Consider the following 115343-nt stretch of genomic DNA (forward strand, 5'->3'; position numbering starts at 1 on the left):
ATGTATCCTTAGAAGTATTAACGGAGTATGCAGGAGATTATGTTTTTCGTTCATCGTATGAAGGGATGGTAGATTTAACTGACCATCCAGTTTGGTCCGCTATTCCAGCTGTTAAAGAAGGCAGACTTGTGGAAATTGATTTTGGTTTTTGTTACTACAATGATATATATTCATTAACTAAACAGCTTGATTTCATTGTAAATCGTCTATTAGCTACAGTAAATTAAATAAATGGTGCCTCATAAATGGACAACAGGTTAAGGGGGCGCTTTAAGAAAGCACTAAAGAAACCTTTGAAATGGGTATCTTTAGTGCTTTAAAATGTTTAATTTCTAATGATTTGGAATGTCCCAGGTGTCATTGTTGGGATAATATGACGGTTTCCACTAACGATATAGTCGGCTGGTACTTGCTTGCCAAAGTCATTTAAGTGGTTGATCGATGAGTTTGCTGATAAACCTTCAATAATAATCTCCATGTTCGCATCGAATGTAACTTGCTTTTTATTTAATGTAGCCTGAAGAGTAATGCGATCTCCCCTTTTTGTTACTTGAATGTCGATTACACCTTCATCTTCATTGATTAATGTATAAAGTGGCGGAATAATAATTGTTATTTTATCCTTTGTTGTTAAAATAAAGCGTTCTGTATCAATCTCGGAATCAGAAACATTTATTTTGGCTTTATAAATATTCTTGCTTTTCGTCATAGCCGTTGTTTTACCTGGTATAGCTACCATATCTGATAGTACAGGTGTTTTAGGGACGTTCCCTTTTGAAGGGAGTGTATATTTCCCTTGGACAAAATCAACCAAAGTCCAAACATTTGGCACGAGTTGCTGCTGTACAGGTGTTAGAGCTTCAAAAGCCGTCTTTACTTCTTGTACATCCTGCGGAGTAGAGGTTTTTGGTGATAGAGCTGCAATGGCACTTTCTACAGCCTTAGCAGCAGCCTTATCCTTCAATACAAGTTGTTCAGCGTCAAGTAGAAGTTGTTCAACCCCAGTAGGTAAAGAAACATATGAAAACCTACGTAAGGCATATAGCTCTGCTCGAGCATCAGCTACATCTTTATGGAAAGTTGGACGAGATGAATTAATTAGTTGAATTTTATTTACTACTTTATCAACTGATGTATTAGGCGCAATATATGATGTTAATATTTTTTGCGCGGCTGCACTTACAAAAGTTTTTTGTGCTGCATTTAAGGTATTATACCAATCTCTTGTTTCCATGACATTTTGATAATAATTAACAGCTGTAGATTCTACTGAATATAACTTTTCCTCAATTTGTGCTGCCAGTTTACGGTAAGAAATCCTTGTCTGTTGATGTGCTGACAATGTGGAATAGTTTGTTACATACTGTTTTTCCAGCTCTGTTAGTGCATTGTAGGCCTTAAGTGCTGCCTCCAAATTTACTTGGAAGGTAGAGGTTGTGTAGTTAATATTGTTAATCAATTGTATAACATTTGACACGTTAGAATTGTAGTAAGAAGTGCTGTATATGTATGCCACGCTTGGTTGTCCAGTCACATTAGCAGCAGATGCTGGTGCACTATAAAGGAGCGATGGGACTGCCACTAAAGACAGCAGAGCTAATTTTTTTTTATTTTTCATACTATGAGATGCCTCCTAATTATATTATTCGAAACGGAAATCTATCCAATATATGGGGTTGTATCAATTTTATCATAGCCTGGGATTTTTTTATGCATTTTTTGGCCGAATAGGTAGATTGGTTATGTGTTTTTAGTGAGAGTATATAACTTCAGTACCTATTTAAACGGCATCAAAAAAGAATTGTTTTGTTGTGGGACAAGTACTACCGGATAATAATGGGCTGTAATGACCGAAAATCATCTGACAGAGAGAATATAAAAATGAGCGGTTAGGCCAGTTTATTTTAATTTTTTTATGGTAAATAATAGAAGTTATGAATAGTTAAAATATGGTTTTTTTGGAGGCGTGCTCTTTTTTATCCTATATCAGTAGATGTCTACAAATTGGATTATTTATCCTTCAAAAGTAATGCTATCTCTCAATTTTTTAGAAAAATAAACGATAATAAGTAAAGGAGTAGTTTTTAAGGAGGAGTAATAATGAGAATCGTGCTAGTAGATGATGAATATTTATCAATAACGAGATTAAAAACCTTGCTTGAAGAAAGTAAGGTTCCAGGGATAGAAGTAGTTGGAGAATACACCGATTCTCTAAAAGCGATGGATGAGATACAGAGTATACAACCAAGTGTTGTATTTTTAGATATAGTCATGCCGGATATGGATGGTTTAGCACTGGGGGAGAAAATTCAAGAATTATTGCCAGATGTAGAGATTGTTTTTACAACAGGGTTCGATCAATATGCTTTAGATGCCTTTAATTTACATGCTGTTGATTATTTATTGAAACCCATACAAATTTCACGTTTAGAAAAGACATTGGATCGTCTTGAACAGATCAATAATAAACACAAAAAAAGTTCAATGAACTCTACAATTATTAATCTATTTGGCGGGCTCCATGTCGTATCGCCAGACGGCCAAACACAAATTTTAAAATGGCGAACATCCAAAGCGAAAGAGTTATTTGCTTACTTACTTAATCACCGTGATGAAATTATATATCGTGATACCATTTTAGAGTTATTTTGGCCAGAGTCTGATAGAGATAAAGCATCGAAACAACTTTATACGGCCATTTATACAATACGTCAAACATTAAAAAACTATGGGCTGGAAGGTGTGCAAATTTCAAGTCCATTGCTCAATTCAGGCTATAAACTTTTGTTGGAACAAACTGTTGTAGATGTAGAACAATGGCTGTCTAGCTTGAAAGCTTTACCTTCACTAGAAAAGTCAACCGTGGATCAGCATGAACAAGTATTCCAAATGTATACTGGTGATTATTTAGGCGATTGTGATTATCTATGGGCAGAAAGTGAGAAAGAGCGTTTAAGGCGACTATGGTTACATCATGCCCATCAGCTTAGTGAATTTTATATAACAAATGAAAACTATTCAGCTGCTATTAAGGTACAGGAAACAGTTCAAGCTCTTTTTGCAGGTGAAGAGGAAAACTATTTCATCCTGATGAAACTTTACGATTTACTGAATAATGTAGCGGCTGTTGAGGAGCAATACTTACTGTTAAAAAAAGCGCTTCAGGAGCATTTGGCGGTGGAACCAAGTGAGGAAATTGAGAATTGGTATAAAAGATGGAAGCAGACCAATGCGCTAACGCACATGAATGTTTAACTATATAGAATAATGATTATAAAAAGGACTCTTGCAGTTTGCAGAGTCCCTAGATTGAAAAAAAAGCCATTGAGAAGTTAACGCAAGCTCGATGATATAGTTGTTCCTAGTTTTCGTCCTAACAGGTTTATGAAACTCATTGATCAAACGTTATATTCATTGATTTGTTTTGTCAGCATCATTGTTTTATTTCAAGCTGAAAGAATTTAATCTTTCCCTTTTTTATACTGGCCTTTATAGGTTGAAATAGCGGAGTTTAAATAATTAATGACATATGAGACTTCGTAGTCAGAGAAATAATTATTAGATAAAAACGTTTCAGCGTATGATACGGCCGAGTCGAAAATGTACCATTCCATATACGTTGTCCAATTGGTATTAGATGATAAACCTGATCCATCCTCTGAAACAGTCACATACATCCCTTTTGCCTGATTAACAAGCGTTTGTAAGCTGTATTTATTACCATAATAATAATTATTATTATACTTATAAGCACTCTTATAAGTCCAAATAGCATTGTTTAAGTTATTGATAGCACTCGTAATATCAGTTTGAGTAGCGTAATAATTATTAACAACTGCTTGAGCAGCTGAAACTGCGGAATCTATAGCGTTCCTCTCAGCTTGCGTTGTCCATGGATTATTATGGTAAACATCTGAGCCCCACGAAACCGTTACATACTGAATTGAATTGATTAAAGATTGAAGAGTAGCTTTATCGCTATTGCCGTAGCCATAGCCATATTTTAAGCCGTACTTTTGAGCAGTTTGATAGACGGATAAAGCATTTCTGTATTGTGTAATAGCATTCTTTACTTGTTCTTGTGAGGCGCTATTGTTGTTTGCTACAGCTTTGGCGCTGGCCACAGCAGAATCAAAAATATTACGATCAACCTGCATTGTCCATTTGTCAGTTGTTAAAATATCGTATCCATTTATAGAAACCTGTACGTAAGGGGGGGATGCTAGTAGCGTAGTTAGCTCTTTTTTATCAATAACAGGTAGGGTAACGGATACGCTTTTATTGTCTACTTGTACTTTACCCACCTGGTGTCCAGAATTTAATGCTACTTTTGTTCCGCCTTTGACAATGATTTGTTCAATTTTGCCCTCGCCGAAAAGGTTGAAGTTTTCCTCTACATTGATCGTTAGCTTTTCCACATTTGCCTTCAACTCAAAAGTAGGAACTTTACCTCCTATATCAATTTTAGAAAGCGCTTGGTCAGAAGATATATTCACCTTCGTACGTGCTACATTGATAGTAGATGATTTCATATCTCTTAGCGTAACATACAGCCAGTCATTCTTCTTTATAATTAGTGGTTTTAGTGTAATCGTATCGCTCACAGAAACGTCATCAAGTGTAATAGCTTTTTTTACTCTGTTTGTAATGATTAGCTGACCATCAATCGTAATGTCTTGTATGTTTACATAATCTGCGTTCACAGTAACATCACCAGAAACATGAGCGTCACCCCCATCAAAATATACTGATTTTTTACTCGTACCAGCTTTATTTAATGTTAATGATGTCACATCAATAATTTGCTTGTTTTTTACGACAATGGTGGCCGATGCATTCGTTAATGCTGTTTTGTTTGAATGATCAAAAAGGGGCTTTAAATCATTGTGGATTCTAAATGTACCGTTTGTTGTAATGACCGTATCATTTGTAATGTTTTTAATCGTTACGGCATTGCCGACCACTTTTTTTGTTGCTGCAACTTGAAACTGTGCTTCATATAAGCTTGATTGATTTAGGGAAGAAGAGGCTTGTGCAGTAGCCACTGGTAATACTAGTGTCGCTGTCATAGCCGTGGCTATTAATGTTGATAGCGCTTTATTTGTCATGCAAGTCACTCCAATCATTTTATCTAATAGATAATATAGCATATTTTACTATAATTTAGTATTTTAAGTGTATGTTTTACTAATTGTTGCAACTTGAATGAGTCATAAGTACTTTGAAATATATAAGAAAAATCTATTAATATGCCTGTATTTTTATCTATAATTATGTAAATTTCTACTTTATTCGCTAAATATTTTATTGAGATACGACCTTCCATCCATTATGATTATTTATAAAAGTGGGGGTGTTTGTGATGAAGAAATCAAGAGGAATTGCATTGAAACTATCTTCCCTAATAATAGGATTGTTTCTAGTATTATTTTTATCCTATACAGTGACAACGGGGATGATTATAAAAAAGCAAAGTGTTAAAGATGCAGAGTATGGAACATTGCAAACGGCTGAATCATCAGCGGCTATTATGAGCGAGCGCTTTAAAAAAGCCAATACAACATTACAAACAACGAAACGGATCGTTGAAAGTATGGAGAAGAATAAGACGCTATCTACCAAAGGTGTTTTAGACATCATGGAAAATAATTTAGCCAATAATGATGATTTATTAGGGGTAGGAGCTATCTTTGAACAGAATTCTCTTATTGTAAACCCAAATGATGAGGCTACATTGGTAGATTCCAAAAAACGTTTTGGACCATACTTAAGTAAAAATGGTAATGAAATAACGACCACTCTTATTGAAGGTGTAGATGATAAAAATGTATCCCAATGGTACTGGGTGCCAAAAGAAGAGGGACGGACCGTTTTAACGGAGCCCTATGACTATAGTGTAAACGGTCAAACCGTACTAATGACCACAATTTCTGTACCATTAGTCAATGCTTCAGGGAAGTTTTTTGGTGTATTGACGGCGGATGTATCGATTGATTATTTAAATGAGCTGACAAAGTCTGTTGCTCCGGAAGGCGGCTATGCGGCAATTATTACAAATAACGGTGTACTAACAGCTAACAGCTTCGGTAAAGAGCTGGATGGGCAAAATATGCAAGACGACCCTGCTTGGACAAGCATAAGTAAGACAATGGAAAACGGCGAGCTAACAAGTATGTACATAGAGTCTAATGAACTAAAGGATCAAGCTTATAATGTGTTTGCTCCAATGATTTTAGAGGACATTGACGAAACTTGGACCGTTCAAATCGTATTAGCTGAATCAAAAATTTTAGAAACATATAACCATGTATTTATATATACGATTATAGCATCCATTATAATGGTAGCCTTGATGACTGCTGCAAGTGTACTATTTATTTACAAACAGTTAAAGCCGCTCAAGTTTTTACGTGCTTCAATTGAAACAGCAGCAGCAGGTGATTTAACACAAAAGGTAGAGGATAAATATATTAAACTAGATGAAATTGGGGCAGTCGCATTGGCCTATAATAATATGTTGGATAAAACTAATAGTGCTATTAAAGCGGTGTTAAACTCCACGACTCTATTGAACCAATCTTCTAACCAGGTACATGAGGCGTTTAATGAAATCGTGTCCTCTAGTCAAGAGGTATCAGTAGCCATTAATGAAATTGCACAGGGTGCATCGAAGCAATCAGAGGATACTGAAGAAACGAACTATCGTATGATGGATTTATCGGATCAAATAGACGCTATTACTGCGCTTTCGAATGAAATGGACGATTTATCCAACAAGACAAATGTGACAACAGAAAAAGGCATGCAAGAGGTTCTAAGTTTACATGAACATAATATAGAGACGAATGAGATGAACAGCCGTATTCAGCAGCAAATGGAATCGCTAGCTTCTAATATTGCCAATATTAATCAAATTATTGCCTCCATTCAAAGCATTACGGAGCAAACTAATCTATTAGCTTTAAATGCAAGTATTGAGGCTGCACGAGCTGGTGAGCATGGAAAAGGTTTTGCTGTCGTGGCGGAAGAAGTAAGAAAGTTGGCAGAGCAATCAAAAACTGAAACAGAAATTATTAAAAGCACGGTAGAAAGTATTTTAGAAAATTCTCAGCAAACAGTTGCAGTCATTGCATCAAATGCAGACTTAATGCAATCTCAAAATGAGTCCGTACAAAGCACGCAATTGGCCTTTAAAGATAATAGTGATTTGTCACGTGCAATTGCAACTTCTATTAGTGAACTAATGACACAGTTGTCTACTATGTTAGAGCATAAAAATCAAGCGATTATGTCCATTCAAAGTATATCGGCTATATCAGAGGAAACAGCGGCCTCTGCTGAGCAAGTAAGTGCCTCTGCAATGGACCAACAAGCAGAATTGCAAAAAGTGGCAGAGTCTATGCAAAATATGAATGATATCTCTAATGAACTGCAAGAGGTAGTTAATCTATTTAAGCTTGCGTAAAGAAAAAGGCTACCTAAAATCTAAAGGTAGCTCAGACTGTTGATAAAAGGAATCGAGAAGTTCATGCTCGATTCCTTTTTCATTTTTACTTCATGAAAAATAATTCTTTGCTGCCTAATCATACATGGCCCTAAATGAATGAGTTTTGGTAATTCTTACATTGTGTACATTGTTCTCGTTCATTGATTTGATTTTTTGAATCTTTTCAACCATAGGAACAAGGCGCGCCCCGTCCGTAGTGGAAATCAACGGTTTTAATTATGAAAGTAAGTGTCATTGACCAAGTGCATGATCGACACTACTATTAAAAGGGAGGGGGGACATCAATATGGTGTATCTTGGAATGATTTTCTTTCAAATTGTCGCACCTATTTTAGTATTACTTGTACTAGGTGCTATTCTACAAAAGAAATTTCGCTTTAATTTAAAAGCATTATCACAGCTTATTACATATTGTTTTATGCCAGCCGCTGTATTTATTAATTTATATGAGACGAATATAAAGCTGTCTGTTCTAGGAGAAGTCGGATTGTTTGTTGTACTTTTTATCGGTAGTCAAATGCTGCTTAGTCACTTTTTAGCGAAAGGGCTTGGCCTCGCCAAAACTGAGGCGGCTGTTTTTAAAAATAGTGTAGTACTCATTAACTCTGGGAACTATGGGATTCCGGTAGCTCAAATGATTTTTGCCACTCAACCTATTGGTGTAGCCATCCAGGTTATACTCGTTATCTTTCAAAACATGACAACGTATACGTATGGTTTATATAATTTAATTTCCTCTACTAAATCGGGCATGACGATTTTTAAGGACTTTATAAAAATGCCTATTATTCACGCTTTAATAATCGGTGTGGCCATGAATTATTTTGATATTGGCATTCCGCAGTTTATTAAAATACCAATAGACCATGTAGCAGATGGTTTTATTGCCGTTGCATTAATCACGCTAGGCGCCCAATTGTCTCAGATGGAGATCAAAACGATGTTTAATAAAACAGTATTCGTCAGCTGCTTCACGCGATTATTTATCGGACCAGCCGTGGCTTTAGTCATTATCTATGCGCTGGGTTTAGATGGGGTTGTGGCACAATCATTATTTATAGCAAGTGCTTTTCCCACATCCCGCAACAGTTCAAGTCTAGCATTAGAGTATGATGTAGAGTCGGCAACAGCTGCACAAACCGTTTTATTCTCAACCATTGTGAGTTGTATAACGGTCACGATTGTGATTTATATTGCGGATGTATTGTTTACCTAATAGAAAATATTTAAATGATAACTTCCATCTCTTAGCAATATCTGCTACACTAGCATCAAACTGAATAGTATTAACTAGGGGGGTCTGATGAGTCAGGCTGAGAGGGAAACGCATAGAGGTTTCTTGACCCTTTGGACCTGATCTGGCTCATACCAGCGTGGGAAAGTTAAGAAGCTATTGCCTATTACGTGCAATCAATAGACCCTTTACATTCATGGCCGGATCCAATTATTATTTTGGATTCGGCCTTTATTTATTTTATTTGATTGTTGGGTGAGCTAGATTCGGTCCTTGCCTAAAATATATTTAAGGGAGAGAAGTAGCTCATGTCAGCAATTAGTGAAAAGAACATTACGATTATGTCTAACTTTGAAGGAAGTAAAAAGGTTTATGTGGAAGGATCTCGTCCAGATATATTAGTACCAATGCGTGAAATTGCATTAAGTCCGACGACTGGTAGCTTTGGAGATGAAGAAAATGCCCCGATTCGAGTGTATGATACGAGTGGACCATATACAGATCCTTCCTTTCGTGTGGATATTACAAAAGGCTTACCTGCTTTAAGAAGTCCTTGGATACAAGAGCGAGGGGATGTTGAGGAATACGGAGGACGTACGATTAAACCTGAGGATAATGGTTTTCGTCGTGCTGATGATCCACGTATCCATGAAAATGTCTTTCCGGAATTGGTGAGAAAGCCTTTACGTGCAAAGAAGGGTAGAAATGTCACACAGCTTCATTATGCTAGAAAGGGAATTATTACACCTGAGATGGAATTTGTAGCGATACGCGAAAATATGGACCCAGATTTCGTACGTTCAGAGATTGCAGCAGGCCGAGCTATTATGCCTTCCAATATTAATCATCCAGAGGCAGAGCCAATGATTATCGGTCGTAATTTCCATGTGAAAATTAATGCGAACATTGGAAATTCAGCCGTATCATCCTCGATTGCAGAGGAGGTCGAAAAAATGACATGGGCTACACGCTGGGGCGCTGATAATATTATGGATCTATCAACTGGCAAGCATATTCATACAACGAGAGAATGGATTATTCGAAATGCTGCAGTACCCGTTGGGACAGTACCAATTTATCAGGCATTAGAAAAAGTGAATGGTGTGGCTGAGGATTTAACGTGGGAGGTGTACCGTGATACGCTTATTGAACAAGCGGAGCAAGGGGTAGATTATTTCACTATTCATGCAGGTGTCCTTTTACGTTATGTCCCTCTTACCGCAAACCGTGTAACGGGTATTGTGTCTCGGGGTGGGTCCATTATGGCGCAGTGGTGCTTATACCATCATCAAGAGAACTTCCTCTATACTCATTTTGAGGAAATATGCGAAATTATGAAAGCTTATGATGTAGCCTTCTCATTAGGAGATGGCTTACGCCCAGGGTCAATTGCGGATGCTAACGATGAAGCACAATTCGCGGAGCTGGAAACATTAGGCGAATTAACGCAAATCGCATGGAAGCATGATGTTCAAGTAATGGTGGAAGGGCCAGGTCATGTTCCAATGCATTTGATTAAAGAAAATATGGACAAGCAATTAGAGGTTTGTAAGGAAGCTCCCTTCTATACATTAGGTCCATTGACAACAGATATTGCGCCAGGTTATGACCATATTACATCTGCTATTGGAGCGGCGATGATTGGTTGGTTTGGAACTGCTATGCTCTGCTACGTGACACCGAAGGAACATTTAGGTTTACCTAATAGGGAGGATGTTCGAGTAGGGGTTATTACTTATAAAATTGCTGCACATGCTGCAGATTTAGCAAAGGGTCACCCAGGTGCACAGCAACGGGATGATGCACTGTCAAAAGCGCGTTTTGAGTTCCGCTGGCGCGATCAATTTAACCTTTCTCTTGATCCAGAGCGTGCAGTAGAATATCATGATGAAACATTGCCAGCAGAAGGAGCCAAAACGGCTCATTTTTGTTCAATGTGCGGGCCTAAATTTTGTAGCATGAGAATTTCCCAGGATATTCGTAATTATGCTAAAGAAAAGGATTTAAATACAACAGAAGCCATCCATGAAGGTATGAGGGAAAAGTCAGCGGAGTTTAAAAAGGCAGGTAGTCAAATCTATCAATAATAATAGTGCGAGGCTTGTGTTTATTTACTAGACACAAGCCTTTTTTTTATGTTGGTTTCACAACTTAATAGGGGAGATGAATAAAAGTAATATATGCATTTGCAAATAGAAGTGAACGCTTGAACCTAGACGAATACAAAAAAGCTCCACGTGAATTATACATTCACATGGAGTAAAAGTTGGATTTGGATATCAATAATAAGTGGAATATTAAACGTTTGTTGGTTGTTTTACGTATGGATTTGTAAGATCCATACCTTCTAATGAAAGACCCATTGCTTTTGCAACACCTTCACCATATGCTGGATCAGCTAAATAGCAGTGAAGAATGTGACGGCGTTTGATGAATTCCTCAACAGAAGCCATATCATTAGCCGTATTTTCAAATAGACGTTGTTGTTCTTTCGCAGTCATTAGGCGGAAAAGTTTACCTGGTTGCTCGAAGTAATTACTATCGTCTTCACGGAAATCATGAATTCCTGCATGACCATCGATGTGTAACTCAGGCTCTTTATGGTCTAAATTATGTTCCCATTCACCATAGCTATTTGGTTCATAGCCTAGTGTTGATCCAAGGTTGCCGTCAAAACGCATAGAGCCATCTCGGTGGAAAGTACGGAATGGACATTTTGGTGCGTTAACAGGAAGCATATAGTGGTTTACACCTAAACGGTAGCGTTGTGCATCCGCATAGGCAAAGATACGACCTTGTAACATTTTATCTGGTGAGAAGCTAATACCAGGGACGATGTTAGATGGTGCAAAGGCAGCTTGTTCCACTTCTGCAAAGTAGTTGTCCGGGTTTTTATTTAACTCAAACTCACCTACAGGAATTAATGGGAAATCTTTTTTATACCATACTTTTGTTAAATCGAATGGGTTGTATGGTAGCTCACGAGCTTGCTCCTCTGTCATAACCTGAATATACATTTTCCATTTAGGGAAATCGCCTTTTTCGATGGCTTCATATAAATCACGTTGTGAAGATTCACGGTCTTGACCGATTACCTCAGTTGCTTCATCACCTGTTAAATTTTTAATGCCTTGTTCTGTACGGAAGTGGAATTTAACCCAAACACGCTCATTATCAGCATTGATAAAGCTATATGTGTGAGAACCAAATCCGTGCATATTACGGTAACCAGTTGGAATACCACGGTCGGACATTACAATTGTAACTTGGTGAAGTGCTTCTGGTAATAGAGTCCAGAAATCCCAGTTAGAATTAGCGTTTTTCATATTTGTACGTGGATCACGTTTGACCACGTGGTTTAAATCTGTAAAGTGTAGTGGATCACGGAAGAAAAATACTGGTGTATTGTTTCCTACTAAATCCCAGTTGCCTTCTTCAGTATAGAACTTAAGGGCAAAGCCGCGGATATCGCGCTCAGCATCTGCTGCACCACGCTCACCAGCAACTGTGGAGAATCGTGCGAACATATCAGTTTTCTGGCCCACTTCTGAGAAGATTTTAGCTTTTGTATATTGAGTTATATCGTGCGTTACAGTAAAAGTACCAAATGCACCTGAACCTTTCGCATGCATACGACGTTCAGGGATTACTTCACGATTGAAGTTTGCTAATTTTTCAACTAGCCATACATCTTGAAGTAATAGAGGGCCGCGTGGACCTGCTGACATAGAGTCATGGTTACTTACTACTGGAGCACCACCTGCTGTTGTAAAACGACGGCTACGATCATTTGCGTTTGTCATATTAGTTACCTCCTGAAAATAATATAAGTCAAACTCTTCGTCTATAACTATAACAAATATAAAATAGAATTGCTAGTACATTATAATAATTATCGTTAAAGAATTTTTATAGTAAGATATAAAATATAAATATATGCACCGAAGAGCCTATTTATGCTTAATCCTCGTCCTAAATTTCTTGTTAAATAAACTATATATAAACAGTATTTATACTGTAAAAGAAAAGAAGTAAAAGAATTAACACCCATAACACAAGCCTTTATTGAAAATGAAAATAACTAATTGAAAATTATATGCAACATTCTTTTTAGTTTTTTCGGTATCGATGGGGAGTCATACCGATTTGTTGTTTAAATATTTTAATAAAATAATTTGGATCATCAAAACCGTTTAAATGAGCAATCTCACTAATTGCAAAATCTGTTTCTACTAGCATCTTACTAGCGTTTTGAATTCTAACTTGCTGTATATAGCGCTTAAATGGCAAGCCCTGTTTCTTCGAAAAAATCGTACTTAAATAATTGGGGCTGATGCCAAGCTTACGGGCGACAAAGGGAAGAGACAAGGAACTATCTTTAAATTGCTGATCAATAATTTCTAAAGCGAGCTCAACATAATCGGCTCTTTTCTCCATGCGGGCTTCACGGGATAGCTCTATTAATCTCTGTGTGAAAGAAATAATGCCATTGAGAATCGTATAAAAAATAGGATGCTCAATAATTAAATGGAATAGCTGGCGGTAGTTTTGTTCAATGACTGCTTTTTCGTGTAGTTTATATTTCAACATAAAGCGCCGAATTTGTGCTAACACACTTGTTAGATGGATGCGTAGGTCATCCTGCTCGTAATAGATGCCTTCATTAGAAAGTCGATATAAAAATGTTTTTACGGCTTCGAGATTACCCTCCTCCAGGCTACTTATTAATAATTGTTGTTCCTCTGGTGTTAGTAATGGATCGAAGGGGTGTATTTCAAATTGTTTACTTGCGTAAAAAATATGCCCGAATCCTTCGTAAAAACTTTGATGAAGTGTACGCTTTGTTAATGTATACATATTTTTAATGCTTGTAGTCGGTCCATCATATATCCCGATATTTAAAGAACTATTGCTAAACAAACGCCATTCCTTCATAAGAGTACGTACATCCTTCTCTACCAGCTTTATGTCTTGCGTTTGAAAAAGGCAGACGATTCTATTCGATAAAGGATAGGTTTTCATATGGAAGTGAATAGATGTTTGTTGAAGCCAATTGTAAAGCTTGTTATAGGTTTCAGTGTGCTCAGGTTCAATTATTGTAAAGTAAATGCCAGTTTCAATAGAGTTTGATTTCGTATCCAAAAATAAATGATTATAAAATGATTCATTTGCAGCCTCCTGGGCATAATCTGTATTTTGTGGTGAGCGCAAGGAAATGCCTGTCAGTTTTTGCTTTAATACTTCTAAATCAATGGGCTTTACAAACAGATGAGCTACCTGTAAATCAATGGCTTTCAATGCGTTTTTAAATAAGGGTTCTGTTGTTACGGCTAAAATAGCACCTGCAAGTTTTTGTAGATCTCGATAAAGAGAAGTTAAGCGATTATTAGGGATCATGTCGATATTTAACAGTATGGCATCCGGTTCAAATTGACGGATGTATTGAGGTACATCTGAAATAGTCGTGCACATGTCAATGAGAACATCGCCTGGAAAATAGGTATGTAAAAACCACTTAATGCCTGCTAGTTCAGTGGGGTCTCGATCGATTAATAACAGCTTCATAACATCTAACCTCGCTTATAATATTCTAGTTTCATATAAAAATACGATTATATTATTAAAAATAACATAGGAATCTGAAAAAAATCATGTTTTCTCTTTTAAAATTCTCTATATTCTGAAAAAGGTAGTTAGTACAATGGAAATAGAGTAATTAACCATCATTCAGCAGGACACTCATTTACAATGTAAACGCTTAAAGTAGTTGAATGCGGATGTTTTAGTGATTACGTTAAAATGAATTTTACATAAGCCATAAAGGGAATAGGGGGATGTCATGTGAAGTCGATCATCGAGCTTGATGGCAATACATTAACAAGACAACAAATTGAGGAAATCGCTAAAGGGCATGCAACAGTTGCACTTGCTACAGATAGTATAGAACGTATTCGTTTAAGTAGGGAACGGATCGAAAAGCGCTTAGCGGAGGGACAAACGATTTATGGTGTGAATACAGGTTTTGGCAAACTAAGCAATATAAAAATTGAGGAAGACGATATTGAGCTATTGCAACTGAACTTATTACGATCGGATGCAACAGGTGTGGGCCAGCCGTTTCCTACTGATGTTGTACGTGCCATGATGGTTTTACGTGCAAATGCCTTAGCTCGTGGATTTTCAGGTATTCGTGAGGAAACGGTACAGCTTTTATTAGATTTTATTAATAAAGGCGTACACCCAATTGTCCCGTCACAAGGTTCGGTTGGAGCAAGTGGAGATTTAGCGCCATTATCACATTTAGCTTTAGTCCTAGTGGGAGAAGGTAAGGCTGAGTTTAATGGAGAAGTGATGAGTGGTAGTGAGGCGTTACAGCAAGCGGGATTATCACCTGTTCGACTACAAGCTAAAGAGGGGCTGGCACTTGTAAACGGTACACAGGCTATGACAGGAATCGGTGTCTTAACCGTTAATGAGGCTGAAAGAATTGGGCTTGCGGCGGATATGGCTGCTAGTTTAACACTAGAAGCATTGAAGGGAATCACATCTGCGTTTGACCCAGCCCTTTTAGCGGTAAGGCCACATCCTGAGTTAGAGCTTGTTGGCGGTCGTATTCGTAAGTGGCTTGAGGGAAGTAAGCGAGTGACAAAGCAAGGAGAAATTCGTATGCAGGATGCATATTCACTGCGCTGTATTCCACAAGTGCACGGTGCTTCCTGGCAGTCTTTCTTTTACGCGGAGAACCGAGTACAAACGGAAATGAACGCCACGACCGATAATCCGATTGTTTTAGAAAACGGTGAAGTACTATCAGGTGGCCATTTTCATGGTCAACCAATTGCTTTAGCGATGGACTTTTTAAAAATTGGGGTAAGTGAATGGGCTAATATTTCAGAACGCCGTACAGAGCGAATGGTGAATCCTCAATTAAATGAAGGGTTACCACCATTTTTAGCGACAAACCCCGGGATTGAGTGCGGTCTGATGATTGCTCAATATACAGCAGCATCCATTGTCTCAGAAAATAAAGTGTTGGCTCATCCTTCTAGTGTAGATTCAATTCCTACATCAGGGAATCAGGAAGACCATGTAAGTATGGGGACAACTTCTGCTCGTCAAGTACGTCAGATTGTCCGAAATGCTGCCCTAGTTATAGCGATAGAAATGATTTGTGCATCACAGGCTATTTATTTAGATAAAGCGGAGGAACAATTATCACCAACCACACGAAAGTATTTAGAGAAAGTTCGTGAGTTTTGTCCACCGCTATTAGCAGATCAGCCGATCGGTGATGAAATTGAGGCGTTGGCGGAGTATTTATTAACTAGTGATGCTCTAGTAAAGGAATATATGTAAAGTTGCTTAAAAGATTTTAAGTTGGAAGAGCTGAGGCGAGACTTGGTTTTCTAAGTCGCCTCTGCTTTATAAGGGATTATTCGTTTTGATGTCTGAATATTCAGTTTTATTTATTATTAATGTATTTATTATTTTAAAGGAGCGTGTTTTTTTATGGTATTTAAAACAAGTATTCGTGCACCACATGGGAATCAACTAACTTGTAAAGGATGGACACAGGAAGCAGCGATGCGCATGCTGATGAACAATCTTGATCCTGAAGTAGCGGAGAATCCAGATGAGCTGATTGTTTACGGAGGTATTGGAAAGGCAGCTCGTAATTGGGAAAGTTATGAGCAAATTATTGCTTCATTAAAAAAACTAGAGAATGATGAGACATTATTGATCCAATCAGGGAAGCCCGTAGCTGTATTCCGTACACATGAACATTCTCCGCGTGTTTTAATTGCCAATTCCAATCTTGTACCAGCGTGGGCTAATTGGGACCATTTCTATGAATTAGAAGATCGAGATTTAATGATGTATGGTCAAATGACTGCTGGAAGCTGGATTTATATCGGCGCACAAGGTATTTTACAAGGTACTTATTTATCCTTCGTAGAAGCAGGGAAAAAAGTATTTGGCTCTGCAGATTTACGCGGTAAATTCATCCTTACAGGTGGTATGGGTGGGATGAGTGGTGCACAACCTCTAGCGGGGAAAATGGCTGGCGCTGTCATTCTAGTTGTAGAAGTAGAGCGTGCCCGCATTGAACGTAAAATAAAAGAGGGCTATTGTGATTATCTTGTAGAAACTGTGGATGAAGCGGTTGCATTAGTAAATAAATTACGTGACCAAAAAGAACCAGCCTCGATTGGCCTTGTTGGAAATTGTGCAGACGTCAATCGTGAACTGTTGAATCGAGGGATCATTCCAGACTTTGTCACAGACCAAACCTCTGCACATGACCCGATAAATGGCTATATACCGAATAACATGACATTTGAGGAAGCATTAGCACTTCGTAAATCAGATGTAAAAACATATGAACGAAGAGCTAAGGAAACTATGGCAGAGCATGTTCGTACAATGCTAGAGTTCCAAGAGGCTGGTGCAGAGGTGTTTGATTATGGCAATAATATTCGCGCCTATGCTAAAGAAATGGGCGTAACCAATGCTTTTGATTTCCCAGGCTTCGTACCAGCCTATATTCGTCCGTTGTTCTGTGAAGGGAAAGGGCCATTCCGCTGGGCTGCGCTTTCGGGAGACCCTGAGGATATTTATAAAACGGATGCACTTGCGAAAGAGATGTTCGCTGAAGATGAAGGTCTAGTTAATTGGATCGATATGGCACAAAAAATGGTTAAATGGCAAGGATTACCTGCACGTATTTGTTGGCTAGGCTATGGCGACCGTCATCGCTTTGCGTTAAAAGTAAATGAAATGGTAGCGAATGGTGAGTTATCAGCTCCAATTGTTTTTGGTCGTGATCATCTTGATTCAGGTTCTGTTGCTTCGCCAAACCGTGAAACAGAAGGGATGTTGGATGGTTCAGATGCAGTATCGGATTGGCCGATTTTAAATGCGCTAGTTAATACAGCAAGCGGCGCCAGCTGGGTAAGTGTTCACCATGGTGGTGGCGTAGGTATGGGCTATTCACAGCATGCAGGGCAAGTGTTAGTAGCGGACGGATCGGAGCTAGCAGCAGAGAAAATTGCACGCGTATTAATTTCAGACCCTGGTATGGGTGTGGCTCGTCACGCAGATGCAGGCTATGACATTGCTATTCGGACAGCTAAAAACAAAGGTGTGCAAATACCAATGTTAAAGGATGATGTAAAGTGACTGTCTTAATTAAAAATGCTAATGAAGTGATTACATTAAAAAATAATGTACGAGGACCTCGCACAAAGGAGCAAATGCAAGAAATTGCTATAGTGGAAAATGGTAGTGTTCTTATTGAAGAAGATCGAATTGTTGCTGTAGGTGCTTTAGAGCAATTAGAGGTAGATTTTCCTGAACTAGTGAAGAAGGCTACTACAATTGATGCTTCTGGTAAGGTCGTTATGCCAGGGTTAGTGGACTGTCATACACATCTCGTACATGGAGGAACCCGTGAAGAAGAGTTTAATATGCGGCTCAATGGTTCTACCTATATGGAAATTATGAATACGGGTGGTGGCATTCACGCTACAACAAAGCGTACACGAGAAACTAGCTTTGATGAGTTGTATGAAAAAACAAGGAAGCACTTAGATATATTTTTAAAGCATGGAGTCACAACCGTTGAAGCCAAATCAGGCTATGGATTGGATTGGGAGACGGAAAAGAAGCAGCTTGAAGTAGCGAAAAAGTTGCAAGCAACGCATGATATGGATGTTATTAGTACTTTTATGGGTGCACATGCAGTACCTCGCGACTATAAAGGGCGTGAGGATGAGTTTGTGGATGTTTTGATTCATGAAATGCTACCAAAAGTTGCAGAGTTAGAACTGGCTGAATTTAATGATGTATTTTGTGAAAAAGGTGTCTTTACACCAGAACAATCTGAGCGTATTTTAGAGGCTGGGAAAGCCCTTGGATTAACACCGAAAATACATGCCGATGAAATTGAGCCTTATAAAGGTGCTGAACTTGCTGCAGAAGTGGGAGCCATTTCGGCAGAGCATTTGTTAGTAGCCTCTGATGAAGGTATTCAAAAAATGGCTGAAGCGGGTACAATTGCTGTCTTGCTGCCAGGAACTGCATTCTTTTTACGTGCTCCGTTCGCAAGAGGCCGTCTAATGATTGATGAAGGGGTACCTGTAGCCATTTCAACGGACTTTAATCCAGGATCATCTCCGACTATGAGTCTACCATTTATAATGAATTTAGCTTGCATGCATATGGGAATGACACTAGAGGAGGTACTAACGGCAACAACAATTAATGCTGCGTATGCAGTGAATCGAGGCGAACAAATAGGTTCCCTTGAAGTGGATAAAAAAGCGGATGTTATTATTTTAGATGTTGCTAATTATAAGCAATTACAATACTTCTATGGCATGAACCATACAAATACAGTTATTAAAAATGGGCAAGTTGTTGTACAAAATGGAATTTTGCTGAAAGAACAATAAAGTAAATGGGCATAAATAAGGCATAAAAGCTTTATTTATGCTTTTTTATTTTGATTAAAAAAATCTGATGATAATAGCTCTTTGAGGTACTAAATAAATAGGTTGCATTTTTTTCGGTAGGGGTTTATAATTCAATTAAATAGTAATTCATTGATTACAAATTACTGAAACCTTGTAATGATTAAAGGGGTTATATGATGTCAAAATTTCGGACGGAAGAAGAAATGCTAGCGCATTATGATTCTTCAAAATATAAAACACCTGATGGATACACAGCAGATATCGCAATTTTTACGATTACTTCGGAGAAAACAGAAGAAAAGGCACCGCCGAACATGACACTTAAAATTATGTTAATTAAGCGTGCTGCTAAAGATGCTGATGGAAATGCCAATATTGAAGGTGGAAAATGGGCGCTTCCGGGTGGGTTTGTAGATGCTCATCAAAAGGAATCAGCCTATATTGCAGCAAAAAGAGAGTTAAAAGAAGAGACGAATGTAGAAGGGTTACATGTTCAGCACTTTGGTGTTTACGATGATATCAACCGAGATCCTCGTGGCTGGATGATTTCAAATGCTTTTTATGCGATTGTTCCTGAGGAGCATATGGAACAGCGACAAGCAAATGATGATGCAGATGATGTAGAGTTATTTGATATTGAAAATGTATTTACACTTCAACTAGCCTTTGATCATCGTAAAATCATTGCAGATGCACTCGAATTTATTAAAAAAGACATGGTGCAAACAACCGTTGCTAAAAATTTTTTACCACAAGAGTTTACCTTATCAGAATTACAACGGGTACTACTGACAGTTGAAGACGATCCACGAATCGCTAATGATTCTGTATTTTTTACAAAAGCACCTAAACTACCTTTTATCGAAAAAGTAGTGGATGTGGAAGGAAAACCGAAGAAAACAAAGCGTAATTCGTTTAGGCCATCACAGCTGTATACTTTTAATGATTTTGAAGTAGTGGAATCGATTTATCATTAGGAAAGATTCGTCTTTCCTGATAACTTTAAAAACAGTAATTTGTAATTTAAGTATTACTAATTAAAAATTGGAGTGATAAAACGATGAAAAAGAGAGCATTAATTAATATTGATTACACTGTTGATTTTGTTGCAACTGATGGAGCTCTAACTTGTGGGGAGCCGGGACAACAGCTTGAGCAGGCGATTGTTAATTTAACAAGTGAATTTATCTCAAATAATGAGTTCACAGTATTCGCTATAGATGTTCATGAGCAAGAAGATGTTTATCATCCTGAAACAAAGCTATTTCCTCCACATAATATTCGTCATACCAAAGGGCGAGATTTATACGGGGCTTTAAAAACATTGTACGAAGGTAAGCAAGAATTGGAACATGTCTATTATATAGATAAAACTCGTTACTCGGCCTTTGCAGGGACAGATTTGGAGTTGAAATTGCGTGAAAGAGGAATTACAGAGCTTCATTTAATTGGTGTTTGTACAGACATCTGTGTTCTTCATACGGCTGTAGATGCTTATAATAAAGGGTTCGATCTTGTCATTCATAAAAACGCTGTCGCATCCTTTAATCAAACAGGACATGAGTGGGCTTTAAGTCATTTTGAGCATACACTTGGTGCCTCTGTTATTTGATAGTAAAGAATGGAGGGAAATGACGTGAAATACGCAGATGATAGTTTCATGTTACACACCGATTTATACCAAATAAATATGGTTCAGACCTATTGGAAGGACGCGGTTCATCAACGAAAGGCTGTTTTTGAGCTGTATTTTAGAAAACTTCCATTTGGCAATGGTTATGCGATATTCGCTGGCTTAAAAAAAGTAATGGAGTTTATTAATAACTTTGGTTTTTCTCAAAGTGATATTGAATATTTGCGTGAAGAAGGGAACTATCCAGAGGAATTTCTCCACTATCTCCAGAATCTAAAGTTTACAGGAACTATAAGGGGGATGAGAGAAGGAGAGTTGGTTTTTGCCAATGAACCTATTTTGCGAATCGAGGCACCATTGGCTGAAGCGCAATTAATAGAAACCCCCTTGCTAAATATTGTTAATTTCCAAACGCTAATCGCGACGAAAGCTTCGCGTATTAAAGAAGTGACGGGTGAGGATGTTGTGATGGAGTTTGGAACCCGTCGTGCTCACGAATTCGATGCGGCAATTTGGGGAACTCGTGCTGCTTATATCGGTGGCTTTTCTGCAACAAGTAATGTGCGTGCAGGTAAATTATTTGGTATTCCAGTTTCAGGAACACATGCGCATGCTATGATTCAAACCTATAGAGATGAATATACTGCGTTTAAAAAATATGCAGCTGCACATAAAGACTGTGTATTCTTAGTAGATACTTATGATACGTTACGGTCAGGTGTTCCGAATGCCATCAAAGTAGCGAAGGAATTGGGAGATCAAATTAATTTTATTGGTATCCGTTTAGACAGTGGTGATTTAGCCTATTTATCAAAGGTAGCAAGAAAAATGCTAGATGATGCAGGCTTTAAGGAAACAAAAATTATAGCATCCAATGATTTAGACGAATATACTATTATGCATTTAAAATCTCAAGGGGCGAAAATTGATGCTTGGGGAATCGGCACGAAGCTAATTACAGCCTACGATCAAGCTGCTTTAGGTGGAGTATACAAGTTAGTCTCTATTGAAAATGAAAATGGGGAAATGGTTGATACTATAAAAATCTCTGCGAATCCAGAAAAGGTGACGACTCCTGGGCGCAAACGAGTCTATCGTATTGTTAATAATGAGAATGGTCATGCTGAAGGTGACTATATTGCCCTTGATGAGGAAAATATTCAGCAAACAGAACGATTAAAGATGTTCCACCCTGTTCATACGTATATAACTAAGTTTGTGACGAATTTTACAGCGATCGAGTTACATGAAAGCATTGTAGAAAATGGGAAAGTAGTATTTGAGGAACCTACAATTCAAGAGACACAAGCATATGCAAAGAAAAATTTAAAATTATTATGGTGTGAGTACAAACGAACGATGAACCCGGAAGAGTACCCAGTTGATTTGAGTCAGGCTTGCTGGGATCACAAGAGAGCTATTATTCATGATATTAAAGAAAAAATTTCGAAGAAGATGGATACTAGATAAAAAATGACAGGAGGAAGATACGATGGCGAGAATAGGTATTTATGGTTCATCCTTTGATCCTATCACCAATGTTCATCTTTGGACTGCTAGCACGGTTGCACACCGTTGTAAATTAGATAAGGTCATATTTTTACCCTGTTCAAATAAGCGAAAAGATAAAACTATAAAAACAGAAGATAAGCATCGGTGGAATATGCTACATTTAGCAATTGCTAAGGATGATCGTTTTATAGCAGATTCCTATGAGATGGATCAAGAGGGATGGAATATTTACACGTATGACACGATGAAATACTTTAGGGAAAAACATCCAGAAGATGAAATCCACTTTATTATGGGCGCAGATTTATTAGTAGACATTGGAGCAGGACTATGGAAAAAGGGAGACGCATTAGTTACCGAAAATAAATTCATAGTTATGGCGAGGCATGGGGTTGATATGCTATCAACAATTAGCCGATCCCCGATTTTAAGAAATAATGATGATGGGAGATTTCATCTTATTGATAAGGGCTTAGCCATGGAAATTAGCTCTACCTATATTCGGGAAGAATTTGCGATGGGTGGAGAGCCAAGATATCTTTTGCCCAATGCTTGTTATGACTATATTAAAGAACATCATCTATATAAGAAATAAAAGTGTGGTTGCATGCCACACTTATTTTAATTTTGAAAAGATGGTGACTTTTACTATTTCTAGCCATTCGTAAGCTATAATAGAAATAGCAATGGTGACGGCTTTTTTGCTGTCAAAAATTTTAATGATTAATGTTAGAAAGGAATTCATGAATGTGCAGCTTACATTAACATTTCTTATTTTAGGTGCAACAATTTTCGCATTTGTGACCAATAAAATACGAGCAGATCTTGTAGCAATTGTGTCACTTTTAGCATTTGTTATTACAGATATTCTAACGCCCACAGAGGCATTAGCTGGATTTTCAAACTCTGTAGTTTTAATGATTGCAGGGCTTTTCGTCGTGGGTGCAGGAATATTACGCACAGGTCTTGCGGGAATGGCAGGACAGTTATTACTTAAATGGTCGGGCAATAGTGAGTTGAAACTATTTGTATTACTACTCATCATTGTTGGATCTGTCGGTGCATTTATGAGCAATACAGGTACTGTCGCATTAATGATGCCAATAGTTGTAAGTATAGCGATTAGTATGAAGGTCAGCCCTTCTAAATTTTTATTGCCACTCTCATACGTAGCTAGTCTATCGGGTCTTATGACGTTGATTGCGTCCCCAACCAATTTAATTGTCAGTCAGTTATTGGTAGATAGAGGATATAGCAAACTTGGATTTTTTGAGATAACTCCAATTGGTATAGTGGGTATGATTGCAGGAATTGCTTATCTAGTACTTGTGCGCAATATTCTGTTACCGAAAGATCAACATCGTACGCAAACAAATGAGGGCTATAAGCTTTCACCCAAGAAAATCATAAAGCAATATGATTTAAATAATCGACTATTCAAAATTTCTGTTCCAGAAGAATCACCTATTATTGAAACGTCGTTAGCAGAGTTAAAGCTACCAGCCAAGTACACGCTCTGTATGATGAAAATTCATCGCAAGTCACAAGAAGGTATCAATTTACTACCTATGACGTATCAAGAAATGGCTGGTCCCACAAGTGTGATTCATGCAAAGGACGAGCTGTATGTTCAAGGGGAAGAAGCGGATATTCGTCACTTTGTTGAGGATTATCACCTCGAGATGCAAGGATTAGTAGAAGGGGAAGCTGATGAATTGGTTTCGAAGCACCTCGGTATTGCAGAGGTATTGCTTACGCCAAATTCAAGCTTTATCAATGAAACAGTTAGTTCGTTAGGGTTTAGAGAAAAATACAATCTAAATATAATTGGTATTAATCGTAAGGGTGGTTATAAACTCCAAGACATGGTTTCGCATAAGTTGAAATTTGGAGACGCTATTTTAGTGCAAGGAGCTTGGGATGAAATTCTTTTATTAGCGAGAGAGACCCAAGATGTTGTGGTTGTGGGTCAGCCAAAAGAACACGCGAGTGTAGCAGCGGCAACAGGAAAAGCTGGTATTGCGGGGATTATTATGCTGTTTATGATTATGTTAATGGCATTTGAAATTTTCCCTGCTGTTATTTCTGTTATGATTGGTGCCGTTTTAATGATATTAACTGGTTGCTTACGGAACATGGAAGATGCGTATAGCAATATGAATTTTGAAAGTATAGTGCTAGTGGCCGCTATGCTACCAATGGCGACAGCGTTAGAAAAAACAGGAGGCATGGCTATATTATCTGACGGGATTATTAAAGTTCTTGGTGACTATGGTCCCTATGGTGTCCTCATAGGTGTTTATATTTTGACAGCTGTCTTTGGACAATTTATTAGTAATACGGCGACGGCTGTATTGTTTGCACCAATAGCTATGAGTGCTGCAATAGCAATGGAGGTTAATCCTACAACATTTATGATTGCAGTAGCAGTAGCCGCGAGTATGGCGTTTGCCACACCAATTGCATCCCCAACTAATGCGCTGGTAATGACAGCTGGGGGCTATAAATTTATGGACTTTGTAAGAATAGGGATACCGTTACAAATTGTTATGTTTATTGTCATGATGATAACTATCCCATTCTTTTTCCCATTATAAAATTCAGTTTAAGACTATAGATAAACTCAAACTTTTGAGTTTATCTATAGTCTTTTTTGAAATCAAGTAAAGTCGTTGACTCCATTTAGGAGTGTAGTGCCCCTCATTCCAGTTCACCTTTATATAAAAAACTGCATCTACATACTGAAAGATCGGTTTAATATCGATTTTTTTCCTGCTATCAAAAAAAATCTATTAATTTTTTCTTGTAAGATATGATAAAATTATATTTTAATTAGTGGTATAACATAAACCTTAAGGGTGAAAATATTATTTGTAGTCAAAGGTTTATTTTGATTATTAATATAGGAAGTAATTCTATGTCGAGAAAAAAAGTTAAACTTTTTTTGAAAAAGTGTTGACCTTTTAAAAATAAGGGTGTAGTATTATACAAGTCGCCACGGTGACACGCTAAAACAAAGCAAAACATGAACCTTGAAAACTGAACAAGCAAAACGTAATCAATAAAGTTTTAAGTAACTAGCTTAGCTAGTGAACAAAACAAAATTTTGGACATCAAAATTGATGCCAGCAAAACAATTTGAGCTAATCAAATTTCTTTTATGGAGAGTTTGATCCTGGCTCAGGACGAACGCTGGCGGCGTGCCTAATACATGCAAGTCGAGCGAACAGAGAAGGAGCTTGCTCCTTCGACGTTAGCGGCGGACGGGTGAGTAACACGTGGGCAACCTACCTTATAGTTTGGGATAACTCCGGGAAACCGGGGCTAATACCGAATAATCTGTTTCACCTCATGGTGAAACACTGAAAGACGGTTTCGGCTGTCGCTATAGGATGGGCCCGCGGCGCATTAGCTAGTTGGTGAGGTAACGGCTCACCAAGGCGACGATGCGTAGCCGACCTGAGAGGGTGATCGGCCACACTGGGACTGAGACACGGCCCAGACTCCTACGGGAGGCAGCAGTAGGGAATCTTCCACAATGGGCGAAAGCCTGATGGAGCAACGCCGCGTGAGTGAAGAAGGATTTCGGTTCGTAAAACTCTGTTGTAAGGGAAGAACAAGTACAGTAGTAACTGGCTGTACCTTGACGGTACCTTATTAGAAAGCCACGGCTAACTACGTGCCAGCAGCCGCGGTAATACGTAGGTGGCAAGCGTTGTCCGGAATTATTGGGCGTAAAGCGCGCGCAGGTGGTTTCTTAAGTCTGATGTGAAAGCCCACGGCTCAACCGTGGAGGGTCATTGGAAACTGGGAGACTTGAGTGCAGAAGAGGATAGTGGAATTCCAAGTGTAGCGGTGAAATGCGTAGAGATTTGGAGGAACACCAGTGGCGAAGGCGACTATCTGGTCTGTAACTGACACTGAGGCGCGAAAGCGTGGGGAGCAAACAGGATTAGATACCCTGGTAGTCCACGCCGTAAACGATGAGTGCTAAGTGTTAGGGGGTTTCCGCCCCTTAGTGCTGCAGCTAACGCATTAAGCACTCCGCCTGGGGAGTACGGTCGCAAGACTGAAACTCAAAGGAATTGACGGGGGCCCGCACAAGCGGTGGAGCATGTGGTTTAATTCGAAGCAACGCGAAGAACCTTACCAGGTCTTGACATCCCGTTGACCACTGTAGAGATATAGTTTCCCCTTCGGGGGCAACGGTGACAGGTGGTGCATGGTTGTCGTCAGCTCGTGTCGTGAGATGTTGGGTTAAGTCCCGCAACGAGCGCAACCCTTGATCTTAGTTGCCATCATTTAGTTGGGCACTCTAAGGTGACTGCCGGTGACAAACCGGAGGAAGGTGGGGATGACGTCAAATCATCATGCCCCTTATGACCTGGGCTACACACGTGCTACAATGGACGATACAAACGGTTGCCAACTCGCGAGAGGGAGCTAATCCGATAAAGTCGTTCTCAGTTCGGATTGTAGGCTGCAACTCGCCTACATGAAGCCGGAATCGCTAGTAATCGCGGATCAGCATGCCGCGGTGAATACGTTCCCGGGCCTTGTACACACCGCCCGTCACACCACGAGAGTTTGTAACACCCGAAGTCGGTGAGGTAACCTTTTGGAGCCAGCCGCCGAAGGTGGGATAGATGATTGGGGTGAAGTCGTAACAAGGTAGCCGTATCGGAAGGTGCGGCTGGATCACCTCCTTTCTAAGGATATTTTCGGAATACAAACCTTGGGTTTGTAAGATTACGTTTTGCGTTCAGTTTTGAAGGTTCATTCTTCTGAATGAAATACTTCAAAACTTGTTCTTTGAAAACTGGATAAAACGACATTGAAATAGTAACAAACACATTTATTTTTTTAAGTTTTTTATAGGCTTAATAACATTAAAAGGTTTCAAGACACGAGCAGTTAAATGCGATGTGTATTGGAAGCTGATAGGTTAAGTTATTAAGGGCGCACGGCGAATGCCTTGGCACTAGGAGCCGAAGAAGGACGGCACTAACACCGATATGCTTCGGGGAGCTGTAAGTGAGCTTTGATCCGGAGATTTCCGAATGGGGGAACCCACTACGTTTAATCGCGTAGTATCTTGACGTGAATACATAGCGTCTTGAAGGCAGACCCAGGGAACTGAAACATCTAAGTACCTGGAGGAAGAGAAAGAAAAATCGATTCCCTGAGTAGCGGCGAGCGAAACGGGAAGAGCCCAAACCAAGAGGCTTGCCTCTTGGGGTTGTAGGACACTCAATACGGAGTTACAAAAGAGCGAGTTAGATGAAGCGACTTGGAAAGGTCCGCCAGAGCAGGTAAAAGCCCTGTAGTCGAAAGTTCGTTCCCTCCTGAGTGGATCCTGAGTACGGCGGAACACGTGAAATTCCGTCGGAATCCGGGAGGACCATCTCCCAAGGCTAAATACTACCTAGTGACCGATAGTGAACCAGTACCGTGAGGGAAAGGTGAAAAGCACCCCGGAAGGGGAGTGAAAGAGATCCTGAAACCGTGTGCCTACAAGTAGTTAGAGCCCGTTAATGGGTGATAGCGTGCCTTTTGTAGAATGAACCGGCGAGTTACGATTACGTGCGAGGTTAAGCTTTAGAAGGCGGAGCCGCAGCGAAAGCGAGTCTGAATAGGGCGAAATAGTACGTGGTCGTAGACCCGAAACCAGGTGATCTACCCATGTCCAGGGTGAAGGTAAGGTAACACTTACTGGAGGCCCGAACCCACGCACGTTGAAAAGTGCGGGGATGAGGTGTGGGTAGCGGAGAAATTCCAATCGAACTTGGAGATAGCTGGTTCTCTCCGAAATAGCTTTAGGGCTAGCCTCGTGATGAGAATACTGGAGGTAGAGCACTGTTTGGACTAGGGGGCCATCCCGGTTTACCGAATTCAGACAAACTCCGAATGCCAGATATTTATACACGGGAGTCAGACTGCGAGTGATAAGATCCGTAGTCAAAAGGGAAACAGCCCAGACCACCAGCTAAGGTCCCAAAGTAATCGTTAAGTGGAAAAGGATGTGGCGTTGCACAGACAACCAGGATGTTGGCTTAGAAGCAGCCATCATTTAAAGAGTGCGTAATAGCTCACTGGTCGAGTGACGCTGCGCCGAAAATGTATCGGGGCTAAACGATTCACCGAAGCTGTGGATTGACATCTACGATGTCAGTGGTAGGAGAGCGTTCTAAGTGCGTTGAAGTCAGACCGGAAGGACTGGTGGAGCGCTTAGAAGTGAGAATGCCGGTATGAGTAGCGAAAGACGGGTGAGAATCCCGTCCACCGTATGACTAAGGTTTCCTGAGGAAGGCTCGTCCGCTCAGGGTTAGTCGGGACCTAAGCCGAGGCCGATAGGCGTAGGCGATGGACAACAGGTTGATATTCCTGTACCACCTCCTCACCGTTTGAGAAATGGGGGGACGCAGTAGGATAGGGTAAGCGCGCTGTTGGTTATGCGCGTCCAAGCAGTAAGGCGTGTGTGTAGGCAAATCCGCACACTGTAACGTTGAGCTGTGATGGCGAGTCCGTATGGACGAAGTTCCTGATTTCACACTGCCAAGAAAAGCCTCTATCGAGGTGAGAGGTGCCCGTACCGCAAACCGACACAGGTAGTCGAGGAGAGAATCCTAAGGTGTGCGAGAGAACTCTCGTTAAGGAACTCGGCAAAATGACCCCGTAACTTCGGGAGAAGGGGTGCTCTTGAGCGTGCAAGCGCATGAGAGCCGCAGTGAATAGGCCCAGGCGACTGTTTAGCAAAAACACAGGTCTCTGCAAAACCGTAAGGTGACGTATAGGGGCTGACGCCTGCCCGGTGCTGGAAGGTTAAGAGGAGTGGTTAGCGCAAGCGAAGCTGCGAATTGAAGCCCCAGTAAACGGCGGCCGTAACTATAACGGTCCTAAGGTAGCGAAATTCCTTGTCGGGTAAGTTCCGACCCGCACGAAAGGCGTAACGATCTGGGCACTGTCTCAACGAGAGACTCGGTGAAATTATAGTACCTGTGAAGATGCAGGTTACCCGCGACAGGACGGAAAGACCCCGTGGAGCTTTACTGTAGCCTGATATTGAATTTTGGTACAACTTGTACAGGATAGGTAGGAGCCAGAGATCTCGGAGCGCCAGCTTCGAAGGAGGCGTCGGTGGGATACTACCCTGGTTGTATTGAAATTCTAACCCATGCCCCTTAGCGGGGCAGGAGACAGTGTCAGGCGGACAGTTTGACTGGGGCGGTCGCCTCCTAAAAGGTAACGGAGGCGCCCAAAGGTTCCCTCAGAATGGTTGGAAATCATTCGTAGAGTGTAAAGGCACAAGGGAGCTTGACTGCGAGACCTACAAGTCGAGCAGGGTCGAAAGACGGGCTTAGTGATCCGGTGGTTCCGCATGGAAGGGCCATCGCTCAACGGATAAAAGCTACCCCGGGGATAACAGGCTTATCTCCCCCAAGAGTCCACATCGACGGGGAGGTTTGGCACCTCGATGTCGGCTCATCGCATCCTGGGGCTGTAGTCGGTCCCAAGGGTTGGGCTGTTCGCCCATTAAAGCGGTACGCGAGCTGGGTTCAGAACGTCGTGAGACAGTTCGGTCCCTATCCGTCGTGGGCGTAGGAAATTTGAGAGGAGCTGTCCTTAGTACGAGAGGACCGGGATGGACACACCGCTGGTGTACCAGTTGTCTTGCCAAAGGCATCGCTGGGTAGCTATGTGTGGACGGGATAAGTGCTGAAAGCATCTAAGCATGAAGCCCCCCTCAAGATGAGATTTCCCATTACGCAAGTAAGTAAGATCCCTCAAAGACGATGAGGTAGATAGGTTCGAGGTGGAAGTGTGGTGACACATGGAGCTGACGAATACTAATCGATCGAGGACTTAACCAAAAAAGTTTGAAACCTTCAATGAACCGTTTATCCAGTTTTGAAAGAATAAGCTTTCAATTGAATAAGTGAAGTGATGATGGCAAAGAGGTCACACCCGTTCCCATACCGAACACGGAAGTTAAGCTCTTTAGCGCCGATGGTAGTTGGGGGCTTCCCCCTGTGAGAGTAGGACGTCGCTTCGCTTATTTTTTATGGAGGATTAGCTCAGTTGGGAGAGCACCTGCCTTACAAGCAGGGGGTCGGCGGTTCGAGCCCGTCATCCTCCACCATTTTGGTCCCGTGGTGTAGCGGTTAACATGCCTGCCTGTCACGCAGGAGATCGCCGGTTCGATCCCGGTCGGGACCGTTATTTTTTTATTGCCGGTGTAGCTCAGTTGGTAGAGCAACTGACTTGTAATCAGTAGGTCGTGGGTTCGACTCCTATCGCCGGCACCATTATTCCCTTGGAGGGGTAGCGAAGTGGCTAAACGCGGCGGACTGTAAATCCGCTCCTTAGGGTTCGGCGGTTCGAATCCGTCCCCCTCCACCATTTTAGGGGCATAGTTCAACGGTAGAATAGAGGTCTCCAAAACCTTTGGTGTGGGTTCGATTCCTACTGCCCCTGCCAGGTATTGAGGTACTCGTTCATATATGGCTGTTATTATATAGTGGCGGTTGTGGCGAAGTGGTTAACGCATCGGATTGTGGTTCCGACATTCGTGGGTTCGATTCCCATCAGTCGCCCCATTTTAAAATTGGGGTATAGCCAAGCGGTAAGGCAACGGATTTTGATTCCGTCATGCCTAGGTTCGAATCCTAGTACCCCAGCCATTTTTTATTTTACGAGCCATTAGCTCAGTTGGTAGAGCATCTGACTTTTAATCAGAGGGTCGAAGGTTCGAGTCCTTCATGGCTCATCATTTTTTATTAATTTTGCGCCCGTAGCTCAATTGGATAGAGCGTCTGACTACGGATCAGAAGGTTATGGGTTCGACTCCTGTCGGGCGCGCCAATTTATTCATGTTTTCGGAATGTAGCTCAGCTTGGTAGAGCACTTGGTTTGGGACCAAGGGGTCGTAGGTTCGAATCCTGTCATTCCGATCATCTATAAATGGGGCCTTAGCTCAGCTGGGAGAGCGCCTGCCTTGCACGCAGGAGGTCAGCGGTTCGATCCCGCTAGGCTCCACCATTTTAATATTTTTGGAGGTATACCCAAGTCTGGCTGAAGGGATCGGTCTTGAAAACCGACAGGCGGGTAACACCGCGCGGGGGTTCGAATCCCTCTACCTCCTCCATTTCGGGTCAGTAGCTCAGTTGGTAGAGCATTAGATTGAAGCTCTAAGTGTCGGCGGTTCGATTCCGTCCTGACCCACCATTATTTGCGGGTGTAGTTTAATGGTAAAACCTCAGCCTTCCAAGCTGATGTCGTGAGTTCGATTCTCATCACCCGCTCCAAAATGGGCCTATAGCTCAGCTGGTTAGAGCGCACGCCTGATAAGCGTGAGGTCGATGGTTCGAGTCCATTTAGGCCCATCATTATTCCGAAGTAGCTCAGTTGGTAGTAGCACCTGACTGTTAATCAGGTTGTCGCAGGTTCGAGTCCTGCCTTCGGAGCCACGGCCCGTTGGTCAAGTGGTTAAGACACCGCCCTTTCACGGCGGTAACACGGGTTCGAATCCCGTACGGGTCATCAAGCATGTAGCACAGTTGTGTGCTACATGCTTTTTTTATCTTTGCATAAACAGGTATCAAAGCTATAAATCCTTTGACAAGGTTTTGTAGCTTTTTAATGTTAGGTCTAAACATTTCCTTCTACCAAATGCTCATAATCCCTCTCTTTTTATAGGCTCGTTTAAAGGAGTACTATAATTCAATTACTACTTGGAACGATGCTTTATAGTAAATTTGAACAAACTATTTCATATATGCAATATGTATGTTTTTTCACTAGCTATTTTCATGGTGCTTATTGCCTCGTTCCTCTAATATGAGGATAAGTGGAGGAATCGATATGAATATACAGGAGATACAATGTTTTTTAAATCAATACCAGCTGGAACAAAATGAATCCAAACTTTGGTTAGAAAATAGATTACAACAGATTAAAAGTGCAGGGGAATATAAGCCTACAACAGAGGAGCTAGTTTTTGGCGCACGAGTTGCATGGCGTAATAGCAATAAATGTATTGGACGGTTGTTTTGGCAATCATTGCATGTAGTAGATGCACGAGAAGTTTTAGATGAACAGGGCATTTTTCAAAAGTTACTAGAGCATATTGAGTATGCCACTAATCATGGGAAAATTCGTCCAACTATAACAGTGTTTGCAACTGACAGAGTACGGATTTGGAATCATCAGCTAATTCGTTATGCAGGCTACGAAACAGAAGAAGGCATTATTGGAGATGCACATTCCATCATTTTTACAAAAGTATGTGAATCGATGGGCTGGAAAGGCGAGCGTACGCCGTTTGATGTATTACCACTTGTCATACAGGTAGATGGACATGCTCCCCAACTATTTACGATTCCTACCGAGTATATTTTAGAGGTTCCAATACGTCATCCGGAATCGGAAGCTGTAGAGAAATTAGAATTGAAATGGTATGCTGTTCCTATTATTTCGAGTATGCGTTTTCAAATGGCTGGCATTGATTTTCAAGCAGCTCCATTTAATGGCTGGTATATGGGGACTGAAATTGGGGCACGCAATTTAGCCGATCATGAGCGTTATAATATGCTCCCAGCTATTGCGGATATATTTAATCTGGATACAACCAAACAAGCTTCTCTTTGGCGTGACCGAGCATTAGTGGAGCTCAATATAGCTGTCCTTCATTCTTTTAAAGAGAATGGTGTGAGCATTGTAGATCATCATACTGCTGCTCAGCAGTTTAAATTATTTGAGGAAGCTGAGGAATCAGCAGGGCGAGAAGTTACGGGTAACTGGACATGGTTAATCCCACCACTTTCCCCTGCGACCACTCATATATTCCATAAGCCTTATGTAAATACCTACCATACGCCCAATTATTTTTATCAGAAACCATGTTATTAACTTTAAAGGAGTTGTTCATAAACGAACAGCTCCTAAGTACCTTTTTAGGAGAGAGGCAATTCAAGATGTTGAACCAAAATATTTCGAATATCCCTTGGCAACAATTGACGACACCTTATGGCAGAGGAACAGACATTCCTCGCCTAATTGAACAGGAACAATATCAAGAGCTGACTGAACTAATCGAACATCAAGGAACACTTTGGCAGGTGACGCCATGGGTTTTGCTTATTCTTTTAAAAAAGCTTTCAAGTAAAAATGTGAAGGAAGTCTCCTTAGCAGAAATAGAGCTTTATTTAGCTGTGGCTCATGCAATAACTGAGGATTATCAAGATTCAACACATAACGTTTCAACGATGCAAGAGCTTTTGGATACGAAATATTTATGGGTGGAAAATGAAGAGGATGATGAGCTGGAATGGGAGGAAGATACACCTAGAGGCTATGAACCAGAAGCTTTTTTAGGCTATTATTATTTTAGTTTTTTACTCCTTCAAGAGGCAATCCCTGTTTTTACTGCTATTAAGGCACATACCAAGAGCACAACAGAGGAACTTGAGGAACTGCTAGCCTTACTAAAACATCAAAAAAAGAAATGGATATAGACAAAAAGCAGATGGGGTCAGATCACTTCCCCAACTGCTTAAATTTAATGGACATATTCATCTTTAGAGGCTCGCATGGAACATAAGAAGAGTGTCATAGCAACAACAACAAAGAGCCAGCCGGCAATATTCCAACCACCAAATAAATCATGGAGGTATCCGAAAAGAATCGGCCCAATGGCAGCGAATAAATAGCCCAATGATTGTGCAAACCCTGATAGATCAGCGGCTTCAAATGCTGTACGTGTGCGAAGTGTAAAGAACATCATTGCTAATGCGAATGAAGCTCCACCTGCTAAACCTAGAAGGATCATCCATAATATCCCCAACGTTGTCCATTCCATTACAACGCCGACAAATCCTACTAAATAGAACGATGTAAACATAAGGACAAGTGGTCTTTGTGAAGTCATTTTACCAGCAATAATGGGGACAGCCAATGCCATGGGGACTTGTGAGAATTGCATAATGGAAAACATCCAACCAGCTTTATCAGGAGCCAATCCCTGCGCAATATAAATTTCAGGAATCCAAGCTGCTGTCGTATAAAATAATAAAGATTGTAAGCCCATTGCACCTGTTACTGCCCATGTAACAGGTGATTTCCAAAGGGGTTTACCTGTTTTTTTGGCCGTAGTAGCTGGTTCTGGCTTATTCAATTTCAATTGAGGTATCCAAATTAAAATCGTTAATACGACTAATATAAGCGCCACAGCCAATGCTCCCTGCCAACCTAGTGAAGAATTAGCTATTGGATAACTAATACCTGCTCCAAGTCCAGCCGTTAAGTTCATCGACATAGTAAAAAATGCCATTAGTAACCCTACATGGTATGGAAATTTTAATTTTAATAAACCTGGAATCAACACATTTCCAAATGATATGGCTACGCCAATGAGCACTGTGCCAAATACAAGTAACCCTGTTGTACCGAGGGAGCGTAGTACAATTCCTAAGGCCAATAAAATCGTGGATAAAAATAAGGTTAGCTCAAGCCCAAGTTTTCGTGCTACAACTGGTGCGAATGGTGATATAGTGGCAAAAGCAAGCAATGGAATAGTTGTCAAAAAACCGGCTAGAACATTGGAAATACCAAGATCGTCACGGATAAAGGATACAATTGGACCCACAACAGTTAGTGGCATTCGTAATGTAGACGCTATAAATATTATTCCAAAAACTAATAATAAGGTTGTTCCCTTCCAGCTAATTTTTCTATTCGTGTAGCTGGCGGAATGATCATGTAAAGTCAAAATTATTCCCCCCGTTATTACCATTCTAATTGAACTACTATAACACTTTATTACACTATTAAAAATAGTGGAAAATTCACAAAATACAAAACATTAATGGTTATATTGAAATGTCTTAGGTCTTATGTTAGTATAGTAAATATCATAAATTTAATAATTATATGCCTCATGTTTGTAATGAGGTAGAGGTCGCGATATTTATAAGTAAGCTTATTGAAATGACAAGCATTGAAGAGATTAGCTGAAAGGAAATATTGCCGAAGTGTGAGGGGACTTGAAAACCTCATGCTGGGGCTGTCTCCGAAAGGAACAGAACTGTCACGTTTGTACAACGTGTTGAGCTATCGTTTAGGAAAAACTGAGGATTAACTTAGCCATCACATTGTTCATGTGATGGCATTTTTTTGCCTCATAAATAGGAAGGAAGCTATATCGTGAGTGAAATAAAAGTAAATCAGCTCGGCCATAATGCACCGAAGCTGAAAAAAGAATTAAAAAGCCGTCATATCACAATGATTTCTTTAGGCGGTACAATTGGTACAGGGCTATTTTTAGCCAGTGGTGGTGCCATTGCACAAGCAGGACCGGGAGGCGCATTGCTTGCCTATGCCTTAATCGGTATTATGGTATATTTTTTAATGACAAGTTTAGGGGAAATGGCTGCCTATATGCCATCCTCGGGTTCTTTTAGTACGTATGCGACAAAATTTGTAGATCCCGCTCTAGGCTTTGCACTAGGCTGGAACTATTGGTATAACTGGGCAATTACGATTGCAGCCGAAATTGCGGCAGTGTCATTAATTATGAAATATTGGTTCCCAGATAGCTCATCAGCACTTTGGACAGTATTATTTATTGTAATTGTACTGACATTTAATTTATTGTCTGTAAAGAGCTATGGTGAAAGTGAATATTGGTTTGCGATGATTAAAGTGGCTACGGTCATTGTATTTATTATTATTAGCATATTAATGATTTTTGGTATTTTAGGTGGACAGGCACCTGTAGGTTTTACAAATTTCTTTATTAGTGATGGACCATTCCATGGTGGCTTCCTTGCTACATTTGGTATTTTCCTTGCAGCAGGATTTTCATTCCAAGGAACAGAGCTACTTGGGGTAACAGCAGGGGAAACAGATGATCCTGGAAAAAATATACCGAAGGCAGTAAAATCGGTGTTTTGGCGTATTATTTTATTTTATATTTTAGCTATTGCTGCTATAGGGATGTTAATTCCATTCACAGATGAACGCTTATTATCGGAGGATATCGCTGTATCTCCATTTACTCTCGTGTTTGATCGTTTAGGTATTGCTTTTGCTGCCTCCTTAATGAATGCCATTATTTTAACGGCTATGCTATCAGCAGGTAATTCTGGACTGTATGCATCTTCACGTATGCTATGGCAATTAGCAGTGGATGGTCATGCTCCTAAATTCTTTGCAAAGCTAAGTCGTCGAGGTATTCCGATTTATGCATTGATCGCAACATTAGCTGTAGGCTGTGTAGCGTTTTTAGCATCATTCTTTGGTGATGGGGTTGTTTATATCTGGCTATTAAATGCCTCTGGGATGTCAGGTTTTATTGCTTGGCTAGGTATTGCATTTAGTCATTATCGTTTCCGTCGTGCTTTCGAGGCACAGGGCTTAGATCCAAAGCTATTACCGTATAAAGCAAAGCTATACCCATTCGGTCCACTATTCGCCTTTACTATTTGTATGATTGTTGTAATTGGACAGAATTACACAGCGTTTATCGGAGGTACAATCGATTGGTATGGTATCCTTGTTTCCTATATTGGTATTCCACTGTTCCTATTGCTATGGCTAGGGTACAAAATTAAACATAAAACAAAAATGCTTCCTCTTAAAGATTGTGATTTAAAAGTGGAAAATTAAATAGAAGAGCTGTTCTATAAACCGCTGTATAATGGTTGATGGAACAGCTTTTTTTATATAGAGACCTTTAAAATTATTACTAAATTAATATCATATATATGGTAGTATACTATAGATATGGAAGTGTGATTTTTGACTTTCTAGTAGAGAGAGGTGCATGAAAATGCAAAAACATATTTTACTAGTGGAAGATGATGAGGCTATTCGCGAAATGGTAGCGAATTTTTTATTATTGGAAGGCTTCGAAGTCACCACTGCCAATAATGGTGAAGAGGCATTGCAATATTGTTTAAATCAAACCTTTGATTTAGTCATCCTAGATATTATGATTCCTAAGCTTAATGGATTAGAAGTTTTAAAAGTCATTCGAGAACAGGCAGCACTTCCTATCATCATTATGTCCGCAAAGGATAGTGATGTAGATAAAGCGCTTGGCTTGGGATTAGGGGCAGACGATTATATTGCTAAGCCATTTTCTATGCTGGAATTCTCTGCTCGCGTAAAGGCCGTTATTAGAAGAGCTACAAAATACGCTGGCCAAACAGATCACAAACAAGATGTAGTAGTCATAGGCGATTTAAAGATAGATATTGTTAATTTTTCAATAAATAAAAGTGGACAAGAAGTGAAGCTAACATCAAAGGAATTTGCCATCTTAAAGCTATTTGTAACAAACCGTAACCGAGTTTTTACCAAAGAGCAAATTTATCAGCTAATATGGAAAGATGCATATTACGGTGATGAAAATATTATTAATGTACATATTCGAAGGCTACGCGAAAAAATTGAAGATGATCCATCCACCCCCCAGTATATTAAGACGCTGTGGGGAATTGGCTATAAGTTTGAAGGATAACAAATATGATAATCATTCTATTAATCATAATTGTGGTGCTTATAGGAATAGTTATTTTTCAATGGAAAACAAAAAAAGAACAAAATCAGACGATCCAATATATGAATGAAAAACTCCAAGGCATTGTTCAAGAAAAAAGTAACGAAAAGATTTTGGTAACTACAAGCAACTCACAAATTCAACAGTTACTTATTTCGATAAACGCTTGGCTGGACCATCACCAAAAAGTTCAGGCGACACATCGCAAAATGGAAGATTCCATGAAAAAAATGCTGGCGAATATTTCACATGATTTAAAAACGCCCTTAACGGTTGTGTTAGGCTATATTGAAATGCTTCAGCTTCAAGGCTCAGCTAGTGAAGGGGAACGTCAAAGACTATTAGCGGGCGTACATGCTAAAACACTAGAAGTATTAAAAATTATCCATACATTTTTCGATCTTGCCAAATTAGAGGCAGGGGACACAGATTATCCAATCACTAAAATCAATGTCTGTGAAATTAGCCGTAAAAATATATTATCATTTTACGATATGGTCACGTCGATGGGACTGAATATTACTATTACAATCCCTGAAACACCTATGTATGCCCTTGGCAATGAAGAAGCGTTAGATAGGGTTCTCAACAATCTTTTATCCAATGCTCTTGCCTATGGGGCGGATGGTAATGTAATTGGCTTAACCGTAAGAAATGATGAAACGACTATTTATATAGATGTATGGGATTGTGGTAAAGGAATCGATGAATACCATATTGATAGTGTTTTTGAGAGAATGTACACGCTAGAGGACTCTCGCAATAAATCCTTCCAGGGGAGTGGCTTAGGTTTAACGATTACAAAGCGATTAGTGGAAATGATGGACGGTTCCATCCAGTTATCAAGTATCCCCTATAAAAAGACCATTTTTACCATTGCATTAAAACGAATGATGTATTGAAATCACAGCTTGTGGAGCTTTTATTGTGCTTTACAGGCTTTTCTTATGCTCTTAAGAAATTTGTAAGAATCCAGTAATAAATTAGAGAGTTTCATTTTTTATAATGATAATAGCCACATTTGAGGGAGAGATTGACATGACATACATTGTGAAAACAAACCAGCTTACGAAAGTGTACGAAGGAAAAGAAGTGGTTTCTGCTGTCAATATGAACGTGAAGAAGGGAGAGATTTATGGCTTTTTAGGCCCTAACGGAGCGGGTAAAACGACAGTTATGAAGATGCTAACGAATCTGACGAAGCCAACAAGTGGAGATGTTGAAATATTTGGTGAGAGGTTGACCGATCGATCGTATGAACTATTAAAAAGAATGGGAACGATTATTGAATATCCTATTTTCTATGAAAAATTAACGGCTAGAGAAACGTTAGAACTACATTGCGAATATATGGGCTATTACAATAAGCAGGAAATTGCTCATGTCCTTAACCTTGTAAAATTGACAAATACAGAGGAGAAGAGGGTAAAAGATTTCTCATTAGGGATGAAACAGAGACTAGGTATTGCACGCGCTATTATTACAAAGCCAGAGCTCCTTATTTTAGATGAGCCAATTAATGGACTAGACCCTATTGGGATTAAAGAATTGAGAGAGCTTTTCAAAATGCTCTGTACGGAGTATGGCATTACAATCATTATCTCTAGTCATATATTAGGGGAAATTGAACAATTGGCCGATACAATTGGTGTCATCAAGGAAGGTAGACTCATTACTGAAGTAACGATGGATACGATTAATCGTAATCAAGCCGACTATATTGAAGTGATCGTAAACGATGGCAAAAAAGCAGCCTTTATTTTAGAAAGTAAATTAAAAATGGCTAATTTCAAACTAATGGATGATAATTCTATACGAATTTATGATTTGACAGTATCTCAAAAAGTTCTAACAAAAACATTGATTGAACATGACATTGAAATAGAGGAGATTAGCAAGAAAACAAGCACATTAGAGGATTACTTCCTTAAGCTAATAAATGGAGGGATTGTTCATGCTTAATTTAATGCGTTTAGAAATGAAAAAATATCATTTAGGCTCCTATGTTAAAAGTGCTTTGTTTGCTAACTTTATTATTTTAGGATTTATGTTTATGATTTTATTTATTTCTAAAGTAGAAGGGGAAGTTGGTATTGAAAATTATGAAATGGCTTTAAGTGTCATTGATTCATTTGTCAGAGCGGTATTTATTATTTTTGCAGCTACATTAATAGCTAAGCTGATCATCGGAGAATATAAGTTTAAAACAATCACATTGGCCTTTATGTATCCTATAAGCCGAAAGAAATTAATCGCTGCTAAGCTTGCGATTGTCATGCTGTTTACCTTTAGTGTAATCATCGTTTCCAATGTCTTGATTACAACCATCTTTTGCATCGTAAGCGATAAATTTGATTTAATTCCTGATATATTATCTAATACTTTAATCATGCAACATATACCATCTGTACTCATGAATGCAATTGCTGCCTCAGGGATGGCCTTAATTCCGTTGTATTTCGGTATGAGAAAATACTCTATTCCAGCAACAATTATTTCTTCTATTCTAATCGTATCAGTGACTTCATCCAATACAGGTAACTTCACATTAAATGACATCATTATTATTCCAATCTCGTTAGCAATTATAGGTATTAGTATTGCCTATCTAGCTATCCGCAATATTGAGAAGGTTGATGTTTAATGAAAGAGCCAGGTACTCATAAGTTTTGTTGATATCGAACGATGATGATAGCAATTCGATCGTTTGTTACACTCACATAGTTGGTCTTGTAAAATAGGTAACTAAACTTATTAAATATAGAAATAAATTAACGTAAAGCAATAAAAATAAGTAATTAGATTCCCATAATAGAAATTTAATTAAAATAGAAAAAGAGATGGCCAATAAAATAGTAAATAAAAGATTTCCTTTTTTGGCATGATGGCATTGTATAACTATTAATACAATAATAAGTATAGGTATATAAAATTGTATGGAAAAACCTCCTATATTAAAAATGATAAAAAAGGAAATATATGTTTTATCAATCTTATATTTATTTAAAGGTGATTTCAATGAGGAAATTAAGAATTGCAACCATTGTTGCTTTATTATCAACGTAACTTCTGCACTGCTTTAGCTAACCTACTAGAGCATCGGATCATGTATGATCCAATGGTAGTAAATTTGTTTATAATTGTCACCTTTAGATTATCAACAAAAAGGCATCGAGATTTTTCTTCTCGATGCCTTTTGTTAGTCTATTAATTCACTATTTTACCCAAATATTGTTTCACCTAGTAAGTAAATATTTAATGCCACAACGATGACAACTACAAACCATCCTAAAATAGTAGTAATACGGTGGTTCACTAAGCCACCCATAATGTCTCGTTTGCTTGTAAACATAACGAGAGGGACGAGGGCAAATGCAATACCGAAAGATAACACAACCTGACTAAGAACGAGCGCATGGGTTGCGTTTACACCGGATGCAATAATCGCTAAAGGAGGCACCATTGTAATGGCTCTCCGTAAATAAAGTGGTATTTTTCGTTGAATGAAGCCTTGCATTACTACGTCACCTGCTAATGTCCCTACAGAGGAGCTAGCTAGCCCTGCAATTAGTAAACCAAGACCAAAGGAAATGGCAGCCATTGGGCCGAGAGCATCCTTTAGGCCGTTATAGGCAACATCTAAATCCTCTACTACAATCCCCTGTGTGTGAAATACTGCTGCCGCGATAATGAGCATACTCATATTGATGGCTCCAGCAATGATCATTGCGATGATAATATCAATAAATTCAAAACGGAAAATTCTTCTTTTTTCTTCTTCATTACGACCGATAATACGACTTTGTGTTAAAGAAGAATGTAAGTAAATAGCATGGGGCATGACGGTCGCACCTAAAATACCTGTTGCTAATAGTAATGAGTCCACCCCTTCAAATTGAGGCGTAAACATACCAAACGCTACTTCGCCCCATTCTGGCTGTGCTAAAAATGTTTGGAAGGCAAATGCTAATACGACAATTAAAACCATGCCAGAAATGCCTGCCTCGAAGGCTCTGAACCCTCTTCTTTGAAGCTCTAGAATAGCAAATGATCCGACTGCTGTAATGATAGCTGCTGGAAGCATAGGGATATTAAATAACAAATAAAGCCCTAATGCGGCCCCGATAAATTCAGCAAGGTCGGTAGCAATAATGACTAATTCAGCCTGAATCCAAAGAAATATAGATGTCTTTTTAGAAAAATGTTCACGTGCCACCTCAGGTAAATTTTTTCCTGTCGCAATACCAAGCTTGGCAGATAAGGATTGGATGAGCACCGCCATTAAATTAGAAAAGGCTATTACCCAAAGGAGTAAGTAACCATATTGAGAGCCAGCTGTAATATTTGTGGCAAAATTGCCAGGGTCAATATAGGCGACCGCTGCAATGAATGCAGGCCCAAGAAAAGGTAAAAACCGTCGCCAACCTTTTATATCTCCATCTAAAACCGCCTCAGCAGACGATTTTGTGACTTGTTTGTATACCATATTTGTTCCCTCATTTCAAAAAGTATCGTTCGTGAAATAAAGTTTCCTAGAGGAAAATGAGATAATAGTATTCTAACGCTAGGATTAGAAAAAGGGAAGCGCTTTGCTTAAAATTTTAAAAAAATAAGTATGCACATTTCTCATCAATTTCTAATTAGACTTTCCTTACCTGTATCGTTTACGATGAAAGAAAAGGTGAAGGACTGATTCGACATGAGCAATCGAATTTTAATTATAGAAGATGAGGAAAATATTGCGAGAGTGCTCCAGTTAGAGCTTCAGTTTGAAGGCTATGAAGCGGTGATGGCCCATACAGGAGCAGATGGTTTATTGCAATATCGTGAGCAGCAATGGGATTTAATCTTACTGGATATTATGTTACCCGAAATGAGTGGCATAGATGTGCTAAAGCGTATTCGCGCAACAGAATCACAGACCCCAGTTATTATGCTGACTGCTAAAAGTGAGGTGGAGGATAAGGTAAAGGGATTGGATTTGGGAGCTAATGATTATGTGACAAAGCCCTTTGAAATTGAAGAATTACTGGCCCGTATCCGTAATGCTCTACGGTTTTCTCAAAAGGCTAGTCCAACAAAGGTTGGTGTGTCGTTTGGACAGTTATCGATCAATGAGCAGACAAGAGAAGTTATTTATTATGGTAAGGAGATCCAACTGACTCCTAGAGAATACGATTTATTGCTATATCTAATGAAGCATCCTAAGCAGGTGCTCACAAGGGAACAAATATTAGAGACTGTATGGGGCTTTGATTACTACGGAGATACAAATGTTGTGGATGTCTATATTCGCTATGTGCGCCAAAAGCTTGAAATCGCTAATGTAACACCCATTATTCAAACAGTTCGCGGTGTAGGTTATGTGCTGAAGGAAAATAAATCATGAAGCTAAAAACAAAAATTCATCTACTTACCACTTTATTAATGCTAGTAATTTTAGTGGCAACTAATAGTGGAATTTACTTTTTGTACGAGAAATTTGCCTATAATACGGAATATAGTCAACTTCATACACGAGCGAATGATTTAAGCTCAACATTAAGTCAGTTAAATGCACAAACCAACCTACAGCAAGTATTAAGAGCATATATGCCAGCTGGTGGTGCTATCTATGTTTATGATGGAGAAAATTTGAAGACGAAGGTTCAGGCCACTCTAGACATGCCAGATGTTACTTCCATTACCTATACAATGCCTACTATTTGGATTGATGGGACAATTGTGGACATCACCTTACAGCAATCAATGGAGGAAGTAGAAAGTACACTGGATTTATTAAAGGCTATTTTGATCGTTGTGTCCATTATTGCCACCATTCCAATCTTTTTAGCGAGCTTGGCACTCGGTCGCCTAATTTTGTTACCACTAGAACGCTTAAATGCGACAATGCGCAAAAGTGCATTGACGGGGAAATATGAAAAAATGGACATCCCAGCTAAAGGTGGGGATGAATTAGCAAAAATTAATCGAACGTTCAATATGATGATGGTGAAGCTTGAACAGCACTATCAAAAGCAACAGGAATTCGTTTCAAATGCTTCTCACGAATTAAAGACGCCCATTACTGTCATCGAAAGCTATGCAAAGTTGCTCTTACGAAGAGGCCTTGACAATCGTGAAGTAGCGCAGGAATCGCTGCAGGCTATTGCAAATGAATCTTCTCGTATGCATGAAATGGTATTGCAATTATTAGAGCTAGCCAAAAATAATGAGCATATGGATATTCATATTGAACAGCTAGAGCTGGCTCCCTTCCTTAATAAAGTGGCTGCGCAAATGCAGCAGGCATACCATCGGAATTTTATAGTCGATGCAGAAGCACCACAATTTATGGACAGTGATGAAAAAATTTTGAAGCAATTACTCTTTATTTTGCTTGATAATGCTAGGAAATATAGTGAGGATGATGTTCATATTTCCACAGCTGAAACTACTACGCATGTACGAATGACGATTCAGGATTTTGGCGTCGGTATTCCTGCAGAGCATGTTCCACATTTGTTTGAGCGTTTTTACCGTGTCACAGAGGATCGTAATCGTAAAACAGGCGGTTCTGGCTTAGGGCTTGCGATTGCACATGAACTTGCGGGACAATTGGGCATCACCATAGATGTGGAAAGTACAGTTGGAGAAGGTTCAAGTTTTACCTTGTGTATACCAAAGGAGGGGCAGCAATGAAAAAGTGGGCTTTAATACTTATTGTGATTGTCCTTCTTTGTAGCGGAGTGCTTTGGTTTATTCAAAATCGCTATTTTCAAAAGGAGCCTCTCAGTGAAGAGGAGGCCATACGCCATATCGAAGCTATTTATAAAGGTCAAGTTTCAGAAGTAAAAAAGCGTGGAAATTCATTTGAAATTCAATTTACACGTGAGAATTTGAAATATACAGCCATGCTTGATGCTACAACACAGCAGGTTTCTGATCTAACGTTACAAAAAGGGCAAAGTAAATTATTGTTAACGGAAAATCAAATAAGAAAAATGGTGAAAGAAAAATATGGTGAGGTAGAAAACGTCATGCTCACGGAAACTATTTATACCGCACGTGTTGAAAAGGAACATAAGCAAAAAGATATAACGGTAGATGGCTATTCGGGTGAAGTGTTATCTGAAAAAGATGTAGAACCACTAAATCAGCCTGAAAAACCCCATATTATTACCGAACAGCAAGCCGTTGATATAGCGCTGCAACAATTAACTGGGAAAGTGGATTCTGTAGATTTTGAAGATACGGCGGAGGGCGGTTATTATTTAGTTGAAATTGAAACAGAGCATGAAGAAGCCACGTTCCAAATTCATGCTGTATCTGGAAGGGTCCTTTCTGTTTCATGGGACGATTAAACGAGTTTTCTCATGAAATTCTAATGTTCCTCTTATAGTTCTATCATCTTTGCTTGGTAAGCTAAAAGCAGATAAAACAAAGGAGAGATGAACATGAAAAAAATAATTATGATTCCCGCATTAGTGGTGACTCTTGGTGTTGGAGCGGCAATTGGTTCAACAACTTTATTATCAGGAAGTGCACAAGAAAAAAAGATTCTATCCATGCAAGAAATCGAAAAGAAAGCATTAGCAGTAGTGGATGGGACAGTAGCAGATATTGAACTAGATCAAAATCGCTACCGCTCTGTTTATGAGGTAGAGGTGCATGCTGATAAAGAAGAGTATGATTTAAAATTCGATGCCTATACTGGAAAATTACTTAAGCAGAAGAAAGAGCGTCAAGATGACGATGATAATGAATGGGTTAACGCTAATACTGCTACTAACCTTATAAGTAAAGAAAAGGCTATTGAAGCGGCTCTAACAAAAGCAAAGGGTACAGTCACAAAAATTAAATTAGATGATGGTATTTATGAAATCGAGTTAAAAAATGGGCAATATGAATATGATGTTGATGTTGATTCGATTACAGGAGAAATTGTTGATTTTGAACAAGATATGGAAGACTAATAATAGTTGTTGCCTTAAAAGTAGAGCATACTTTTAAGGTTTTTTTGTTGTAAAATGCCTTTAAATTAGGTATTCGCGGATAAATTAATTTCTACCATGGATATTAACAATGTATTTCAAAAAGTCTATGTATTTCACTTGTAAAAAATAAAAATTTTCTTCTTTACTTTTTTAATCGCCAGGCGTAATATGACATCATTATTAAAGTTTCAAATTTCTAAATCGCTGAAGCAAACTAGACGCGGGGGACCCATTTTAGACGGAGTGCATAAGCATTCCTTGGGGTGAATCTCTTCTTTTGAAGGGTAGGGCTACTCAGGCCCGAATCCGACAGCTAACCTCGTAAGCGTTAAGAGCAGAAAAGTTGGAGCTTGGCAGACAGATGAGCGTCTACAAGTCTTATTTAGTGATGACTTGTAGGCGTTTTTTGATCTCATTTAGGAAGGCGAAACACAATCTAAGAAACTAGAAGGTGTTTATTGATGAAATCCTCATTTAAACGTTATGTAATCGGCAAACCATTAAGATCCGATGCGTTAGGGGAGCAAAAACTTAGTAAAACAAAGGCATTGGCCATATTATCGTCCGATGCTTTGTCTTCCGTAGCTTATGGACCGGAACAAATTTTAATTGTCCTGATGACTGTGGGAACATTAGCATTTTGGTATTCTTTACCGATTGCGGCAGGGGTTGTTGTCCTATTGGTGGCACTGACTTTATCATATCGTCAGGTTATATTCGCCTATCCACACGGGGGCGGCGCTTATGTAGTATCTATGGAAAATTTAGGTGTGAACGCGGGTCTTGTAGCAGGTGGCTCATTGCTCGTTGATTATATTTTAACGGTAGCGGTAAGTGTATCAGCAGGGACAGATGCCATTACATCGGCATTTCCAAGTCTGCATCCATACAATGTGCCAATTGCTATTATCTTTGTGATTTTTTTAACGGTCTTGAACTTACGTGGTGTAACAGAGTCCGCCTCTGTTTTGGCATACCCTGTCTACCTGTTTGTAGTCGTTATGTTAGTGTTGATTGGGATGGGGCTCTATAATGTTGCAACAGGTCAGGTGCCAGCAGAGCTGCATCCAAAGATAGGTACACCCGTCGCAGGGATTAGTTTATTTATATTATTAAAGGCATTTGCGTCAGGGAGCTCAGCCTTAACAGGGGTAGAAGCTATATCGAATGCGATCCCTAATTTTAGAAATCCAGCTCCTAATAATGCTGCTAAAACATTGTTAGCAATGGGCGGAATCTTAGCGGTTTTATTTATCGGTATTGTTAGTTTAGCTTATTTTTACGGAATTGCGCCAACTTCGGAAGCGACAGTCGTTTCCCAACTAGCAGAAGCAAGTGTTGGTCGAAATTTCTTTTATTATATAGTACAGGGTACAACAGCGATGATTTTGGTACTTGCAGCAAATACAGGCTATTCAGCATTTCCTCTACTTGCTGTCAATTTATCAAAAGACGGTTTTATTCCAAGAATATTTCAAATGCGTGGGGATCGCCTAGGGTATTCTAATGGCATTATGATGCTAGGACTAGCAGCCATTGTTTTAATCATCTTATTTGATGGGGCAACAGAGCATTTGATTCCACTCTATGCTGTTGGGGTATTTATTCCGTTTACATTAGCACAAACGGGAATGATGCGAAAATGGTGGCGCGAAAAACCTACTGGCTGGATGACAAAATTTACGATTAACACAATTGGTGCAGCCATTTCGTTTATTGTAGCGATGATGTTTTTTGTAACGAAGTTGCCTCAGGTATGGCCAGTGTTTGTATTTTTACCAATTATCATTTTTGTATTTCATCGGATCAAGCTTCATTATCAAGCCGTTGGGGAACAGCTGAGATTGAGTAAAGAGGAAGTCGCTACTATTGAAGGAAATGTATTCATCGTACCAGTAGCTGGTATAACGAAGGTGGTTGAAAATTCCCTTCATTATGCGAAATCACTAAAGGTTGATAAAATTATTGCCTTTTATGTGGCTTTCGATCAAGCGGATGCAAAAGCCTTCGAAGAAAAATGGCAGGCTTGGCAACCAGATATTCGACTAGTAACCTATTATTCAGCATATCGTAGCATCACACAGCCATTGATCAAATTTATAGATAAAGTGGACCATCAATGTGCGAAAACAGGTCATAAAGTAACGGTTGTCATCCCTCAATTTTTACCTAAAAAAGGCTGGCATCATATGCTTCACAATCAATCTAGCTTATTAATACGTACAACATTGTTATTTCACAGAAATGTCGTGATTATGACAGTACCCTTTCATTTATCAAAATAATGCTAGCATGCTAGAAAATTGTCTGTTATAATCAGTACGTTGATTGAAAACACGAACGTTTACAATTAAAAAGTCGCAGAATACCATTAAATTCCGAAAAATTAAACGTTTTTCAGTAGGAGAAATAGGCTTCTACCGAATAAAGTGTTAAATTGGGTATTCTGATAGATTCATACAATTTTACTCATATAATAGCGAGAATATGGCTTGCAAGTTTCTACCGATTTACCGTAAATAAATCGACTATGGGTAGCAATGCTTTTAGAGAACTTCTTTCATGATGTTTTCTATTCCTTTCGACGTTTTAACGCTGAATGCTTTGCTCCACTCGTAGCTGAATGGGACCAAGGTGTTCAGCTTTTTTTATTAATATTTAAGAAAGAAGGATATGACAGAAATGAAGTTATTACACGACAAAATTATGCAAGAGGGTAAAGTTCTATCATCTTCAGTATTAAAAGTAGATTCATTTTTAAACCATCAAATTGACCCATTGTTAATGAAGGAAATTGGTCATGAATTCGCAAACCGATTTGCTGACCAAGTAATTACAAAGATTTTAACAATAGAATCTTCAGGCATCGCTCCTTCTGTCATGTTAGGGCTAGAAATCGGTGCACCGGTAGTGTTCGCTCGTAAACGTAAATCATTAACACTTTCAGATAACCTTTACACATCAAAAGTACATTCATTTACTAAAAATGAAACAAATGATATCTCTGTATCACGTAATTTTTTAAGTGAAGACGACAATATTTTAATTGTTGACGATTTCTTAGCAAACGGAGAAGCTGTAAAGGGTTTACTTGATATTGCAGCTCAAGCAGGTGCTAATGTTGTAGGAGTTGGCATTGTTATTGAAAAAGGCTTCCAAGATGGGGGAAAATTATTACGTGAGCAAGGTGTTCGCGTGGAATCATTAGCGATTGTAGATTCTCTTGAAGATGGCAAAGTGACATTTGCTACGGAGGCTCGCGCGTAATGAATACCTTTAAATCAACGACGCTAGCAATTCAACATTTACTTGCGATGTATGCTGGAGCCATCCTAGTGCCACTTATTATTGGAGGGGCAATTGGCTTTAATTCAACACAAATGACGTATTTAGTGGCGATTGATATTATGATGTGCGGGATCGCAACACTTTTACAAGTTTACTCAGGTAAATTTATTGGTATTGGCTTACCTGTAGTACTTGGTTGTACATTTACAGCGGTAAGTCCAATTATTGCTATAGGTACAAACCCAGAGCAAGGTATCACAGATATTTATGGTTCCATTATTGCATCTGGTTTGATTGTCGTGATTATTGCGGGCTTCTTCGGGAAGCTAGTGAAATTTTTCCCACCAGTAGTAACAGGATCTGTCGTTTCTATTATCGGTATTTCTTTACTGCCAGTAGCTTTAAATAATATGGCAGGTGGACAAGGGGCAGAGGATTTTGCATCCGGCTCAAATATTGCATTAGCATTTATTACACTAGTCATTATTTTAATCGTCTATCGTTTTTCTACAGGCTTCATCCGTGCTATTTCCATTCTAGTTGGGTTAGTAGCTGGTACAATTTTAGGGGCATTCATGGGCAAGGTTAATTTCGACCCAGTAGCAGAAGCGGATGTATTCCATATGGTACAACCATTCTACTTTGGAATGCCAACATTTGATGTAACGGCTATTATTACAATGACGCTTGTAGCAATGGTATCTTTAGTTGAATCATCTGGTGTTTATTTTGCACTAAGTGATATATGTAATAAAAAATTAGATTCAAAAGATTTGGCTCGTGGTTATCGCTCAGAAGGTCTTGCATCTGTAATCGGTGGAATTTTCAATGCCTTTCCGTACACTACATTCTCACAAAACGTGGGTCTAACGCGTATGTCAGGTGTTAAGGACCGTAAAGTCATTTACATCACAGGTGGTTTACTAGTAGCACTTGGCTTCCTACCGAAAATCGCAGCATTAACAACGATTATTCCAACATCCGTACTAGGTGCGGCAATGTTAGCGATGTTCGGTATGGTGATTACACAGGGTATGGGTATGCTTGTACCAGTTATGAACGAGTCAGCAGAAAACGCGATGATTGCTGCGATTGCAGTAAGTTTAGGGGTCGGTGTATCAGTCGTTCCTGGCATTTTTGATGCACTACCAGAAAAAGTGTCTATTTTAACATCTAACGGAATCGTCTGTGGTTCAGTCACAGCGATTATCCTTAATATTTTATTCAACATGATTGGGCCGAAGCATAAAAAAGACCCGATGCATGGAGAAGCATAAAGAGATCATTCAATAGCATGTATCAGAATTCAAACATATAAAGAACAATGTCACCTACTTTTATCTATTGATTTAGATTGGAGGAGGTGGCATTTTTTTATGCGAAAAAAGGGCAGAAAATGTTCGAAAAAAACATTAGGTAGTAATAAGCAAGTTTCTTGTTTATTATGTGTCTGATCAATGTATGATTAGAAACTTGGTAAAAATACTTCTTTGACCAATTAAGAGGGAAATGGTTGAAAGGAGAAGAATAGTATAAATCATAAGAGGTGAAAACATATGGATAATCTGCTACAACATTTCCGAAGTGTTGGCGTACATTACCTAAAAAGTGATAGTGTAATGATGCTAGAGATTTTAGAGGATAGACTTGATTTTGCCGCTGAGATAGATGTGTTAATAAATGAGCTTTTAGATAACTTACAGAGTGGTTTAGAAAAAGTTAGGTTTGAATGTCCGAAAGTTCTTTTAGATAGCTTGAATTGTACAAGAACTAAAATGGAAATTGTTGATAAAAGAATAGCATTTAAGAGATCTTTACTGACACCATTAACTATTTCAGAACTAGATTATGAAATATGGTCATGCTCTGAGAAAAAGTCTATCTTTTTTTTATCTGAAGTGATGAGTACAAGTGTTATAGATGCAGAGAAATTTCTGACGGAAATGAGGACGGAACTCCCATCACAAGTCAACAATATGTATACAGTATATATTGTTAACGGTGAACCTGTTGGTGTAGTTTTCCCTCATATAGAACCAAATACAAATAATGAAGGTCGTATGTTTTGGATTGGTATTCATCCTAATTTTATGGGGACAGGATTAGGTAAGGACTTACATTTAATAGGCCTATATAGATTGAAAAATGAATTTAAAGCTATGTCTTATTTAGGGATGACCCGAGTTGACAATATTCCAATGAGAAATATAATGCTTTCAAACGGATGCATTCAAAGTAATTCTGTAATTTCTTTACAATATTCTATTTAAGGATTGGCTATTTTCATTTATCAATAAGGCTTTTTAGTGAGGAATTCTTAATGAAGTAACGAATGTTTGTGGAGATGATATAAAAGCTATCACATTTACATAAAAGGTAAAAATTTCTAAAAAATGTTCGGCTGTAGAACGTTTTTTAATATGTCCCTTTATCAAGAGATCCGCAAGAAAAAATATGATTGTCTTGCATAAAAGCTTTTTACTATTCAACTGGTATGGGTATGTTAACGAAAGAAGGTATTCACATTTAAAACTAGAATTTAAATTCATAACTAATTGGTAGGAGGGAGATCTTTATGAAAGTAAAGGGATTGGGAGGAGTCTTTTGGAGGACTAAAAATCTAGAAGAAATTAAACAGTGGTATAGCAAAGTTCTAAACATGGAAATTGAAAGTTGGAATGGTACCATGATTACACCACAGTCAGGCAATGAAACGATCTTTTCCTTTTTCTCTGAGCATGACAGCTATTTTCCAACAGATCAGCAAGTGATGCTAAACTTTCAAGTGGAAAATCTAGAAGACAGTATCAAACATCTTGAAAAAATAGGTGTGCCCCTTGCAATGGACAAGATGATTCATGAGTTTGGAAAATTTATTTGGATTGAAGATCCAGAAGGAAGACGTATCGAGCTTTGGGAAAAATAAATCAAAGGAATTAATTTGAAAATGACCGCAATATGTTAACTTCGTTTAAATAGTGGGGAAATAGCTTGTTGTTTTCCTTTAAAGTCGTTGGAATAATCGAACGGCTTTTTTTAGTACACAGCTTGTTTTAGGCGTGAATGTTTAGAATTGAGTGGCGAGGGAATTTATAAATAAGGTATTTTTAATAGAATGTAATTCTCTATTTCAACATACACTTATATAACTACTCTTAGAAAGGTCTAGTATAAATGCAAAGTATCGTTTTGATTTTAATACTTCAATTAGTATATGTACCCTTTTTAACTTTACGTACAATATTTTTGGTGAAAAATATTACTTTCCTTGCTGCCATATTCGGTATGCTAGAGATGCTCGTGTATGTATTTGGCCTTTCGCTTGTTTTTAGCGGGAAACAAAGTATGTTAGCTATGGTCGTTTATGCAATTGGTTTTGGCTTAGGTATTTTTTTAGGAGCCAAAATTGAACGGAAGCTGGCGATTGGCTATGTTTATGCAACCATTAATACTCAAAATAAAAATGAAGAGCTTGTGAGGTTTCTCCGTAATGAGGGATTTGCTGTTACGATTTATGTTGGTGAGGGGCGAGATAGTAATCGCTATAAATATGAAATTTTAACAAAGAGAAATCGAGAGGCAGAACTCTTTCATATAGTAGAGCAATTTGAACCGAATGCATTTATAATTTCCTACGAGCCAAAGTCATTTAAAGGCGGTTTTTTACTAGCTCGTATGAAGGCTAGGCAAAAATAATAGGACCTTAGCTACTAGCTGAGGTCCTTTTCGTTGCTATTTAAACTTTGCATCCATCCAGTTTTTAAAGAGGTGATAATCTGAGTAGACTGTATCTTTGTAGTTCATAGACTGTAAAATTACTTGTTCAACAAATACATGTCGATCTTTCCCAATCGTTTTTAGTATCTCATCCTCACTATGATAGGTGAAAACAGGAGAATAATCGATATCCGCTCGTGCATGTATTTTAGCGGCAATTTGTCCCATAATCGAGGTTGTTGTATAGTAATCGTCGACATTTTTATAGTTTTTAGGCTTTACTTTCTTTTTATAAGGGGAACGCTCTCGAATGTAAAATTCCTGCTCATTCATGGTGATATAGTGTAAATGAGGGTCCTCTAAATGGTGCATAGCTTTTTGTGTCCCAACTACTCTCGCACCTTGATGCTCATAATGCTTCCAAAATTCATGATTGTAAGGAAGGAAATAGGCAGGGATCGCTGTACGGACCTCTTTCATTTCTAATACTAAATCGTCTACTCCCGATGCATCTTTTTTGTCTTCCACTAAAATATAGTAACGTTTTAATCCGATTGAAGCAGTACCTGAGCCATGCTTGTAAGCAATGTCCTTAATCTTGTAAGCAGGAAGTGCACTCGAAATTGCATTATATTCCTCGGCAGTAACGGGCTTAATTTCATCATTGCTAATAAATAGGCGTTGCCCGTCTTCATCGACATAGGAAATATCCTGTAAAAACTGGGAGCGTTGACGTTTCTCTAGCTTTTTCAATAATTTTTTGGCGGGTCCTTTTGTGTTGTCTTTCGTAAATACGAGCGTTAGAGGATCATCCTGTTTACGCTGAAATCGTTTAAGCTGATCTATATAGCTATTGAGCAGATGTTGAATGGCCGTTTCCTGAGCAGCCTTATGTATGCCTTGTTCTTCTAAATAAAGCGCAATACTTACACTCATACGAACAATATCATATAAATAAGAACCAACATAACCCTCATCAAAATCATTGACATCAAAGACAATCGTGCCGTCTTCATTTTGAAAGGCACCGAAGTTATCCATATGCATGTCTCCTTGAATCCAAGTCGGTTTGAGAGTAGGCGTATGGAAAATGGAGGAAGTTTTTGTCATGTCAAAATAAAATAGATAAGCACTTCCTCGGAAAAAGCGGAATGGACTTTCAAGCATTTTCTGATACTTCTCCAAACGCTGTGCCTCAGTTAACTTCATTCGTTGAGCATCAAACTCCTCAAAGATGGTATTTAATAGCTCCCTTCTTAAAAAAACTCTTGTATGTTTCACCTGTTCCAATAATGCATGCTTCATCTAAAAACCCCCTTTAGGTTACATGTATATACGAAAAATAAAGGAATAGGTTTCGAAGAAATTTATCAAAAGGGCTCGATAAAAATGGCTTAGGATCTAGGGTTATTTCGTAACATGTTCAATCACCTATTTTCATACTATAAGACATGCTCAGTTACGGAGGGGGGTTATATGTATTTTTTGACGAAAAGCCTTGTCATTATAGTAGGGAGTATTTCTTTGTCGTTAGGAATTAACTTATTCTTAACGCCCTATGAAATATTAGATGGGGGAGTAGTAGGATTAGCGCTGATTTTACATTATTTATATAAGTTAAAGATTGGTCTAATGATTATTATCATTAGTATCCCTATTTTTATTATTGCCTGGTTTAAATATAGAGCTTATTTTTACAATAGTATTCATGGCTTAATTACCTCTTCCTTGACTATAGACTTGTTAAAGCCAGTCAGAAATCTCGTTCATATAGATGCTCTTTACAGTGCTATACTTGGGGGGATTCTCGTAGGCTTTGGAATCGGCTTAATGCTTCGTTTTCAGACAAGCACAGGAGGGACAGACCTCATTGCGCAATTTATTAGTGATAAAACAAGTATTAATGTAGGGATATTAATATTTTTCATTGATTCTATCGTTATTGTTGTGGGCGGCTTCCTGTTATCCTCCACTACTTTTTTATTGTCTATTATTACGGTTCTAGTAGTAGGCATAACGACGAGCATCATTACGAGTCGTGCTTCATAACATTCGTTTACTCCTGAGCGTGTCGCATAAAAAAATAGCTCCAGTAAGAGACTGAAACTATTTTGGCGTTTGATTGTCGAGTGTTTTCATAAGCTTCTTTTTAGGATGTGCTGGTTTGACCTCTGCAATGAGTATGGCGAGTAATATAAGAACAGCTCCTACAACCATACGGCTCGTTAAAATTTCGTGCAGGAAGATAACCGATAAGATCATGCCGAAAAAAGATTCCGTTGATAGAATAATCGCAGCCTTTGTAGCAGTTGTATATTGATTCGCCACATTTTGAAAAAGGTAAGCAATCGTTGTTGAAAAAATTCCTAAGTAAATAATCGAATAAATAGCTTCTTTTTCTAGTGACGTAGGGATTTCTCCTTGGCTAATGACCACAAGAATACCTATAAAGGAAGCGGTAAGAAATTGAATGATAGTTAGTGCAATGGCATCTTCCTTTTGAACAAAAAGATTTGTACAAAATATATCAAAGGCAAAAGCAACGGCACAAGCTAACGAAAGGGCATCACCAATATTCATCGTCAATGAACCTTGTAACGATAAAAAGCCAATTCCAATAATGGCTATTAAGGACCCAATAATTTCATACCCATCAATACGACGCTTATAAACCGCATAGGCGATTAACGGAACAATAACGACATTAACTGCGGTTAAAAAGGCATTTTTCGATGGTGTTGTATATTGAAGTCCAACCGTTTGAAGAGCAAATGCTATATACAATATGGTACCTAATAAAGCACCTTTCCATATGACCGATTTTGACGCTTTTTTTAATCGGGGACCAAATAAAACAGTTAATATAATTGAAGCTAATAAAAATCTACCAGCCATAACTTGATAAGCCGTTAAATATTCTAAGGCAATGGCTGTTATAACAAACCCACTGCCCCAAACAATGGCTGTAACGAGTAGCATGCCATCCGCTATGTAAGTTTTCATGAAATTCTTCCTCCTAACTTCAATTAGGATAGCATAAGAGAGAAGAAAATAATTTGATTTTATTTCTAAATATTCAGGCGTTTTTTTGTACTTATTCCAAAGCGATTATTCATCACTCAATTTGCTATGTAATAAGTACAATTTAACGGCTGCAGCTAGACGCTCATAAAATACATAGTCATTATCTATAGGTACTACTAACTGACGGATTTTTGCCATACGATAGCGGACGGTATTGGGATGACAATAATGGTCAACAGCTACTTCTTTAATGTTTCCTTTTTTTGTAATATAGGTTTTGGCCGTTTCCAATAAATCTGGATCTGCCTTATCATCGAGTAAAGGCGCTAAAAAGGAAGTAACATAATCCATCGCAAATGTAGGATTTTTACGATACAGCTCTATTAATAAACGATCTGATGCAAGGGACTTATAATGGCAGCTTAGTACCTTATCAATTTCAGCAAAAACACTAGCAAAAAAGGCTTCTCGTAAAGCAGTAGAGATGCCTGTTTGTGTGTCGTACCAATTGCTATAGCCAAAGGTGAATGCTTCGGTAGGGATAGCACTTAATGTTAGCCATTCATGTATAAACCTCTCAGCCTGAAACTGCTGAGATGGGTGAGTGATAATTATAAAATGACTTTGCTTATAGGAACAAAGTAAACCAGATTTTAATAAAGGCTCCATTGATAAAAAGTTCTGTTGCCAATCACTTTGAGATAAACCCCTTCCCCGTAGATTAGCGACAAATACATACTTGTCAAAGGGTCTATCAATTTGCTGTAATATCGACTTCAGCTGCTCCTCTGCAAGATCCTCCTCCATTAATCTTCGTACAATTGTTTCTAAAAAGAACGAGTAATCCTGTGTTTTAGCATAAGCCATCGTTTCTAAAATGATTTTTTCAAAAAACTCATCTCCACCAAATCGAAGGATAGGAAAATTACGTTCTTCCGCATAAGTTAAAACCTCTTTAGGTAAATCTTTATAAATAACAGGCTTATAGGCTAAGGCACTTGCTCCAAGCTCGATCAAGCTTTTGACGGCATTTAATAAATACTCAGGCTTTTGCTTTGCAAATAATAAGCTACTTAACACAACACTGTTAGGAGTGAATATTGTATCTCGCACATGATGTATATCTGGGGAGAATTCAAAGTCGAGTATTTCTACGTTGTGAACAGCTTTATGCAAACCGCTGTGACCAGCAATAACGGTAAATTCTTTTGTAATGGGTAATTGTAAAAAGTTCTCTACATTCATGAATGGATCATTGCCTTTCTTGTAGTAAGCTATTATCTTCTATTATAAAAGTACGTCTTAATAAAAAACCATTAGTTTGAAAAGATTATACATACAATAAAAAAATCTGCTCCTGGTGAGCAGATTTTTCAACGTTATTTATCGATTAAATAGTAGAAAAAATATTAGGCTTTCTATTTCTTAATGGGTTTGTTTGTTCGATAGCATACCCAACATTTAAAATTCTACCTTCTTTAAAGGCAGGACCAATAATTTGGAGACCTATTGGTAAATTTCCTTTAAAGCCGCAAGGAACTGAAAGGGCAGGTAAGCCTGTTAAGTTACTTGGACCTGTAAAACGAATAATATTATCAATCAAATCTACTTTTTTGCCATTTAGCTCAGCGAAATCATCACCAATGGTATTTGCCACTACAGGTAGAGTAGGGGTAATAAGCACATCTACTTGATTAAAAATTTCGTTAAACTCCTGCTTAATTTGACGACGTACTTGCTGTGCCTGTAAGTAATCAACTGCAGAAGGTAGTTCCCCTAGTTCAAATAATAACCGGATATCGTCTCCGAAATCTTGAGGTCTCTTTTGTAAATCAGAATGGTGTATAGCTGCTGCCTCAGAAAGGGATGTTACAAGCTCTGCCCATTCTGCATATTGTAAGGATGGAATTCGCACTATTTCCACTTTAGCACCTTGATCTACTAAACTTTGAATGCTCGCTCGAACAGCCTTTTCTATGTCAGCATCTACGTCTTTAAAGAAGTATTCTTCATTAATGCCGATGACTAAATCCTTACTATTACCTGAAATTTGCTGCACATAATTGTCAGTAGGTACGTCTATGCAAGTAGGGTCTCGATGATCAAAACCAGAAATGACTTCCAGCAAGCCTGCTGCATCCTTTACTGTCTTTGTCATTGGGCCGATATGGTCTAAGCTCCAAGCAAGTGGGTAACAGCCATATTTACTTACACGACCATGTGTAGGCTTTAAGCCAACGATACCACAGGCAGAAGAAGGGATTCGAATCGAGCCTGCGGTATCCGTTCCTAGTGAGGCGACACTTGCGCCTGCTGCAACAGCGGCACCAGAGCCACCACTAGAACCACCTGGAATTTTATCTAAATCCCAAGGGTTGCGAACGGGTCCGTAATGAGGGTTATTATTAGTAATTCCCCAAGCATATTCATGCATGCTTAATTTTCCAGTGAAAATAACACCAGCGTCACGAAGTTTCTCTACTACTGTTGCATCATAATTAGAAACGAAGTCCTTATGAATTTTGGAGGACATCGTTGTATTTTTATCTTTAAAATATAAGTTATCCTTTAGGGCCATCGGAATTCCGTGATACATTCCTTTATATTGCCCTTGGAGAATCTCTTTTTCTATTTCATTTGCTTGAGACAAGGCTTCTTCTTGATAAAAGGCCATATAGGCATTAATCTTAGGCTGGCTTTCCTCAGCAAAATCTAGAATAGCCTTTGTAAGCTCCACGGGAGATAAAGCCTTCGATTGTAGTAAAGGCGCCAGTTCTTCAACGGATTTTAAATGTAAATCAGTTGTCAATGTGATCACCTCCAGGAATGCTACGTACAGCGATATCTGCGTCATCAATCGCAATACCTTCTAGATGGCTACGAAGTGACTGCATACCTTCCCAGCGTGCTTTTAATAGTTCAAGGTGTTCAGGCTTCGGTGTAATTCCTTTGTTCTCCAATAATTGTTGAATAGACAAGCTCATTAACTAGATCCTCCCTTGAATAGTTTTATTATCTAAATAGGTTTCCCCATAAAGACCAATATCGTCAATCACAAATAATTATAATAGGTAAGATAATCCTATTATTACAATCATACACTAACAATAGTTTATATCAAATAAATAATTCTAAATAGAAAGAATATTATGAAATTAAAACTATTTAATAGATATGAATACAAGCTTACTACTTGGAAAGGGATACCCTGAATTCTAGTGCTAGAGCTTGCTCTTTTTACATGCGATTCACAGTCTATTTACAATTGAAGCGTACAATGAACCATAATAACCAATTAAAGAGGTGCAAGCATGGAGTCAGCTGTGGAACAAAATATAAAAACTAATAATGTTTTTTCTTTATTAAAATATTTATACGGGCAACATCAACAAAATACGTTATATATGAAACGTTTAAAAGCATTGAAGCAAATTATTCAACAAGGTTCTTTACATACATACTTTCAGCCTATTGTGGATTTACAGACAGCACAAACAATTGGATTTGAAGCTTTAAACCGTCCAATATCCTCGGAATTGTTTACAAGTGTCGACCAGTTTTATGAGTTTGTAGGACAAACAGATTGTGTATTTTTATTTGAATGTTTTTGTAGAAATCTTTCTTTACAACGTTTCAAGGAACGTATGCACAATGATTTGATGGATAAAAACCTTTTAGTGTTTCTTAATATACATCCGAATGTATTATTAGATAAAAAATATCATAGTGGGGAAACGCTACAATTATTAAAGGAACTCGGCATTAAGCCACAACAAGTAGTTTTTGAATTAACGGAGCGTAGTGCTGTTATAGATTTTGTTGAGTTTGAACGTGTATTATCACATTATAGATCGCAGGGCTATCGTATTGCGGTAGACGATGTTGGCTCAGGCTACAATAGCTTGAAAACACTTATTTATTTAAAGCCAGAATTTATTAAACTAGACCGTTCATTAATTCAAAGTATTGATCAGATTAGTGAGCAGCAGCAGCTTGTTACATTGCTAATGAAATATGCCGAGCAGGCCAAAACTAAAATTATTGCTGAGGGAATTGAGAGACAGGAAGAGCTTGAGTATCTACATCGTATCGGTATTCACTATGCGCAAGGTTATGCGATAGGAAAGCCCGCAAAGGAAATACATTTAGGAAAAATAAGGGTGGGTGACCATGAAGATTGGGGAAGTCATTGAAAAGGTTCCATGTATTGATGAATATGTGAAAAATAAAGAAGTAGATGTACTTTTTACGAGTAATCCTTCATTACGTAGTGTTGTGGTAGTTCGTGATGAAAAACCTATTGGGCATATTACACGTACACATTTCTATCAAAAAATAGGTACTCAATATGGCTATCATTTATTTATGGGACGGCAAAATCAATTAATCATTAAAGAGAATCCTTTAATTGTAGATCGGAATATACCGATTACTGAGGTTAGTACTCAAGCAATGTCTAGACCTCCGGAGGATTTATATGATGATGTGATTGTCACTAAAAAAGACCTATATTATGGAATGGTTAGTATAAGGGAGCTTCTGTTAAAGCTCGTCGATACACAGGTGGCCATTGCTAGCTTTTTGAATCCACTAAGTAGTTTACCAGGTAATAAATTAATCAATGAAAAGCTTGAGGAAGCCTTAAAACTTCCACAATATAGTTTAATATATTTCGATTTAGATCATTTTAAATCCTATAATGACACCTATGGCTTTAATAAAGGCGATAAAATCCTACTATATTTAACAGATATACTTAAAAGACATATATGTGAGGTAGATGATTTTTTAGGGCATATTGGTGGCGATGACTTTGTAGCGATTTTGCCCTATTATGATGCTGCTTCGATTTGCCAAAGAATTATTGATGATTTTGATGCTAATATTTTGAGTTTTTATGAATTAGAGGATCTTGAATATGTGCAGGTAGCCAATAGAATTGGAAAACTGGAGCCATTAACATGCACTACTTTATCCGTTGCAGTTATTACGAATAAATTTCAATATTTTGGCTCCGTAGAACAATTATCTAATGCGGTGACACACGTGAAAAAACAGTGTAAAAAAATTACTGGAAGCTGTTATTTGATTAATACACAAGAAACCTACTTCGTTCATTAAACGATGTAGGTTTTTGTTAATGTTGGGGGATTTTGGGGTATTAATTTTGTAATCACAGGGATCGTAACCCATTAAAGTGATGATGTTGTCACCAATTGAAGCATGGGAGACTAAAATATTTTAAAGAAGTCTCTTTAAAATGATCGTTTTACGTTTTGAGGGCATAATGAATAGCGACAAATCGTTTTTATTTTATGAAATTATTAATCTTAATAAAACATACTTGAATTATAGGGATTATAGGTATATAATTCGATTACATTATTATAAAACACCTTAGGAGGCATTCCATTGTCGAATTTACAAATCATTCTTAACGTAGCAGTTCTGCTTGTGTTCGTTGGAATTTTATATGTGATGAATAAAAAACACGTCAAGTTTTCGAATCGTGTTTTTGCAGGTCTAGGTTTAGGGATTTTGCTTGGTCTTGGACTTCATTTTATCTACGGTATTGATTCTGAAGTTTTAGCTAAAACAACATCTTGGTACAATATTATAGGTACTGGGTATGTTAAATTATTACAAATGGTAGCGATGCCATTAGTATTTATATCTATTCTCATTGCCTTTACAAAAATGAAAATTGGTAAAAATTTTGGGAAAATGGCTGCTCTTATTTTAGCTATTTTAATTGGTACGACAGCTGTTTCGGCAGCAGTAGGTATTCTTTCTGCAACAGTATTTGATTTAGATGCAACACACATTTTACAAGGTGAAGCGGAGACAGCACGTGGCCAATACCTTGAGGAAAAAACGACTGGCTTAGCAGCACCTGATTTACCAACACAAATTGTTGAGTTATTCCCAGCCAATCCATTCTTGGATTTAACAGGAGCTCGTTCAACTTCAACAATTGCTGTCGTAATTTTCTCAGCATTCCTTGGCTTTGCTTATTTACGTGTAGCACGTAAAGATGAAGGAACAGCAGCAACAATTAAAAAAGGGTTAGATGCTATTTATGCCCTTGTCATGGGTGTTGTAACAATTATTTTACGTTTAACACCGTACGGAATTTTAGCTATTATGGCTCGTACTGTCGCAACATCTGATTTCGGTGCCATCTATAATTTAGGTAAGTTTGTGATTGCCTCTTATGCAGCTTTAATAATTGTATTTTTAGTACACTTGTTAATCTTGACATTAAGCGGATTAAACCCAATTACGTATGTGAAAAAGTCTGCGGAAACATTATTATTCGCCTTTACTTCACGTTCAAGTGCGGGTACTTTACCGATGAATATTAAAACGCAAACAGGTCGTCTTGGGGTATCTGAAGGTATCGCCAATTTCTCAGGTTCATTTGGTTTATCAATTGGTCAAAATGGCTGTGCTGGTGTATATCCTGCCATGCTAGCAATTATGATCGCACCTACAGTCGGTATTAATCCACTTGATCCTGTGTTCATTATTACAGTTATTGCAGTAGTAGCAGTTAGCTCATTTGGTGTAGCAGGTGTTGGTGGTGGTGCAACATTTGCAGCGATCCTTGTATTATCAGCTCTTGATTTACCAGTTGCCCTTGCAGGTGTATTAATCTCAGTTGAGCCTTTAATTGATATGGGACGTACAGCTTTAAATGTAAGTGGTTCAATGACAGCTGGTGTTACAACAGCACGTGTTACGAAAGAATTGGATACAGAAATGTATAATAATAAAGAGTTAGGTGCTCAAGTAGCAGACCTATAAGATAGAAGAACCCCCTTTAAAGGTGAAACTTTAAAGGGGGTTGTTTTTATATGATCTTTACATAAAAATCTTTACCATTGATTATTTCAGTAATTTCAATATTAAAGTTTTCTTTATAGTACTCAAAAATATTGTAGGCTAAACCGGAGTGTCCATTTAAATATGTTCCTTTTTTAATCTCCTTACGAGGGTTATGAAAATCAAAATATAAGCGGGAATCCCTACTCATAGTCCTTAAAATGGCTAGAAATTCTTGTTCTTCGATATGAATGCCACGCGTATAGCTACACTCTCGGCGATACGTATCATGAGCAATATTTATCGGAGAAGCTTCAAAAATTACTTCGATTTGTTTCTTCAAATGTGACAGCTCCTTTCGAAATGTGATCAAAAAGTTAGCTACAGACAACCTAATTCATAATACTAGTATATAATTGTCGGAAAATTATAGCAATTAATATCTACCAATCTTGTTGCTGTATTTCCTCTGCTATAATTTGTAAATCATAGGCATTGATTGTCAAAAGTGAATAGTCATGAGACTCCATAAATTTTTCTGCCAGACGTTTGATATATTTTGGAGAGCCTTCATTTTCTTCATCATAAATTAATAATAGACCATCTGTATTTTGAATAATAAATTTATCCTTCTCAATAAATTGCCAAGGAGCCTCGTACGGTTTTTTCGTAATGCTTGTGACGAAATCTGCTCGGGCAATTATGGTTTGATATTTTTCCTTTTTATGGTCCTGCCAATTTTTCTCTTGTTCTAAAAAGGGTGTGATAACTGCATATTTTAAATGAGGAAATTCCTTTTTTAGCGTCCATACAACTTCAGCACTCCAAGATTCTACACCTTGTTGGCCGCTAATAATCACCCATTCGAGCCCTTCATCAAGTAGAAGACGTAGACGGTTTTCCAATGCCTTTTTAATGATACTAATCCCATGATGTTTATCGTTAAAAATACCAAGTTCATGTGGCTTATAGCCTGTAATCATTATACGCGTTAACAAGAAAATGCCCCCTAAGCTGTATGGTTGTAGTAATAGTATACAGTAGGGGGCAAGGAAAACGAATGCCGATATTATCGATTAAAATGCAATAGTGTTAAAATTACTGCTACAGCCGCACAAATACCTAAAAACCACCACGAGTCTGTAAAGTCTTCTTTAGAGTCACTATTCATATGAAATAATTCCTTTCGTATATAGTAGTTTGTAGGAGTCTTACTTCACCTGACCGGTCCACGACCAATTCGTCCATACACGTAAGACTGTTTCAAATGGGCCACGTTTAAATTTCTTTAAATAGGCAAGGCTGAGGACACATTGTAGGCTGTAAACAACGATACCGAATAAAATACCGCCAAAGACACCTAACTTGCCATATAATCCGAGACCATAACCGTAAAAAACAGTTGTACAAATAATAGTTTGTAGTAAATAATTGGTTAAAGATAATTTTCCCACGCTCTCGAATGCAGGAGCAAGGAGTTGTACAGGGCGTGTTTTATAGAGTAAAGCTGCAAGGCTGACATAGCCAAGTGCTAATAGTTGCGATCCGCCCATCAATAAGATGGAAGAAAAATCACTTTCTATAAAACTTACACTTTTACATGCGAGTCCTATAGGAACTAGGAGTGCCCCTAGCTTATACCACTTTACTTCCTCGTCCATTTTCGTAAAGGCTTGCTTTTTAGCGAGTGCCATACCGAAGAGGAATAGGGGAGCATAAAACATTGGCGCAAAAATTAATACAATAAAGATGAAGGAAGGGTCTTCCATTCCAGGTACTTCTGCATTTGCTCGGAAATCAAAAATTTCTAAGTAGCTTCCATTAGCATAGACATCATTTGCTTGTTCAATGTAAGTATCTAATTCCTTTTGTTCCTTTTTAGTTACCTCCATAGAATCGTATGTTAAAGCCGTTGTAAGAACAAATAGAATACCCGCCCATATAAACAAAGTTTTGGGTTTACGATTAATAAAGGGAATTAAAAATAAAGTCATACAGCCATAAGAAAAAAGAATATCGCCTTCCCATAAAAAAATGGAATGGAGTAAACCGAGGGCAATTAAACCAGTTGCCCGACGTAATACAGACCAGCGGCTTTTATTTTTTTTTCTTCGAATGGATTCAATTAATTTAATAAGCGAGAAGCCGAATAAAATAGTGAAGATTGGCATAAAGGAGCCTTCAATCACAATCTTTACAAAATATAAAGCTCCATTATCTAAGGTAGAAAGATTTTTTAATTCATCTTTGCCATACATCCCAAATTGGAATATCAGCAAATTCGCCATTAAGATGCCAAATAAACTAAACCCACGCATTGTATCAATGAAAGTAATACGATTAGTTGTCATTGCGTTTTATCTCCTTAATTGGTTATCTTATACATAGAATAGTTGAGGAAGCTTATGGTGAAATAATGACTACCTTAAAGTAATCTTAAAAGTAGGTGAGGATATGCAGAAAGCATCCATATTAGTATTAGAGGATGAACGCGCGATAGCTGAAATGATTGATATCATTTTAAGAAAAGAAGGAATGACAAGTATTACAGTATGTAACACGATAGAAGCAGCGAAATCCGAGATTTATGCTAAAACATTTGATTTTTATCTTTTAGATATTATGCTGCCAGATGGTAGTGGATTAGAAGTGGCTCATATTATTCGGGAAAAAAGCGATGCTCCTATTTTTTATTTAACAGCTAAAAGCAGTGACGCCGATAAACTTCGGGGTTTTATGAATGGTGCAGATGATTATATTACAAAACCATTTAACCCACTGGAACTTGTTGCAAGGGTGAAGGTACAGCTAGCACGTTATATGAAGAAAAAGCAAGTCACAGAAAATCATCTTTTTACATGTAGCCGTTTTACATTCGATATTGATGCTGCAGAAATCACTGTGGATGGCGTAAGGGAAATCATTAGTGGCCGTTTGTTTCATTTATTGAAATATTTATGTGATAATGCGGGGCAAGTTTTATCTAAGGAACAAATTTACGAGCGTGTATGGGGAGATTGTTTATTTGATGATAATACAGTAATGGTACATATTCGAAAACTGCGAGAAAAAATTGAAAAGAATCCTGGAAAGCCTACCTGTATTATAACGGTCAGAGGTATTGGCTATAAGCTTGTTGGGGATGTTTCTCCATGAAGCCAGCAGGGAAATTAACGCTTCGTTTTGTATCTTATTTCATCATATTTTATTTATTAATTATTTCAGGCTTTATTATGAGCTTGGTATTTTTTGCGATCTTTATTAATGATCGTGTAGGAGACAACATTCATGTCATGAGCTCCTTTGAAATTGAGGATGATGCTGTCGTCGAAAAAGGAGAATCCATTAAAATTGCCGATTATTTAGTAAAACGTGCTGAGGAAAATGCAGGACAACTTTACTTATTTGATCAGTCGATGACCATTGTAGATTATACAGGGGAAAGATGTGAACTATGTGGAATGCCTGATAGCGAAATTTTTGCATTAAAGCAGCCGGGTATGCATACATGGGAACTCCCAAAATATTATTTGTTATTTCTACCTATTTCTCCTGTTCAGCCACTATTTGAGGAGGCTCTTGATAATTGGTTAGCCACAGGAGCGATTTCAGAAGTGACACTACAGCGTTTAAAGGAACATAAAGCTAGTGTTGAAATTTATGATACGGAATGGAACCGAACAGACATTGTAGGAAAGCGTTACGAAGAGCTGAAGAAGCCGCAACTGGTTGAGGAGAAATACGATATTTTTGAGCATGAGGAACTTAAGCAAAGCACGACCTTAGCGGATGATTCCACATTTGTTGTCCGCATGCCGAATCCATCCTATAAACCGTTCGAAGAGCCTTTCAATAAGGCAATGATTTTATTTGTTTCTATTTTCTTTGGTGGGCATATTATTTTATTACTGGGCGTTATCTTTTTATCGATAAGTATTTCGCGACAATTTGTACGACCACTTGTTTATGTCATATCACGTATTGAGCGACTTACCCAATTTGATTACAGTGATATAAGTGATAAGAAAATCCATCATAAGAAAACAGGGAAATTGAAACGGAAATTTAAATTATTTCAGCCTGTAGAGGAGTCCCTAAACCATTTATCTGAGCGGCTTGATTCAAATGAAAGGCAAATTAAGCAATCAGAGCAGTTACGTGAGGAGTGGATTACAGGCTTATCGCATGATTTAAAAACGCCTTTAAGTTCTATTTATGGCTATTCCACAATGCTTGCCTCGGAGGATTATGAGTGGACAAAGGAAGAGATGCGTATTTTTGCACAAACGATGCAGGAAAAGGCAACGTATATGGATGCGCTTATACAAGATTTAACGTATACGTATCAGTTGAAAAATAAAGCTATACAGCTGGATAAGGTATTACTGCCTTTGACAACATGGTTAACACAATTTGCAGATGAACAGGTAAGCGTAAAGGTTTATGGTGATGTGATGCTGCAAGCAGATGAACTTTTACTCAAGCGGATTATGGATAATTTAATAACCAATGCAAAGAAATATACACCTGTAGGCACGAAGGTGATGGTGGAAGCGCAACATACTGGTAAAGAAGTGATGCTAACTATTGCTGACCATGGTCCTGGCATTCCTCAGGAAGAGCTCGATAACCTATTCGAACGTTATTATCGTGGAACTAACACTACAGATGATACAGCAGGGACAGGGTTAGGACTAGCCATTACGAAACAGCTCATTGATCTCCACAATGGCACCATAAGTGTACGTTCAGATCGTGCCGGTACGGTATTTATTTTAAAATTTCAATGTCATTAAAAAGAGGTATCAAAATTCACTTTGATACCTCTTTTATTATTGTCTATTTTTATTGCACCGCTCAGCTGGGCGCTCAATTTTTACATAACGCCATAGGCTATTAGCGATATCGCGGGCTTCTGCGACATGTTCTGTTCCAACGAATGCTTTACGGAAAGGTGTAAGAAGTGATTCGATAATAAAGAGCTTTGGATTTTCGCGTTGAAGCTCTTCTAATAAGAATTCCGCATACTCCAAGCCTTCCACTGTTTCATTGTTCGTTAATCCTTTGGCAAAGCCATGTAATTGATCAATGACCATATCTTTTGTAACGGTTTTATAATTCACTACATTTTGAATTGTATTGATCATTTCAACGCTAACGATGATTTCTTTCGATTCAAGCATCGTTGGTATAATAACGCTAATATTGCGCAATGCTACACGTACAATGGCTTCTCGATTGATATATTTATTATAATCAGCAATAAAAACTGCGCGCAATGTGAGGTTAATCATTCCAAGTGTTTGCACAGCACATTCATAGCTTATTGGGCTAATTTCTTCACCAAAGACTTGAACAAGTCGATTAGCTAACCATTCTAATTCCTGTAGGTGGTAGTTAATAATAATTTTTTTCAGTTCTTTATCTCTTGAATGGAAGATTGATTCAAAAATTTGAATTAAATTATGTTCACGATTGACGTACATGAGAACAGCGACTTGCTGCGTTAATACTTCTAAATCTGTAGGATCTTTCCCGTAAATAAGTTCATGTCGACGATTACTTGCTTCCTCACGTCCTTCATCTAAAATTGCGATTAAGCATTCGTTCTTCGAAGAAAAATGATTGTAAAACGTCCCCTTTGAAATTTTAGCATCATGGATAATGTCGTTAATCGATGTATCTAAAAATCCTTTTTCAATAAAAAGTGCGCGTGCAGCTGTAATAATCTGTCTTTTTCTTTTGTTCATGACCTCACCTTTTTTAAAATATTATACTCTTATTCTACACTAAAAACGCTGATATATCAACGTTTATAAAAAATATAAACTTATTTGTTGAAAAAAGTAGACTACGAGTATAAAATAAGTTTTATCGAAAAACACAAGAAAGAATTGAGGGATATAAATGAATAGTGAGCAGACAATGAAGAAGCCCCCTTATGGCATGATAGCTATATTATTTGTGGGTGCTTTTGTTGCTTTTCTTAACAACACATTGTTGAATGTGGCACTACCAACAATCATGAAAGATTTTGGGATCACATATTCAAAAGTACAATGGCTCGCAACAGGTTATATGCTAGTAAGCGGTATTTTAGTTCCTGCTTCAGCATTTTTTGTGACACGCTTTAAAAATAGACATTTATTTATTGCGGCAATGTCCATCTTTACTATTGGTACAATTATGGCAGGCTTCGCTCCTAATTTTGACATGCTATTAGCAGGTCGTATGGTGCAAGCAGCCGGAGCATCTAGTATGTCACCATTGTTAATGAATGTTATGTTAACTAGCTTCCCGAAAGAGAAGCGTGGGGCAGCAATGGGGATCTTCGGTTTAGTTATGATTATGGCTCCAGCAATTGGACCGACATTATCAGGTTATATTGTTGAGCACCATGATTGGCGTATGCTTTTCCAAATGATTATTCCATTTGCGATTATTAGTTTATTATTTGGTGTTTGGAAATTAAGAAACGTGATGGAGACACGTGAAGTCCACTTAGATTTCCTATCAGTACTTTTATCAACAGTTGCATTCGGCGGTATTTTATACGGCTTCAGTACAGCAGGAGATAAAGGCTGGTCAAGTCCTTGGGTATATGGCACAATTTCAATTGGCTTTATTGCCTTAATTATTTTCATCATTAAACAATTAAAAATGGATCAACCATTATTGGAATTACGTATTTATAAATACCCAATGTTTGCATTAGGGTCTGTTATCTCTGTTATTGTTTCGATGGCAATGTTCTCAGGGATGATTTTAACACCGGCTTACGTACAATCTATTCGCGGTATTGAACCATTTGAAGCTGGCTTAATGATGCTTCCAGGAGCGCTTGTAATGGGGATTATGTCACCAATTACTGGTAAGCTTTTCGATAAGTTTGGTCCACGTATATTGGCCATTATCGGATTAACGATTACAACAATCGCTACATTCGGTTTAACAAAATTAGAAATTGATTCAAGCTATACATTTATCGTATCGATGTATACAATTCGTATGTTCGGTATGTCGATGGTAATGATGCCTATTATGACAAACGGTTTAAACCAATTACCACAAATTATGAATCCACATGGTACAGCTATTAACAACACATTACAACAAGTATCAGGAGCAATTGGTAGTGCGATTTTAGTTACATTCATGAATAATCGTACAAAAGCCAAAGCTGAAGAATTAATTGTCGAGGCGAAAGCAAATGCGGCACAAGCAGGTGCAGCACCTACCGCAGAGCAAATGCAACAAATGCAAGATCAAATTATGCAAACTGCTTTATTAGATGGGATTACACACTCATTCTTAATTGCAGCTGGTATAACAGTGATTGCAGTCGTGCTTGCATTCTTCTTAAAACGCGTAAAGGTTGAAAGCGCAGCAGCTTCAATGGATTTGAAAAAACCAACTAAATAATGGGAAAAACTCTCTATTAAGTAAGGAATTACTTGATGGGGAGTTTTTTTATGTGAAAAAAAATTTTAAGATTGGAGTAATTTTTTATCATTTTATTTTATATGATAATACTAATTTACAGAAAATTTAGATAGTTATAATTGTGGGGTGTTCATTTGGTAGATGCCTATATAAATGAATTAGTGCGGAAAAAGGAAATTCCAGGTGCAGTATTGATTGTTCAACAACATCATAAAAGAATTTTGTCTCGTAGTTACGGGGCTTTTACAGCGCAGGATGGCAGCAAACAACTCATTTTGAGCCATACATTATTCGATGTAGCGTCATTAACAAAAGTAGTGGCAACGCTACCAGCTACTTTACTGCTCTTGAGTCGACAGCAAATGACTGTGGACGATAAAGTTCAAACATATTTACCGAATTTTAAGTATGCCAATATAACCATTCAACATTTATTACAGCATAATTCAGGGTTACCAGCAGACTTAATGCCAGTAGTGAAGAGGCATCATCAACGCGACATCATGACAGAGATATTTTCCAGTAAAGTAGTGTTTCAGCCAGGCAAGCAAGTACTCTACAGTGATTTAGGTATGATTTTATTAGGGAAAGTAATTGAAAAAGTATCAGGAAGGTCACTTAGCCAATTCGTTGAACAGGAAATATTGAAGCCTTGGGGGATGAAGCATACTCGCTTTCAATTACCGGACCATCAACAGGCACTAGCGGCATCCACAGAAATGGTGGATGGAAAATTTGTTCAAGGAATTGTCCATGATGAAAAGTCCCTGCTGTTGGAAGGTGTGGCTGGTAGTGCTGGTCTATTTTCATGTGCGGAAGATTTAGCGAAGTTTGCAGAAATATGGTTAGGTTTTACACAACAAGATGTTCTTCCATATGAGTGGCTAGAACTTGCTCATACGAAGACATTTCGGAATAGGGGGCTTGGTTTTGAAGTATGGAACGGAGACTACTCATCATCTTGTTTTGCTAGGAGGTGGAGTAAGGGGTCATTTGGTCATTCAGGCTTTACAGGCACAAGTATTTGGATGGACCCTGTTGAAAAGGCCTTTGTTATTTTCCTGACGAATGCAGTTCATTATGGAAGGAATACAAATATGAGAAGTATTCGGGAAAAGCTTCATACGTTGATCTATGAAAAATTACTTATATGAAGGGTGGATTAGTTGATATGAAACAAAAGAGTAAATGGTTATGGCTGTTTCCATTATTAATCGTTGTAGCTTTAGTGGGGTGTACCTCAAAAGAGAAAACAACGGTTTCAACAACACCTGATAAGGAAGAAGGGGAGAAAACGGAAGAGATTTCTCTCACGATAGGAAGTTGGCGTACTGAAGATGTGGCAAAATATGAAAAAGTGATTGCTTTATTTAATGAACAACATCCCGAAATACACATTTCCTTTAATCCGACTAAAAATACAGAGTATAACACTGTTCTCAATACAGCACTACAGGCTGGGGAAGGACCAGATATTTTCCACTTACGACCTTATGCAGCAGGATTAAAGCTTGCTGAAGCAGGATATGTAGAGAAAATAAATGGCTTAAACGGTTTAGCTTCGTTTCCTGAAGAGGCATTACTAGCTTCACGTGATGAAGATGGAAATCAATATGGGGTACCGATCAATTTGAGCTCCACGCAATTTTTCTATAATAAAAAAATCTTCAAGGATAATAACCTCGAAATACCGACTACTTGGGAAGAGTTTATAGCATTAAATGATCAATTGCTTGAAAAGGGCATTACCCCGATAGCAATGGGTACTAAGGAAGGGTGGCTATTGTCATTACTGCACGGGATTGTTGGACCAGCGATTTACGAAGGGAATGATTTCTACCAAGCAGTGCTCGCTGGAGAAAAGGATTTTACAGATGCTCAATTTATAGAATCGATACAAGTAATGAATGATTTAAAGAAGTATTTTCCTGCAAATTCAGAAGGCTTAGGAATGGATGATATTCGTACTTTGTTTGCATTAGAGGACGCTGCTATGTTCCCGTTAGGTAGCTGGGAAATTCCTGTTGTATTAGAAATGAATCCAGATTTAGAGTTAGGGTATTTTCCTATTCCATCTAAAGGGGGTCAGAAAACAGTGACGACTTGGGTGGATGGCTCATTTGCTATTAATGCAAATTCGAAAAATATAGAGGCCGCCAAAGTATTTTTAGAGTTTTTAACAACAAAGGAATTTGGTGAGTTGTTTGTGAAGGAGTTTTCCATGATCAGTGCTATACCTGATATTACCTCTGACGATGCCCTATTAAATGAGATTAGTAAATCCACTGCAAATGAAGCGATACCATACATGTGGGTGACTAATTTTACAGGTGGGGACCCAACAACAAAAAGTTTACTTGAAAGTGAATTACAAGGTATGTATCTAGGTCAGGTAACGCCTGAAGAGGTCGCTGCAAAAGTACAAGACAATGCTAAAACTTGGTATACGCCATTTCAAAAATAAATAATGCTCCTACAAGGAATCTTCCTTTTTCAAAAATTTAAAGGGGGCTGTTCATCATGAGAGAACCTACAGCTTCACCGTTATCAAAAAGAAAATCATGGGCAGGGTGGTCTATCCACCTTTTCCCTATCCCTGCAATTATAATTTATGGAATGTTTGTGCTTTATCCAATTCTAGCGGCCTTATCCTATAGTTTTTTTGAATGGAAAGGGATGGCACGAGGGGACTTTATTGGCTTCCAAAACTTTGTGACGCTTTTCACAACAGAACCTTATGGCTCCATGTTTTGGAATGCCTTCAAACATAATGTTCTTTATTTTATTATGCAAATGGTGGTCATGAATGGTGTAGCTTTCTTTTTAGCATTTATTATCTACCAAAAAATTAAAGGTGCTGAGTTTTTCAAGGCAGCCTTTTTTCTCCCGCGAGTCTTATCTGTAATTGTCGTAGGTTTTTTATGGAAGCTTATTTTAAGCCCCAATTTCGGAACCTTAAATGTCCTTTTAGAGAAATTAGGTTTAGAGACGTTACAAAAGGCTTGGCTCGGTGATCCTGGAACAGCTTTGATTGCAATTATTTTAGTCAATTGTTGGTTTGGACTAGGATTTGGCGTCTTAATTTTTTTAGCTGGGTTTCAGGGCATCCCCAATGAATTAATTGAGGCTGCAAGACTAGACGGTGCAAAGGGCTTCACCTTATTACGTACGATTTATTTACCTTTAATGGTGCCATCGATAATGATCATGGGCATTTTAACATTTATTCAATCCTTTGAGGCATTTGAACTTGTTTATGCCATGCAAGGTTCGATGGGAGAGCCTTATTATTCTACAGATACATTAGCCGTGTTTTTCTATCGCTTAGCATTTGGTAGTTCTACAGCTTCTGGTGCGACAGCTATTGGCTTAGGGTCTGCGCTAGCGACAGTACTGTTCCTATTTATATTAATTTGTACAACGCTATTTTTACGCTTGGCCAATAAAAAAGACGTCCAAATGTAAGGGGGAAGTATATGAAGCAAGGGGCCATTTGGTTTCGACCATTCTATTATCTTGTTGTGTTTACAGTGGCGACAATCAGCTTATATCCTATATTGTTAATGATCTTGTCCTCCTTTAAGAAAAGTGTGGACATTTATAAGGATCCATTAGGCTTTCCATCTAGCTTTAGCTTAGATACTTACCGCACATTATTGTCTAAAATTCCATTTACCACATATTTTTTGAATAGCCTATTTGTCAGTGTTGTATCTGTTGTACTGATTGTTGTTGTTTGTTCATTGGCATCCTTTTATATTGCACGCTTTAAATTTTCTTGGAATCATGCCTTATTCTTCATTTTCTTATTAGGCATGATGATCCCAATAAAATTGGGGATTGTCCCTCTTTTCATTTTAATGCGTGATTTAGGACTAATTAATTCTTTATGGTCTTTAATTTTAATGAATACAGCGACAGGTATACCTTTATCCATACTCATACTAACAGGCTTTTTTAAAACGATGCCGTCTGAATTGGAAGAGGCTGCCCGTATGGATGGAGCAGGTAATCTAAGGGTCCTTTGGTATGTTGTTTTGCCATTAATGCGACCTGCACTAGGAACAGTCGTGATTATCAATTTTATCGCAGCATGGAATGATTTTTTCTTCCCGCTTATTTTTATTACGGAAAAGATGAAACGGACAATCCCGGTCGGAATGATGTCGCTGTTTGGGGAGCATTCGGCTGATTGGGGCTCACTATTTGCTGGACTGACATTAGCATCATTACCAATGATTCTATTATTCTTTATTGCTTCAAAGCAATTTATGGAGGGGCTGACGGCAGGTGCCATTAAATAAGCAATATATTATTGGAGTCGATGGTGGTGGAACGAAAACCCGTGCCATAATCGGTACAAAAGAAGGAAATATTCTCGCCTTTATGGATGGACACGGTACGAATATAAAATCAACTCCAGCCCATGAGGTAAGGCAACATATTGAACATTTACTGGAGAGTCTAGTGCAAAAAATAAGCGCTACAAAATACGATGTTTCAACGATTTTCTTATGCGTAGCAGGAGGGGATCGTCAGGAGGATATAAAACGCTGGAAGGCGTGGATAGCTCCTATGTTCCCTTCTACTTCCTGTAAAGTTACTGTCACCAATGATGCAGTCGCGGCACTTACTAGTGGGACGTTTACACAGGAAGGGTTAGTAGTTATAGCGGGAACGGGCTCAATTGTTTATGCGGTTCAACAAAATTCAATTAGTCGTATGGGGGGATGGGGTTATCTATTGGGAGATGAAGGAAGTGGCTACTATATTGGACAAGAGGCATTGCGTACCATTACTCGTCAATATGATGCTTATGGTTTAAATGAAGATGCCTTTTCTAAAGCCAATTTAGAGCATCTAGCACTAACAGATCCTACGGAAATTATTACACTAATTTATGAGCATTCGCAGCCACGCATATGTATTTCCTCTATTGCTAGGACGGTATTACTTTTAGCTACCCAAAATAATGAGATAGCGAAGAGGATTGTTGACCGTGCAGTTACCCATTTAGTTCAACTTCTCCAAATGATGTATAGAAAAGAACCACAGGTGAAAAAATTTCCAATTGTTACTTGTGGAGGATTATTCGAAAATCAATACTTTGTTCAATGCTTTCAAGCAAAATTGCAACAATCTACTATTGATAATCAAATTATTCAGCCTGAAGTACCACCTGCTATTGGTGCTTTTATAAATGGACTCTTTAGTGAAGGAATTCCAATGACAAAGGCTTTACAACAAACAGTAAAGGAAACTTGGATGAGTGTAAAAAAATCGAATGGAGTGATTTGATTTCGATGGAGCGAATGACAAAACTGACGACTGAGGATTATCATCCAGACACAACCAATTTGGATTTAATGTCCATTGCTGAAATTGTAAGGCTAATGCATGAAGAGGATCAAAAAATTCCACAGGCTATTGCCAAAGTATTACCTGAAATAGAACAGGCTATTATGGCTGTTGTACATGCGCTAAAAAATGGCGGTAGATTGTTTTATGTAGGGGCAGGGACAAGTGGGAGAATAGGGCTGTTAGATGCTGTTGAATGTCCACCCACATTTAGTACTTCGCCTAAACTAGTGCAAGCCATATTAGCGGGTGGCTCAGAGGCAGTAATGATCGCCATAGAAGGGGCAGAAGATGATTTATCTTTAGGTCGTCAAGAATTGGAGAACCAACGCTTAACAAATCTAGATATAGTCATTGGTATTGCGGCAAGTGGTAGAACGCCTTTTGTCAAAGGAGCTTTAAATTATGCTCAGCAAATGGGAGCCAAAACGATTAGCTTGGTCAGTAACGCTCGTTCCACCATTAGCGAAAATGTAGATATAGCTATTGAGGTTATTACTGGTCCAGAAATTCTAACTGGTTCCACTAGACTAAAGGCTGCAACCGCCCATAAACAAATACTCAATATGATTACAACCGCAACTATGGTCAAGCTTGGTAAAGTCTATAAAAATTTAATGGTGGATGTTCATGCTAGTAATTTTAAATTGCGAGAACGTGCCAAGCAAATTGTTTGTGAAGTGACAGGAGTATCGTATATTCAAGCTGAGCAAGTTTTAGAGCAAACCAATTATCAAGTAAAACTGGCTATTGTCATGTTACTAACAAATACAGTGTTAGAAGAAGCGACAGCATTACTCGCCCAATCCGAAGGGCATGTCCGTAGAGCAGTAGAATTACGTAAGCTTTGAAGAAAGAGGTGGATGGAACTGCTCCATTCACTTTTCCCTGAAGGCTACATACTAGAGGTGGGGATGGACGTATGGAAAAAATAAATGCCGGTTTAATTATGCTATCAGAAATGCGTGAGAAGCTGCCCCCTTCCGAGAAAAAGGTGGCGAGCTTTATTTTAGAGCATCCCACTCAGGCGATTAAAATGACCTCTGTAGAGTTGGGAGAGGCAAGTCAGACAAGCAGTGCAGCTGTTATACGATTATGCAAATCTCTGCATGTCAGCGGCGTTCAGGAATTAAAATTGCGTATTGCTGGTGATTTACAGCGTAATAACACCGACGACAGAGATATAGAGGCAAATGAGCCGTTACAATCAATTGTAGAGAAGGTGACCTTGCAAAGTAGTGAAATTTTGACACAAACGGCTAATTTAATAGATAAGGCTGAATTAGAACGTGCTGTATCAGCTTTAGCAAAGGCTAGAAGAATTATATTTTTTGGCGTAGGTGCTTCTGGAATTACTGCTATGGACGCAGATCAAAAGTTTTTAAGAATTAATAAGCATAGTAAAGTATTCATGGATTTACATTTAGGAGCTACAGCGGTCGTCAATGCACAGGAGGGGGATGTGGTAGTCGGGATATCCTTCTCTGGGGAAACGCACGAAGTGGCCAAAATCCTTGAAATAGCGGGCCAAACTCCTGCTACTACCATAAGTTTAACGCGTTACGGTAATTCATTAGTATCGAGTTTAGCCGATATTTGTTTATATGTGTCACCGAATGTCGAAGCGACCTTTAGAAGCGGTGCCACTTCCTCTCGTCTTGCCCAGCTTCTTGTCATTGATATTTTATTTATGGGAGTAGTGACCAGTGCCTATAATCAGACAATTGATTATTTAGATGAGACACGAACGGTTATTCAAGGACTGCATAAAAAAGTTGCTAAAAGAAAAATAAAGTAGAACGAAGACGATTTCTTAGCATCGTCTTCGTTTTTATTGCTCTGTCACAAATGGAGTGTTGATACAGCAGGATCAAAAAACTAAACATGGGAGAAAGATTACTAGCTCCAAGTAATTCAGTTACATCCACTGTAGTATCCAAAGGCAAAGCAATAGGGCCAGAAAAGATTTGTAGCAGCTCTTTCTAGTATTCATACAAAAAATAACACGGATATTAGCAAGTAGAGTTGCTAATGACCGTGTTATTTAAAATAGGCTAGACTTCTTTTTTGAATAGTTTTCCTGGCCAAAAGGCGTATTTGCCTAGAACCGTTGTAATGGCTGGTACAAGCAATGGTCGAACAATGAATGTATCCAGAAGGACACCGATTGCAGTGACGACACCGAATTGAACAAGTACTTGAATTGGTAATGTTGCCAGAACAGCGAAAGTCCCTGCTAAAATGAGACCAGCGGATGTTATGACACTTCCCGTACGGACAACTCCTTCTTCTACAGCTGTTAAATGATCCGTTGTTTTACGTTTTTTCCAAATCTCTGAAATCATAAAGATATTATAATCTTCGCCGAGCGCTACTAAGAACACGAATGCATACAACGGGATAGCTCCAGAAATGGCTTCTGCCCCCATGATATGATGTAAAATCAGCCAACCTGCCCCTAATGCTCCAAAGTAAGAGATGATCACGGTTGCTAATAAATAAACAGTGGCCGTAATGGAACGTAAATAAACAAATAATAATAATGCTATTAAAGCAATCATAGTTGGCATAATAACCGTTTCATCACGCTTAGTTATTTGTTGGGTATCATACTGACTAGCAGTTTCTCCACCGATCCAAACATGCTTATCAGCATTTTTAAGCCCACTTTGCTCCAGCATTTCGACAACTTCTGCCTTTAACTCAGGAATATGAGCCAATGATTCCTTTGCATAGGGGTTGGCATTTAAAGATAGCTCATATAACTGAATAGCGTTATTTTTTTCACCTATTTGCACATCTGCCACGCTATCAATATAAGAAATTGTTGAAAGCTGTTGCTGTAAATTAATTTCATTTTCCTCTGTATCAATCACTAATTGTACAGGTGCTAATTCTCCAGGCGAAAAATTCTCTTCTATTAAAGTGAAGCCTTCTCTTGACGGCATGTCTTTTGGGAAGGATGAAAGTAGATCAAACGTATATTGAATACGTGGAACGAATGCCGCTAATCCACCAAGTAAAATAACAGTTACAGTAATAACTATCCATGGCTTATGCGTAACGAAATGTCCGATTTTATGACTAATCTTATGTGACGGCTTATGTTGTTTCTTCCCTTTGCTAAGTGCCATTTCTTCTGTACGTGGAACAAATGGAAAGAAGGCTACACGACCAATGATAACAAGAATAGCAGGGAGGACAACGAGAGCTGCAATTCCCATTACAAGTACACCAAAGCTGAATGGTACTGCAAAGCGTTGGAATGCGCCGTAATGAGCAAGACTAAGGGTAGCTAGGCCAATGACCACCGTCAGGGCACTCATTAAAATAGCACCACCTGATTCTTTCACAGCGAGTTTCATTGCGACAGTTTTATCCTCAACATGGAAGAGAACTTCTCGGTATTTAGAAATCAGGAATAAACAATAATCCGTACCTGCGCCAAAAAGCAATACCGTCATAATAGAGACAGCCTGCGAATCTTTATCAATCCATCCTTGATCCGCAAAGAAGCCTAATGTTGGGCTGATCACTCCATAGGCAAGACCTACAACTAGTAAAGGAATAATAGCCAGTAATGGCGAACGATATATGATAATAAGTAATACTAAAACAAGCAATACGGTTGCAATTAATAGCTTCACATCTGCTTGGGAGAATAAACTAACAGCATCAGTAGCGATTCCAACTGGCCCTGAATAACGTACATGAAGCATGTCATTCGAAAGTTTCTTATCTAATTGAACTTTGTTACTCTCCATTACTTTTGTAAGTTTATCTAAACTACCTTGTAGGGCATCTGTAGCGACACCTTTTTCAAAAAACACAGGTGTAACAATGGTTGTGCCATTTTCTGAAGCAGCGGCTGATAGAGCCTGCGGTGGCATTTTATCAAATGGTGGAACCATCGTTTGATGAGCTAATGGTTTAGCTTGAAGCTCACTGTATATACTTTGTATAGCCGAATAGTCTTCAGTCGTTAGACCGCTGTCTCGGTACCAAACTAATAATAATGGTGTACCGGCATCATTAGGGAATTGTTCGGCAATCATTGCCGCGGCCTGTTCAGACATTTCCGTGTCAGGTAGGTTTTTGCCTGACTCACTTTCGATGCTATTAATTTGTGGCCAAGCAAAAGACAATACAATGACTAATAATACCCAAAAGGCTAGTGCTAATAAGCGCCCTTTTTTACTTGCAACCATTGAGCCCCATTGCTCAAGTGGATGTTTTTTCATGAGAAGACCTCCATTTCATGTAAGTGATTTAATTATATATACTAGAAGGTTAATTAATCAATCTAGAAATACTGATATGTTATAATATGAGTAAAAAGACTGCTTATTTATAAAGGAGGTGAACTTGTTGAAACAGTCACCGCGTATGCTTGGAAGACCTCGCCATGATGAAAATGCGAAACCGACAAAAGATCTAGTCCTTGAGACGGCTACAAAACTTTTTATTAAAGAAGGCTACAAAAATATTTCGATGGATGATGTAGCGAAAGCTTGTAACGTAACAAAGGCGACTATCTATTACTACTACCCAACTAAAGGCGAATTGTATACATCGGCACTCATTGCTATGATGGATCGCATCAGGCTATCCATTCTACAAATTTTGGAGCAACAAAAACCATTTAAAGAACGTCTTGAACAGCTCGTTGAAGTTCATTTATCAGCAACTATTGATATTGATATGAATAATTTTATGCGGGAGGCCTCCATCAATTTATCGGAATCTCAGTTGAGACAAGTACAAGCATCCGAAAATGAAATGTATCAAACGATTGAGCAGGCTATGCAAATGGAGATGGAGAAGGGCACGATTCGAAAAGGGAATGCCAAGTTTTTTGCTCATAACTTTATGGCATTGATGACAGTAGGGTATTTTAAAGATGGCGATGGAAAAACTTTGTTAGGTTCAGTAGATGTAACAGCAAAAGAAGTAACAAATTTCTTTTGGCTGTCTGTTCAAAATAAATAAAGCTTTGAAAGGAGTTATCTCATTAAATTAGAGATAACTCCTTTCATTGTTATATTTCAAAAAAGGGTTCTAAAAACGACAAGAAAGTGAATGATCATAAAAAAATTTGATGCATTAGAAAATTTATGATAGTAAGGCAGTTAATAGTTGATAAAATCAATGAATTTTGAAAAGATTGTCGAAATTGTGATTTAGCGCATTGAAATAATGTACAAACAGTCTTATAATGAAGGTTGTAATGTCACCAAGACAAGATAAGGATGGTATTATGATGCGCTTTTTGCGACTTAAAGTTAACATTGTAATAACAAGTCATACGAATCGCTATCCAGCCCTTGTGACTGGTGATTGTGTAGGATATACGCTGTAACGACTGTTAAGTTTTACCTTAATGGTCTTTTTTACATGTAAGCAATAAAAAATAGTACTAGTGATGGCAAAGGAGAGTTCAAAATGTCAGAAACGAATAACCAAACACAGGCTGAACAAGTAACTGTGAGTAAAGAGCAATTAGATGTACTAGATCAATTACTAAAACCTGAAGTTCAAGAATCACTTACAACTTTAGTTGAGCAATTACCAAAGTTAACTGAAATGATGACTTTATTAACGAAATCATACGAGTTTGCTCAAGCTGTTGCAACAGATGAAGTGCTCAAAAATGATACTGTTGGTGCAGTAACAGAAATCGCTGGACCTGTAGTAGGCTCTGCGAAAAACCTAGCAGCAACTGCAATTGAAGCGAAAGACCGAGCATCTGAAAGCCACGAAGTAATTGGTTTATTCGGTCTTGTGAAAATGTTAAAAGACCCTCAAGTTCAAAATGTATTCCGTTTTGTTAATGCTTTCTTACAAGTAAGCTCAGAACGCAAAGCTAAATAAGACTTAAGGTAAATTCAATTCGTAAGGACGGAGGATTAATTAATCATGTCAAAAGAAATCGTCATCTTAGGTGCAGGTTACGCTGGCGTTTTAACTGCATTAACAGCACGTAAGTATCTATCAGCTGATGAAGCTAAAATTACTGTAGTAAACCAATTCCCAACACACCAAATTATCACTGAACTTCACCGTTTAGCAGGTGGTACAATTGCAGAGGGTGCTGTTGCATTACCACTTAAAAAAATCTTTAAAGGTTTAGACATCGATCTACACATTGCAAAAGTAACGAAATTCAATGTAGATAATAAAAAAGTGGATTTAGATAATGGCTATACATTAACGTACGATACGCTTGTAGTATCTTTAGGAAGCCAAACTGGTTTCTTCGGTATCCCTGGATTAGAAGAAAACTCAATGGTTCTTAAATCAGTAAATGATGCCAATAAAATTAACAAACATATCGAAGATCGCATTAAAGCATATGCACAATCTAAAGATGAAGCAGATGCAACAATTGTTATCGGTGGTGGCGGTTTAACAGGTGTTGAGCTTGTTGGTGAAATCGTGGACAACTTCCCGAAAATCGCTGCAAAACACGGTGTTAACTTTGCGGATCTTAAAATTAAACTTGTTGAAGCTGGTCCAAAAATCTTACCAGTACTTCCGGATACACTTATCCAACGAGCTACTGAAAGCTTAACAAAACGCGGTGTAGAATTTATTACTGGAACACCTGTAACTGGTGTTGACGGCAACGTTATTTCTCTAAAAGACCGTGAACCAATTATTGCAAACACACTTGTATGGACAGGTGGGGTAGCACCACTTCCACTAGTAGGTGAATCAGGCCTTGCAGCTGATCGCGGTAAAGCAACAATTAATGAATTCCTACAATCTACATCTCACGAAGATGTATTTGTTATTGGTGACGCATCTGTAGCATTACCAGCTGATGGTGGTCGTCCACTTTACGCACCAACTGCGCAAGTTGCGTGGCAAATGGGTGAGCTTGCTGGTTATAACGTCTTTGCACAATATAAAAATCAAGAGATGAAAACATTCTCTGCAGTGAACTCTGGTACACTTGCAAGCCTTGGCCGTAAAGATGCGGTTGCTACAATTGGTGCAAGCAACACAGAACTTAAAGGTCTTCCTGCAACATTAATGAAAGAAGCTTCAAATATTCGTTATTTAACACATATTAAAGCTCTATTCGGTTTAGCTTACTAAAAATTATTATCCCACTTCCATTAGGAGGTGGGACTTTTTTATGGAAAGTTTGCTCTTACGATATTTGTTTATTAATTACTTCAAAGAGAGTAAAATTAATACAAATCTAGTTACTGGAGTGATGACATGTGTTAACGATATTTCAATCAAAAAGAGAAGATATAGAGCAATTTAAGGATAAAATTGATGAGTTGAATGCAAAGCTAGATAAGAAGGACCATGAATTACAAATTTTTCTCAATGAATTACATAAGGAATTAATTTCGACGATTGAACAGCACGATATAGTTAATCATCAACATGTCATTTTGGGTGAAATGGTTACTACTATTTTAAACGAGTTTAATCGTGTAGAAAACAGCACCATTGAATCCAATATCATATCTGGCCATGCTCTAGAAAAAGGAAACTCTTTAATTCTTTCTTCAGATGAAATGGTTTCTTTATCGATTGATAGTAAACAAGCTGTAAAAGAAGTTCAGCATGTTATTGATGAGCTTGGTGAGCAATCAAGAAAAACAACAAATAGTATGAACCATTTAAGTGAACGTTCAAAGCAAATAACAGATATCGTCAAAGTCATCAGTGAGATTTCTAATCAAACCAATTTACTAGCATTGAATGCATCTATTGAAGCAGCGAGAGCAGGGGAGCATGGCAAAGGGTTTTCAGTCGTTGCAGAAGAAGTACGAAAGCTTGCTGAAAATACCAAATCAAGTACAGAGGATATTGTGAATCTTACGAAAAAAATTGAGGATCAAATATCTGAGGCATATGAGGATAATAAAAATAATATGCAACTGGTGACAGAGGGACTTCAAAAGAGCACGGATACGTCTGAGCAAATTAACGTATTACTCCAAATCATTATGAATGTCCAAGGTGAAGTGAAGGAATTACTTCACTATATAGATAGCCAAAAAATTTCGACTGAAGATGTCATGAGTAAATTTAAAACAACAACAGTACTTTTTGATGAAACAAATAAAGTTTTAACTGACCATATTGATGAATCAGATATGGTCACAAAAAAATTACTAGAAGCAGTTGAAAAGGTGAAGGGTTTCCCTCATTCAATTTAACTATAGTTTTACTTGATACATAAAAAAGCACCGTTCTAAAAATGATTAGAATGGTGCTTTTTCGATACTAAAGTTTGGATTTGAATATTTCTTTTGTAGCTTTCTGTATTAGCTTTGGTAGCACGCCGAAGGAATAAGGCTTATAAACTCTCTCAGTCCATTTGTGTCCATCTTTTCCGTATACACCCATAGTAACAGAAGGGATATTCATTTCCTTTATTTTCTCAAATGGTAGGGGATAGAGTGTATCCCATTTTGGGAAGTTATTGAGCAACTCTTGAAGTTCCTCTTGGGTAGCATGAATAGATAAGAAGCTTCCATCCGCTAAGTAAGGGAAAAAGCGCTTAACTTGAAATACTTCGCCTGTTTCATACGCTACCTCATCAACGACTTGTGATATGGTCTGCTTTAATAACTGATCTCTTACCACATTTTCCTTTAAATAATTATGGGGTAGGAATGGTGGTGCAAAGAATAGCACAACTCGAGGCTTATGCTCTGGATCTGCCTTTTGCAGGGCATCAACGATTGCAAACGACTGTTGGCGTAATTCCTTGCCTGCATTTTTTCTCAAGACATCAGCAATAATAGGCTCGGTTTGAATACCCTTTCCGTTTAAATAAACAATAAGCTCATCATAAGTAACAACCTCTATATGCCATGATAATGAACGCTTAGGTACGTTGGAGCGTTCAATATATTTCTCATACTGAAGCTGTAAATATTGTTCTGCCTCAAGACATGCCTGTTGTGCGACAGACTTAAGTTTCTTAACAACATGATCTGGTGACTCTTCATATAAAAAATAGTTAAAATAAATGTGGCTAGTAGACGCCGTTTGTACCGTATAGGATTCTTTGGTGTCACGTTGGTATAAGCATGTAGGTGGAAGGATAGTTTCTCCTGCAATTGCCTCCGTTAATGCTAAATTATTATGAATACGCTCTGTTATTTTAGCTGCCACATAATTGGGATCGATACCACTTAATGTATCTCCCACATGTACTTCCCGCCCATAAATGTGGAAGGAGGGTAGTAACTTTCCTGCAACACCAGTATAAATATAACGGTGAGGATCTTCACCATATAAAGGAGTTGTAAAGTCAGTATTAATCGCCATTAGAAAATCTAGTGCTTGTTCCATTTTTAAACGATTAAGCTCATCTAATGCATCAATAATTCCATTATGCTCTGCTTCTTCGCCACCGTTTAAAATAAGTAATATATTTCCTTCTAATTCATGAAGATGATTGGTGAAATATTGAATATTGGCAATATGGACTGCAGCTCCGCTTTTCATATCTACAGCTCCACGCCCAAACATCCAGTCGCCACTTTGAGCATCCTTCTGTACATCCGTATTTCCTTCATAGGTTTTAAAGAAATCCTCAAGCTTGGTAGGAGAAAAAGCAAACTCTTTTAAATGACCATAATCTTCTATATCCACTGTATCTAAATGAGCGTGATAAATAATTGTCTTTTTTGTTGCATGAAGACTTTTTACGAAGGCAAAAAGATTTTTTCGGCCAATGGGGTCCTGTTTTACGTTTAAAGTCCAAAGAAATGCAGGGTTTTCTTGATAGTAAGGGAATTCCTTCATTTTCTCATAGATATACTCGATAATTTTCCCTTCACCTTGAGTACCATTAATACTATTAATAGTTACTAACTCATTTGTAAGCTCTTCAATTTGCTTTGCGATGGGTAACTGTCTTAGTTGTGAATACATGTATATTGCTCCTTTTTTGTTCGATTAGATATCATTCAAAATAGCAACTATATTTACTTAATTGTTTCGTTATATGAAAATAAATCCGCATTGTGGAATATAATTCATCATATAAGAAAAAATCGTAAACGTCAATTTTAATTTTTATAAAATTCTGTTTCTTTTTATTAATTTATTCGGTTGCAAGTCTATATAAATGAGTAAAAATTCGTTAAAATGAATAAAAGGAGGATGAGCAATGATTCAATCCATTGAAAGAGCAATGATGATTATTCATGTACTAGCCAAGAATCCTAAACGATTCTTTTCTGTTCAAGATATATATAATGAAACAGACTTACCTAGCAGTACAATTTATCGTTTATTGTATACATTAGAAAACTTTGATTTAGTAGAAAGAAATGAGGAAAAAAAGGAATTTCGTTTAGGGTATACATGGTTACAGCTCGGCATGAAAATGTACCACCATACAAATATCCGAGAAAAAGCCCATCCTTTATTAGAAGAGCTTGCCATTAATGTGCGGGAAACAACATATTTAAATATTCCAAAACTAAATAATTCTATTATTATTGATCGTGTAGATAGCCCAAAAAATGTACGTATCATTGATATGATAGGTGAAAAAATCCCCTATCCGATTGGAGCAGCGAATAAGGTATTACTTGCATTCTCAGAGAAGGAAATGCATGCAGGCTTTCTAAAAAATATAAATGATCTTGAAAAAATAGAGTTAATGGAACAATTAAATGTCATCAAAGATAAGGGATACTCCATTAGCTATGGAGAAAAAACAAAGGGAACAGTATCGGTGGCGGCACCTGTTTTTGATTTAAATAAAGAACCAATTGCAGCTATTAGCGCAGAGTGTTTTGAGTATGATACAGATACTGAAAAATTAGAAAGTATTGCAAAGGAAGTCACAAGAGCTGCTCACCTACTTTCACAAGAGCTAGGTCATATGTAAATAGGTCTTTTCCACGTAAGGAAAAGCCCTATTTTTTTGTTTACCTAGGAGAAGTACTTTGATACAAAGTCGCTTTAGACGGGCGTATCGTTAAAATAAATAAAATGAAAGCTACCATCACCATGACAAATGAGGCACTTACTATAACAAATCGTATAGAAATAAATTCAGCAGTCATTCCAAATGCAGCAGTCAGAATTATGATGAAAAGGGCTTCAAAAAAACCATAAATACTCCCTATACGTCCCATGCTTTCAGCAGGGATATTATTTTGGTAAAAAGTATAGAAACCTGTATTCGCAAAAGCTGTTGCGAATGATAAGAGAAAGCAACCTAAAGCTGCCATAAAAAAAGTATAGGAAGAAGTAAACAGTAAATAACCGAAGGCCGTCATTATAGACCCCATGCCGATTAACCAAGCAGTAGAGGTTTTTTCAACAAAGGCTGAATTGGTTAGAGAGCCAATTAATACACCGACACCTGCAATACTGACTAAAACCCCATATTCTCCCTCTGATAAAGCAAGTACTTGAGTGGCAAAAGCAGCCTCTAAAGAATCAGTCGCTGTCATCAATACAATGGTAGCACTAAATAATAAATAGACTGCCATCACATAGGCATTTTTTAAGCTAAAATGGATGACCAATTTCCAATCATGGAGCCATATTTTATAAAGTGTTGCATTTTCTGTACGATGAGCAAAGCCTAATTGTACATGTCCTTCAACGTCTGGCATCTTTATAGTTATGCAGGCAGATAAAAATAAAGCAATAGCATTTAAGTATATAGCCATATTCGTTGTGCCTATTGTAAATAGAAAGCCTGCTATAGCTGGACCTGTTAGGAAGGCCCCAGAATCAAGCAAACTACGTAATGAGATAAAGCGTTTTCTTTGCTCTATCGGTATCAATTTAGTGATATAAGTCATAGAGGTAGGATGATACATAGAACTAGTAGCTGTAATGATAAAGACTAAAATATAAATCCATCCTATGCTCGAAAAGCTGGGAAGTGCGACAATCAATATGGACCGGCAAAGATTCAATAGAATCATCAGGTGTTTTTTATTAAAGCGGTCTATTAAACTACCAGACCAAAAATTAGTAAACAATGTGGAGAGGGCCCTTACAATATACAAGCCAGAAACAGCAAGTGCTGATTCCGTCAGATTGAGTACAGTAAGGTTCAAAGCAATAAAATAAATCCATTCACCGATACTAGAAATACCAATACTACTTAAAAGGATAATTGGATAGCGCCACGATTTTAAAGATTTTTTCATATAAATTCCTCCTTCAGCAAAAGTGATCTTGCAAAATAAAAAATCCCACCCCCAAGACAGTAGTCTTAGGGACGAGACGGAAGAATTTATGCTCACGTGGTGCCACCCTAGTTCACTAGTATGTTGCCATAATAGCCTTTTCAGTACGGCATGAATGAATGCTTATACTGTAACTCTATAACGGGAGTACCCGTCGCACCATCATTCTAATAGAAATCCAATGCGCAACTCTGAGGCTTGTTTCAATAATTAGTTCTTGCTCGTTTTCAGCAACCGGAGCTCTCTGGGAAGAACAGCCTTATTTACTCTTCTCTTCACTGTATTTTGGATAGTGTAGCATATATAGTTAATTTTGGTAAAGCGCTACATTGAAATAGATGGTCCATTTTTTTGAATGTAAGCTTTCAGTTGCATGAAAAGCGACTCGCAAAACTGGATAGTATGAATCATATTGGAAGCATCCTCAAGGGAATGATTAAGACCATCAAAAACAGCGAGATCGAGAGTAGTAAGTTGAGCTATTTTTTCCTGTGAAAAATGTGGATCTGCTGTGCCAATCGCCAAAAATGCTTGTTTATCTAATAGATTAGCCATTGTATGGTCTAGTGACAATAGAGGTGTTAAGAGTATATATCGAGTAGGTATTAAAGACGACTGTTGCATATAAAAATCTATTATAGGTAAGGTTCCTAATGATTTGCCTATATAAACGGCATTTGTATAAGGCTTTGTTCTTAAGCAATGTTCTACAATAGGATTGACAACGCTATAGACCATATTTGAAATGGCCTGTGGTTCCTGCTCAAACAGTTGTTGTTCAAACGAATAATTGATTTGGATAACATCATATCCAAGCTCTAACAGTAGTAATCGTGAATAATAAAGAACAGGTTTTTCGTAGCTATAGCCTGTACCAGATAACATAAAGCATATGCTATTGCTGTTTTGATCAAAAAAATCATAGGGTATTCCATTACAATTCTCTTGCTTAGGTTTAATTTTCATAAAGATATCTCCAGTCTTTGGAAATTTAGTTTATAATTCGACTATAACAAGGAGGGAGAAAAAAATGAAGGCTATAGTAATAAATGAATTTGGTACGTCTGATGTATTAACATATACGGAATATCCAAAGCCTACAATCTCTACAGGAGAAATCCTAATACGTACAATCTATACGAGTGTGAACTATGCAGATATTAAAAACCGTACAGGTAATAAGGCTAAAGGAAATTTTCCAATGATTCTTGGGTTAGATGTTGCTGGTATTGTAGAAGAGGTTTTTAATGAGAAAAGCAATTTTCAGAAGGGGGACCAGGTCATTGCATTTCCGATAAATGGTGCATATGCAGAGTATGTCGTAGCAAAGGAACAATTGGTTTTTAAAGTCCCCTATGATGTACCGCTAAAGAAGGTAGCAGCTGTGCCAACTGTATCGTTTTTATCGTACATCTTAACACATCAGATAGCACCTATTAGTCAGAATGATTCGGTATTAATTCATGCTGCATCTGGTGGGGTAGGAACAATGCTTATTCAAATGGCCAAAAAGCTAGGCGCTAAACAAATTATTGGAACTGTAAGTACTTTGGAGAAGGCATCGATAGCTTATCAGCTTGGGGCAGATCTTGTTCTTACATACGATCAATTTAGTGAACATGTAAGAGGCTTTACTGGAGGTCTTGGTGCCGATATTGTCTTTGATTCCATTGCGGGAGCTATAACAGAGGAAAGCTTAACTTGCCTAGCACCATATGGCACACTTGTACAATTCGGCAATAGTGGAGGCAAGGCAGGAATTATTAAAACATCGAATTTACATAGTAGCTGTCGTAATGTAAAAGGATTTAGTCTTGGTACGACTAGGGACTTAAGACCGGAAATGTTACAACAGGTTGCTCAACATATTTTTACTTTATTAAAAGAGGATAGTTTTCAAGTGCCCATTGCTAAAGAATTTTCATTAGAGGATATGCCGAAGGCTCATGAACTGATGGAAAGTCGTCAGCATCAGGGAAAAATAGTAATAAAAATATAGAAACAAGGGGAGAGTGACGCTCAAAGGAAGAGCGCCATCTCTCTTTATCAACGGTCTAATTCATTTAGTTTTTCATATATACGTCTTTTTCGATATAGCATAATACCCGTTTCAGCAACATCTTGAATCATGCCTTTATTTGCGTATGCACCGAAGATCATACCAGCAATAGGTATCATTTGAAACAGTTTTTTCCAGCCCATCTGGTCCCGATACGTATAAAATACCTCCTGCCAGCCTTGTAGCTGGGAAATCATATTATCAGTAGCTTTATTAGTACTATTCATAGTGGAAAGCTCCTGTAGGATGGCTTCCTTACCGACGATATCTGCTGATGTGAATTGCAGGCATTTCACAATAAAAATTCGTTCCATTTTATCGTTAGGGTCATAGCCATGTATAATAGCAATTTCTTGCAATGTCTTCAGTGCGGTTCCTAAAATAACAGGTATATCAATAGCCAAGGTAAATATTCCGCCAAATCCAGTAGAAGCCCCTTGAACAGTCGCAAACTTTACACGCTCATTTTGCAATTTATCACTAAGAGTAATCATATCCTCTAATGGGATTTGACCAATATCTGAAATGCCCAAAATATGCTCTGTGGAAGAATGGTTACGGATTTTTTGAATCATGGCTTGTTCATTGATTAAATATTTTCCACCGGATTGTATGTAGTTCCCTAATTCATCGACTAATAATGCAATTTTATTTTGAATAAAAGTAGGCGTCATTTTATCTAACAACTTAAACGGTATTCTACCTAGTTTCTCCCAAAACCATAAATCCTTTTGATCCTTTTCCCAAACCTGAATTTCCTGCAAGTGCTGCTCTAATAGCTGACGGTTCTCCATTATTGTCTATCCCCTTATGTGTTCTTTTACTTTACATACGAAAAAAATAGTATAAGGTTTCGCCTTGTCTTGATTCATCTGTATACTTTTTGTGTCGAAAATAAAGGTTCAAGTACAAATGAACTCCGACCATCTAATAAAATGATATGTTATTGCCAGATGGAAGCAAGGAGTGCAATACCTTCATCTATTTGCTGAAGTGTCAGTCCCCCATAGCCTAAAATGATTAAAGTATCCTCTGTACCATGCTGATAGAAAGTAGAACATGGATAGACAAGAATTCCAATGTTTTGAGCAAGTTGAATCGCATTTTTCTCAGAGAGTCTATTAGGTAACTTCATCACGATATGTAGCCCAGATTTTTCACCGATGATTTGAAATTCCTCCGGAAAATGAGTGGAGATAGCAGTTAGTAGAGCTTGTTGTTTTTTACGATAAACTGTCCGCATTTTCGCTAAATGTTTATCAAATTGACCTTGTCCAATGAAATCAGCTAAAACAAGTTGCTCTACTCTGGAGACAACTGATTTTTGATCATGGTTAAAGGCATTAAACGATGCAATTAATGACTTTGGTAAAATCATATAACTGATTCGCAAAGAAGGCAGCAACGTTTTAGAAAATGTTCCAAAATAAATAACTCGCCGAAGCTGATCCATTTTTGCTAAAGAGGGGATTGGCAGCCCTTTATAACGAAATTCTGAGTCATAGTCATCTTCAATAATGTATGCCTCATTCAAATTTGCCCATTGCAACAAGGCGGCTCTTCTCTCTACGGTCATAATCATGCCCAAAGGAAATTGATGAGCTGGTGTTGTGTATAACATGTGAATTGTTTTTGAAGGAAGAGTTATACCGGCTTTATCCACAGGGATGGCCTTTGTAGACAAACCGCATTGTCGTAAAGTAGTATGTGCCCGTTTAAAACCCGGTTCTTCTACTCCGACCTTACTCTGGGGACCTAAAAAGAGACTAAGGGCTTGAAGTTGACTTTGTGTTCCACCATAAACAAACACTTGTGAGGCATCACAAACAACGCCACGTGAACGTTGTACATAGCGCGCAATTTCAGATCGTAAAACGTCTTCTCCTGCCCAAGGACTTGTGGATAAATTATTCCTGTTTACATGTTTTTTCAGGAGCTTATGCCAAAGTGAATAGGGAAAAGCCTCGTTATCCACATGCCCGTTATGAAAATCATACTGAATGTCATTGGATATGATTGTCCTTAGAGGAACCTCATGCTGCTGTTCATCTTGTACCCAATCAAATTCAAAGGGAGCAATAAAATAACCCGACCGTTCTTTACTATAAACATAACCTTCTGCCAGTAATTGTTCATAAGCCTCCTTCACAGTATGTACACTTACATCGAGAGTTCGTGCAAGGGCTCGCTTAGAGGGTAATTGCTCATGACCTAATAGCCTTTTAGATAAAATAGACTGTCTAATTTCTTCGTAAATCTGAATGTATTTGGCTGAATCTCCTGTCAATGAAATGGATAGCTCCACAAGATAACCTCCTCTGATATGGTCTGGTTTTTAATAATTGGTACTTTCCATCATATCAATTTTACCGTTAAATAATTAAAAAAGGAGTGATACATCATGGAATTTATTGCATTAGAAAATGAAATAGTTAAACTAAAGCCTTTAGAGTTAAATGATTTATCGGGGATACTAGAGGCGGCGAGTTATCCAGAAATATGGCCACATATGTCCACAACGATTGAAAAAATCGTGGATGTGAATAACTTTGTGGAAAATGCTTTATTAATGAGGCGTAATAAAACAGAATTTCCTTTCGTTATTGTGGATAAAAAGACGGGAGAGATCATAGGGTCTACACGTTTTATGGATATAGATGATACACATCAGCGGGTTGAAATAGGAACAACATGGCTGACACCAGCCTACTGGCGTACCGCTATTAATACAAATTGTAAATACCTATTATTACAATACTGTTTTGAAATCCTTCTTTTACAGCGAGTTCAAATCAAAACTGATCATGAAAATATTCAATCTCAGAAAGCTATTGAGCGTATAGGAGCGACAAAGGAAGGTGTATTACGGAATCATATGATTCGTAAAGATGGAACCACTCGCCATACAGTCATGTATAGTATGACGTTAGAGGAGTGGCCGCAGGTGAAAATTCACTTAAATCAATTATTAGGCGAATCTAATTAATATTTGGGTTTTAATGGATTTTTATTGGCCGCTAAGACTTTTTTTTCTATTAAAAAGTGTCAAAAAATAAGGGGAAGGGTAGAGTACTTAAAAATTGAAAGAGGGTAATCTACTTGAAACCAAAATACACGCTAAGACAAATCTATGGTGAGAATGCAGTTTATACACCAAGAACGCCGTTTAGTGATAATCCATGGATGATGGACGATCCTCATAAACTGGATGCCCTAACCTCTAGAGAAGTAGCAATTGCTGATATTCCTGTATTAGTGCACCGAGCTACCCAAACTGAAAAAGCTCAGGAACTACATCGATTAACAGGTTTACCATGGGTCGAACAGCCTTTTAGTTATGACACACAGGAGGAGTATTTAGCTCATATTCGTTCTTGGTGTGAAGACGACAAAACGATTGTTTGTCAATATATACATGACTTGGATCATATGGACCGTCAATGCTATTGGATGGATGCCGAGAAATTTAATGAATTGAATTCAAAAGCATATATTGATCATTTAATCGATAGCAAATTTGTTCCGAGTCGTTTAAATGTTGAAACCTATAGGCTCTCAGATGCCATCAAAAATTGGCAACCGCCTGTGGTCCTTAAGCCGGGCGATGATTCCCCAACCTCTGGAGGATATGGAGTCATCATTTGCCATAATAAAGAGGAACTGACGGAAGGTCTGCGGCAATTCCGAATGACTGGAACGGAGAGCATAATTATTGAGGAGTTATTACAGACAAAGGACAATTATAGCTGTCAATTTGTCTACTCCGAGGAGCTAGGTATTCAATATTTAGGAGCCTCTCAACAAATTACCGATGAAAACGGTATTTATCACGGTAATATAATAGTAGATGAAGTTCCTGAAAAGGTCATCGAAGTAGGAAGACATATTATGGAGCAAGGCGTTGCAGAAGGATTCGTTGGTGTGGCAGGGTTTGATTTAATTGTCACAGAGGCTGGTGATGTTCAGGCTATTGATTTGAATTTCCGCCAAAATGGCTCCACCTCTATGCTAATGTTTCATGATACTTTAGGTAAGCCTATCAATAAATTTGCCTCCTATGTTGCACAAAGTCCACAGGAAAATGAAGTTTTCTTTCAAACCATTAAGAAGTTTGTTGAACAGAAAATATTATTTCCGTTATCATTTTATGACGGGGATTATTTCGATGAACCTGTTCCCTCTAGATTCGTTGGAATATGGTATGCCGATCAACTTAGCGAGATTGAAAAACTTGAGCAGGAACTATTATAGTAAAAAAAGAATGGTCATTAATCGACCATTCTTTTTTTATAAATAAATGCAGCGAGAAACCAAGAAAGTAGAGACCATACAACTATCGTAATCATAGGAATGAATACATCTGACATTGAATATTTACCTTCTAATGCTTCTGCTAACAGTAATAATTGTGAGCTTGGTAACCATTCTGCAATCTTTAGGATTGGATAAGTAGAAGCAAAATTTAGGGCGATTGGGCCAAAAGAGAAAATTATGATAACCGGTAAAACAATGATGGAACCTTCCATAATAGACTTAGAAAATAGTCCACAAATCGTTCCAAGTGCAATATAAAATACAGTAGAAAGTACTAATGAAATCGCTAAAATGAGTAGGTTAGATGGTTTATATCCGACAATAAAAATAGACATAGCTACCACGATCATCGTTACGATAAGAACAAATAAGCTTTTACCAATTAATATATCTCCTAGTGAGGCAGGGGAGAGCATCAGGCTGCGTAATGTATTTTTCTCCTTCTCCTCCGCAATTAAACAGCATTGTATATAAGCCGTTACCATTGAAAATGTCATATTAATAGGTAAGAGATAAGCGTTGATAGAGGATGCACCGGATTGGTTATATAAAAATGCCAAAATTATCGGTAAGAGTACCATCGAAGATACAGCATAGTTACGTGAAAATTCCTTATAATCTTTCATTAATATAGCTTGAATTCTTGTCATTGAAATATTCATACTAAATCACTCCCTGTTATTTGCATAAAAATATCGCCTAATGTTGGTTCATTTGTATGGATTCGAGTAACGACATTGGCTTTCATCCATTGATACAGCTTCTCAGCATCTTGAGCGCCGTTTTGAATAACTTCTTGTGTACCATCTGTAAGCTCAACAGTCAGAGAATCGGTGCCAAATTCCTGCTTCAAGTCGCTTGGAGCACCAATTGCTCGAATTTTCCCTTTATGCAGAAAAGCAACTCGGTCACAAAGTATTTCGGCTTCGCTCATGTCATGTGTTGTTAAAAATATCGTTGTCCCCATGGCATTCAGTTTTCGTAAACCATTATAGATATGTTCTGTATTTACAGGATCAAGGGCAGAAGTAGGCTCATCTAAAAATAATAATTCGGGCTTATGCATAATAGCTCTAGCCAGTGTAACCCGCTGTATCATTCCCTTTGATAGCTGACTAATCTTCTTTTTACGATCAGCATATAAGTTCACAAAATCAAGAGCTTCTTTAACGGCAGTGACTGACAGCTCATATAACTTACTATAGAGTAATAAATTCTCCTCAATAGATAACCTAGTATACAAACCACTATTATCTGTTAATATGCCAAAACGTTTACGATTTTGACTTTGTTTCATGTCAGCTGCTGGCTGTCCAAATAATAGAACATTTCCAGCCGTTTTTTCAGTTTGCGCAGTCAATATTTTAATAGTAGTTGTTTTTCCAGAGCCACTCGGACCAAGGAAACCAAATATTTCTCCTTTTTGTATAGTAAAGGAAACATCTTGTAGGGCGGTTTCTTTATTAAAGATTTTTTTCAAATGCTGTACATCAATTACTGCGTTCATGTGTAAGCCTCCTGTTTGTTGTTGATGTCTAAACTATAAACAACAAGTGAAAGGTTCACAGCAAAAATTAGATGAGAGGCGGAAAAAAGACCATCAACGAAACAATATGGAAGGTGACAGGAGTCGTTTATTTCCTGGGAAATCTACTAAATTCCGAGTATTTCCTTTAAATCTGCTAGTTTATTTTTCGACAAAGGCACAATGGTTTTATCAGTACTGTTGAGTGCAAGGCTATAGCTATTGCGTGTCCATGTAATGATCTCTCGAACCTTTTGTAGGTTAACAATGTATGAACGGTGGCTTCTGAAAAAGCCGAATGGTGTCAGTTTTTGCTCTAGCTCATTCAGTGATAGTGTACATGGGTAGGCTTCACCTGCAACATTAACAGAAACGATACCTTCCACACTTTCAATATAATCAATCTCTGGTGGATTGAATAAAATGATCTTGTCATTTTTCTTTGTTGGAATTTTATCAATGCGAATCGGTGAATTTTCAAGTTGGGGAGGTGGTGTTTGCTCTAATTCTTCCGCTTTAACATCCAAGGTATGTAAGCCGGCCCCATCTAATCTATGTATAGCAGTACTTGCAATCATTAAGTCTTCTAGATTATTAGAAAGTAAAATGATGCTTTTTTGCCTTTTTGTGAGTGTTTTTAGTATTTGTTGGACATTTTGCTTGGAAAACTCATCGATATTTTGAAAGGGTTCTTCTAATACAAGAAGAGACACTTCCTGAAGATATGTACCCAATAGCTTTAATCGCTGTTTTTCACTAGTAGAAAGCTTACTAATTCGAATGTTTCTTTGATCAGTTAAGCTAAATATCTTTAATAAATCCTCAACCTCATTAGTTGGACGTTTGAATAATTTTAAATAAAAACGTATATGCTCACGAACAGTAAGGCGTTCATAGAGTGCACTTTCGCGGAAATATGTAAATGTATGATCTCGTTTCATAAACCATTGCATTAAAGTATGTATTTTAGAAATATCCGTGTAGATGCCGATAATCATGCCGGGTTGTAAGGATATAGGAAAGCTCGGATATATCACATTACCTCCCTCAATATAAGGGTCAACCAAAATATCTATATGTTGTTCCATTGTTTGTTCCTCCTAATGTTGTTCTACTCGTAAAAAGTTTAAGATTTTTGCGTGTGCTTGCATGTAGCTAGTTGGACAAAAATTGGAATTATAAGTATCTATAAAACCGTGATATCCTTGATATTGCTCCATTTGAACATTGGATTTATGTCTGAGTTCCTGTTTTAATGCATTCACATCAAAGCTACTTTCATAGCTAGGTAAAATGACCAAAGTTGGACATGATGGTTGGACATCTAAGAATTGTCGTATTCGTGAGCCATAAACACAAATAACTCGATGTAAGGGAAGAGTTGATAATCTCCAGGCTAATGTGGCACCTACACTATATCCAATTAGCACTACTTCATCATATTTTTCACATGCCTTTAGTAGTTTTTTGGATAACATCTCAAGAGGTGCGTCAAAGCCGACTGTATGTAAGAAATAATCATAAGCTTGTTGTGCCTGTTTGTATGAAAAGGATTTTCCTTCTGGATAAAGTGAAACACAGCAAACGGAGGTATACTCGTCAAGGTAGGATTGGGCTTGTTCTTTGATAAATTGATTGATGCCGTATATTTCATGTAATATAAATATTTTTCTTTTCATGACGACCTCTTTTCGCTTTTTCCAATAGTGTAACAAAAACTAACGTTTACGTATATTTTAGTAATTAATGGATTGGGTTTTTTTATTTTACTAGAATAGTTTATATTTAGGTTAGATGGGGAAAAGTGTTGAAAATAAAGGGCCACACAATTTAGATATATCTAATATGTGTGGTCCTTTATTTAGTTTCTTATTCAACTAATGTGCCCGATTGTTGAATATTGTTTCATCTAAATCCCCAGCAATTAAAGTATAGGATTGAGAAAAATAAAGATTTACAACATCTCTATATGCAGTTTTTTATTCAGATAATACCCCCTACAACGTTTTCTGCAAAGTATCGAAAAGTCTTATTGTGGCTATCTTTATATACCTTTGTATAAAAAGCTGTATAACCAATATCCAAAGAAAAAGCCAAGAAACGTTTGTTTTTCAGCGTTTCTTAGCCCTTTGCGTCTGCCCAACTTTGATTTGGGAACGTTATTAAGATTTAGTTTGTATATATTATAATCTCTGAAACTTAATGATTTCTGATAACAAAACATATAAATTTTTAACGATTTTCCGTTGTTATTTGTTCAAGTGTTTTCCATACAACAATTTTTTCAACTTCTTCTCCGTCACTATCAAATTTAATTTTCAACCTCCGTGCTTTATCTGCTTTTACATCACCCAGCGAAAGTTTTATCACAATTTTTCCTTCACCATTAATTTCTAAACCGTTTATATTTTTTAACTCCCTATCATATGTTTCGCCGTGTATACCAGTTCTCCTTAATGGGTCTGCTCCAAAAATCTCATACTTTATACCATCTTCTTCGTATGTAGTAAGCGGGTCTGGATAATCTTTAACGAATTCAATCGATTTTAACGTTATCGGTGAATCACCCGTCCATTGAATTGGTACTACCACATGATAAGTTTCTTTTTTCCAATCAGTACCGAATTGCCCTAATAAAAATTCACCGTCCACCTCCTTGACCTGCTCGCTACACCCGCCTAATAAAACTAAACAGAATAGGACACTTAAATACTTTAGAAATCCCTTCATATAAACACTTCCTTTGAAAATATTCTACCACAGCAAACTATATTCCATGCTTTAAATGAGTATCTATCCCAGCAGATTGCAGACTAAAACCGTTATCAAAAGTCGACGCTACTGGTAGTTTTTAATATTATTAAAATTGACTTATTATGTATTTATTGTATCATAAAATCCATAATAGGTAAAAATTAAACTATTATAAGGTAAGCACTAAGCAAGGGAAATTGCGGTTCACAACAGTAGTAAATCATAATTTAGGAGGAAAAAATGAAAAAGTCAAAATCTCTTTTCTCATTAGCAGCAGTATTATTAATTGGTGGATTGTTCAGTTTTACAGAAATAGCAAGTGCATCTGAAACAGATTCTTTTAAAGAAGAGGTGGGTGACCTTTTCGTTAAAATCCCTTATGCAAAAAGTGAAGTTTATGTTCAAGAAGTAGAAACTAATGACCCGAGTATTGAACAAATAAATGTCTATGACAAAGATACTAATGAATTGATTACTGAAATTTCTGTTCAAGAAGTAGAAACTAATGAATCGATTACTGAAATTTCTGCTCAAGGAAAACTTTCTTCGGCTAGAAATTATGTTCAAAGAGAAGTTTCACAATCGACTGGTACAGGTTATGGTAAAGCATACTTAAAGGCTCGATTAGAAATTTATTCATCGCAATCTTTCCGTGAAATCAAAGGAATTCAAGGAACTTGGTGGGAAATAGGTAGTTCAAATTCATATATCGAACAACAGAATTCAAATGGCATATCTACAACAGGCAAATTCCCAACAACTCAAGTAAACATAAGCGGAGCTACAACTCTTGCTGCTGAAACTACTCAAGATATGACAGCAGGGTTCGAGAAGGCTGGTTTCAGTATATCAGGGGGCATCGACGGCAAATGGTATGCTCGTAAAAACATAAATTTATCGTATGAGTATTCACTTTATTAAAATGAAAAAATCATTTTAAGTTTAAATTTTCTCGAAAACAATTTAGCAAATAGCTTTATTTGTACAGCCAGTTCACGGTATTTTACCGGAATTGGCTGTTTAATTTTGTTTAAGAGGAAAATTCATCTTTCATTCTCGCTACTTCTTTTATTTGCGTTGTTCCCATTTCGTCCCCCTAAAAGTTATATACGGGATAGCACCGTCAAAACACATATTTTATACGTAAAGGCTGAAACACTAGATATATCATGTATTTGATTGCATTTAACAAAAAAGGATATCTACTGTATATTTTAGTATCTTGATTTTGGTATGAATTTTGGTTATCCCTTAGCGTATAATATCCGCGTTTTGTCCGCTGATCCTCTTCAGTATCAAGGGCTTTCAAACAGTAACCTTCCCAAAGCGTCGTTTGGTACGTGTCATATAAAAATGTTATTCAATAATATGGCCCGATTGTTGAACACAAGTTAAACAACACTCTTAAACTAACCTGCACCGTTAGTCTCAACAGAAAAAGGGCTCTATCTCTTATTGGAGCAAAGCTCGTATAGCTAAGGAGGAGCCTGCTGCTAGGACAGCTATTACTTTATACTTCATACATATTAAAACTAGCAATTAATGTTAGTTTGAGAGTGCATGGTCGATGGAATTACGATATAAAAATGATTTAAATAATAGTAAGAAATGACAAAATAGCTTTGAAAAGGGGAAGTTTTACTTGATAATGATTATCATTATCGTATAATAGGGGAGGAAGGAAATAATAAGCATTTTTATAAGATGAAAAGTATACAGTAGGGGTTGTAGTTCAGCTGATGCCGCAGCCCAATTGTTGAGATAGGAAATAAACATAAACGAAAGGTGTGTTAAGTATTGTTTGAACAAGAATTGTATGATGTAACGATCATTGGTGGAGGACCAGCAGGTTTATATTCTAGCTTTTATTGTGGCTTACGTGAAATGAAGACGAAGCTAATTGAATCTCAGTCGCAGCTTGGGGGAAAAATCCACGTTTACCCAGAGAAAATGATTTGGGACATTGGGGGCGTTACGCCAATTTCAGGTGGCCAACTCATTAAGCAGTTAGTAGAGCAAGCCTTAACATTTAATCCTTCTATTTATACAGATGAAAAGGTATTATCAATTGCTAAAAACGAAGAGGGTATTTTCGTTATTACAGCCGAGTCTGGGAATATTCACTATTCAAGAACGGTCATAGTTGCTATTGGTGGTGGCATCCTTAATCCTCAAAAAATAGAGATTGAGGGAGCTGAACGATTTGAGGTATCTAATTTAAACTATACTATCAAATCCTATGAAAAATTTAAAAATAAAGCGGTCATTATTTCTGGTGGCGGTAATACAGCTGTAGATTGGGCACTAGAGTTAATGGAAGTGGCGTCAAAGGTCTATTTAACGTATCGAAAAGATCAATTGTCTGCACATGAGGCTCAAATTACGGAGCTTACGAATAGTGCGATTGAATGCCATTATAATTCTGAAATTACAAAATTAATTGCAGATGATCAAGAAGGAATGATTAAAGCAATTGCTTTAACAAACCATGAAACAGGTACTGTGACGGAAATTCCTATCGATGAAGTTGTCATCAGTCATGGCTATGTACGTGATAAGGAACTTTTAGATAATAGTCCATTAGCAATTGAACGTAAAAACGACTATTTCATAGCTGGTACTATAAATAGTGAATCATCTATTCCGGGTCTTTATGCGGCAGGAGATATTTTGCACCATGATGGCAAAATCCATTTAATTGCAGCAGCTTTTCATGATTCATTGCACGCAGTTAATAGTGCGAAGAAGTATATTCAGCCAGATGCTTCTGATGGCGGTATTGTATCCTCACATAATGATATTTTCAAACAACGTAATCGCAAGCTATTACAGGAAAGCTTAAAATAATCAATCTTAGGAGCACTCATGCATTTTAGGTGTTCCTTTCTTGTTGTTTTAAAACATGCTATAGGAAGGGAGCTATTCAGTATAAATACGCAAGAAATTATAGAATTCTATACAATGGCACCTTTAACATTTACGTCTGTCACTACTGATCAGATTTCTTCTGAAACGGTTGCTGAGACTAGCGAGACAAAGGAAAATGTAGCTAGACTTATCTTCCCAATCAATGGGATAGGTGACGTTAAAATAGAAGGCACTAATTATCACATAAAAAAAGGACGAATCCCCCATGTTGGTCCCAATTTCCCCAGTCGATTCTTAGCTGTTAATGAGGCCAAATTAGAATATGTAGTCATTTACTTTCACCTATCTGATGAAGAACAGGCGAAACTTCCTCTTTATAATAGTCATTTTCCTTTACAGGTTGTAGAGCACATGAAATTAATGAACATAGTGCAGCAATTAATCGCAACAAATCAAAAGGGTAGTTCATTTATCATTTCTTCAATCCAAAGTACTCTTTTTAAATATTTTAGAGGAAATAATTTTATTGATGAAGGTGAAAGATTATCAAAACATAGCATCCATTTTGACGTATACAAGAAAATTTTACAAAGAATATTACTGTGAGCGATATAGCTAATGAATGTAATTGGGACCGTAAAAAATTGAGCTATGTATTTGAAAAAAGAATGGGTGTCAGTCCCCATGTTTATTTAACTGATTTACGTATTCAAAAATCCAAAATGCTATTAAGGTCATCTGATTTTTCTATAAAGGAAATAGCTGATCGAGTAGGTTATACGGATTATTTTTATTTTAGTCGTGTCTTTAAAAAGGTGACAGGTTTATCACCTAGTATTTTCCGCAAACAGATGAATTAACAAACACTCGATGAAAAAATTACATTCATTGGGTGTTTTTTGTATAGATCGAACATAGCTTTCTCTTTTTTGGACAACCTAAGGAGAAATACTGACATGGTGGGGTGATGATCATGAAAATAGAGAGGTCGTCAGAATGGGAAGAAGGCTTTATCAATCGCGTCAATGATCTTGAACAATGGCATAGCTGGACATTATATAAGATGAACTATGATATTGTCAAAATGAAATTAATCCCTGATTTCAAAGGTCTACAAGCTACAAAGTATTTACCAAATTTAAAACCTCTTGCACATCAGCTAGAAGCAGCTGAAACAGTCATTGAACGCATGAATGGAAAAGCCATTTTAGCAGATGAAGTAGGTCTTGGTAAAACAATTGAAGCGGGTTTGATTTTAAAGGAATATCTGTTAAGGGGCCTTGTGAAGAAGGCATTAATATTAGCGCCAGCTTCCCTTATTAATCAATGGATTGAAGAGTTAAATTTAAAATTTCATATACCTGCTATTGCTTATAAAAAAAATTGTCCAATAGAGCGCTATGACGTCATTATCATGAGTATGGATACGGCGAAAAAGAGCCCTCATAGGGAGCGTATTTATGAGCAGGATTACGATATGATTATTATTGACGAGGCCCATAAATTAAAAAATAATAAAACACAAATTTATGAGTTCGTCCAAGGATTAAAGAAAAAGTTTTGCTTATTATTAACTGCCACTCCTATACAAAATGATGTTTTCGAATTATATTATTTAATTTCCTTATTAAAACCAGGACATCTGGGGAACTATGATACCTTCCAATCGGCCTTTTCAGCCAGTAAGCATCATCTAGAACATGATGATTATTTGAAAGAATTGGTCAATCAGGTGATGGTGAGAAATCGAAGAGAAGATACAGGTATTGAATGGACCAATCGTTGCGTTCAAATTGTGCCGATTACCTTTACGGAAGAAGAAAGAGAAGTTTACGATCTCCTTGGCTCACTTGAAAACAAAGGATCTTTTGCATTAATTACTTTGCAGAAGGAAATGTGCAGTAGCAAGGAAGCAACAGCATTAACATTAACAAATATGCTGAAGGAGCATGGACAATCACAAGAAATGGAAGACATTTTAGCCAAACTAATGGCGTTAGAAGTGAATTCTAAAGCAGAAAAGACGATTGAGATTATTGAACAGGCGAAGGATAAGGTTATTATTTTTACAGAATACCGTGCAACTCAAATCTACTTACAATGGTATTTACATTCAAAAGGTATTACAAGTGTATTGTTTAACGGTAAATTTAATAAAAGTAAACGAGATTATATGAAGCATTTATTCAAAGAAAGAGCACAAGTACTCATTGCCACAGAGGCTGGTGGAGAGGGAATAAATCTTCAATTTTGTCATCATGTCATCAATTATGATTTACCATGGAATCCTATGAAGCTAGAGCAACGAATTGGTCGTGTCCATCGTTTGGGGCAGGAGCATGATGTTCACATATATAATCTTGCTATTGAAAATACCATTGAAGAAAAAATCTTAGAATTACTTCATACCAAAATCGATGTGTTTGAAAAAGTGGTTGGTGATTTAGATGCCATTTTAACAAACTTAAAAAAATCAGTATGAGGTAAGGAGGGAAACTATGTATCCGCAGCAAGTTCATGAGTATTTAAAGGGATTTTTCGCCGAAAATGAATGCCCTATTTTAGGGGAAGAGAATCATTCTTTGACCGTGCAGTTGACGGTAGATATTGATAAAAGGATTATGAATAGACCATTTTATTGGCAATATATAGAGGCAACTAATAGTGAACCAAACCCAGCTCAAGTGACCTTTATTACAGATCAGACAGCTATGGCCGGTAACTTGTTTGGTGAAGTTATTCATTATGGCTCACCACGGTTAAATCAGCTTTTTCATGCGACAGGAGAACTAGGTGCCTATGTCCAATTATTTGAAAAAGTTGATCATGCAATGGGGCAGGTTATCCTTACTCCATGGCTAGGCGTTAATTTTAAAGTTTCCTATTGCTGTGATCGGACAAAAGAAATGATGTATTCATTTGGTATTAATTTATTAACGGGTGTTATCAAAGAGAATTTTCATGAATCGATTTATGCCTCAGATTATGACTCCGAACCAGCAGAGAATGTTTTTCATGTGCAATATATAATAAAACCAGTACGTGCTCTTGAAAGATTAAATGCAGCAGTGGAATCCATTATTGAAAAGGATGATCATTCGTGGGCCATTGAAGCGCAAAAGAGATGGCAACGTGATCAACGAGTATTGGATTATTTTTATGAGGATGTAGAGGATAAACCGGAATGCTATGAAATTGAAAGAAAAGCATTAGAGGAGCAATACGAATCTAAAATTAAAATTGACATTATTAATGGAGGATTATTTTATCTCTTTTAAATGAGGAGCTGTCCCTAATAAGACAGCTCCATATTTTAATTGTCTTCCACCAGGCTTTGTAGCTGCGCCAATTTATTGTCCCAGAATAAATGAAAGTATTGGAGCCAATCCTCAATTTCCTTTAAACGCTCACTATGCAAAGTGTAGATCTTTTCGCGACCTTTTTTTTGAGCAGACACAAGCTCTGCCTGTTCTAAAATTTTTAAGTGCTTCACAACAGCTGTTCGACTAATCGCAAAATGCTCTGAAATATTAGAGATAGGTCTATCACTAGATGCAAGTAGCTTTAAAACATTTCTTCTTGTCGGATCTGCAATTGCCTGAAAAACGTCATATTTAATTGCTTCTTGGATCATTAGGCTTCTGCAATTTCTTTTAATTTATGGTGGATGATCATTGTCCAGCCGCCATCCATTTTTGTGCGAATGGCTTCAGTAGCAGCGTTAGCTTTAGGAATAATATGTGAGGCTTCCTTCCAGCCACCATGTGTTAAGGTAAATTCTGTTTGTTCTCCAACTTCTTTTAGCTCAAAAGTAACGAACCAACCATCCTCATCCCAAGCAAATCTTAGAAAATGTGGCGCATCTACACGTTCAACTTTACAGGGTGAAGGACCAAACGGCGATTGAATCGTAAATTCATGTCCCTCAATAGGTTGAAAATCATTGGGCATAAACCAAGCAGCAATTTTTTCTGCAGTTGCTACAGTATCCCACACCTTTTCTATAGGTGCATTAAGTGTAATTGTTTTAACAATATCGGGTAATTTTCCGCTCATGTGTCAATCTCCTTTATAGATAAAATGTAACCATTAGGTGTTATGAATATATAACACCTAATGGTTGTATGTCAATGTTAAAAGAAAAAATTTAGTATCTTTCTGTAAGGAAGTACATATGCTACAATTATTTTTATAATTTTCTGACAGAAAGTAGGGGAGCAAAATGGTTAACATCTCTGTTTTCTTAGTTATGTGCATTTTACTCATAATTTTACCTGGTCCAGATACAGCTATTGCGACAAAGAATACCTTGATTGTAAGTAGAAAAGGTGGCTTGCAGACTATTTTAGGGTCTTGCGGTGGTTTATTGATTCATACGTGCGCAGCTGTCATTGGGCTTTCCGCTATTATTGTGAAATCAGCTTATGTGTTTGCTGCATTAAAGTATATTGGTGCAGTTTACTTATGTTATTTAGGTATTAAAACATTGTGGACCTTACGGACAATTCGTGCACAATCACCCGAAGTGCAGGATGAAGCTAATATGGATCATAAGTACTCACATCAATCATGCTTTAAGCAAGGGTTCCTCACTAATGTGACGAATCCGAAGGTGGCTGTATTTTTCCTAACATTTCTTCCTCAATTTGTGGATGGAACGAGTGGAACATTCCTACCGTTTTTAATGATGGGATTAATATATACAGCTTTAACGATGTTATGGTTTGTATTTTATGTCTATCTATTAGATCGCATTAGTGCATTTATGAAAAGGCCAACTACTAAGGCAGTAATCGAAGGATTGACAGGTGCTGTGTTAATAGGATTCGGCATTAAATTAGCATTGGAAAAGGCCCACTAATAGTCAATACACCACTATATTTAGATGTAAAAATCTAATGATAGGTGGTGTATTTTTTTGTTGAAGAGGTGTGTGGAAAATCAAGGAATATCTTCTGGATGATAGTTGTAGTTTCCGTGCACTTATTTTTTCTAGAAGGATTACCATAGATGAAGAAGAATTAATTACTATAAGAGAATTTTGCTGAGACTTTCATCAAAAAGAATAAATGGGGAAGATATTTATGGAATTACGAGATTTAAAAGCATTTATGTCTGTTGTCGAGCATGGTAGCTTTACGAAGGCTGCGAATGAAACATTTGTATCTCAGCCTTCATTAAGTAAAAGCATAAAAAAATTAGAAGATACATTGCATGTAAAACTATTGAATAGATCTACACGCAATGTCGAGCTAACAGATGCAGGTAGTATTGTTTTTAAACAGGGGCAAAAAATCATGCGTTCCGTTCAAGACCTGCACATTTTACTAGATGATTTATTAAATATAAAGAAAGGCTCCATCAAGCTAGGGATTCCACCTTTAATTGGGACATTATTTTTTCCGAAAATGGCTAGAGAATTTCATCAACAATATCCTGACGTGCATTTGGAGCTTGTTGAACGAGGTGCAAAAACGGTGGGTACGTTAGTAGAAAACGGTGATGTTGATATGGGGATTGTTGTACTACCGACCGATGAAAGGAAGTTTTCGGTTCAGCCATTTGTAGAAGATCAATTTTATGTATTTATAAATGAACTACACCCATTAGCTCAGTTTAACGAAATACAATTGCAGGATTTAAAAAATGAAACCTTTATTATTTTTGCTGAGGAGTTCGCTTTACATGATTATGTGATTAAATCATGTGAAAGTGTTGGATTTTCACCAAATATAGGCTATAAAAGTTCGCAGTGGGATTTGATAGTTGAACTGGTCTCATCAAATTTAGGAATAACATTACTGCCATATTCTATTGCTACTAAGCAAACAAATAATAATGTCAAAATGATTCCCTTAGCTAATTTTGACATGCCTTGGCGTTTGGGGATTATCACCAAAAAAAATACATATCAATCGTATGCCTTAAAACAGTTACTTAATACGATACGTAAGTAAGAAATATAGCGATTTATTCTATTTTGGAATAAGTGGTATTCTAATTAATTCCTTTACTTGTAAAATGTTAATAAGGTAGAATTTTTCTTAATAAACGAGCAATTTTAGGGGGTTTCGAGATGAAGGATGGGAAAGTGTGGGGTTCATTTGAAGAGGCGGTTGCTGATATTAAGGATGGAGATATGTTAGCAGTAGGAGGATTTGGTCTATGTGGTATACCAGAAAAGGCTATTGCAGCTTTAGTGCAAAAGGGCACCAAGGATTTAACAGTAGTCAGTAATAACTGCGGTGTAGATGATTGGGGCTTAGGCTTACTATTAGCGAATAAGCAAATAAAAAAAATGGTTGCCTCTTATGTAGGTGAGAATAAAATTTTTGAGCAACAATTTTTAAGTGGTGAGTTAGAGGTAGAGTTAACGCCTCAAGGAACACTTGCTGAGCGCCTACGTGCAGGAGGAGCAGGGATTCCAGGGTTTTATACAGCTACTGGAGTTGGTACGCCCATTGCTGAAGGCAAAGAAGTAAAGGTTTTTGATGGGAAAGACTATATATTAGAAAAAGGAATTACTGCTGATTTTGCTCTAGTTAAAGCATGGAAAGCAGATAAGATAGGTAATTTAGTGTATAGAAAAACATCACGTAACTTTAATCCGCTAGCTGCAATGGCAGGTAAAATTACCATTGCTGAGGTTGAAGAAATTGTAGAAGTTGGCGAGTTAGACCCAGATCATATCCATACACCAGGAGTTTTCGTTCAACGCGTTTTATTGGGTGAAAATTATGAGAAACGTATTGAGCGTTTAACAGTGAAAAAGGGGGAAGCGTGATGGCTGATACAAGACAAAGAATCGTAAATAGAGCAGTAAAAGAAATTCAAAATGGCATGAATGTAAATTTAGGTATTGGTATTCCAACTTTAGTTGCCAATGCTATTCCAGCCGATTATGAAGTACTTTTACAATCAGAGAACGGATTACTTGGCATCGGTCCTTATCCAGTTGAAGATGACGTAGATCCCGATTTAATTAATGCTGGGAAAGAAACCGTGACAGCTATGCCAGGTGCCTCATTTTTTGATAGTGCAGAATCATTTGCTATGATTCGCGGTGGCCATATTGACCTTGCTATTTTAGGCGGTATGGAAGTTTCAGAGAACGGGGATCTGGCAAATTGGATGATTCCAGGGAAAATGGTCAAAGGAATGGGAGGCGCCATGGACCTTGTAGTAGGAGCAAAAAGAGTCATCGTCGTTATGGAACATGTTAATAAAAACGGTGAATCCAAAATAAAAAAACAATGTGAACTCCCATTAACAGGTAAAGGTGTTGTCCACCGGTTAATTACAGACTTAGCTGTATTTGATTTTACTAAAGATGGGATGCAGCTTATTGAATTAGCAGAAGGCGTTACTGTAGAGGAAGTAAAAGCAAAGACTGCGGCTTCGTTTCATATAGCTTTAGCACAATAATTTCAGACTTAGGACTGTTTTCAACGTGGTTGTATCATCCTATACTCGTTTAAAAAGGGAGAGTTTCGGATGGACCAAAAATGGACAAATGAACTAGCAGTTGCACAGGTCAGAGTAGCAAGGCCAACAGATCAATTAAAAGAAATTGAACGATTTTATTGTGAGGGTATAGGTTTAAAGAAAATTGGGTCTTTTTCTGGGCATCGTGGCTATACAGGAATAATGGTTGGTCTTCCAAATGCACACTATCATTTGGAATTTACAGAACATGTTGAAGGGAGCCCTTGTCCTGCTCCAAGTAAGGATAATCTGTTAGTGCTCTATATTCCAAACAAAGAAACCATTCATAGCATTACTAAACGCTTATCACGAATGGGGTACCCTGAAGTAGAGCCTGAAAATCCATATTGGATGCAGAAGGGTATTACTATTGAGGACCCTGATGGCTGGCGCCTTGTATTAATGAATACAGAGGGCATTTAAACAGAAGAAGGAATGCACGAGCTATAATCGTAGTCTCGTGTTTTTTTTGTCAAAATAAATACCCTATATAGTATATAATTTATAAGGGGGGTATTTATATATGCAACGAATTAAAACTTTGGATAGTTGGAAAGAAGTGTTAGAACAATCTCACGAAATGCCATGTCTTGTCTTAAAATTTAGTCTGACATGTATAAGTAGCATTTCAGCTTTAAAGGAGTTCAAAGCATTAGCGACAGAATTACCTAAATATGTAGTCATTGTCCAAAAGGAACGTGATGTTTCCAACGCCATAGAACGTGATCTACAGGTAAAGCACGAATCACCACAGTTTATAATTTTGCAGGGTGGTAAAGGAATTTGGCAAGCAACCCACTACAAAATAAAACAGTCTCTTTTAGCGGAGGGACTTAGCCTATATGTGAAATAAACAAAAGATACCCCTTCATACATGGGGGGGTATCTTTTGTTTCAATAAAATTAATCCTCTAAAGCTTCACTTTCATGATAATTCGTTGCAGTTGACTCGATATCAACCTGTAAATAATTGGCCCAATCTACTTTATGATAATCCTCTTCACTAAAATAAATATTCAATACTTCTGTCATGGTTTTATCTCCATTTGGTTCAGTAAGTGGAGCATACCAAGTAACAGCAGGTGTCTTCACATCTTTCAGCTTGGACAAATCAGCAAAAATTTTAGTGGAGTCCTTCAGCATCTGACTTTTCGAACCTTCTGTCACATCCGTATCTTGTATAGATATTGTGACAACACCTTTGGATTCTTCAACCGTGAACTCATTTTTAACAATTGCTCCGACAATATCTTCAACGGAAGTATTTTGATCTACTGCGACCTCTTTTGGATCGTCACTCTTTCCGCAAGCTGTTAGAAGCAGTGAAGCAAATACCATTACATACATTAACTTTTTCAATATCATTACCTCCCTTGTTACTCCATATATGCGCAAATTGGAAGGGAATTATACAAAATATGAGAAGGTTGTATGCACTTTTTAAAACTAGGATTTAAAACGGTAGATGAACATGTCCTTTTTGAGGGGTTTAGAAATAGGATATTTAAAATTGAAGATATAGCAGGTGCTTTAGGGCAAATGCGTATGTGGGATTTAGATACATTTTTCAAACATAAAAAAGCACCTTAACCACATTGGCTAAGGTGCTGTAAAAGTAAATGTAATATAAAAAGCCGCGTATGCCGTAGTTATTATAGAAAGTTTTAAACCACCACTCCTCAAAGTGGGTGTTCGCAGAAGTTTTCCTGCTTATCCTCATGCACCGTAGTGTGAGGCCCGTCATTCCAACTCCAATAATAAAACTCCCTTTTACAGCTTAAAGGTTAAAACTTAATATTATACGAACAATGCAGCCTTTATGGATATATTAAAGCATGATCGACAAACATGCAAGTAAGATGATTGCTTGAAATAAGTCAATGGGCAGGTGTCCCAAATTATGCAATACGTAACGACAAATACCTTTAGAAAGGAACTGGAGCTTCATATTATTTTCACAAATACGAACAAAAAATACGAACAACCTTTGCTTATTATGGACGACTATGTAAAGATAGGAGCATATAGAGGATTTATCTAGCAAAAAGTAAAAGGAGGAAGCAGAAATGGCAGCTTATCCAAATTGTCCAAAATGTAATTCTGAATACACATATGAGGATGGAACGAATTATGTATGTCCTGAATGTGCGCATGAGTGGAGCATGGACGCAACGGAATCAGAAACAGATGCACTTGTTGTCAAAGATGCAAATGGTAATCTGTTAGCTGATGGTGATTCAGTTACGGTTATTAAGGACCTAAAGGTAAAGGGGAGTTCTTCCACTTTAAAAATAGGAACGAAGGTAAAAAGCATTCGCCTTGTAGAAGGGGATCATAATATTGACTGTAAAATTGATGGCTTTGGCGCTATGAAATTAAAGTCAGAATTTGTGAAAAAAGCATAGTGAATTGAAAAAGCGTCTAAACTCACACGAATGTTTAGACGCTTTTTTTATTAGTATTTATTTTAAAAATTTTGCGTAATAAAATGGCAAAGGCCGCACCTACTAAGGCAAAAATCGTATGTAAGAGAGCGATATAGCCTGCTCCCATCAAAAGTGCCCCAAATTCTGTTAAGGAGTAGGTGGTAATATAGAGCTCATTCGTAAGGTTGTCGATAATCGCCCAAACAAATACAGGCACAGAGCTAATGATAAAAACAATCCAAATGTTTTTATAGAAAAGGTAAGACAGACAACCGAAAATGGCATACGAAATGACAAAGCCCATTTGATTGCCAAGTAACGATGAATTAATGGCAAACATGAAAGAAAGTACAATAAATATAAGATGAAAAAAAGATAACGTTTTTTTCATCGGTATGTATTCTTTTTGAATTGGTTTTGAGCTAAAGAGCTGCTGACAGTGCGAACAACTTGCTAAATGCTGCTCTACATATATTAATGTTGGTGCTTGGAGCATTTGTTTCTTATATAACGGTAATAAATCTTCTACAATTGGGCAATCTTCTGACAAAACTCTCCCTCCATTCAATTACCTTTCATTATACGATTTTTTTAGAGGAAATAAAAAAAGCCTTCCTGAACTTTTCATTCGGAAAACTTGTACATGCACCTGACTATTTGGCTGTTAGTACTTCATTTGTTAATGCTTGAATATCAATATGGGTTTTTTCCTGTACGGCGTCTTTTAATATTTCAGTGCGGAAATATTGGACAGTTGCTTCAAGTGGAATGGCTAAAAGCTTCGATAAGGCATTTTGATACATATAGACGAATTCTTTGTCAGTATTACCTCGCTTTAATTCTGCAAAAGCTTCATAGAATTGGTCCAGCTTATCCGCAAATTCAAGTAGACGCCCTTCTATCGTACTATCCTTGCCTTCTTTCATGCGCTCAAAGAAAATGGCTTGAAATTCCTCTGGGATTTCATTGCTAATAAACTTTTCCATCATCTTTTCTTCCACATGTGCTAGCATTTGCTTGAGCTCGGGGCTAGCATGTTTTACTGGGGTTTTAATGTCACCAATAAAAACTTCAGCAAAGTCATGATTAATTGTTTTTTCATATAAAGATTTCCAATCAATCTGTACGCCATTCATTTCTTCTAATGTCGCGAAAAACATCGCATATTGTGACACTTTCCAAGAATGTGCTGCCACATTATGTTCTTCAAATTTAAATCGCCCAGGGCAACGAATAATTCGTTCTAAATCATTGAGGCTTGTAAAAAATTGATGAATTCCTATAAAAATCACTCCTTTTGTTCTATAAGTGCATGTTACTATAAACAATACCCTCTTTGTAAGATTTTCAAACAATTTAACAATGATTCAATTTGTGTTTACAAAGGATTCACAATTATTGAATAAGCAGACGAAGGTTGAATGCTATAATGTAGGGGACTGATGAAAAGGGGAGTACACATCATGTTTTCCATTTATACGCTTCTTCTTTATATACATATTTTAAGTGCGGTTCTTTCGATTGGGCCATTGTTCGTTGTGTTAACGATTGTAAAAAAAATGCGTACAGCTTCAAATGGTGAAATGCCACCATATATAGAATCTTTTAAAGGGGCTATTGCCATTGTCAAACATTCAGGACATGTACTTGTAGTATCAGGTATTTTACTAATGTGGCATGCCGGTTACCATTGGGGTACTTCGTGGATTGTTCTCACTTTCCTCGTGATGCTTGCATCCATAGTATTTTTAGCCAGAGCGTTTAAACCAACATTACGGACTTTTAATACACCAGCATATAATCACCAACGATTTGTTGCTCTATTGCAGCGTAAGACGTGGATGTACATTTTGCTATTGCTCATTATGTTATGGCTAATGGTGGCAAAGCCAATTGTTTGGTAACGAGTCCTTTATTATTGAAAAATCGCACCCCGAGGAGTGCGATTTTTTAGTTTACTAAACGTTTGAAATAGCTTTTTCTTATCCATAAATAACTGATGAGGAACAGCACAAAGAAACAACAAGAACTGGCAATGGAAACTTGTAAAAATGCTGTAGAGACCATTGTACGCATAGCTAATAAAATAGTAAGTAATAGCAAAATTGCTATTGTGAACGGTACAAATATAAGAATGGCCAATTCCTTTGCAATAACAGAGGCTAATTCTTTTTTAGACAGTCCTAGCTTACGAATGCCCATATATTTTTCTTTTTCCTGTAACAATGTTGTTTGTAAATAGAAGTAAAGTATACTCATGGCTGCACTTAAGAAAATTAAACTTAACATAGAGCCAATGAAGAACATAACGCTTTTAACAAACATTTCCGAATCATATAAGTTGATTTTGGATGTAACGTAACGTTCACCAGGTAAGGATGGTATATCTTCGGTAATGGTCTTTGCTAATTCTGTATGAGCTGTCCAATTTTCTAATTCATAAATATAGGTTTTATAAACAGGGTAATCAATCGACTGATAAATAGAATCTGGCACAATGAAGTAAGTTTCCTGAAACCCTGTAGATAGTAGGTTCTTTTCGTTAATTTCAGCGAGTTTGAATGATTTTATATAACGGTCACTAGCATTGTTGGTTATCGGTGCTATACCATGATTCCCAGCAACGGCGATAAATTCATTTTCATTAAGGCTGAATTTCTTTTGTTGTAGCAGATTGTAATCAGATAATGACATATAGCCAAGGCGTTGATTTTCATCTGATTTAAATTCAATAAAATACTTGTTTGCTTTTACTGTTGCTAGCTTCGTTTCAAGTTTGTCTAAATCCTCCTTTATTAAACTGTCTTCAGCTTTTGGGTCCGCGATATATTGAAAGCTATACGGATAATTTCCTTCACTATCTTTCTGAACATTGTAATAAGAGCTAAACAAAATGCTTGTACATAGGAATACGCCACTTAACAATATGGTAATTAGAAATAGCATATTGGCATGGGATTTCATTTTTGCATTTAAATTTGACGCTAAAAGCATATTTGTTTTGCGAAGGTAAGCGGGAGACTTCTCAAATATTTCCAGAAATAGACGTAAGCCTTGAGCAATGACTAAATAAATCGTGCTAATAATGCTAGCGAAAAATAATAAATAAAAGAAAACACTTAAAGACTCTACAATGGCATGCTCAATATTTAGTAAATAAGCTAAAAGGGCGGTCATTACTATGCTAGCAGCTAATAAAATATAATGTGGTTGAATTGATTTTTCGATAACAGTATCACTTTTTAAAAGCTGTATGGAGGCTTCCTTATTAATCAATTTAGTGACGATTTTGGAAATTACCATAAATAAGATTAAAAATAAACCTATTGTTAAACCAATTGCCTGCAGAGGTATATACATACTAAATGTTTCTGCTTTTAACACTACTTTAGCGGCCATCAAGAACAGGGGAGTCATGACAAGACCGAGAACGATTGCTGCAATAATCGCCATAATTCCAATGAATAGGTTTTCGCGGAATATTAACTTTCGTACTTGTTTCATGGAAGCCCCTGTAATCATAAAAATGCCAAGAGTTTTAGACTTTTTGCGTAAAAATGCCATGATCGAATAGATGATATAAATAAATGAAAATAAATAAACAAGCATACTAGCTAGCATTAATGAAATGCCAAGTGTTGAGTCAGGATCTAGGCTTTTTAAGCTGGGATGAAAGACGATTACAGAAAATAAAAAGAATATAATGATGGAAAACATACTGCTTAGAAAATAAGACACATAAGTCCATTTATCTCGTAAAATATTTTGGATAACAATGTGGTTAAAGGTCATGTTGCCCACCACCTAGAAAAGCAAGAGTGTCCATAATTTCTTGATAAAATTGCTTGCGATTGTTGCCCCGATGTATTTCATTATATAATTTTCCATCCTTGATAAATATAATACGATTGGCAAAGCTTGCTACGTAAGGATCATGTGTCACCATGAGAATGGCAGTTTGTAGTTCTTGATTGATGGAGGTAAATAAGTCCATCACATCATTGACGGCTTTTGAGTCCAGATTCCCTGTAGGCTCATCTGCTAACAATAAGCTAGGTTCATGGATAACAGCACGAGCAATAGCTACTCGTTGCTTTTGCCCACCTGAAATTTCATAAATCCGTTTCGGTAATAGCTCCTCAATTCCAAGAAATTGCGCTA

General features: G+C 37.6%; 101 protein-coding genes, 17 tRNA genes, 3 rRNA genes, 1 other RNA gene, 4 riboswitches and 1 other annotated feature (2 of these 127 running past the window's edge). Of the genes, 88 read left to right on the top strand and 34 right to left on the bottom strand.

Annotation, left to right across the window (positions count from 1 at the left end; genetic code table 11):
- Positions 1–227 carry the 3' portion of an AraC family transcriptional regulator gene (locus MKX57_RS01095; protein ID WP_342550680.1) on the top strand. The gene continues 1699 nt to the left of window position 1, outside the view, so 227 of the gene's 1926 nt are visible here — the last part of the coding sequence; the start codon falls outside the window, past its left edge; the stop codon is at positions 225–227.
- Between the two features lie 98 nt (positions 228–325).
- Here the strand turns inward: MKX57_RS01095 and MKX57_RS01100 are convergent, their stop codons facing one another.
- Positions 326–1618, bottom strand: a complete 1293-nt coding sequence (locus MKX57_RS01100; RefSeq protein WP_089986923.1) for a hypothetical protein — start codon at positions 1616–1618, stop codon at positions 326–328.
- 482 nt (positions 1619–2100) lie between these two features.
- Between MKX57_RS01100 and MKX57_RS01105 the strand changes: the two genes are divergently transcribed.
- Entirely contained in the window at positions 2101–3255 is a 1155-nt protein-coding gene (locus MKX57_RS01105; RefSeq protein ID WP_089986924.1) for a response regulator, read from the top strand.
- A gap of 206 nt (positions 3256–3461) precedes the next feature.
- Here MKX57_RS01105 and MKX57_RS01110 read toward each other — a convergent pair whose 3' ends face one another.
- Entirely contained in the window at positions 3462–5108 is a 1647-nt protein-coding gene (locus MKX57_RS01110) for an S-layer protein (protein ID WP_342550681.1), read from the bottom strand.
- A 254-nt stretch (positions 5109–5362) separates the two neighbouring features.
- Here MKX57_RS01110 and MKX57_RS01115 point away from each other — a divergent pair, with 254 nt between their 5' ends.
- The 3 genes from MKX57_RS01115 (at position 5363) to thiC (ending at position 10828) form a co-directional block, all read left to right on the top strand.
- Complete coding sequence (locus MKX57_RS01115; RefSeq protein ID WP_089986926.1) at positions 5363–7465, top strand: methyl-accepting chemotaxis protein; 2103 nt, start codon at positions 5363–5365, stop codon at positions 7463–7465.
- Positions 7466–7793: 328 nt separating this feature from the next.
- Positions 7794–8723, top strand: a complete 930-nt coding sequence (locus tag MKX57_RS01120) for an AEC family transporter (RefSeq protein ID WP_090003035.1) — start codon at positions 7794–7796, stop codon at positions 8721–8723.
- Positions 8724–8789: 66 nt separating this feature from the next.
- Positions 8790–8904: riboswitch (TPP riboswitch) on the top strand.
- Positions 8905–9049: 145 nt separating this feature from the next.
- Positions 9050–10828, top strand: coding sequence for a phosphomethylpyrimidine synthase ThiC (gene thiC / locus MKX57_RS01125; protein WP_107922583.1), 1779 nt, complete (start codon positions 9050–9052; stop codon positions 10826–10828).
- 210 nt (positions 10829–11038) lie between these two features.
- Here the strand turns inward: thiC and MKX57_RS01130 are convergent, their stop codons facing one another.
- Both MKX57_RS01130 and MKX57_RS01135 read right to left on the bottom strand, forming a co-directional pair.
- Complete coding sequence (locus MKX57_RS01130; RefSeq protein WP_239355356.1) at positions 11039–12544, bottom strand: catalase; 1506 nt, start codon at positions 12542–12544, stop codon at positions 11039–11041.
- A 307-nt stretch (positions 12545–12851) separates the two neighbouring features.
- A complete protein-coding gene (locus tag MKX57_RS01135; protein WP_342550682.1) occupies positions 12852–14306 on the bottom strand; it encodes a helix-turn-helix domain-containing protein in 1455 nt (484 codons plus the stop codon).
- Between the two features lie 276 nt (positions 14307–14582).
- Here MKX57_RS01135 and hutH point away from each other — a divergent pair, with 276 nt between their 5' ends.
- From hutH to MKX57_RS01285, 30 genes are all read left to right on the top strand, one after another.
- A complete protein-coding gene (gene hutH, locus MKX57_RS01140) occupies positions 14583–16097 on the top strand; it encodes a histidine ammonia-lyase (RefSeq protein ID WP_089986931.1) in 1515 nt (504 codons plus the stop codon).
- A gap of 153 nt (positions 16098–16250) precedes the next feature.
- Entirely contained in the window at positions 16251–17921 is a 1671-nt protein-coding gene (hutU, locus tag MKX57_RS01145) for a urocanate hydratase (RefSeq protein WP_089986932.1), read from the top strand.
- Complete coding sequence (gene hutI / locus MKX57_RS01150) at positions 17918–19195, top strand: imidazolonepropionase (protein ID WP_089986933.1); 1278 nt, start codon at positions 17918–17920, stop codon at positions 19193–19195. Before hutU ends, hutI begins: the two co-directional genes overlap by 4 nt.
- Before the next feature lie 197 nt (positions 19196–19392).
- Positions 19393–20193, top strand: coding sequence for an NUDIX domain-containing protein (locus tag MKX57_RS01155; protein ID WP_089986934.1), 801 nt, complete (start codon positions 19393–19395; stop codon positions 20191–20193).
- Between the two features lie 83 nt (positions 20194–20276).
- On the top strand, positions 20277–20828 hold the full coding sequence (locus MKX57_RS01160; protein ID WP_036220239.1) for an isochorismatase family cysteine hydrolase: 552 nt from the start codon (positions 20277–20279) through the stop codon (positions 20826–20828).
- A 9-nt stretch (positions 20829–20837) separates the two neighbouring features.
- Positions 20838–22319 carry a nicotinate phosphoribosyltransferase gene (locus tag MKX57_RS01165; protein WP_342531586.1) on the top strand — a complete coding sequence of 494 codons (1482 nt, stop codon included), beginning with the start codon at positions 20838–20840 and terminating at the stop codon, positions 22317–22319.
- 22 nt (positions 22320–22341) lie between these two features.
- A complete protein-coding gene (gene nadD, locus MKX57_RS01170; protein WP_089986936.1) occupies positions 22342–22956 on the top strand; it encodes a nicotinate-nucleotide adenylyltransferase in 615 nt (204 codons plus the stop codon).
- 148 nt (positions 22957–23104) lie between these two features.
- Entirely contained in the window at positions 23105–24958 is a 1854-nt protein-coding gene (locus tag MKX57_RS01175; RefSeq protein ID WP_089986939.1) for an SLC13 family permease, read from the top strand.
- Positions 24959–25518: 560 nt separating this feature from the next.
- Positions 25519–27070: ribosomal RNA gene (locus tag MKX57_RS01180) — 16S ribosomal RNA — on the top strand.
- A 234-nt stretch (positions 27071–27304) separates the two neighbouring features.
- Positions 27305–30232: ribosomal RNA gene (locus MKX57_RS01185) — 23S ribosomal RNA — on the top strand.
- Between the two features lie 66 nt (positions 30233–30298).
- Positions 30299–30414: ribosomal RNA gene (gene rrf / locus MKX57_RS01190) — 5S ribosomal RNA — on the top strand.
- Together the 16S, 23S and 5S rRNA genes with 17 tRNA genes alongside form the textbook arrangement of a ribosomal RNA operon.
- Positions 30415–30425: 11 nt before the next feature.
- A tRNA-Val gene (locus MKX57_RS01195) sits at positions 30426–30501 on the top strand.
- Positions 30502–30505: 4 nt separating this feature from the next.
- Positions 30506–30578: transfer RNA gene (locus MKX57_RS01200), tRNA-Asp, on the top strand.
- A 13-nt stretch (positions 30579–30591) separates the two neighbouring features.
- Positions 30592–30667, top strand: a tRNA-Thr gene (locus tag MKX57_RS01205).
- Between the two features lie 10 nt (positions 30668–30677).
- Positions 30678–30761 (top strand) — tRNA-Tyr (locus MKX57_RS01210).
- Between the two features lie 4 nt (positions 30762–30765).
- Positions 30766–30839: transfer RNA gene (locus MKX57_RS01215), tRNA-Trp, on the top strand.
- Between the two features lie 43 nt (positions 30840–30882).
- Positions 30883–30958, top strand: a tRNA-His gene (locus MKX57_RS01220).
- Positions 30959–30967: 9 nt separating this feature from the next.
- Positions 30968–31042 (top strand) — tRNA-Gln (locus MKX57_RS01225).
- Positions 31043–31055: 13 nt separating this feature from the next.
- Positions 31056–31128, top strand: a tRNA-Lys gene (locus MKX57_RS01230).
- 18 nt (positions 31129–31146) lie between these two features.
- Positions 31147–31223, top strand: a tRNA-Arg gene (locus tag MKX57_RS01235).
- A 15-nt stretch (positions 31224–31238) separates the two neighbouring features.
- Positions 31239–31312, top strand: a tRNA-Pro gene (locus MKX57_RS01240).
- A 12-nt stretch (positions 31313–31324) separates the two neighbouring features.
- Positions 31325–31400 (top strand) — tRNA-Ala (locus tag MKX57_RS01245).
- Between the two features lie 13 nt (positions 31401–31413).
- Positions 31414–31506: transfer RNA gene (locus MKX57_RS01250), tRNA-Ser, on the top strand.
- Between the two features lie 4 nt (positions 31507–31510).
- A tRNA-Phe gene (locus tag MKX57_RS01255) sits at positions 31511–31586 on the top strand.
- A gap of 6 nt (positions 31587–31592) precedes the next feature.
- A tRNA-Gly gene (locus MKX57_RS01260) sits at positions 31593–31666 on the top strand.
- 4 nt (positions 31667–31670) lie between these two features.
- Positions 31671–31744 (top strand) — tRNA-Ile (locus MKX57_RS01265).
- A 7-nt stretch (positions 31745–31751) separates the two neighbouring features.
- Positions 31752–31828: transfer RNA gene (locus MKX57_RS01270), tRNA-Asn, on the top strand.
- 1 nt (position 31829) lies between these two features.
- Positions 31830–31901, top strand: a tRNA-Glu gene (locus MKX57_RS01275).
- A 321-nt stretch (positions 31902–32222) separates the two neighbouring features.
- Positions 32223–33269, top strand: coding sequence for a nitric oxide synthase oxygenase (locus MKX57_RS01280; RefSeq protein WP_008179633.1), 1047 nt, complete (start codon positions 32223–32225; stop codon positions 33267–33269).
- Positions 33270–33334: 65 nt separating this feature from the next.
- Positions 33335–33874, top strand: coding sequence for a hypothetical protein (locus tag MKX57_RS01285; RefSeq protein WP_342531590.1), 540 nt, complete (start codon positions 33335–33337; stop codon positions 33872–33874).
- Positions 33875–33918: 44 nt separating this feature from the next.
- Here the strand turns inward: MKX57_RS01285 and MKX57_RS01290 are convergent, their stop codons facing one another.
- Positions 33919–35151, bottom strand: a complete 1233-nt coding sequence (locus MKX57_RS01290) for an MFS transporter (protein ID WP_008179626.1) — start codon at positions 35149–35151, stop codon at positions 33919–33921.
- A 151-nt stretch (positions 35152–35302) separates the two neighbouring features.
- Positions 35303–35479: riboswitch (Lysine riboswitch) on the top strand.
- Between the two features lie 82 nt (positions 35480–35561).
- Between MKX57_RS01290 and MKX57_RS01295 the strand changes: the two genes are divergently transcribed.
- The 5 genes from MKX57_RS01295 (at position 35562) to MKX57_RS01315 (ending at position 40564) form a co-directional block, all read left to right on the top strand.
- A complete protein-coding gene (locus MKX57_RS01295) occupies positions 35562–37025 on the top strand; it encodes an amino acid permease (RefSeq protein WP_008179624.1) in 1464 nt (487 codons plus the stop codon).
- A 163-nt stretch (positions 37026–37188) separates the two neighbouring features.
- Complete coding sequence (locus tag MKX57_RS01300; protein ID WP_089987061.1) at positions 37189–37881, top strand: response regulator transcription factor; 693 nt, start codon at positions 37189–37191, stop codon at positions 37879–37881.
- A 5-nt stretch (positions 37882–37886) separates the two neighbouring features.
- Positions 37887–38822: a sensor histidine kinase gene (locus tag MKX57_RS01305; RefSeq protein ID WP_008179619.1), complete on the top strand. Its 936-nt coding sequence runs from the start codon at positions 37887–37889 to the stop codon at positions 38820–38822.
- Between the two features lie 136 nt (positions 38823–38958).
- Positions 38959–39882 (top strand): ABC transporter ATP-binding protein, encoded by a 924-nt coding sequence (locus tag MKX57_RS01310; RefSeq protein ID WP_008179617.1) that lies wholly within the window; start codon positions 38959–38961, stop codon positions 39880–39882.
- On the top strand, positions 39875–40564 hold the full coding sequence (locus MKX57_RS01315; protein ID WP_008179615.1) for an ABC transporter permease: 690 nt from the start codon (positions 39875–39877) through the stop codon (positions 40562–40564). Before MKX57_RS01310 ends, MKX57_RS01315 begins: the two co-directional genes overlap by 8 nt.
- A gap of 576 nt (positions 40565–41140) precedes the next feature.
- Here MKX57_RS01315 and MKX57_RS01320 read toward each other — a convergent pair.
- Complete coding sequence (locus tag MKX57_RS01320) at positions 41141–42406, bottom strand: Nramp family divalent metal transporter (RefSeq protein ID WP_008179614.1); 1266 nt, start codon at positions 42404–42406, stop codon at positions 41141–41143.
- Between the two features lie 213 nt (positions 42407–42619).
- Here MKX57_RS01320 and MKX57_RS01325 point away from each other — a divergent pair, with 213 nt between their 5' ends.
- The 10 genes from MKX57_RS01325 to MKX57_RS01370 all read left to right on the top strand — a co-directional run bounded on the left by MKX57_RS01325 (position 42620) and on the right by MKX57_RS01370 (position 52880).
- Positions 42620–43309 (top strand): response regulator transcription factor, encoded by a 690-nt coding sequence (locus MKX57_RS01325; protein ID WP_008179612.1) that lies wholly within the window; start codon positions 42620–42622, stop codon positions 43307–43309.
- Entirely contained in the window at positions 43306–44601 is a 1296-nt protein-coding gene (locus MKX57_RS01330) for a HAMP domain-containing sensor histidine kinase (protein WP_089987062.1), read from the top strand. The genes MKX57_RS01325 and MKX57_RS01330 overlap by 4 nt, the downstream gene beginning before the upstream one ends.
- Positions 44598–45263, top strand: a complete 666-nt coding sequence (locus tag MKX57_RS01335) for a PepSY domain-containing protein (protein ID WP_089987063.1) — start codon at positions 44598–44600, stop codon at positions 45261–45263. The genes MKX57_RS01330 and MKX57_RS01335 overlap by 4 nt, the downstream gene beginning before the upstream one ends.
- Positions 45264–45356: 93 nt before the next feature.
- Positions 45357–45875 (top strand): PepSY domain-containing protein, encoded by a 519-nt coding sequence (locus MKX57_RS01340; RefSeq protein WP_069479786.1) that lies wholly within the window; start codon positions 45357–45359, stop codon positions 45873–45875.
- 213 nt (positions 45876–46088) lie between these two features.
- Positions 46089–46238: riboswitch (cyclic di-AMP (ydaO/yuaA leader) on the top strand.
- Positions 46239–46357: 119 nt separating this feature from the next.
- Positions 46358–48181, top strand: coding sequence for an APC family permease (locus MKX57_RS01345; RefSeq protein WP_342550683.1), 1824 nt, complete (start codon positions 46358–46360; stop codon positions 48179–48181).
- Positions 48182–48345: 164 nt separating this feature from the next.
- Positions 48346–48447, top strand: a riboswitch (purine riboswitch).
- A gap of 131 nt (positions 48448–48578) precedes the next feature.
- Entirely contained in the window at positions 48579–49163 is a 585-nt protein-coding gene (locus tag MKX57_RS01350) for a xanthine phosphoribosyltransferase (RefSeq protein ID WP_036145342.1), read from the top strand.
- Complete coding sequence (locus MKX57_RS01355) at positions 49163–50461, top strand: nucleobase:cation symporter-2 family protein (protein ID WP_036122372.1); 1299 nt, start codon at positions 49163–49165, stop codon at positions 50459–50461. The genes MKX57_RS01350 and MKX57_RS01355 overlap by 1 nt, the downstream gene beginning before the upstream one ends.
- A gap of 279 nt (positions 50462–50740) precedes the next feature.
- Positions 50741–51454 carry a GNAT family N-acetyltransferase gene (locus tag MKX57_RS01360; RefSeq protein ID WP_342550684.1) on the top strand — a complete coding sequence of 238 codons (714 nt, stop codon included), beginning with the start codon at positions 50741–50743 and terminating at the stop codon, positions 51452–51454.
- Between the two features lie 305 nt (positions 51455–51759).
- Positions 51760–52110, top strand: a complete 351-nt coding sequence (locus tag MKX57_RS01365) for a VOC family protein (protein WP_342550685.1) — start codon at positions 51760–51762, stop codon at positions 52108–52110.
- A gap of 248 nt (positions 52111–52358) precedes the next feature.
- A complete protein-coding gene (locus MKX57_RS01370; RefSeq protein ID WP_342550686.1) occupies positions 52359–52880 on the top strand; it encodes a DUF2179 domain-containing protein in 522 nt (173 codons plus the stop codon).
- 36 nt (positions 52881–52916) lie between these two features.
- Here MKX57_RS01370 and MKX57_RS01375 read toward each other — a convergent pair whose 3' ends face one another.
- Positions 52917–54206, bottom strand: a complete 1290-nt coding sequence (locus tag MKX57_RS01375) for a DUF2252 family protein (protein WP_089987067.1) — start codon at positions 54204–54206, stop codon at positions 52917–52919.
- Between the two features lie 171 nt (positions 54207–54377).
- Here MKX57_RS01375 and MKX57_RS01380 point away from each other — a divergent pair, with 171 nt between their 5' ends.
- A complete protein-coding gene (locus MKX57_RS01380; RefSeq protein WP_008179588.1) occupies positions 54378–54950 on the top strand; it encodes a YitT family protein in 573 nt (190 codons plus the stop codon).
- 57 nt (positions 54951–55007) lie between these two features.
- On the opposite strand, the gene MKX57_RS01385 is transcribed toward MKX57_RS01380, so the two are convergent.
- The 4 genes from MKX57_RS01385 to MKX57_RS01400 all read right to left on the bottom strand — a co-directional run bounded on the left by MKX57_RS01385 (position 55008) and on the right by MKX57_RS01400 (position 58909).
- Positions 55008–55904, bottom strand: coding sequence for a DMT family transporter (locus MKX57_RS01385; RefSeq protein ID WP_342550687.1), 897 nt, complete (start codon positions 55902–55904; stop codon positions 55008–55010).
- Positions 55905–56009: 105 nt separating this feature from the next.
- Positions 56010–57170 carry a PucR family transcriptional regulator gene (locus MKX57_RS01390; RefSeq protein ID WP_008179585.1) on the bottom strand — a complete coding sequence of 387 codons (1161 nt, stop codon included), beginning with the start codon at positions 57168–57170 and terminating at the stop codon, positions 56010–56012.
- A 145-nt stretch (positions 57171–57315) separates the two neighbouring features.
- Positions 57316–58734 carry an amidase gene (locus MKX57_RS01395; protein ID WP_342550688.1) on the bottom strand — a complete coding sequence of 473 codons (1419 nt, stop codon included), beginning with the start codon at positions 58732–58734 and terminating at the stop codon, positions 57316–57318.
- Positions 58724–58909, bottom strand: coding sequence for a hypothetical protein (locus MKX57_RS01400; RefSeq protein ID WP_036122390.1), 186 nt, complete (start codon positions 58907–58909; stop codon positions 58724–58726). The genes MKX57_RS01395 and MKX57_RS01400 overlap by 11 nt, the downstream gene beginning before the upstream one ends.
- A 327-nt stretch (positions 58910–59236) precedes the next feature.
- Here MKX57_RS01400 and MKX57_RS01405 point away from each other — a divergent pair, with 327 nt between their 5' ends.
- The 3 genes from MKX57_RS01405 to MKX57_RS01415 all read left to right on the top strand — a co-directional run bounded on the left by MKX57_RS01405 (position 59237) and on the right by MKX57_RS01415 (position 62732).
- Positions 59237–60118, top strand: coding sequence for an EAL domain-containing protein (locus MKX57_RS01405; protein ID WP_089987070.1), 882 nt, complete (start codon positions 59237–59239; stop codon positions 60116–60118).
- Entirely contained in the window at positions 60096–61046 is a 951-nt protein-coding gene (locus MKX57_RS01410; RefSeq protein ID WP_008179576.1) for a GGDEF domain-containing protein, read from the top strand. The genes MKX57_RS01405 and MKX57_RS01410 overlap by 23 nt, the downstream gene beginning before the upstream one ends.
- A gap of 291 nt (positions 61047–61337) precedes the next feature.
- Complete coding sequence (locus MKX57_RS01415) at positions 61338–62732, top strand: L-cystine transporter (protein WP_008179575.1); 1395 nt, start codon at positions 61338–61340, stop codon at positions 62730–62732.
- A gap of 46 nt (positions 62733–62778) precedes the next feature.
- Here MKX57_RS01415 and MKX57_RS01420 read toward each other — a convergent pair whose 3' ends face one another.
- From MKX57_RS01420 to MKX57_RS01430, 3 genes are all read right to left on the bottom strand, one after another.
- Positions 62779–63093, bottom strand: a complete 315-nt coding sequence (locus MKX57_RS01420; protein ID WP_036222931.1) for a hypothetical protein — start codon at positions 63091–63093, stop codon at positions 62779–62781.
- A gap of 100 nt (positions 63094–63193) precedes the next feature.
- Positions 63194–63748 carry a DUF1273 domain-containing protein gene (locus MKX57_RS01425; protein WP_342550689.1) on the bottom strand — a complete coding sequence of 185 codons (555 nt, stop codon included), beginning with the start codon at positions 63746–63748 and terminating at the stop codon, positions 63194–63196.
- 213 nt (positions 63749–63961) lie between these two features.
- Positions 63962–65101 carry a DUF418 domain-containing protein gene (locus MKX57_RS01430; protein ID WP_342550690.1) on the bottom strand — a complete coding sequence of 380 codons (1140 nt, stop codon included), beginning with the start codon at positions 65099–65101 and terminating at the stop codon, positions 63962–63964.
- A 103-nt stretch (positions 65102–65204) separates the two neighbouring features.
- On the opposite strand from MKX57_RS01430, the gene MKX57_RS01435 reads away from it, so the two are divergent.
- Together MKX57_RS01435 and MKX57_RS01440 are read left to right on the top strand one after the other, a co-directional pair.
- A complete protein-coding gene (locus MKX57_RS01435) occupies positions 65205–65906 on the top strand; it encodes a response regulator transcription factor (protein ID WP_008179568.1) in 702 nt (233 codons plus the stop codon).
- Entirely contained in the window at positions 65903–67546 is a 1644-nt protein-coding gene (locus MKX57_RS01440; RefSeq protein WP_342550691.1) for a HAMP domain-containing sensor histidine kinase, read from the top strand. The genes MKX57_RS01435 and MKX57_RS01440 overlap by 4 nt, the downstream gene beginning before the upstream one ends.
- 36 nt (positions 67547–67582) lie before the next feature.
- Here the strand turns inward: MKX57_RS01440 and MKX57_RS01445 are convergent, their stop codons facing one another.
- On the bottom strand, positions 67583–68500 hold the full coding sequence (locus MKX57_RS01445; RefSeq protein ID WP_008179565.1) for a TetR/AcrR family transcriptional regulator: 918 nt from the start codon (positions 68498–68500) through the stop codon (positions 67583–67585).
- A 157-nt stretch (positions 68501–68657) separates the two neighbouring features.
- On the opposite strand from MKX57_RS01445, the gene MKX57_RS01450 reads away from it, so the two are divergent.
- The 8 genes from MKX57_RS01450 to MKX57_RS01485 all read left to right on the top strand — a co-directional run bounded on the left by MKX57_RS01450 (position 68658) and on the right by MKX57_RS01485 (position 77349).
- Complete coding sequence (locus MKX57_RS01450) at positions 68658–70172, top strand: DHA2 family efflux MFS transporter permease subunit (protein WP_008179562.1); 1515 nt, start codon at positions 68658–68660, stop codon at positions 70170–70172.
- Between the two features lie 155 nt (positions 70173–70327).
- The gene (locus MKX57_RS01455; protein ID WP_090002381.1) at positions 70328–71347 is read left to right on the top strand and encodes a serine hydrolase domain-containing protein; all 1020 of its coding nucleotides are present in this window, start codon (positions 70328–70330) and stop codon (positions 71345–71347) included.
- Positions 71344–72657 carry an extracellular solute-binding protein gene (locus MKX57_RS01460; RefSeq protein WP_008179556.1) on the top strand — a complete coding sequence of 438 codons (1314 nt, stop codon included), beginning with the start codon at positions 71344–71346 and terminating at the stop codon, positions 72655–72657. The genes MKX57_RS01455 and MKX57_RS01460 overlap by 4 nt, the downstream gene beginning before the upstream one ends.
- Positions 72658–72713: 56 nt before the next feature.
- Positions 72714–73658 carry a sugar ABC transporter permease gene (locus MKX57_RS01465; protein ID WP_342550692.1) on the top strand — a complete coding sequence of 315 codons (945 nt, stop codon included), beginning with the start codon at positions 72714–72716 and terminating at the stop codon, positions 73656–73658.
- An 11-nt stretch (positions 73659–73669) separates the two neighbouring features.
- On the top strand, positions 73670–74497 hold the full coding sequence (locus tag MKX57_RS01470; RefSeq protein WP_008179553.1) for a carbohydrate ABC transporter permease: 828 nt from the start codon (positions 73670–73672) through the stop codon (positions 74495–74497).
- Complete coding sequence (locus tag MKX57_RS01475; RefSeq protein WP_090002385.1) at positions 74484–75491, top strand: BadF/BadG/BcrA/BcrD ATPase family protein; 1008 nt, start codon at positions 74484–74486, stop codon at positions 75489–75491. The genes MKX57_RS01470 and MKX57_RS01475 overlap by 14 nt, the downstream gene beginning before the upstream one ends.
- A 5-nt stretch (positions 75492–75496) precedes the next feature.
- Complete coding sequence (gene murQ / locus MKX57_RS01480; RefSeq protein ID WP_089987077.1) at positions 75497–76402, top strand: N-acetylmuramic acid 6-phosphate etherase; 906 nt, start codon at positions 75497–75499, stop codon at positions 76400–76402.
- A gap of 71 nt (positions 76403–76473) precedes the next feature.
- The gene (locus tag MKX57_RS01485; RefSeq protein ID WP_090002387.1) at positions 76474–77349 is read left to right on the top strand and encodes a MurR/RpiR family transcriptional regulator; all 876 of its coding nucleotides are present in this window, start codon (positions 76474–76476) and stop codon (positions 77347–77349) included.
- A gap of 256 nt (positions 77350–77605) precedes the next feature.
- Here MKX57_RS01485 and MKX57_RS01490 read toward each other — a convergent pair whose 3' ends face one another.
- The gene (locus MKX57_RS01490; protein ID WP_089987079.1) at positions 77606–79792 is read right to left on the bottom strand and encodes an MMPL family transporter; all 2187 of its coding nucleotides are present in this window, start codon (positions 79790–79792) and stop codon (positions 77606–77608) included.
- A gap of 118 nt (positions 79793–79910) precedes the next feature.
- Here MKX57_RS01490 and MKX57_RS01495 point away from each other — a divergent pair, with 118 nt between their 5' ends.
- The 5 genes from MKX57_RS01495 to MKX57_RS01515 all read left to right on the top strand — a co-directional run bounded on the left by MKX57_RS01495 (position 79911) and on the right by MKX57_RS01515 (position 83734).
- Positions 79911–80540, top strand: coding sequence for a TetR/AcrR family transcriptional regulator (locus MKX57_RS01495; protein WP_237068896.1), 630 nt, complete (start codon positions 79911–79913; stop codon positions 80538–80540).
- 238 nt (positions 80541–80778) lie between these two features.
- On the top strand, positions 80779–80910 hold the full coding sequence (locus MKX57_RS01500; RefSeq protein ID WP_255319038.1) for a hypothetical protein: 132 nt from the start codon (positions 80779–80781) through the stop codon (positions 80908–80910).
- 83 nt (positions 80911–80993) lie between these two features.
- Positions 80994–81422: a DUF1641 domain-containing protein gene (locus MKX57_RS01505; protein WP_004227758.1), complete on the top strand. Its 429-nt coding sequence runs from the start codon at positions 80994–80996 to the stop codon at positions 81420–81422.
- Between the two features lie 45 nt (positions 81423–81467).
- Positions 81468–82652 carry an NAD(P)/FAD-dependent oxidoreductase gene (locus MKX57_RS01510; RefSeq protein WP_008176337.1) on the top strand — a complete coding sequence of 395 codons (1185 nt, stop codon included), beginning with the start codon at positions 81468–81470 and terminating at the stop codon, positions 82650–82652.
- 128 nt (positions 82653–82780) lie between these two features.
- Positions 82781–83734, top strand: coding sequence for a methyl-accepting chemotaxis protein (locus tag MKX57_RS01515; RefSeq protein ID WP_342550693.1), 954 nt, complete (start codon positions 82781–82783; stop codon positions 83732–83734).
- A gap of 67 nt (positions 83735–83801) precedes the next feature.
- On the opposite strand, the gene MKX57_RS01520 is transcribed toward MKX57_RS01515, so the two are convergent.
- Positions 83802–85463: a M20/M25/M40 family metallo-hydrolase gene (locus MKX57_RS01520; RefSeq protein WP_342550694.1), complete on the bottom strand. Its 1662-nt coding sequence runs from the start codon at positions 85461–85463 to the stop codon at positions 83802–83804.
- A gap of 238 nt (positions 85464–85701) precedes the next feature.
- Here MKX57_RS01520 and MKX57_RS01525 point away from each other — a divergent pair, with 238 nt between their 5' ends.
- Positions 85702–86430, top strand: coding sequence for an IclR family transcriptional regulator (locus MKX57_RS01525; RefSeq protein ID WP_008176332.1), 729 nt, complete (start codon positions 85702–85704; stop codon positions 86428–86430).
- A gap of 40 nt (positions 86431–86470) precedes the next feature.
- Here MKX57_RS01525 and MKX57_RS01530 read toward each other — a convergent pair whose 3' ends face one another.
- Entirely contained in the window at positions 86471–87712 is a 1242-nt protein-coding gene (locus MKX57_RS01530) for an MFS transporter (protein WP_342550695.1), read from the bottom strand.
- A gap of 64 nt (positions 87713–87776) precedes the next feature.
- Positions 87777–88039: a binding site (T-box leader), on the bottom strand.
- A 36-nt stretch (positions 88040–88075) separates the two neighbouring features.
- Complete coding sequence (locus MKX57_RS01535; protein ID WP_096363426.1) at positions 88076–88717, bottom strand: hypothetical protein; 642 nt, start codon at positions 88715–88717, stop codon at positions 88076–88078.
- 64 nt (positions 88718–88781) lie between these two features.
- Here MKX57_RS01535 and MKX57_RS01540 point away from each other — a divergent pair, with 64 nt between their 5' ends.
- Positions 88782–89750: a zinc-binding dehydrogenase gene (locus MKX57_RS01540; RefSeq protein WP_089987084.1), complete on the top strand. Its 969-nt coding sequence runs from the start codon at positions 88782–88784 to the stop codon at positions 89748–89750.
- 47 nt (positions 89751–89797) lie between these two features.
- Here the strand turns inward: MKX57_RS01540 and MKX57_RS01545 are convergent, their stop codons facing one another.
- A complete protein-coding gene (locus tag MKX57_RS01545) occupies positions 89798–90604 on the bottom strand; it encodes an EcsC family protein (protein ID WP_008176324.1) in 807 nt (268 codons plus the stop codon).
- A 149-nt stretch (positions 90605–90753) separates the two neighbouring features.
- Positions 90754–92115 (bottom strand): PLP-dependent aminotransferase family protein, encoded by a 1362-nt coding sequence (locus tag MKX57_RS01550; RefSeq protein WP_342550696.1) that lies wholly within the window; start codon positions 92113–92115, stop codon positions 90754–90756.
- Positions 92116–92211: 96 nt separating this feature from the next.
- Between MKX57_RS01550 and MKX57_RS01555 the strand changes: the two genes are divergently transcribed.
- Positions 92212–92796, top strand: a complete 585-nt coding sequence (locus MKX57_RS01555; protein ID WP_342550697.1) for a GNAT family protein — start codon at positions 92212–92214, stop codon at positions 92794–92796.
- A 113-nt stretch (positions 92797–92909) separates the two neighbouring features.
- Positions 92910–94061, top strand: coding sequence for an ATP-grasp domain-containing protein (locus MKX57_RS01560; RefSeq protein WP_342550698.1), 1152 nt, complete (start codon positions 92910–92912; stop codon positions 94059–94061).
- 17 nt (positions 94062–94078) lie between these two features.
- On the opposite strand, the gene MKX57_RS01565 is transcribed toward MKX57_RS01560, so the two are convergent.
- The 5 genes from MKX57_RS01565 to MKX57_RS01585 form a co-directional block, all read right to left on the bottom strand.
- On the bottom strand, positions 94079–94786 hold the full coding sequence (locus MKX57_RS01565; protein ID WP_008176318.1) for an ABC transporter permease: 708 nt from the start codon (positions 94784–94786) through the stop codon (positions 94079–94081).
- Positions 94783–95631, bottom strand: coding sequence for an ABC transporter ATP-binding protein (locus MKX57_RS01570; protein WP_008176316.1), 849 nt, complete (start codon positions 95629–95631; stop codon positions 94783–94785). The genes MKX57_RS01565 and MKX57_RS01570 overlap by 4 nt, the downstream gene beginning before the upstream one ends.
- A gap of 146 nt (positions 95632–95777) precedes the next feature.
- Positions 95778–96737 carry a LytTR family transcriptional regulator DNA-binding domain-containing protein gene (locus tag MKX57_RS01575; protein ID WP_342550699.1) on the bottom strand — a complete coding sequence of 320 codons (960 nt, stop codon included), beginning with the start codon at positions 96735–96737 and terminating at the stop codon, positions 95778–95780.
- Between the two features lie 12 nt (positions 96738–96749).
- Complete coding sequence (locus tag MKX57_RS01580; RefSeq protein WP_342550700.1) at positions 96750–97328, bottom strand: dienelactone hydrolase family protein; 579 nt, start codon at positions 97326–97328, stop codon at positions 96750–96752.
- Positions 97329–97881: 553 nt separating this feature from the next.
- Complete coding sequence (locus tag MKX57_RS01585) at positions 97882–98301, bottom strand: hypothetical protein (protein WP_342531646.1); 420 nt, start codon at positions 98299–98301, stop codon at positions 97882–97884.
- Positions 98302–98643: 342 nt separating this feature from the next.
- On the opposite strand from MKX57_RS01585, the gene MKX57_RS01590 reads away from it, so the two are divergent.
- The 6 genes from MKX57_RS01590 (at position 98644) to MKX57_RS01615 (ending at position 104549) form a co-directional block, all read left to right on the top strand.
- The gene (locus MKX57_RS01590; RefSeq protein WP_342550701.1) at positions 98644–99324 is read left to right on the top strand and encodes a hypothetical protein; all 681 of its coding nucleotides are present in this window, start codon (positions 98644–98646) and stop codon (positions 99322–99324) included.
- An 876-nt stretch (positions 99325–100200) separates the two neighbouring features.
- Positions 100201–101250, top strand: coding sequence for an NAD(P)/FAD-dependent oxidoreductase (locus MKX57_RS01595; RefSeq protein WP_171365371.1), 1050 nt, complete (start codon positions 100201–100203; stop codon positions 101248–101250).
- Between the two features lie 114 nt (positions 101251–101364).
- Entirely contained in the window at positions 101365–101877 is a 513-nt protein-coding gene (locus MKX57_RS01600; RefSeq protein WP_342550702.1) for a hypothetical protein, read from the top strand.
- Entirely contained in the window at positions 101874–102131 is a 258-nt protein-coding gene (locus MKX57_RS01605; protein ID WP_342531656.1) for an AraC family transcriptional regulator, read from the top strand. The genes MKX57_RS01600 and MKX57_RS01605 overlap by 4 nt, the downstream gene beginning before the upstream one ends.
- 107 nt (positions 102132–102238) lie before the next feature.
- Complete coding sequence (locus MKX57_RS01610) at positions 102239–103753, top strand: SNF2-related protein (protein WP_171365369.1); 1515 nt, start codon at positions 102239–102241, stop codon at positions 103751–103753.
- A gap of 16 nt (positions 103754–103769) precedes the next feature.
- On the top strand, positions 103770–104549 hold the full coding sequence (locus MKX57_RS01615) for a YqhG family protein (RefSeq protein WP_008176300.1): 780 nt from the start codon (positions 103770–103772) through the stop codon (positions 104547–104549).
- A 35-nt stretch (positions 104550–104584) separates the two neighbouring features.
- On the opposite strand, the gene MKX57_RS01620 is transcribed toward MKX57_RS01615, so the two are convergent.
- Complete coding sequence (locus tag MKX57_RS01620) at positions 104585–104905, bottom strand: metalloregulator ArsR/SmtB family transcription factor (protein WP_036222843.1); 321 nt, start codon at positions 104903–104905, stop codon at positions 104585–104587.
- Complete coding sequence (locus MKX57_RS01625) at positions 104905–105327, bottom strand: SRPBCC domain-containing protein (protein WP_008176296.1); 423 nt, start codon at positions 105325–105327, stop codon at positions 104905–104907. Before MKX57_RS01625 ends, MKX57_RS01620 begins: the two co-directional genes overlap by 1 nt.
- Positions 105328–105493: 166 nt before the next feature.
- Between MKX57_RS01625 and MKX57_RS01630 the strand changes: the two genes are divergently transcribed.
- The 6 genes from MKX57_RS01630 (at position 105494) to ytxJ (ending at position 109609) form a co-directional block, all read left to right on the top strand.
- Positions 105494–106132 carry a LysE family translocator gene (locus MKX57_RS01630; RefSeq protein WP_008176294.1) on the top strand — a complete coding sequence of 213 codons (639 nt, stop codon included), beginning with the start codon at positions 105494–105496 and terminating at the stop codon, positions 106130–106132.
- Between the two features lie 223 nt (positions 106133–106355).
- Positions 106356–107228 (top strand): LysR family transcriptional regulator, encoded by an 873-nt coding sequence (locus MKX57_RS01635; protein WP_342531663.1) that lies wholly within the window; start codon positions 106356–106358, stop codon positions 107226–107228.
- Positions 107229–107347: 119 nt separating this feature from the next.
- Positions 107348–108055, top strand: coding sequence for a CoA transferase subunit A (locus tag MKX57_RS01640; protein ID WP_342531665.1), 708 nt, complete (start codon positions 107348–107350; stop codon positions 108053–108055).
- Entirely contained in the window at positions 108055–108696 is a 642-nt protein-coding gene (locus MKX57_RS01645) for a 3-oxoacid CoA-transferase subunit B (RefSeq protein WP_342531667.1), read from the top strand. The genes MKX57_RS01640 and MKX57_RS01645 overlap by 1 nt, the downstream gene beginning before the upstream one ends.
- Before the next feature lie 69 nt (positions 108697–108765).
- A complete protein-coding gene (locus MKX57_RS01650) occupies positions 108766–109179 on the top strand; it encodes a VOC family protein (RefSeq protein WP_089985926.1) in 414 nt (137 codons plus the stop codon).
- A 100-nt stretch (positions 109180–109279) separates the two neighbouring features.
- The gene (gene ytxJ, locus MKX57_RS01655; protein WP_008176284.1) at positions 109280–109609 is read left to right on the top strand and encodes a bacillithiol system redox-active protein YtxJ; all 330 of its coding nucleotides are present in this window, start codon (positions 109280–109282) and stop codon (positions 109607–109609) included.
- 50 nt (positions 109610–109659) lie between these two features.
- On the opposite strand, the gene MKX57_RS01660 is transcribed toward ytxJ, so the two are convergent.
- Entirely contained in the window at positions 109660–110121 is a 462-nt protein-coding gene (locus MKX57_RS01660) for a hypothetical protein (RefSeq protein ID WP_237068742.1), read from the bottom strand.
- 66 nt (positions 110122–110187) lie between these two features.
- Between MKX57_RS01660 and MKX57_RS01665 the strand changes: the two genes are divergently transcribed.
- The gene (locus tag MKX57_RS01665) at positions 110188–110346 is read left to right on the top strand and encodes a hypothetical protein (protein WP_008176280.1); all 159 of its coding nucleotides are present in this window, start codon (positions 110188–110190) and stop codon (positions 110344–110346) included.
- A gap of 37 nt (positions 110347–110383) precedes the next feature.
- Here MKX57_RS01665 and ssrS read toward each other — a convergent pair.
- Positions 110384–110576: non-coding RNA, 6S RNA (ssrS, locus tag MKX57_RS01670), on the bottom strand.
- A gap of 246 nt (positions 110577–110822) precedes the next feature.
- Between ssrS and MKX57_RS01675 the strand changes: the two genes are divergently transcribed.
- Positions 110823–111161, top strand: coding sequence for a zinc ribbon domain-containing protein YjdM (locus MKX57_RS01675; RefSeq protein ID WP_008176276.1), 339 nt, complete (start codon positions 110823–110825; stop codon positions 111159–111161).
- A 34-nt stretch (positions 111162–111195) separates the two neighbouring features.
- Here the strand turns inward: MKX57_RS01675 and MKX57_RS01680 are convergent, their stop codons facing one another.
- Together MKX57_RS01680 and MKX57_RS01685 are read right to left on the bottom strand one after the other, a co-directional pair.
- Positions 111196–111732 carry a zf-HC2 domain-containing protein gene (locus MKX57_RS01680; RefSeq protein WP_036222825.1) on the bottom strand — a complete coding sequence of 179 codons (537 nt, stop codon included), beginning with the start codon at positions 111730–111732 and terminating at the stop codon, positions 111196–111198.
- A gap of 103 nt (positions 111733–111835) precedes the next feature.
- Positions 111836–112474, bottom strand: a complete 639-nt coding sequence (locus tag MKX57_RS01685) for a YfbR-like 5'-deoxynucleotidase (protein WP_008176273.1) — start codon at positions 112472–112474, stop codon at positions 111836–111838.
- A 171-nt stretch (positions 112475–112645) separates the two neighbouring features.
- Here MKX57_RS01685 and MKX57_RS01690 point away from each other — a divergent pair, with 171 nt between their 5' ends.
- Positions 112646–113086, top strand: a complete 441-nt coding sequence (locus MKX57_RS01690; RefSeq protein ID WP_107921725.1) for a DUF2269 family protein — start codon at positions 112646–112648, stop codon at positions 113084–113086.
- 46 nt (positions 113087–113132) lie between these two features.
- On the opposite strand, the gene MKX57_RS01695 is transcribed toward MKX57_RS01690, so the two are convergent.
- Together MKX57_RS01695 and MKX57_RS01700 are read right to left on the bottom strand one after the other, a co-directional pair.
- The gene (locus MKX57_RS01695) at positions 113133–114974 is read right to left on the bottom strand and encodes an FtsX-like permease family protein (RefSeq protein WP_090002409.1); all 1842 of its coding nucleotides are present in this window, start codon (positions 114972–114974) and stop codon (positions 113133–113135) included.
- Positions 114964–115343 carry the 3' portion of an ATP-binding cassette domain-containing protein gene (locus MKX57_RS01700; RefSeq protein WP_008176267.1) on the bottom strand. Its footprint extends 382 nt past the window's final position, so only the last 380 of its 762 coding nucleotides appear in the window; its start codon lies off the right edge, out of view — the gene reads right to left on this strand; its stop codon occupies positions 114964–114966. Before MKX57_RS01700 ends, MKX57_RS01695 begins: the two co-directional genes overlap by 11 nt.

The sequence above is a fragment of the Lysinibacillus sp. FSL M8-0216 genome (assembly GCF_038595555.1).
GTDB lineage: Bacteria > Bacillota > Bacilli > Bacillales_A > Planococcaceae > Lysinibacillus > Lysinibacillus fusiformis.

Bases quoted from the DNA above. Each gene is read 5' to 3' on its own strand.
- MKX57_RS01320 (WP_008179614.1), bottom strand. From the start codon at position 42,406: ATGGTATACAAACAAGTCACAAAATCGTCTGCTGAGGCGGTTTTAGAT.
- MKX57_RS01460 (WP_008179556.1), top strand. From the start codon at position 71,344: ATGAAGGGTGGATTAGTTGATATGAAACAAAAGAGTAAATGGTTATGG.
- MKX57_RS01505 (WP_004227758.1), top strand. From the start codon at position 80,994: ATGTCAGAAACGAATAACCAAACACAGGCTGAACAAGTAACTGTGAGT.
- MKX57_RS01430 (WP_342550690.1), bottom strand. From the start codon at position 65,101: ATGACAACTAATCGTATTACTTTCATTGATACAATGCGTGGGTTTAGT.
- MKX57_RS01645 (WP_342531667.1), top strand. From the start codon at position 108,055: ATGGCTGATACAAGACAAAGAATCGTAAATAGAGCAGTAAAAGAAATT.
- MKX57_RS01280 (WP_008179633.1), top strand. From the start codon at position 32,223: ATGAATATACAGGAGATACAATGTTTTTTAAATCAATACCAGCTGGAA.
- MKX57_RS01565 (WP_008176318.1), bottom strand. From the start codon at position 94,786: ATGAATATTTCAATGACAAGAATTCAAGCTATATTAATGAAAGATTAT.
- MKX57_RS01110 (WP_342550681.1), bottom strand. From the start codon at position 5,108: ATGACAAATAAAGCGCTATCAACATTAATAGCCACGGCTATGACAGCG.
- MKX57_RS01330 (WP_089987062.1), top strand. From the start codon at position 43,306: ATGAAGCTAAAAACAAAAATTCATCTACTTACCACTTTATTAATGCTA.
- MKX57_RS01300 (WP_089987061.1), top strand. From the start codon at position 37,189: ATGCAAAAACATATTTTACTAGTGGAAGATGATGAGGCTATTCGCGAA.
- MKX57_RS01580 (WP_342550700.1), bottom strand. From the start codon at position 97,328: ATGAAAAGAAAAATATTTATATTACATGAAATATACGGCATCAATCAA.
- MKX57_RS01635 (WP_342531663.1), top strand. From the start codon at position 106,356: ATGGAATTACGAGATTTAAAAGCATTTATGTCTGTTGTCGAGCATGGT.
- MKX57_RS01355 (WP_036122372.1), top strand. From the start codon at position 49,163: ATGAATACCTTTAAATCAACGACGCTAGCAATTCAACATTTACTTGCG.
- MKX57_RS01540 (WP_089987084.1), top strand. From the start codon at position 88,782: ATGAAGGCTATAGTAATAAATGAATTTGGTACGTCTGATGTATTAACA.
- MKX57_RS01530 (WP_342550695.1), bottom strand. From the start codon at position 87,712: ATGAAAAAATCTTTAAAATCGTGGCGCTATCCAATTATCCTTTTAAGT.
- MKX57_RS01445 (WP_008179565.1), bottom strand. From the start codon at position 68,500: ATGAACAAAAGAAAAAGACAGATTATTACAGCTGCACGCGCACTTTTT.
- MKX57_RS01450 (WP_008179562.1), top strand. From the start codon at position 68,658: ATGAATAGTGAGCAGACAATGAAGAAGCCCCCTTATGGCATGATAGCT.
- MKX57_RS01175 (WP_089986939.1), top strand. From the start codon at position 23,105: ATGAATGTGCAGCTTACATTAACATTTCTTATTTTAGGTGCAACAATT.
- MKX57_RS01660 (WP_237068742.1), bottom strand. From the start codon at position 110,121: ATGATATTGAAAAAGTTAATGTATGTAATGGTATTTGCTTCACTGCTT.
- MKX57_RS01665 (WP_008176280.1), top strand. From the start codon at position 110,188: ATGCACTTTTTAAAACTAGGATTTAAAACGGTAGATGAACATGTCCTT.
- MKX57_RS01165 (WP_342531586.1), top strand. From the start codon at position 20,838: ATGGAGGGAAATGACGTGAAATACGCAGATGATAGTTTCATGTTACAC.
- ytxJ (WP_008176284.1), top strand. From the start codon at position 109,280: ATGCAACGAATTAAAACTTTGGATAGTTGGAAAGAAGTGTTAGAACAA.
- MKX57_RS01315 (WP_008179615.1), top strand. From the start codon at position 39,875: ATGCTTAATTTAATGCGTTTAGAAATGAAAAAATATCATTTAGGCTCC.
- MKX57_RS01335 (WP_089987063.1), top strand. From the start codon at position 44,598: ATGAAAAAGTGGGCTTTAATACTTATTGTGATTGTCCTTCTTTGTAGC.
- MKX57_RS01120 (WP_090003035.1), top strand. From the start codon at position 7,794: ATGGTGTATCTTGGAATGATTTTCTTTCAAATTGTCGCACCTATTTTA.
- MKX57_RS01305 (WP_008179619.1), top strand. From the start codon at position 37,887: ATGATAATCATTCTATTAATCATAATTGTGGTGCTTATAGGAATAGTT.
- MKX57_RS01365 (WP_342550685.1), top strand. From the start codon at position 51,760: ATGAAAGTAAAGGGATTGGGAGGAGTCTTTTGGAGGACTAAAAATCTA.
- MKX57_RS01345 (WP_342550683.1), top strand. From the start codon at position 46,358: ATGAAATCCTCATTTAAACGTTATGTAATCGGCAAACCATTAAGATCC.
- MKX57_RS01340 (WP_069479786.1), top strand. From the start codon at position 45,357: ATGAAAAAAATAATTATGATTCCCGCATTAGTGGTGACTCTTGGTGTT.
- MKX57_RS01410 (WP_008179576.1), top strand. From the start codon at position 60,096: ATGAAGATTGGGGAAGTCATTGAAAAGGTTCCATGTATTGATGAATAT.
- MKX57_RS01435 (WP_008179568.1), top strand. From the start codon at position 65,205: ATGCAGAAAGCATCCATATTAGTATTAGAGGATGAACGCGCGATAGCT.
- MKX57_RS01375 (WP_089987067.1), bottom strand. From the start codon at position 54,206: ATGAAGCATGCATTATTGGAACAGGTGAAACATACAAGAGTTTTTTTA.
- MKX57_RS01625 (WP_008176296.1), bottom strand. From the start codon at position 105,327: ATGAGCGGAAAATTACCCGATATTGTTAAAACAATTACACTTAATGCA.
- MKX57_RS01100 (WP_089986923.1), bottom strand. From the start codon at position 1,618: ATGAAAAATAAAAAAAAATTAGCTCTGCTGTCTTTAGTGGCAGTCCCA.
- MKX57_RS01690 (WP_107921725.1), top strand. From the start codon at position 112,646: ATGTTTTCCATTTATACGCTTCTTCTTTATATACATATTTTAAGTGCG.
- MKX57_RS01570 (WP_008176316.1), bottom strand. From the start codon at position 95,631: ATGAACGCAGTAATTGATGTACAGCATTTGAAAAAAATCTTTAATAAA.
- thiC (WP_107922583.1), top strand. From the start codon at position 9,050: ATGTCAGCAATTAGTGAAAAGAACATTACGATTATGTCTAACTTTGAA.
- MKX57_RS01485 (WP_090002387.1), top strand. From the start codon at position 76,474: ATGGAAAAAATAAATGCCGGTTTAATTATGCTATCAGAAATGCGTGAG.
- MKX57_RS01650 (WP_089985926.1), top strand. From the start codon at position 108,766: ATGGACCAAAAATGGACAAATGAACTAGCAGTTGCACAGGTCAGAGTA.
- MKX57_RS01555 (WP_342550697.1), top strand. From the start codon at position 92,212: ATGGAATTTATTGCATTAGAAAATGAAATAGTTAAACTAAAGCCTTTA.
- MKX57_RS01510 (WP_008176337.1), top strand. From the start codon at position 81,468: ATGTCAAAAGAAATCGTCATCTTAGGTGCAGGTTACGCTGGCGTTTTA.
- MKX57_RS01615 (WP_008176300.1), top strand. From the start codon at position 103,770: ATGTATCCGCAGCAAGTTCATGAGTATTTAAAGGGATTTTTCGCCGAA.
- MKX57_RS01285 (WP_342531590.1), top strand. From the start codon at position 33,335: ATGTTGAACCAAAATATTTCGAATATCCCTTGGCAACAATTGACGACA.
- MKX57_RS01325 (WP_008179612.1), top strand. From the start codon at position 42,620: ATGAGCAATCGAATTTTAATTATAGAAGATGAGGAAAATATTGCGAGA.
- hutU (WP_089986932.1), top strand. From the start codon at position 16,251: ATGGTATTTAAAACAAGTATTCGTGCACCACATGGGAATCAACTAACT.
- MKX57_RS01370 (WP_342550686.1), top strand. From the start codon at position 52,359: ATGCAAAGTATCGTTTTGATTTTAATACTTCAATTAGTATATGTACCC.
- MKX57_RS01695 (WP_090002409.1), bottom strand. From the start codon at position 114,974: ATGACCTTTAACCACATTGTTATCCAAAATATTTTACGAGATAAATGG.
- MKX57_RS01290 (WP_008179626.1), bottom strand. From the start codon at position 35,151: ATGGTAATAACGGGGGGAATAATTTTGACTTTACATGATCATTCCGCC.
- MKX57_RS01675 (WP_008176276.1), top strand. From the start codon at position 110,823: ATGGCAGCTTATCCAAATTGTCCAAAATGTAATTCTGAATACACATAT.
- MKX57_RS01385 (WP_342550687.1), bottom strand. From the start codon at position 55,904: ATGAAAACTTACATAGCGGATGGCATGCTACTCGTTACAGCCATTGTT.
- MKX57_RS01405 (WP_089987070.1), top strand. From the start codon at position 59,237: ATGGAGTCAGCTGTGGAACAAAATATAAAAACTAATAATGTTTTTTCT.
- MKX57_RS01590 (WP_342550701.1), top strand. From the start codon at position 98,644: ATGAAAAAGTCAAAATCTCTTTTCTCATTAGCAGCAGTATTATTAATT.
- MKX57_RS01535 (WP_096363426.1), bottom strand. From the start codon at position 88,717: ATGAAAATTAAACCTAAGCAAGAGAATTGTAATGGAATACCCTATGAT.
- MKX57_RS01545 (WP_008176324.1), bottom strand. From the start codon at position 90,604: ATGGAGAACCGTCAGCTATTAGAGCAGCACTTGCAGGAAATTCAGGTT.
- MKX57_RS01130 (WP_239355356.1), bottom strand. From the start codon at position 12,544: ATGACAAACGCAAATGATCGTAGCCGTCGTTTTACAACAGCAGGTGGT.
- MKX57_RS01600 (WP_342550702.1), top strand. From the start codon at position 101,365: ATGGCACCTTTAACATTTACGTCTGTCACTACTGATCAGATTTCTTCT.
- MKX57_RS01115 (WP_089986926.1), top strand. From the start codon at position 5,363: ATGAAGAAATCAAGAGGAATTGCATTGAAACTATCTTCCCTAATAATA.
- murQ (WP_089987077.1), top strand. From the start codon at position 75,497: ATGGAGCGAATGACAAAACTGACGACTGAGGATTATCATCCAGACACA.
- MKX57_RS01310 (WP_008179617.1), top strand. From the start codon at position 38,959: ATGACATACATTGTGAAAACAAACCAGCTTACGAAAGTGTACGAAGGA.
- MKX57_RS01465 (WP_342550692.1), top strand. From the start codon at position 72,714: ATGAGAGAACCTACAGCTTCACCGTTATCAAAAAGAAAATCATGGGCA.
- MKX57_RS01380 (WP_008179588.1), top strand. From the start codon at position 54,378: ATGTATTTTTTGACGAAAAGCCTTGTCATTATAGTAGGGAGTATTTCT.
- MKX57_RS01620 (WP_036222843.1), bottom strand. From the start codon at position 104,905: ATGATCCAAGAAGCAATTAAATATGACGTTTTTCAGGCAATTGCAGAT.
- MKX57_RS01500 (WP_255319038.1), top strand. From the start codon at position 80,779: ATGTCACCAAGACAAGATAAGGATGGTATTATGATGCGCTTTTTGCGA.
- MKX57_RS01390 (WP_008179585.1), bottom strand. From the start codon at position 57,170: ATGAATGTAGAGAACTTTTTACAATTACCCATTACAAAAGAATTTACC.
- MKX57_RS01350 (WP_036145342.1), top strand. From the start codon at position 48,579: ATGAAGTTATTACACGACAAAATTATGCAAGAGGGTAAAGTTCTATCA.
- MKX57_RS01525 (WP_008176332.1), top strand. From the start codon at position 85,702: ATGATTCAATCCATTGAAAGAGCAATGATGATTATTCATGTACTAGCC.
- MKX57_RS01160 (WP_036220239.1), top strand. From the start codon at position 20,277: ATGAAAAAGAGAGCATTAATTAATATTGATTACACTGTTGATTTTGTT.
- MKX57_RS01490 (WP_089987079.1), bottom strand. From the start codon at position 79,792: ATGAAAAAACATCCACTTGAGCAATGGGGCTCAATGGTTGCAAGTAAA.
- MKX57_RS01520 (WP_342550694.1), bottom strand. From the start codon at position 85,463: ATGTATTCACAACTAAGACAGTTACCCATCGCAAAGCAAATTGAAGAG.
- MKX57_RS01640 (WP_342531665.1), top strand. From the start codon at position 107,348: ATGAAGGATGGGAAAGTGTGGGGTTCATTTGAAGAGGCGGTTGCTGAT.
- MKX57_RS01575 (WP_342550699.1), bottom strand. From the start codon at position 96,737: ATGGAACAACATATAGATATTTTGGTTGACCCTTATATTGAGGGAGGT.
- MKX57_RS01610 (WP_171365369.1), top strand. From the start codon at position 102,239: ATGATCATGAAAATAGAGAGGTCGTCAGAATGGGAAGAAGGCTTTATC.
- MKX57_RS01135 (WP_342550682.1), bottom strand. From the start codon at position 14,306: ATGAAGCTGTTATTAATCGATCGAGACCCCACTGAACTAGCAGGCATT.
- MKX57_RS01105 (WP_089986924.1), top strand. From the start codon at position 2,101: ATGAGAATCGTGCTAGTAGATGATGAATATTTATCAATAACGAGATTA.
- nadD (WP_089986936.1), top strand. From the start codon at position 22,342: ATGGCGAGAATAGGTATTTATGGTTCATCCTTTGATCCTATCACCAAT.
- MKX57_RS01155 (WP_089986934.1), top strand. From the start codon at position 19,393: ATGTCAAAATTTCGGACGGAAGAAGAAATGCTAGCGCATTATGATTCT.
- MKX57_RS01630 (WP_008176294.1), top strand. From the start codon at position 105,494: ATGGTTAACATCTCTGTTTTCTTAGTTATGTGCATTTTACTCATAATT.
- MKX57_RS01400 (WP_036122390.1), bottom strand. From the start codon at position 58,909: ATGAGCTTGTCTATTCAACAATTATTGGAGAACAAAGGAATTACACCG.
- MKX57_RS01440 (WP_342550691.1), top strand. From the start codon at position 65,903: ATGAAGCCAGCAGGGAAATTAACGCTTCGTTTTGTATCTTATTTCATC.
- MKX57_RS01360 (WP_342550684.1), top strand. From the start codon at position 50,741: ATGGATAATCTGCTACAACATTTCCGAAGTGTTGGCGTACATTACCTA.
- MKX57_RS01470 (WP_008179553.1), top strand. From the start codon at position 73,670: ATGAAGCAAGGGGCCATTTGGTTTCGACCATTCTATTATCTTGTTGTG.